The organism is Pseudomonas sp. PDM32, from assembly GCF_019219225.1.
GTDB classification, from domain to species: Bacteria; Pseudomonadota; Gammaproteobacteria; order Pseudomonadales; family Pseudomonadaceae; genus Aquipseudomonas; species Aquipseudomonas laurylsulfatiphila.
The window spans coordinates 1-113,033 of record NZ_JAHUWE010000013.1 but is presented as its reverse complement, the minus strand read 5'-3'; the positions used below and the strand labels follow the sequence as shown (position 1 = coordinate 113,033).

Sequence of the window (113,033 nt, the reverse complement as noted above, 5' to 3'; positions counted from 1 at the left end):
GGTCCTTGATCCGGCCGACCATCACCGGGCTGACGATGCCACCGAACTGGCCCAGGGTGTTGATCACCGCGATCCCGCCCGCCGCGCCCGCGCCGGCACCGGCCAGCAGTTTCGGCGGCAGGGTCCAGAAGCTCGGGATGGAGGCGATGATCCCGGCACCTAGCAGGCCCAGCGCAACGATCAGGAAGGTCGTGTGGCTGGCGAAGATCCCTGCACAGAAGAACCCGACCGCACCGACGCCCACCAGACCGGCAACATACTTGCGCCGCTCGCCGGAAGCATCGGACAGGCGTCCGATCACCACCATGCTGATGGCGCCGCAGATGTACGGGATGGCGGTCAGCAGGCCGATCATCACCGGACTTTCGGTACCGGCGCTGCGGATCAGTTGCGGTGCCCAGAAATTCAACCCGTAAGACGCCACCTGGATCAGGAAGTAGATCAGCCCCAGTGTCAGGAACCCCGGAATCCGCAGTGCGGCGAGCAACGAGCCACCGCTCTTGTGCGGTTCATGCTGGGCGATGCGGCTAGCCAGCAAGGTCTTCTCCGAAGGCGTCAGCCAATGGGCGTCTTCGATGCGGTCCTTGAGCAGGGTCAGCACCAGCAAACCGAGGCCGATGCACGGCACGCCACCGAGCAGGAACAGCCAGTGCCAGCCGCGCATATCCAGAAAGCCGTCGAGGTGTTGCAGCACCAGGCCCGAGAACGGCGCGCCCACAAGGCCGGCAAACGCCGACGACAGGAACAGCATCGAGGTGATGCGTCCACGATAGTGCTGCGGGAACCACAGGGTCAGGTAATACAGTACGCCCGGGGCAAAACCCGCTTCCATCGCGCCGATCACGAAGCGCAGCACGTAGAACTGCCATTCGCTGTTGACGAACACCATGGCCGCCGTGGCCAGGCCCCAGGACATCATGATCCGGGCGATCCAGCGCCGGGCGCCGACCTTGTACAACATCATGTTGCTCGGCACTTCGAAAATCACATAACCGACCACGAACAACCCGGCACCCAGACCGTACGCGGTGTCGCTCAGGCTCAGGTCGGCCTGCAGCTGAAACTTGGCGAAGCTGATGTTGATGCGATCGAAAAAAGCGAACAGGTAGCAGACCATGATCAGCGGCATCAGGCGCCAGGCGACTTTGCTGACCAGGGCTTTTTCGGTGTCGTGGCTAACGGACGGGCTCGCGCTCGCCTCCAGTGCATTCAGGCTCATTGCGGTTCTCCAGGCGGACTTCCCGTGGGTGTCCGATTGTTTTTGTTGTCTGGTTGGAAACAGGTGCGATGTTTTTACTGTGGGAGCGAGCCTGCTCGCGAAAGCGGTGCATCAGTCGACATCCTTGTTGGATATGACTCAGTCATCGCGAGCAGGCTCGCTCCCACAGGGTTAGGGGTGGGGTCAGGAAGGCACGGGGTGCAGGTCACAATTGCGCCCGGCCTTGGCCAGTTGCCCCGGTACTTCGTGGCCGAGCAACGCCGGCAGTCCTCGGGACAGTTTCAGCAGCAGCGGCAAATCGATGCCGGTGTGAATGCCGACTTCATCGCACAGGTTCACCAGGTCTTCTGTACAGATGTTGCCCGACGCTCCCGGTGCAAACGGGCAGCCACCGAGACCACCCAATGCAGCGTCGAAACGTCGGGCACCAGCCTCATAGGCAGCCAGCACGTTGCACAGGCCGAGGCCACGGGTGTTGTGGAAATGCAGGGTCAAATCCGCCGGCGCCACCCGCTGCAGCACCCGACGCACCAGTCGCTCGACCTGGCGCGGATTGGCCATGCCCGTGGTGTCGGCCAAGGTGATGCCCTGAATGCCGAGTTCCTGATAGGCCTCGACGATTTGCAGGACGCGGTCCTCATCGATCTTGCCCTCGAACGGGCAGCCGAAGGTGGTGGCGATGCTGCCATTGAGACGCACCGGGCTTTCGCCAACAAACCGCACGATCTCGCCGAACGCTGCCAATGAATCCTCACAACGTATGCGCATGTTCGCCAGGTTGTGGGTCTGGCTGGCGGACATCACCAGGTTCAGCTCATCGGCACTGCACGCCAGCGCCCGTTGCGCACCCTTGAGGTTGGGGATCAAGGCGACGTAGATCACCCCCGGCTGCCGGGCAATGCCCTTGAACACCAGCTCGCCATCGCGCAGCGCAGGAATGGCCTTGGGCGACACGAACGAACCGGCTTCGATGCGGCTGAACCCGGCCAGCGACAATTGATCGATCAGGGCAATCTTGTCGTGGGTTTCAACCCAGGTCGGCTCGATTTGCAGACCGTCGCGCGGGGACACTTCCTGCACGATCAGGCTGTCGGAATAATCGGTGATCATTGCACCACTCCTTCGACTTTCAGGCGTTCGATGTCCATCGCGGTGAGGCCCAGTTGCGCGAGGATGCCGTCGGTGTGCTGGCCCAGCCCGGGGCCGGACCAGTTCACGCCGCCGGGTGTCTCGGAGAGTTTCGGTACGATGCCCGGCATTTTCACCGTGGCGCCACCGGGAAGTTCGGCATTGAGCAGCATGTCCCGCGCCTGATAGTGCGGATCGGCGACGATGTCGGCCACCGAGTAGATGCGTCCGGCCGGGACTTCGGCGGCTTCCAGCGCGGCCAGCACCTCGTCGATGGGCAGGCTGCTGGTCCAGTGGGTGATGGCGGCGTCGAGCTGGTTGCTTTTGGCGGCACGCCCGTCGTTGTGGGCGAATTCCGGCGCCTCGGCCAGATCCGCGCGGCCGATGGTGTGCATCAGGCGCTTGTAGATCGGATCGCTGTTGCCGGCAATCACTACATAGGCGCCGTCGGCGGTCAAATAGGTGTTGGATGGTGCGATCCCCGGCAAGGCGCCGCCGCTGCGTTCACGCACATGGCCGAGCATGTCGTATTCCGGCACCAGGCTTTCCATGACGTTGAACACACTTTCGGCCAGGGACACATCGACGATCTGCCCGCTGCCCTGCCCGGTCTTGACCCGCAGCAATGACATCAGCGCACCGATCACCGCATGCAGCGAAGCCAGGGAATCGCCGAGGCTCACGCCGACCCGCGCCGGCGGCGAACCGGGGGTGCCGGTGGTGTAGCGAATCCCGCCCATGGCCTCGCCTATGGCACCGAAACCCGGACGGTCGCGGTACGGGCCGGTCTGGCCGTAACCGGAAATCCGCACCAGGGTCAGGTTGGGGTTGAGGGCGTGCAACACGTCCCAGCCCAAGCCGAGTTTCTCCAGGGCGCCGGGGCGCAGGTTTTCGATCAGCACATCGGCGCTGGTCGCCAGTTGCTTGACCAGTTCGATGCCTTCGGGGGATTTGAGGTTCAGCGCCAGGGATTTCTTGTTGCGCGATTGCAGGTACCACCACAGCGAGGTGCCTTCATGCAGCTTGCGCCATTTGCGCAGGGGATCGCCCTGCCCCATGGCTTCGATCTTGATCACCTCGGCGCCGAATTCGGCCAGCATGCGCGCGGCAAATGGCGCAGCGATCAGCGTGCCGATCTCGATCACTTTGATTGCACTCAGGGGGGCAGTCATCGCGGGGTACCTCTTGTTCTTGGAATATGAGCCAAGGCTAGAGGACTGATGCCTGATGAATCCAACCTTCAGTTGGCAACGGGCGTTCGCGAAATGCGAACGCATGACGACTCATCACCCGTAGGAGCTGCCGCAGGCTGCGATCTTTTGATCTTGCTTGTACAAAATAAAGTCAAAAGATCGCAGCCTGCGGCAGCTCCTACAGGGGGGGGCTTCCATCGGGGAATCAATTCATCCCACGCAAATGCTCAAACAACATCCGGCTCACCGGCGACAGCAGCGCCTCATCGCGCACCACCAGAATCAACGCCCGATCGGACCATTCATCCGTCAACGGCACCGCGTGCAACCCCAGCGCCCGGCCAAATAATTCATAGGCTCGCTGCGGAAGGATGCCGATCCCCATGTTGGCCTGGACCATGCGGCACATGGCATCGAACCCCGGCACATGAATGCGCACCCGCAACACCTTGCCGGCTTCGCGGGCCGCTGCATGGGTACGCATGTTAATCGAACTGGCGGCATGCAACCCAACGTAATCGCTGCCCAGCGTATCGGCGAACGCCACGCACGACCGGCTCGCCAAGGAATGGTGCGGCGGCATCAACACCATCAGTTTGTCCTGGCGATACAGCACGCTGTGCAGGCCCTTGATGTCACTGTCGATGGAACAGATGCCGAGGTCGGCGACCCCGTCGAGCACGCCCTGAATCACCCCGGCGCTGGGGCGTTCTTCGAGGTCGGTCTTGACCTGTGGGTGACGCTCGGAAAAATCCCGCAGGTCCTCGGGTAAAAACTGAATGATCGCCGACAGGTTGGCGAGCATCCGCACATAGCCGCGCACACCGTGGCTGTGTTCGCCCAGTTCGAGGCCCATTTTCTCGACGTTGAACAGCATCTGCCGGGCATGGTGCAGCAGGGTTTCACCCGCCGGTGTCAGGGACATGCCCTTGGCCTGGCGCACGAACAGGCTGATGCCCAGCGCTTCCTCCAGCTCCATCAGGCGCTTGCTCGCCGCCGAGACGGCAATCGCCTCGCGCGACGCGGCACGGGTCAGCGTGCCCTCTTCATGGACGGCGACAAACAGTTGCAGAGTGATCAGATCGAGACGGCGGATCAGGCTTTTTTGCAGCATCGGGTACTCGGCGAAGTCGGCTCGGGCGAAGTCGCAGCATAACGTTCTTCGCCCGCGTCGTGCCGTGGTCGGGCAGCCGGTCGTGATAAAGTCGCCGCCCAAAGACCTTTTGCCGTGAGACGAAGACCGCAATGACCGATTTCCAGGATGTCGATGCCCAACTTGAAGACTGGAACGCGTTGCGCAGCACCGCTTCGTTCAGCGGCTTGCTGGTGGGCAACGGTGCCAGTCGCGCGGTATGGGACGATTTCGGCTACGAGTCGCTGTTCGAAAATGCCCGCACCGTTGAAGAAAAACCCCTGACCCCGTCCGAGCTGAGCGTGTTCGACGCGATGCAGACCCGCAGTTTCGAGCAGGTACTGAGCGCGTTGAAAACCACCAGCCGGGTCAACAAGGCCCTGGCCGTCAGCTCCGCCGCCCCGCGCAATCGCTATTACGCGATCAAGGAAGCGCTGATCAACACCGTACATGCGGTGCATATCCCGTGGCGGCTGGTGGTGCCTTCGACGCTGGCGACCATCAATCAGGAACTGGCCCGCTACCGCACGGTGTTCACCACCAATTACGACCTGATCAACTACTGGGCGGTGCAACACCAGCCCGAGGCGATCACCGATCTGTTCCAGGGGGCCGAACCCGCTTTCGACCTGAGCGACACGGCCACCGACAAAACCCGCTTGCTGTACCTGCACGGCGGTCTGCACCTGGTGCGCAACCAGGACGGCACGGCGCGCAAGCTGATGTCGACCGAGGGCACGTTGCTGGGCAACTTCGCGATCAACAACACGATCAAGACCCTCGACGACGTGCCGCTGTTCGTCAACGAAGGGCCGAGTGCGGACAAGCTCAAGACCATCCGCAGTTCGGACTATCTGTCGTTCTGCTACGAGCAATTGCTCGGTCACGGCCAGGCGCTGTGCATCTTCGGCCATGCGCTGGGGGAGCAGGACAGCCACATCATCCATGCCTTGCGCCTGGCGAAACCGCAGGTGCTGGCGATCTCGATTTACCCGCGCAGCAAGGCCTTCATCCAGCACCAGAAGCGGCATTACGCGAAGGTGTTTGAGGGGACGGGGGTTGAATTGCGGTTTTTTGATTCCAAGAGCCATGCGTTGGGTGGCCCGAAGTTATCGGTTCCAGTCGAAGTTTAGTACTGACCGATCTGACGCTTTCGCGAGCAAGCCCGCTCCCACATGGGATCTGTGTCGTTCACAAATCCCATGTGGGAGCGGGCTTGCTCGCGAAGCTTTTACAGTCAACTCATTCCTCGGTGCTATGCACCACCACCAGCAACTGCGCCTGTACCTCACCCACCGAACGAATCCGGTGCGGTTTTTGCGCATTGAAGTGCAGCGCATCGCCACGATCGAGCAGCACGCGCTCGTTCATGAAGTCCACTTCCACCCGCCCCTCGTGGACGAACAGAAACTCCTCGCCCAGGTGCTCCTTGAAGGTTTTGTCGGTGAACTCCGCCGGCGGGTAAATGATGAACGGCAGCAGGCTGCGTTCACTGACCTGATGGGCCAGCACCGCGTAACCCGGATTGTTGCCACTCGCCCCCAAAGGTTGCCGTTCGTGGCTGCGCACCAGGCTGTAGCTGTCGAGGCTGGCGTTGTCTTCAGAGAACAATTCCTCGACCTTCACGTTCAGCGCCTTGGCCAGTTTCAACGCCGCCGCAATCGATGGCGTGTTCAACCCGCGCTCGACTTTCGACAGGTAACTCTTGGTCATGCCGGATTGTTCGGCCAGCGCTTCCAACGTCACGCCAAGTTTTTTTCTTAGTAATTTCAAACGGATAGACATGTGGAGCAATTAATCCATCAAGGAGGCAACGATTTGTCCTTGCCAATGACACAAAGTGTCATTTAGGCTCTTTAGTGTCATTTGCGCTCACCGACGACTTTGCGAGGAACGGTGAGCGGCAAACCCGACGTCCATTGAATCACCCAAAGGACACCGATATGGCCAAGACATTAGCACTGCCCAAAGAGCAACTGGTCAAGCACGCGCTGAACCAAATGCAAAATACCCTGGCGGATAATACGTGGACCGCCCGGCAAAAGCTGGCCCTGACCTGCCGCATCCTGTTCGAGCACGGTCACGATTCCGGCCTTGCCGGGCAAATCACCGCCCGTGGCCCGCAGCCCGGCACTTACTACACTCAACAACTGGGCCTGGGTTTCGACGAAATCACCGCGGGCAACCTGCTGCTGGTCAACGAAGACCTGGAGGTGCTCGAAGGCCACGGCATGCCCAACCCGGCCAATCGTTTTCACAGCTGGGTATACCGCGCCCGCCCGGATGTGAACTGCATCATCCACACCCATCCGACCCACGTTGCAGCCTTGTCGATGCTGGAAGTACCGTTGCAGATTTCCCACATGGACCTCTGCCCGCTCTATGACGATTGCGCGTTTCTCGAAGGCTGGCCGGGTGTGCCGGTGGGCAACGAGGAAGGCGAGTTGATTGCCGGGGCACTGGGCGACAAACGGGCGATCCTGCTTTCGCACCACGGCCAATTGTCCACCGGCAACACCATCGAGGAAGCCTGTGTCATCGCGCAGCTGATCGAACGTGCCGCGAAGCTGCAACTGTTGGCGATGAGCGCCGGGACCATCAAGCCGATCATCCCCGCGCTGGGCCGCGAAGCCCATGACTGGATCGCCCGGCCGAAACGTCACGCCGCCGCTTTCAACTACTACGCCCGGCAGAGCCTGCGCCAACACGCCGATTGCCTGAACTGACCCCAGACCTTTTTGAACGGAGAGACACCATGTCCACCGCAAACATTCACGGCATCATCGGCTACACCATCACCCCTTTCACCGCCCATGGCGAAGGCGTTGACCTGGACGCCCTCGGACGCTCCATCGACCGCCTGATCGAGAGCGGCGTGCACGCCATCGCACCGCTGGGCAGCACCGGTGAAGGTGCCTACCTGAGCGACGCGGAGTGGGATCAGGTCAGCGAATTCAGTATCAAGCACGTGGCCAAACGCGTGCCGACCGTCGTCAGCGTGTCCGACCTGACCACCGCCAAAGCGGTGCGTCGCGCGCGCTTCGCCGAAGCCCATGGCGCCGATGTGGTGATGGTGCTGCCCGCGTCCTACTGGAAACTCAGTGAAGCGGAAATCCTTGCCCATTACCGCGCCATCGGCGACAGCATCGGCGTGCCGATCATGCTCTACAACAACCCGGCCACCAGCGGCACCGACATGTCGGTGGACCTGATCCTGCGCATCGTCAAGGCCGTGGAAAACGTAACCATGGTCAAGGAGAGCACCGGCGACATCCAGCGCATGCATCAACTGCAACGTCTCGGCGACGGCCAGGTGCCGTTCTACAACGGCTGCAATCCGTTGGCCCTGGAGGCCTTTGCCGCTGGCGCGAAAGGCTGGTGCACCGCCGCGCCGAACCTGATCCCGCAACTCAACCTGGATTTGTATGAAGCGGTGCTGGCCAATGATTTGGCCAAGGCCCGGGAGCTGTTCTATCGCCAGTTGCCGCTGCTGGACTTCATTCTCAAGGGTGGCTTACCGGCGACGATCAAGGCGGGTTTGCGGGCGACGGGTCTGGAGGTGGGGGATCCGCGGTTGCCGGTGTTCCCGTTGAGTGAGGCGGGTTGCACTCAACTGAAAGGGTTGCTGGAAGCCCTGCGCTGATTCTCAGCCATACACAAAACATTGTGGGAGCGAGCCTGCTCGCGATGACGGTTTGTCAGTCAACATCACTGTTGAATGTGACGGCCCCATCGCGAGCAGGCTCGCTCCCACAGGGGATGTGTGTTGATCTCAAAGCACTGGTAAGGTCTTGTCCTTGACCACCTTGGTCGGGCCGTTGGCCTTCACGCTGGCGATACCTTTCTCCATGGCGGCGTCGGAGGAATAGGTTTCGCTGCTGCCGATGATCTCGTGGTTACCAGCCTTGAGGTTGAAATACGGGTGGCCGTCCTTGGTGGTTTTCTTCTCGTAGCGCTCATCCAGCGGGCTGTTGGCCTGGACCGAGGCGATGCCTTTGTCGGCGGCGGCGTGGGTGGTGTACAGCTCGCTGGTCAGAATGGTCTCGGCGTTGGCCGCCTTGAGGACGAACCTGAACTGGCCATTGCTGCTTTTGCTCACTTCATACCATCCGGACATGCTGTTTCTCCTTGGCGATTGAGAGGTTGCGCGCTTCACAGTAAAGACCAGCCCCGGGCTTCTGTCGCCTGTACAGGCTCGCTCCCACAGGAGGTGCGTGCCTTTCTGTGGGAGCGGGCTTGCCCGCGAAGAGGTCGACGCAGTTTTGACTACTTCACCACTGCCCGCACCACCGACAACTCAGGAGACTGCGTCCGCCGCTGGCTCAGATACCGCGTACAGCTCACCCGCAGGAACGAAGCGAAATTGACCACCTCACCGCGATAGTCCATCACCTCTTCATACAGCTTGGCGATCAACTGATTGGTGGTCATGCCGTCGACCTCGGCGATTTCGCTCAGGATGTCCCAGAACTGATTCTCCAGCCGCAGGGTGGTGACCACCCCGCAGATGCGCAGCGAGCGGGAGCGCGATTCGTAAAGAATCGGGTCGGCTTTGACGTACAGCTCGCACATGGACATGTCCCTCGTTACAGCGTGATTTTGGTACCCAGCAATTCCAGGAAACCGGCCAGCCAGTTCGGGTGCGCAGGCCAGGCCGGCGCCGTGGCCAGATTGCCCTGAACATGGCCGTCCGTCACCGGGATGTCGATATAGGTACCGCCCGCCAGGCGCACTTCCGGAGCGCAGGCCGGATAAGCGCTGCATTCGCGGCCTTCGAGAATACCCGCTGCCGCCAGCAACTGCGCGCCATGGCACACGGCGGCGATCGGCTTGCCGGCCTTGTCGAATGCGCGCACCAGCTCCAGGACCTTTTCGTTCAGGCGCAGATACTCCGGCGCGCGGCCACCCGGAATCAGCACGGCGTCATAATCGGCGGCGTTGACCTTGGCGAAATCGAAGTTGAGGGCAAACAGGTGACCGGGCTTTTCACTGTAGGTCTGGTCGCCTTCAAAGTCATGGATCGCCGTGCGCACGGTCTGGCCCGCAGACTTGTCCGGGCAAACGGCGTGCACCGTGTGACCGACCATCAGCAGCGCCTGGAACGGCACCATCACCTCATAGTCTTCGACGTAATCACCAACCAGCATCAGAATTTTTTTCGCAGCCATGGGGAGGACTCCTCTGGAAGTGGGCGTGCAGGAGTATTCAAGGTAGTCCTTATCCGGGGAGGCGGGTAACAACCGGCTACTACGAACACATACAACCCCGTAGGAGCTGCCGAAGGCTGCGATCTTTTGATCTTGATCTTGATCTTGATCTTGATCTTGATCTTCAGTGATCTGTTTAGCCGCGAATTAAAAAGCAAGATCAAAAGATCGCAGCCTTCGGCAGCTCCTACGCGTTGCTCGCATTACTCGCAACTGTACGGATAACTCTGCACCTAGCTGTAACATCGCGAAACCCGGGATTTATGGCTAGATGAAGGCACCTCCCATCACCCACAATTCTGGTTGCCATCATGTCCTCGCGCGAAAACACCGGCATGGCCCTGGGCCTGCTCGGCGTTGTGATTTTCAGCCTCACCCTGCCCTTCACGCGGATCGTCGTGCAGGAACTACACCCGTTGCTCAACGGCCTGGGCCGGGCGCTGTTTGCGGCGGTTCCGGCGGCATTGCTGTTGCTCTGGCGCCGGGAAAAATGGCCGACCTGGAAGCAGGTTAAAGGCCTGACGCTAGTGATGGCCGGGGTGATCCTCGGTTTCCCGGTGTTGTCGGCCTGGGCCATGCAAACCTTGCCGGCGTCCCACGGTGCGCTGGTCAATGGTTTACAGCCACTGTGCGTGGCGCTGTACGCCGCGTGGCTGTCCCATGAACGGCCTTCGAAAGCCTTCTGGGCCTGCGCCGCATTGGGCAGTGCGCTGGTGCTCGGTTATGCGCTGATCAGCGGTGCCGGCAGCATTCAGGCCGGTGACCTGCTGATGCTTGGCGCCATTGCCGTGGGCGGGCTGGGCTACGCCGAGGGAGGCCGACTGGCCAGGGAGATGGGCGGCTGGCAGGTGATCTGCTGGGCGCTGGTACTGTCGACGCCGCTGTTGATCGGCCCGGTGGTGTATCTGGCACTGCAACACCAGGGCGGGATTTCCGCCAGGACCTGGTGGGCCTTCGGTTATGTCTCGCTGTTTTCGCAGTTCATCGGCTTCTTCGCCTGGTACGCCGGCCTGGCCATGGGCGGCATTGCCCGGGTCAGCCAGATTCAGTTGCTGCAGATCTTCTTCACCATCGCCTTCTCGGCACTGTTCTTCGGTGAACATGTGGAGCCGATCACCTGGCTGTTTGCCGGTGGGGTGATCGTGACAGTGATGCTGGGGCGCAAGACAGCGGTCATGCCGGCACGTGTCGCCACGACATAAGGCAAGATCAAAGGATCGCAGCCTGCGGCAGCTCCTACACCGATCAATGTAGGAGCTGCCGCAGGCTGCGATCTTTTTGGATCAGCTCAAATAACCGTCCGCGCGCAGCAACGTTTCCAGGCAATGCTCGCTGATGTGGTAGAAATCCTTCAGCTCCTGAATCTTCGCCAATAGCTGCGCCGGTTCCACCGGCTCGGCGCGCTTGACCGCCAGGATCATCTTGTTCTTGTTGGTGTGGTCCAGCGAGATGAACTCGAACACCTTGGTCTCGTAGCCGCAGGCCTCCAGGAACAACGCGCGCAAACTGTCGGTGACCATCTCCGCCTGCTGGCCCAGGTGCAAGCCGTATTGCAGCATCGGCTTGAGCAGCGCCGGGCTCTGGATTTGCAGGCGGATCTGTTTATGGCAGCAAGGCGAGCACATGATGATCGACGCGCCTGAGCGGATGCCGGTGTGAATCGCATAGTCGGTGGCGATATCGCAGGCATGCAGGGCGATCATCACGTCCAGCTCGCTCGGTGCCACGCTGCGCACGTCACCGCACTTGAACACCAGGCCGGGGTGTTCAAGCCTGGCGGCTGCGGTGTTGCACAGGGTAACCATGTCTTCACGCAGCTCGACGCCGGTCACCTCGCCTTCGGCCTTCAAGGTGTTGCGCAGGTAATCGTGGATGGCGAAGGTCAGGTAACCCTTACCCGAACCGAAGTCCGCCACGCGCACCGGTTTGTCCAGCGCCAGGGGTGACGAGGTCAGTGCATGGCTGAACACTTCGATGAACTTGTTGATCTGCTTCCATTTGCGCGACATCGCCGGGATCAGTTCATGCTGCTTGTTGGTGACCCCCAGGTCGGCGAGAAACGGCCGGCTCAGGTCAAGAAAACGGTTTTTCTCACGGTTGTGCTCGGCCGATGGCACTTCACGCAATTGCTGAGGTTTGCTCTTGAACAGCGATGACTTGCCCTTTTTGCTGTATTCGAGCTGGGCTTCGTCGGTCAACGACAACAAATGCGCATTTTTGAACGACGCCGGCAGCAACCCGGCAATGCTCGCCACGCCTTCGGCCAGCGGCAGGTTCTTGGTGATATCGCGGGTCTTGTAGCGATAGACGAAAGACAGGCAAGGCTGCGCCTTGACCGTCACCGGCTTGATGATGATCCGCTGCAGATCCGTTTCATCGCCCGCGTACTTGGCCAGCACCAGTTTGATGAACGCATTGTGCTCAAGGCTGGCTTGCAGCAGTTCGATGAACTGGGCGTGATGATCCGGCGCGAGGCTGGCGGGAGTGGCGGTGACGGACATGGAAAACGGCCTCAGGCGATGCAAAGCGGAGAATGCCGGTATTTTAAGGGGGACGAGGACTTTGGGCACGGGGTTATTTTGTGGCAGGTCCCAGTCACGCTGCCCAGGACCTCGATACAAGCGTTGAAGCCTCAGGATTCCACCAGGCGAAGCTTGCGATTGTTCGGTGAATTGATGATGTGTTTGACGATCAGCCCCACTGGCACTGCCCAGGTCAGGCCATTGGCAGGGTCAGTCACCACGGCGACCGTTTCGGAACTTGCATCGATGTCCAGGCGCCGACGATCGTTGCACGACTTGAGTACGCCATAGGCACGGCTAACCAACCTTTCCGCCAGGAACATCGGTACATCCATATTCTGCAGATGCTTCACCGCGCGACAAAACAGGACTTGATCATCGATCCCCCCTTCACTTTCATGGCGCCCCAGAAACGCCTGGGCAATAGCCAATAGCTCCTCATTCAAATCTGCATTTTCATTGATGACCTTCATGCTCACGTCTCCTGCGACACTTCTGTCGTGCCAGGACTGACGGCAACAGGCCGGGAGGCACGGCGCAAATCGGGTCCGGCGCAAGGCAGGCGTACGGCCGGATTGGGCATGCCACTGGGCGAAAGCTCATGGGTCATTTCAAATTCGGCACGTACGGACCAACCGCAAGCTTCCGACGTGCATTGCAGATACGCCACCCGCAGGAAAATATGACGGCCTTCGCTGGTGCGGATGCGCATCCGGCTCAAGCAGTGCGGGCACACCATTTTGTAAGTACTCATGCTTGATTCCCGACGGTCATTGAGTGGCAAACAACCTGATCAAACGCAATACTGCTTGAGGCGTTCATCGCGTCGCTCCGGGGTTGCGAACAGTGTCTGCCAGGCATAAGGAAATGCATCGGACAGACACGCAATGGGTTCGAGCCATGCTCGTAGGAAATCACCCTGATACCATTAGGAAGTTTCGACATCGTATTCTTCTGACTCATCTTTGATGATTGATTACTTACAAGAAAAAAAGTACTCATTACGCATAAATTAGGCACTCAAAAAGCATATGTCAAAAGGAAGAGGCTCAAATTGCGTAGCAAAAAATCACAAGCTGTTCTGGCGCGTCTAAAGCAAGTCACCGGCACAAAAACCGATGCTTCTTTATCTTCCGCGCTACAAATCAGCCCGCAAACCCTTAGTAGCTGGCGAGGCCGAGACAGCACACCATACTCATTATGCGTAGAAATCGCCCAAGCCCGGGGAATATCCCTTGACTGGCTGTTGCTGGGCGAAGGGCCAATTCTGAGACAAACAATTACTGATTCTTCGCAGACCGCTCAGGAAAGCACAACACAGGAAAACACCATTCTCGCGCTCTGGCGGTTGCTCGACGAAAACGATCGCTGCGCCATACAAAACGCACTCGAGGAAAAGCAACGACTGCGTGATATGGAACTCAGGCTTTCCGAAATGGCCGCTATGCTGGCAACGCTCAAACCTTCGAATGAAACCTGATGAACCGTGTCATCCGAAGTTGCATGACTTCAACGGCTATCAAGGCAGCCCCATTCACGGACCATCATCTTCGTCCTCTCAGGTGTCGAATGATGTCGCCGATACCGGCACCATCGACCCATTGCATGAGCTTGATGCTGATGGGAATAACGATCATCGCGCAAAGAAAGGCTGTTACCCCACCGGTCAGAAAAGGCGCCAGCGGATGTGCGACAGGCGTAAAGAGGTAACCGACACCTGCAGACAGCAACCAGGAACCGATGCGCTGCCAGGCCTTGAAGCTGGTGCGAGTGGTCGTGACCAGCCACGCACCGAGCATTGCGCCGAACAGTACCTCGCCATCGACAACCGGCAACGTCGCAATGCCCATACCCAACAAGAGCGCACCGATACCGTTGTAGGCCGAATCAGTCAGGCTCATGCGCACCTCGCGCAACGACCGAGTCCACCTGAATCGCTCCCGACTCGATCGCCCTGAGCAATGCGCAAGTGCGAGAGCTGACGTCGAACTTTCGGCGAATATTGGCGAAGTGAAAATTGACGGTAGATTCCGTGCAATTCTCGATCCTGGCGATTTCCCAGGAAGTTTTGCCCTTGAAACACCACATCAGGATTTGCGTTTCTTTCGCCGTCAGTTTCGCCTTGGGCTTGCTTCCCTCAGCGCCATTGGCTGCACGTGCCAAAGAGTCAATCGATTGTCGGGTTGTCATAAGAATCCCTCTTCGCGGGAACGCCCTTCGCTGGGCGTCCACTGTTGGAGAGAAATACTGACGACAAGGCCGAACCCGGACAATTGACGGGAGTTGTAGCGGCGGGCGCTACACAACGCCAGGGAGGATTTAGCCGAGTACCACCAAGCGGTTAGGCAGTTCATTGCGCACATGGGTCACGGGCACGTGCACCTTGAGCAGCTCGCCGCAGGCTTCGACGCAGCTGACAAAACCTTGCAACGTCTGCCCCTGCTTCACCTGTTGGGTGAAGGTGGCGACGATGGCATCCCAGTTCCTGTTGTCCAGGCGACTGGAAATGCCCTCATCCACCAGAATCTCCACATAACGCTCGGCTTCGGAGACGAAAATCAGTACACCGGTGCTACCTTCGGTGTGGTGCAGGTTCTGCTCCAGGAACTGCCGGCGCGCCAGGTTCGAGGCGCGCCAGTGGCGCACCGAGCGCGGGACCAGATAGGTAGTGACTTTCGGCAGACGGAACACCAGACACAGGACGATGAAGATGGCCCATTGCACCAGCAGCAGGCTGTGCATGGTCAGCCAGCCGGTGAGGTAATGCACGATGCCCGGCACCAGCAGCGCTAGCAGGCTGGCCCACAGTAACGGGATGTACGCATAGTCGTCGGCGCGGGCCGCGAGCACGGTCACCAGTTCTGCGTCGGTGTCGCGCTCGACCCGGGCGATTGCCTCGGCAACTTTGCGTTGTTCGTGTTCAGTCAGTAATGCCATGTCGTGAAATGCCTGCTCATTTTTATTATCACCAGCCGCCGGACGAACCGCCCCCGCCGAAACTGCCTCCACCGCCGCTGAAGCCTCCACCTCCACCGCCGCCGCCAAACCCGCCACCGCCAAAGCCGCCCCCGGATCCTCCGGAGCCGCCCCGACCGGCGGGAAGGATACCGAGCATCTGACACACAAAAACAGTCAGGATGAACAGCATCACCAAAAACACCAGCAACCCGGGATGCCGCGAGACGAAATCGTCCCCCGGATCACCTCTGGACTCATACGCCGTGGAGGGTTCGTCCAAGGGATTGCCACCCAGCACCACCAGCATCGCCGCCACGCCGTCGCTGATGCCTTTACTGAAATTGCCGGTCTTGAATGCCGGGGTGATGACCTGGTTGATGATCACTGAACTCTGGGCGTCGGTCAGGCGATCCTCCAGGCCATAGCCGACTTCGATACGCAATCGGCGCTCGTTCCGGGCGACGATCAGCAGGGCGCCGTTGTTCTTGTCTTTCTGCCCGATCCCCCAGTGGCGGCCGAGCTGGTAACCGAAGTCGGCGATGTCGGTGCCCTGCAAGTCCGGCAACGTCACGACCACAAGCTGCTCTCCGGTGGCCTGTTCATGGGCCTGAAGCTGTTGGTTGAGCTGCTCGCGCACCACAGGCTCGATCATCTGCGCGTTGTCGACCACGCGCCCGGTCAGCGCCGGAAAACTCAGTTCGGCCCGGGCCGTGATCGCCACCACCCACAACAACAGCATCAGGCCCGTTTTCAACACGCGCATTGGCTACCTCTTCCATCCCGAACCTGGCCTTGTAGGAGCTGCCGAAGGCTGCGATCTTTTGACCTTGACCTTTGGCGCTCGCGAAAAAAATCAACGGCAAAAGATCGCAGCCTGCGGCAGCTCCTACAGGGTTGCGTCAGAATTTGACTTCCGGGGCCTTTTCCGAGCCCGGCGTGGCTTCGAAGGTCTCACGCACCGGCAGGTCGCTGTACATCACCGTGTGCCACAGGCGACCGGGAAAGGTGCGGATCTCAGTGTTGTATTTCTGCACCGCGAGGATGAAATCGCGCCGGGCCACGCTGATGCGGTTCTCGGTGCCTTCGAGCTGCGATTGCAGGGCGAGGAAGTTCTGGTTGGCCTTGAGGTCCGGATAACGCTCGGAGACCACCATCAAACGGCTCAAGGCGCCGCTGAGCTGATCCTGGGCCTGTTGGTACTGCTTGAGTTTTTCCGGGTTGTCGAGGGTCGAGGCATCCACCTGGATCGACGTGGCCTTGGCCCGGGCCTCAATGACCGCGGTCAGGGTCTCTTCTTCATGTTTTGCGTAGCCCTTGACCGTTTCCACCAGGTTGGGAATCAGGTCGGCGCGCCGCTGATACTGGTTCTGCACCTGGCCCCAGGCAGCCTTGGCCTGTTCGTCGAGGGTCGGGATGTTGTTGATGCCGCAGGCAGTCAGCAACGTGGCCAGCATCAGCAGCGTGACGACCTGCAAACGCGAGCGGTAGGTTGGACTTGCATTCATCAGGATGTCGCTCCCTTGTACATTCATGAAAAAACCGACCGTGAAACCTTCTGAGCCGGCTCTTGGGGCATAATCGCCCGCGCCTCTGGATTGCAACGGGCCGATGGGCTAAAAAGAGGCCCTGCGCAAAAACGCATCCGCCACCTGGCTGTCGTTTTTTGGCTCTGGTTTTTTGAGCCGGCACCCGAACAACAATAGACGCTCCCTAAATTTTGGCTGGCCGGCGTGCATATCGCCGTTTGGGCCCTTGAGAAAACTATTCATGAAGAAGCTGTGTTTGCTGGGCCTGTTCGTCAGCCTGGCCAGTCATAACGTATTGGCCGCCACGACGCCCGCACCCCTGGAGAACAAGGAAGCCTTCGTCAGCAACCTGATGAAGCAAATGACCCTCGATGAAAAAATCGGCCAGTTGCGCCTGATCAGCATCGGCCCGGAAATGCCTCGCGAAATGATCCGCAAGGAAATCGCGGCGGGCAACATCGGCGGTACGTTCAACTCGATCACCCGTCCGGAAAACCGGCCGATGCAGGACGCCGCCATGCGCAGCCGCCTGAAGATCCCGATGTTCTTCGCCTACGACGTGATCCACGGCCACCGCACCATTTTCCCGATCCCGCTGGCCCTGGCCTCGAGTTGGGACATGGACGCCATCGGCCTGTCCGGGCGCATCGCCGCCAAGGAAGCCGCGGCTGACAGCCTCGACATCACCTTCGCGCCGATGGTCGACATCTCCCGCGACCCGCGCTGGGGCCGCACCTCCGAAGGCTTCGGCGAAGACACCTACCTGGTGTCGCGCATTGCCGGCGTGATGGTCAAGGCGTTCCAGGGTACTGGCGCCAATGCCGCCGACAGCATCATGGCCAGCGTCAAGCACTTCGCCCTGTACGGCGCGGTCGAGGGTGGCCGCGACTACAACATAGTCGACATGAGCCCGGTCAAGATGTACCAGGACTACCTGCCACCGTACCGCGCCGCTATCGATGCCGGCGCTGGCGGGGTCATGGTCGCGCTGAACTCAGTCAACGGCGTGCCGGCCACCGCCAACACCTGGCTGATGAACGACCTGCTGCGCAAGGAGTGGGGCTTCAAGGGCCTGGCCGTCAGCGACCATGGGGCGATTTTCGAGCTGATCAAGCACGGTGTTGCCGCCGACGGTCGCGAAGCGGCGAAGCTAGCGATCAAGGCCGGCATCCATATGAGCATGAACGACACCCTGTACGGCAAAGAGCTGCCAGGGCTGCTGAAGTCCGGCGAGATCCAGCAGAGCGACATCGACAACGCCGTGCGTGCGGTGCTCGACGCCAAGTACGACATGGGCCTGTTCAAGGACCCGTACCTGCGCATCGGCAAGGCCGAGGACGATCCGGTCGACACCTACGCCGACAACCGCCTGCACCGCGCCGAGGCCCGTGATGTGGCACGCCGCAGCCAGGTGTTGCTGAAGAACCAGAACGAGACCCTGCCGCTGAAGAAGACCGCGAAAATTGCGCTGGTCGGTCCGCTGGCCAAGGCGCCCATCGACATGATGGGCAGCTGGGCCGCCGCCGGTAAGCCTGCGCAGTCCGTCACCCTGTTCGACGGCATGACCAACGCCCTGGGCGATAAATCGACGCTGATCTATGCCCGTGGCGCCAACATCACCAGCGACCCGAAAATCCTCGGCTACCTGAACTTCCTCAACTTCGACGCCCCGGAAGTGGTGGATGACCCGCGCCCGGCGAACGTGCTGATCGACGAAGCGGTGAAAGCGGCCAAGGATGCTGATGTCGTCGTTGCCGCCGTTGGCGAATCCCGTGGCATGTCCCACGAATCGTCGAGCCGCACCGACCTGAACATCCCGGAAAACCAGCGCGAGCTGATCCGTGCCCTGAAAGCCACCGGCAAACCGCTGGTGCTGGTGTTGATGAACGGTCGTCCACTGACGATCCTCGAAGAGAAAGAACAGGCTGACGCGATCCTCGAAACCTGGTTCACCGGCACCGAAGGCGGCAACGCCATCGCCGATGTGCTGTTCGGCGACTACAACCCGTCGGGCAAACTGCCGATCAGCATCCCGCGTTCGGTCGGCCAGATTCCGACTTACTACAACCACCTGACCATTGGCCGGCCGTTCACCCCGGGCAAGCCGGGCAACTACACCTCGCAGTACTTCGATGACACCACAGGTCCCCTCTACCCGTTCGGCTATGGCCTGAGCTACACCGAGTTCAGCCTGAGCGACATGGCCCTGTCGTCGACCACGCTGAACAAGACCGGCAAGCTCGACGCCAGTGTCACGGTGAAAAACACCGGCAAGCGCGACGGCGAAACCGTGGTGCAGTTGTACATCCAGGACGTGGCAGGCTCGATGATCCGCCCGATCAAGGAACTGAAGAACTTCCAGAAGGTGATGATCAAGGCCGGCGAGCAGAAGGTCGTGCACTTCACCATCACCGAGGACGACTTGAAGTTCTACAACACCCAGCTCAAGTACGCGGCGGAGCCGGGCAAGTTCAACGTGCAGATTGGCCTGGATTCAGAGGACGTGACGCAGCAGAGTTTTGAGTTGCTGTAATCCGTAAAGCAAAAGATCGCAGCCTGCGGCAGCTCCTACAGGGGTACACCTGTAGGAGCTGCCGCAGGCTGCGATCTTTTGATCTTGCTCTACCCCCTTCGATCCAGCAGATTTACCACCACCCGATCCACCCATCCCCACACCCGCTGCTTGACCCGTTTCCACAGCGGTCGGCGCTGCCACTCCTCCAGGCTGACTTGCTGGCTCAGGGCGAAGTCGTGCTCGAAGCTCGCCACCACCGACCGGGTCAATCCGGGGTCCAGTGCTTCCAGGTTGGCTTCCAGGTTGAAGCGCAGGTTCCAATGATCGAAGTTGCACGAACCGATACTCACCCAGTCGTCGATCAGGACCATTTTCAGGTGCAGGAAACACGGCTGGTATTCGTAGATCTCCACCCCGGCCTTGAGCAGTCGCGGGTAGTAGCGATGCCCGGCGTAGCGCACGGAGGGGTGATCGGTACGCGGGCCGGTCAGCAGCAGGCGCACATCCACGCCGCGGGCAGCCGCCCGGCGCAGGGAACGGCGCACTTTCCAGGTCGGCAGAAAGTACGGCGTGGCCAGCCAGATCCGTCGGTGACCACTGTTCAGGGCGCGCACCAGCGATTGCAGAATGTCCCGGTGTTGACGGGCATCGGCATAGGCCACCCGGCCCATACCCTCGCCACTGGACGGTACACGGGGTAAGCGCGGCAAGCCGAAATGCGAGGCCGGCCGCCAGGCGCGGCGATGGCGGTTGGCGATCCACTGACGATCGAACAGCAGCTGCCAATCGAGCACCAGCGGGCCGGTGATTTCCACCATCACTTCGTGCCATTCGCTGACGTCTTCGCCCGGCGTCCAGAACTCATCGGTGACGCCCGTGCCCCCGACCACGGCCAGACTCTGGTCCACCAGCAACAATTTGCGGTGGTCGCGGTAGAAGTTGCCGACCCAGCGCCGCCAGCTCAGGCGATTGTAGAAACGCAGCTCCACCCCGGCGGCCATCAGCCGCTGGCGCAAGGCCAGGGTGAAGGCGAGGCTGCCGTAATCATCGAACAGACAGCGCACCCGCACACCGCGCTCGGCGGCCTGCACCAATGCCTGGACCATGGCCTCGGCACAGGCACCCGCCTCCACCAGATACAGCTCCAGCTCCACCTGTTCTTCTGCGCGGGCAATCGCCACCAGCATGCGCGGAAAAAACTGCGGGCCATCGATCAGCAGTTCGAAGTGGTTGCCTTCGCGCCAGGGAAAAATCGCTCCAGCCATGTCAACGCGCCGTAAAAATCAGCACCGCACCCACCGGCACCGAAAGACTGATGGCCGAGAGGCCGGCCATTTTACGCAACGTTTCCAGACCCGGTGCCAGATCGAAATCCTCGGCGTTGACCACCAGCGGTTCGAGGGTCACCACCTGGAAGCGCCGGTCATCGAGTCGGGTGGCCAGCAGTTCGGCCTGATACTCGTGTTGCTTGCCGTGCAGGTCGACCATCAGCGGCAGGCGCAATTCCAGCTGCGCACCGGGAGCGAGGTCGTTGATCGGACGCAGATCGATTTTCGTGGTGATCAAGGCGTCGGGGAACCGCTCGACCTGGAACAGCTCCTTGCGCATGCGCTCATCGCGCAACGGGACGCCGCTGTTGATCGACTCCAGTTCAACTTCCACCTGCGCCAGCCCTTGGGGATCGACTTTGCCGTGCAGCACCAGAAAGCGCTGCACTTCGGAAACATTGGCGTTTTTGGTGCTGACAAACGACAGGCGTGAAGATTCGCCATCGAGGTACCAGTCGGCGCGGGCCGACAATGCAGCACCCGTCAGCAGCAGAAAAACGAGGGATCGGAGGGCGGGGCGCTTGAACATAGAGACTCGTAAGGCAGAGAAACCTGTGCTGAACCTTAACCGGCCTGCCACAGGTTGCAAGAAATGTGTAGCCTTGAGTCTCTAAACCACCACAAGTTCCAAATCAGGCCATCGCCTGCTGCACATCGCCAATGGTCGTGGCCAGGCTGTTGAGGTGCAGGTTGAGTACTCGCTCCACCGGCGCCTGATCCATCGGCCAGTGCAGCGCCATGCTGCCGACCAGGCGGCCATCGGTGCGGATCGGCAGGGCCACCGCGCGAATCAGGAACGGCAGGCGCACCGGATACTCCCAGTAACCCTCGGTGCGCTGGCCGAAGCCTTGATGCAATGCCTGCTCAGTGGTGCTGAACAGGGACTCGTCCGTCATTCGCTCACGGCTGGCCAGACGCTCCACTTCATGGCTGTCCAGCTCGCCAAGGCAGGCCCGCCCCATGGCCGAATGGAACAGGCTGGCGTGCTGACCGACGATCTGGCAGTTGTTCGGGTATCGCTTGCGCAGCACCGTGGGGATCGCGCTTTCCATGACTTCGATCCGCTCGCCGTCAAAGCACGACAGGTCCGCCACCAACCCGGTGCGCTCACTCAACTCCAGCAACAGCGGCGCGGCGTTTTCCACCAGACGCCGCTTGAAGCGCTGCTGGCTGTCACCAAACAGGCGCTTGGCGCACAAGCGATAACGCCGGTCGCTCAGGCCGCGATAGATCCAGCCCTGCTCCTGCAAGGTCAGCAACATGCGCGACACCGTGGCCTTGGGCAGGCTCGTCAGGTAGTGCAACTCCTCCAGCCCCAAAGCCTGATGCTCACCCAGCAACTCGACAATCGCCAGGGCGCGCTCGACGGAACGCACGCTACCGGTTTCTGCCTTGCTCCCCATAGGTTCGATCTCCCTAAGCGCAGATGGATGATCACTTTGCGCAGCAAGATGCGGGCCTGTCCGCTGGGCTCATGCATTTTGCAGACAACCGGGCGGGCAGCGCTTGACCCATTGAGTCAACTGCTCATGGGCATACGCCAGTTGTAAAACCGCAAGGTCAGCCTGGGCCCGCCCTATGATTTGCAGGCCCATCGGCAGTCCGGCGGGGTTGACCCCCACCGGCACACTCATGCTCGGCAACCCGGCCAGGGTCGGCCCGATCACCACTTCCATCCAGCGGTGGTAGGTGTCCATGGCGTGCCCGCCAACAACGCGCGGCCAAGGGGTTTGTGCATCAAAAGGAAACACTTGGGCGGTGGGCAACAACAGGAAGTCGTAACGATCGAACAATTCGTTCAGTGCTCGATACCACTCGCTGCGACTGACCGAGGCCTGATAGACATCCGCCGCCGTCAGACGCAACCCGCCCTCGACTTCCCATCGGGCTTCGGGTTTGAGGTGTTCGCGTTTTTGCGCATCGGCATACAACCCGCCGAGGCTGCCTTGCACCAGCCAGTGGCGATGCACCAGCCAGGTTTGCCACAGGCGTTCCATGGAGAAATCCGGCTGGCAGGCCTCGACCTTGCAACCCAGCGTGGCGAAGTCCTGCAACGCCGATTCACACAGGCTCATGACGCCGGGCTCCATCGGTAGGTAGCCGTTGTAGTCCCCCAGCCAGCCGAGCCGCACATCCCTGAAATCCTGTTGCAACGACTGGTGAAATATCCCCGGGTCTTCAGTCAGCGACAACGGAACGCGCGGATCGTACCCGGCCTGGGTGCCGAGCAAACGGGCAACATCGGTGACCGTACGGCCCATCGGTCCTTCGGTGGCCAGTTGCTGGACGAACATTTCAGGTCCGGGCCCGAACGGCACACGCCCCTGGGACGGACGCAATCCATAGACGTTGTTGAACGCCGCCGGATTGCGCAGCGAACCCATCATGTCGCTGCCGTCGGCCACTGGCAGCATGCGCAACGCCAGCGCCACCGCCGCCCCGCCGCTGCTGCCACCGGCAATCAAGGTCGGATCGTAGGCGTTGGTGGTGGTGCCGAACACGCTGTTGTAGGTTTGCGAGCCGAGGCCGAATTCCGGGACGTTGCTCTTGCCGATGATGATCGCCCCGCAGTCGCGCACCCGCGCCACGCTGATGGCGTCGTGTTGCGCAACCTGCTCGGCGAACAGCGGTGAGCCCATCGTGGTGCGCAAACCGGCGGTGGCCGCCAGGTCTTTGACCGCCTGCGGCATGCCGTGCATCCAGCCTCGGGACTGGCCCCTGTCGAGTTGGCGATCACACTCGTCGGCCTCTGCCAGTAATGCCTCGGCCGGGCGCAGGGACACCAGCGCATTGACCTGTGGATTGAAGCGTTCGATCTGCGCCAGATACGCCTGCATCACCTCGCGACAGGACACCTGCCGCCCATGAATGGCTCGGGACAGCGCATCGGCGTCCATTTCAACAATCGGATTGCTGCTCAAGGTTTCACCCCAAGATTGAGTTCAACGGATCTTTTTGCCCGCGGTGCTTCTTGCATGCAGTAGGTGCCGAGCAACGTCAGCAAGCAGGCGAACAACACGTAGAACGATGGCGCCACCGGAGTCGCCAGGACCTTGCTCAGCCAAGTGACGATCAGCGGCGCGAACCCGCCGAAGACCATGACCGCGACGTTGTAAGCCACCGACACACCGGTGGAACGCACTTCGATGGGGAACTGCTCGGCCAGCGCGGTCGGAGCCGGGCCGAAGAAACCGCCGATCGCACTGCACAGCAACAGTTGCATCACCAGCAAACGCTCCACCGATGGCGCCGCCGCCACCCACACGTACAAGGGATAAACCATCAGGAAAAACGCCAGGGTGAAGGCCATCAACACCGGGCGCCGGCCGAGTCGGTCCGACAGTGCGCCAGACAACGGAATGATCACGGTCATCAGCGCCACCGCGAGCATTTGCACCAGCAACACCTGATCCAGCGGCAGGCCGAGATTCTTGTGGGCAAAGGTTGGCATGTTCACCAGCACCACGTAGAACGACACGGTCGCGCCACAGGCCAGGCCCATGGACACCAGAATGCTGCGCGTGTGTTCGCGGAGCACTTGCATCAGGCTTGGGCTCGCGCCTTTGGCCTGTTTGCGAGCTTCGAGAAACTCCTCCGGTTCCTCCATGTGCTTGCGAATCCACAGCCCGACCGGGCCGATCAGCAAACCCAGCACAAACGGAATCCGCCAGCCCCAGCTCTCCAGTGCCTCAGGGGACAGCAGGTGGGTGAACAATGCGACCATCGCCGCCCCGGAGAACACCGCCAGGCATTGCCCGACCAATTGCCACGAGCCGTACAAGCCCTTGCGATGCGCCGGTGCGCTTTCCACCAGGAACGCCGTGGCGCTGGCGTATTCGCCGCCCGTGGCGAAGCCTTGCAGCATCCGCGCGACCACGATCAACAGTGGCGCACCCATGCCGATAGCGGCGTAGTTCGGTGCAAACGCAATCAGTGCGATGGATACAGTCATCAGGCGAATGATCATCTGCATCGCCGCCTTGCGCCCTTTGCGGTCCGAATACATCCCCAGCAGGATGCCGCCCACCGGACGCATGAAGAAGCCGACGCCGAATGTCGCCAGGGCCATCAGCAAGGAGGCGTATTCGTCGTCAGAGGGGAAAAACTGCCGGGCGATGATGCTGGCCAGAAAGCCGTAAACGATGAAGTCATACCATTCCAGCGCGTTGCCGATAACCGCGGCGACCACCTGCCGGGTGCGCGAAACGCCTGTGCTCGAAGTCTGCATGGGGGAACTCTCCAAAAACCTGTTGGGTAACGGCGGGCACGGCAGCGCGCACCCGGTCCGGCGGCAGTAGAAAGTGAGGAAATCAGGCCGGCTTGAGCCAGCTCTCGGTCAGTGCGCCCCAGTACGCGGCACCGGTCAGCAGGATGTCGTCGTTGAAGTCATACGCGGGGTTGTGGACCATCGGCCGCGACACGCCATTGCCGATGAACAGGTAGGCGCCGGGGCAACGTTGCAGCATCCAGGCGAAGTCTTCGCTGCCCATGAGTTTGGGGGTATTGCCATCGACCGCATCGGCACCGACCAGATCAACGCCGACTTTCCTGGCGAATTCGGTTTCGGCTGCATGGTTGACCAGCACCGGGTAGGCCGGACGATGTTCGATGCGCGAACTGCAACCGAAACTCCGGGCCTGGGATTCGATGATTGCGCGCACGCGTTCGAGGGTCTGCTCGCGCACTTGGGCATTCAGTGCCCGCAAGCTCAGGCGCAGGATCGCCTGTTGTGGAATGACGTTGGCCGCCTCCCCCGCCTGCAACGCGCCCACCGTGACCACCGCCGCCTGTTGCGCATCGATGTTGCGCGCGACCACGGTCTGCAGGGCCATGACCACGCTGGCCGCCGCCACCAGCGGATCGACCGCCAGATGCGGCATCGAACCGTGGCCGCCGACACCTTCGATGGTCACGTTAAGCAAATCCTGCGAGGCCATCATCGGCCCCTCACGAAAACCCAAATGACCGGCGGGTAACCCCGGCATGTTGTGCATGCCGAACAGCGCATCGCAGGGGAAACGTTCGAGCAGGCCATCGGCAAGCATCGCTTCGGCACCGCCCTGGCCCTCTTCGGCAGGCTGGAAAATCAACGTCAGGGTGCCGTCGAACTGGCGTGTCGCCGCCAGGTAGCGCGCCGCGCCCAGCAGCATCGTGGTGTGGCCGTCATGCCCACAGGCGTGCATGCACCCCTGATGCTGGCTGCTGTAGGTTGCACCGGTGTTCTCGATGATCGGCAGTGCGTCCATGTCCGCCCGCAAACCGAGTCTGCGCGGGCTACTGCCATTACGCAGCACGCCTACTACACCGGTCTTGCCGATGCCGGTGTGCACCTCGTAGCCCCAATCTGCCAGCGATTTGGCCACCAGCGCCGAGGTGCGGTTTTCCTCGAAGCCGAGTTCCGGGTGGGCGTGGATGTCCTGGCGGGTGGCGTGCAGATCGCTGGCCACGTCGTTGAGCCAGGCAAGGATGTGCTGATATCGGGTCATGACGATTGTCCTCGGGCCGGGTGTAGTCCCGTTCTTGTTGTTCGCAGTGATTTCGCGACACGTCAAAGGCAGGTCGCGCTCACCGCCAGATAACCGCGAGTCGCGCGCCAGGACAATCGAATGTGGTTCCACAGAGTGGAACATGAAGGGATATCAGGGCTGCAAGCGGCAGCCCTGGCGCTCGCTGACCCACACCGCGCCGTTGCTGCGGCCCATGCCGCTGACCGTGACATGCTTGCCGGCCGGGTCATCGGTAAAGCCGCTGGCGGGCAGCCACTGTTTCACATAACCGTGGCAGTACTCGGTGTCATTGTTCATCACGTAGCGGCACGAACAGTATTCCTTGGCGGTGTAGGCGCTGATGATGTCGGGGAACGCCCACAGCGCCACCCGCTCGTGCCAGATCCAGCCGAGCAAGGCGATCAGCAGGCTCAGCAACAGGGAACTGACCGGTCGACGGCGTATGAAACCGGTCATGGCTGCACCTTCCCGGCAAAGGCCTTGAGCGCGAGGCTGAGCAATTCGTTGTGCCGATAACTGCCGTCGCGGTCATCGCCGTAGCGGACGATCACCAGCTGCTCACTGGGGATCACATACATCGCCTGCCCCCAATGCCCCAGTGCAGCGAAGGTATCGGCGGGGGCATCGGGCCAGGGTTGTGCCGCGCCCTCAACCGCTCGATTGAGCCACCACTGGCCGCCGGGGACGGCATCGTCTTCGTGGGCATGATAGTGAGCGAATGGCTCGCGGTTGAACGCCACCCAGTCCTTGGGGAGCAGTTGTTTTTCTCCCCAACGCCCCTCCCGGGCCATCAACAGACCGACCCGGGCCAGATCCCGAGCCGTCAGGTAGGCATAGGACGACGCGACGAACGTGCCGGTGGCATCGGTTTCCCAAACGACGCGGCGAATGCCCAGCGGTTCGAACACTGCAGTCCATGGATAGTCGGGATAGCGGTCGGGGCCGACGATGGTTTTCAGCGCGGCGGACAACAGGTTGCTGTCGCCGCTGGAGTAGCGGAATACCTGACCCGGCGCGGCGTACGCAGCATGCGCCGCAGTGAACGCGGCCATGTCGTGGTGCCCGCGGGTGTAGAGCATGGCCACCACCGAAGATTTCAGCGGGGCGTACTCGTAGTCTTCTTGCCAGTCCAGGCCCGAGGCCCAGTGCAGCAAGTCGGCCATGGTCATGTCGGGATGCTTTTGCAGGGGCGGATAAAACTTCGCCACCGGGTCGCCGAGTTTGAACAAGCCTTCGCCATAGGCCGCCCCGAGGACGGCGGCCATCAGGCTCTTGCTGATCGACCAGGTCAGGTGCGGCGTCTCGGCCGTCGTCGGGCCGGCATAGCGTTCGTAGAGCAACTGGCCGTCGCGGATCACCAGCAAGGCATCGGTGCGAATGCCCTGGCGAGTGCCGTCATCGCGGGACGGGAAGGCGTAGGCCTCCAAAGCTTGAAGCGCCGGACCGGTCGGCGTCGGGGCGGTCGGCCATTGCTCGGCGGGCCAGTACTCGGCCCGGGCCGTGAAGCTGAGCAACAGCAGGAAAATCAGGGACAAGCCTTGGGGCATGGCGGGGGCTCACAGGGAATAACCGGGTCAGCCTAGCCCAATTAAATGACACTCACGCGACCCTCGCAGGAGCTGCCGAAGGCTGCGATCTTTTGATCTTGCTTTAAAAACAAAGTCAAAAGATCGCAGCCTTCGGCAGCTCCTACAAGGATCGTCAAAGGCCTGCCAGTGCCTTGGCCAACCGCTTGCCCCTCGCCCCCGCGGCCAGATCCATCACCGCTTGATCGCGCTGCCACATCGCCGCCCAATCCGGGGCCCCACCGGCCAGGGCCTCATTCACCTCAGTCTTGAGCGCGTCAAACTGCGCGAACAACCCGCCAAGCACCACATGCCCGGCCAGACTGGTCGGTGGCTGGCGGCTGGTTTCCGCGCACCCTGCCAACAGCCCCAGCAGACGCAATTGCAAGGATTGCGGCCAGGCACAGTCCTGACCGACCCCATGCAGCCACGCCGTCATGGCACTCAGTACATAGATGTCTTCCAGCGTGCGGAACGGTTTGACGTACGCATCCCAGCCGTCCCCGGCGAGCAATTCGCACAAGGCATTATCCAGAAACAAGCGGCCGTGGCTGATGTCCGGCATCAACGGGATCGGCGCCAGTTTTTCCACCCGCACGCCCGGCTCATCGCGATAGATCACCGCCAGGCTCAAGCGCGGGTCGGCACCGGGCTCCTCGCTGCGTGCCGCCACCAGCAACCAGTCGGCGGCATCGCCGGCGGTGACGAAATCCTTGCGTCCGTTCAGGCGCAAACCGCTCAGGCGGGTCTGCATGTCGGCCGGGCGCAGGCTGCGCTGTTCGGTGGCGCACAACGCGCCGAGGCTCAGTGGCGCGCTCGGCCAGAGCATGCGCAATGCCGCTTGATACCCCACCAGAAACGCCAGCCCCGGCGTCGCCATCCGCCGCCCGCCCAGCACGGCCAATTCAAACGGCGTGACCGTGCCCAACTGCTGCAACAAGGTCGCGAAACCTTCGGCCAGGTCCGGGTTGGCGGGCAAGCGATCACGGCGGTTCAACAGGGTTTGCCAGGGCATAAGAGGCTCCTTGAGGGCTGTCATATAAGCATCACCAAAGCTTAATGGCGATGACACCGGGGCTACATAGCCTGACTTTGCACAACACGGCTAGACAAAGAAAGTCGATTCGCTGTAGCCCAAAGACGGGTGAGCAGCCCGCACGGAGATTCGCCATGACTCAGATCGCCCGTATCAGCGACACCGCCAACGAACGCCGCCTGCAAGCCGAACGCCTGGTGGGCGCCGAGGCGCTGCAGGAAGCCCAGGCCTTGCGTTTCAACGTGTTCAGCGGCGAATTCAACGCCAAGCTCAAGGGCGCTGAACTGGGTCTGGACATGGATGACTACGACGTCCACTGCGCCCACATCGGCGTGCGCGACTTGAACACCGGGCGCCTGGTGGCGACCACCCGCTTGCTCGACCACACGGCTGCCAGCAGCCTGGGCAAATTCTACAGCGAAGAAGAATTCAGCCTCCACGGCCTGGTGCACCTGCAAGGCCCGATCCTGGAAATCGGTCGTACCTGCGTCGACCCGGCCTACCGCAACGGCGGCACCATCGCCGTGCTCTGGGGCGAACTGGCCGAAGTCCTGAACCAGGGCGGCTACAGCTACCTGATGGGTTGCGCGAGCATTCCGATGCAGGATGGCGGCGTGCAGGCCCATGCGATCATGCAGCGTCTGCGCGAACGCTACCTGTGCACCGAACACCTGCGCGCCGAGCCGAAAAACCCGCTGCCAAGCCTGGACATCCCGTCCAACGTGATTGCCGAAATGCCCCCCCTGCTCAAGGCCTACATGCGCCTGGGCGCGAAGATCTGCGGCGAGCCGTGCTGGGACGAAGACTTCCAGGTCGCCGACGTGTTCATCCTGCTCAAGCGCGACGAACTCTGCCCGCGCTACGCCAAACACTTCAAGGCGGCTGTGTAATGAGCCGGTTGCGGGTGTACGCGCGAATCGCGCGAGTGCTGATGGTGGTGACGCTGGGCCTGGGCATGGCCAGTGTGTTTGGCGTATTCGAACGCCTGGGCCTGGCCCATTCGATGGCGCGTCGTCAGCGCTGGTCGCGATTTTTCATGGCCCGCCTGGGCAACGCCCTGCCCTTTGACGTGACCGTCCACGGCGAACTGCCGAAGACACCGATGCTCTGGGTCAGCAACCATGTGTCCTGGACCGACATTCCGCTGCTGGGCATGCTCACGCCGCTGTCGTTCCTGTCCAAGGCCGAAGTGCGCACCTGGCCGGTGGCCGGCTGGTTGGCGGCCAAGGCCGGCAGCCTGTTCATCCGTCGCGGCTCGGGTGACAGCCAGTTGATCCGCAAGCAGATGACCCGCCATCTGGAACAAGCCTACCCACTGCTGATGTTCCCGGAAGGCACCACCACCGATGGCCGTGCGCTGCGCACCTTCCATGGTCGCCTGCTGTCCGCCGCCATCGACTCCGAAGTGGCGCTGCAGCCGGTGGCGATCCGTTATGTGCGTGACGGCGAGCCTTGCGCGCTGGCGCCATTCATTGGCGACGATGATCTGCTGTCGCACCTGATGCGCCTGTTCGCCAATGACCGTGGCGGCGTGGAAATTCATCTGCTCAAGCCAATTGCTTGTGAAGGTCGGGAGCGCGCGGCACTGGCGTTCGAGGCGCAGCAGGCGGTGCAGAAGGCGTTGTTTGGTGAAGTGGCGAAACCGGCAGAACCACGGCGCACTGGCGAACTGATCGCCGCCTGATAGAAAAAGATCGCAGCCTTCGGCAGCTCCTGCACCGATCTCTGTAGGAGCTGCCGAAGGCTGCGATCTTTTGATTTGACTACATCCGCTGCTGCGCAAAATCCTGCAACTGCGGATAGAACAACCGAAAGTCCTCGCTCAACGGTTCATACAACTGCCGCAACTCCTGCATCGCCGCCGCCAGTTCCTCTGGCCGGGTCAGGCGCCGCGAGATTCCGCGCAACACCTGCTCCAGCACTTCGAATTCCTGATACGAGCCCAACCAGTCATTGGCCACCATGTGCGGCGCAATCTTCGCCAGCCGCTCCGGCAGCTGCCGCTCGCTGGACAGCACGCGGTACACGTCCGAAGTGAACAGTTCCAGCGGCCGGTCGGCGTACAGCCTCCAGTCCCGCGCCAGGCAATGGTCGAAAAACACGTCGAGCACGATCCCCGCATAGCGACGACGGGTCAGGGAGAAACGCGACAACGCGACATCCACAAGAGGATGGCGATCGGTGAACACGTCGATGCTGCGGTGTAACTGGATAGCCCCTTCGATGTCCGGAGCGAACTGCCCTTGCAGGCGTCCCTTGACGAAATCGCCATACAGACTGCCGAGCAATTGGCCGGGACGCTGGCCACCGAGGTGAAGATGTGCGAGATAGTTCATGGGCGCAGCTTAGCACTGCCCCCTTGTCTTGTTACACTCAACGTATCGTTATAACTCGATATACCGAAATGTGAGTTGGTCAGAGCCAAATCATATTTGTATATCGCGAAATACCGATTTAAAGTTCGCCTCATCGCGATATAGCGTTTTAAACATCACGAGCCCACATCATGACCATCAATCTCGACGAAATAATAAAAGCCCTGGCACACCCAGTACGGCGAGAAATCCTGCACTGGCTCAAGGACCCGACCGTCGAATTTCCCGACCAGTCCCACAGCAACGAGCACGGCGTTTGCGCCGGGCAGATCGATCAACGTTGCGGCCTGTCGCAGTCCACGGTGTCGGCACACCTGGCGACCCTGCAACGCGCCGGCCTGATCAGCAGCCGCAAAGTCGGCCAGTGGCATTTTTTCAAACGCAATGAGGAAACCATTCAGGAGTTCCTCAAAACCTTCAGTAAAGAGCTCTGACCCTGTGGGGGCGTTCTCAATTGATTTTCACATAACGCCGGGAAAACCAATTGAGAACGCCCCCAAGTCAGTCAGCCGAAAAGGAATCAGACATGCCCCTCTCGCTACTCATCCTGGCCTTGAGTGCCTTCGCCATCGGCACCACCGAGTTCGTCATCATGGGCCTGCTGCCCAACGTGGCGGCTGACCTCGGTGTGTCGATTCCCGGTGCCGGCTGGCTGGTGACCGGTTACGCCCTGGGCGTGGCCATCGGCGCGCCGTTCATGGCGCTGGCCACCGCCAGGCTGCCGCGCAAGGCCGCCCTGGTGGCGTTGATGGGCATCTTCATTATCGGCAACCTGCTCTGCGCAGTGGCCGGCGACTACAACGTGCTGATGTTTGCCCGTGTGGTCACCGCCCTGTGCCACGGTGCCTTCTTCGGCATCGGTTCGGTGGTGGCTGCCGGCCTGGTGCCTGCGAACAAGCGTGCCTCGGCCGTGGCCCTGATGTTCACCGGCCTGACCCTGGCCAACGTCCTCGGCGTACCGCTGGGCACCGCCCTCGGCCAGGAAGCCGGCTGGCGTTCGACCTTCTGGGCCGTGACCGTGATCGGTGTGATTGCGCTGATCGGTCTGATCCGCTTCCTGCCGGCCAAGCGCGATGAAGAAAAACTCGACATGCGCGCCGAACTGGCTGCACTCAAGGGCGCTGGCATCTGGCTGTCCCTGAGCATGACGGCACTGTTCGCCGCCTCGGTGTTCACCCTGTTCACCTACGTCGCGCCACTGCTGGGCGAAGTCACTGGCGTCTCGCCCCGTGGCGTGACCTGGACCCTGATGCTCATCGGCCTGGGCCTGACAGTGGGCAACATCATCGGCGGCAAGCTGGCCGATAAAGGCATGGCCGCGACCCTGATCGGTGTGTTCGTGACCATGGCCGTGGTGTCCACCGTGCTGACCTGGACCAGCGTCGCCCTGATCCCGACCGAAATCACCCTGTTCCTCTGGGCCACTGCGTGCTTCGCCGCCGTACCGGCGCTGCAAGTGAACGTGGTGACGTTCGGCAAAGCCGCACCGAACCTGGTGTCGACCCTGAACATCGGCGCTTTCAACATCGGCAACGCCCTGGGCGCCTGGGTCGGCGGCAGTGTGATCGCCCATGGCTTCGGCCTGACCAGCGTGCCGCTCGCCGCAGCCGTACTGGCGGTACTCGCCCTGCTGGTGACCCTGATTACTTTCCGCCAGAGCGGCAATCCCGATCTGGCACCTGCTACCCACTAATCACCTGAAACCTCACGAGGGTTGTACTTCATGACGACTATTTTCGATCCAATCAAACTGGGCGACCTCGAGTTGGCCAACCGCATCATCATGGCGCCCCTGACCCGCTGCCGCGCCGACGAAGGCCGCGTACCCAACGCGCTGATGGCCGAGTACTACGTGCAGCGTGCGTCCGCCGGGCTGATCCTCAGCGAGGCGACTTCGGTGACACCGATGGGCGTCGGCTACCCGGATACCCCGGGCATCTGGTCCAACGATCAGGTACGTGGCTGGTCCAACGTGACCAAGGCCATCCATGGCGCGGGCGGCAAGATCTTCCTGCAGTTGTGGCACGTGGGTCGCATTTCCCACGGCTTGTACCTGAACGATGAAGCCCCGGTCGCCCCGAGTGCCATCCAGCCCAAGGGCCACGTCAGCCTGGTTCGTCCGCTGGCCGACTTCCCTGTTCCGCGCGCCCTGGAAACCGCTGAAATCGCCGACATCGTCGACGCTTACCGCGTCGGTGCCGAGAACGCCAAGGCCGCCGGCTTCGACGGTGTGGAAATCCACGCCGCCAACGGCTACCTGCTCGACCAGTTCCTGCAAAGCAGCACCAACCAGCGCACCGACAACTATGGCGGCTCCCTGGAAAACCGCGCCCGCCTGCTGTTGGAAGTGACTGACGCCGCCATCGAAGTCTGGGGCGCCGGCCGTGTAGGTGTGCACCTGTCGCCACGCGCCGACCTGCATGACATGGGCGACGACAACCTGGCCGAAACCTTCACCTACGTTGCTAGCGAACTGGGCAAGCGTGGCATCGCCTTCATCTGCTCGCGCGAGAAAGAAGGTGCCGACAGCCTCGGCCCACAACTCAAGGAAGCCTTCGGCGGCCCTTACATTGCCAACGAGCGTTTCACCAAGGACAGCGCCAACGCGTTGCTCGCCAGCGGCAAGGCCGATGCAGTTGCCTTCGGCGTCCCCTTCATCGCCAACCCGGACCTGCCGGCACGCTTGAAGGCCGACGCACCGCTTAACGAAGCGCGCCCGGAGCTGTTCTATGCCCAGGGTCCGGTTGGTTACATCGACTATCCGACGCTGTAAGCGGCAGCCATTGAAACGCAAAAGCCCCGACTCGAAAGAGCCGGGGCTTTTTTGTACCTGATGGTTCAACACTATCCACTGTGGGAGCGGCGGTGCGGCGATCCGACTTGCCCGCTCCCACAAGGTCTGGATAGGTTTCTCACCATCTCGACACAAATTCCCTACAAAATACTGAGCTTGCTACCTGTCATCGCGCCAAGGGTGCGTATATAAAAGCACCCCATTAATAAACATCGCGCGCTGACACACGTGGGCCCGATTACGAATTTTGTTTCATTTGCGCAGGCTGGGGCTCAAGCGCAGCATGTCCAGCCCGGTATCGACCCATCGTTCGGCTTCGGTGTGCAATTCAAAACTGTCGGGGGCCAGCAACCACTGGTACAGGATGCCATCAATGTATGCATGCAAGCTGATCGCGGCGCGAGCGGTGTCGAGGTTTTCCGGCAACTGCCCTCGATTGACGGCATTGCTCAGGGCCAGACCGATTCGCACGTTGCATTCGAGGCTGGCTGACACACGCTGCTGGCGCAGGTCGCACATTTCATCGGTGAATTCGCACTTATGAAAAAGAATCTCATTGATACGTCGGGTTTTCGGGTCCAGCGCAATTTGATGAAACAAATGAATCAACAGCTTGCGCATGCAGCCCAGGGGATCGAGTTCGTCTTCACTCTCGCTGGCCTTGGCCATTTCTTCCAGCGGCTCATGCAAGGTGTCGAGCATGGCCTGCACCAGGTCCGCCTTGTTGCTGAAATGCCAGTAAATGGCCCCACGAGTGACGCCGGCCAGGGTGGCGATGTCCGCCAGGGTCGTACGCGCCACGCCTCGCTCGTAAAAGGCCTTTTCGGCCGCCACGAGAATTTGCGCGCGGGTTTCCTGAGCTTCCTCTTTGGTACGACGGACCATGGCAGTACAACCTCAATCAGGGTGCTTCAGCGATGTCTGAATATCAGCTGAATAAAAGTGGGGCGAACGTTCTGGGGGTTCGTCCCCGGCCTACAATTCCAACCTTTCAACGGCTTGTGTAACGGCTTCTGTAACGACGTGGATACGCAGCCCGGGTATTTACAAACAGCCATGTACGTAAGTATATTACTTAGCAAGCTACTTATCCACTCGGCAACCATATTTCAACCTTCCACCTTTCTAGTGCGCACGTTGCGCGCCTGACCCGAGGATTTTCATGCAATTCAAGCCAGCTGTTACCGCTCTGGTCGCCGCCGTCGCCCTGGCATCGCTGCTCAGCGGATGCAAAAAGGAAGAGGCAGCACCGGCCGCCCCACCCCCTCAGGTCGGCGTCGTGACTCTGCAACCGCAATCATTCACCCTGACCTCCGATCTGCCCGGCCGTACCAGTGCGTTCCGCATTGCCGAAGTCCGTCCTCAGGTCAACGGCATCATTCTCAAGCGCCTGTTCAAGGAAGGCAGCGACGTCAAGGCCGGCCAGCAGCTCTATCAGATCGATCCGTCGGTCTATGAAGCGACATTGAAAAGCGCCGAAGCCAACCTGCGCTCGACCAAATCGATTTCCGACCGCTACAAGCAACTGGTCGACGAGCAGGCTGTAAGCCGTCAGGAATACGACACCGCCGTGGCCAACCGCCTGCAATCGGAAGCCGCACTGCAAACCGCACAGATCAACGTGCGCTACACCAAGGTCTATGCCCCGCTGACCGGCCGCATCGGCCGCTCCTCGGTGACCGAAGGCGCGCTGGTCAGCAATGCCCAGGTTGATGCGATGGCGGTGATTCAGCAAATCGACCCAATCTACGTCGACGTGACGCAGTCTTCGGTCGAGCTGTTGCAGCTGCGCCGCGAGCTGGAAAGCGGTCGCCTGCAAAAAGCCGGCGACAACGCGGCCTCGGTCAAGCTGACCCTGGAAGACGGCAGCGATTACAAGCTGGACGGCAAGCTGGAATTCTCCGAAATCTCGGTTGACCAGACCACCGGCTCCGTCACCCTGCGCGCCATTTTCCCGAACCCTGACCACACCCTTCTGCCTGGCATGTTCGTGCACGCCAAGTTGCTGGCCGGTGTGAACAGCGCGGCGATCCTGGCCCCGCAGCAAGGCGTGACCCGCGACCTCAAGGGCACCCCGACCGCTCTGGTTGTCGGCCCGGACAACAAGGTCGAACTGCGTCAACTCAAGGCCAACCGCACCGTCGGCAACCAGTGGCTGATCGAAGACGGCCTGAAGGCCGGCGATCGCCTGATCACCGAAGGTCTGCAATTCGTCAAACCCGGCATCGAAGTCAAGGCCAGTGAAGCGACCAACGTAGCCGTAAAGAGCCCGGCCCCCGCTCAGACAGCTGATAAAGCCTCTGGCGGAAAAGGGGAGTAAACCATGTCGAGATTTTTTATCGACCGTCCGATTTTCGCCTGGGTAATTGCCCTGGTGATCATGTTGGTCGGGGCACTATCGATCCTGCGGTTACCGATCAACCAGTACCCGAGCATTGCGCCTCCGGCGATCGCCATTTCCGTGACTTACCCGGGTGCTTCGGCACAAACGGTACAGGACACCGTGGTTCAGGTGATCGAGCAACAGCTCAACGGTATCGACAATCTGCGTTATGTCTCGTCGGAAAGTAACTCCGACGGCACCATGACCATTACCGCGACCTTCGAGCAAGGCACCAACTCCGACACCGCACAGGTTCAGGTGCAGAACAAGCTGAACCTGGCCACCCCGCTGCTGCCGCAGGAAGTGCAACAGCAAGGTATCCGCGTCACCAAGGCGGTGAAGAACTTCCTGCTGGTGATCGGCGTGGTGTCGCGTGACGGCAGCATGACCAAGGACGACTTGTCCAACTACATCGTGTCGAACATGCAAGACCCGATTTCGCGGACCGCGGGTGTCGGCGACTTCCAGGTGTTCGGTTCGCAGTACGCCATGCGTATCTGGCTCGACCCGGCCAAGTTGAACAAATACAACCTGACCCCGATCGACGTAAAAACCGCCATCGCGGCGCAAAACGTCCAGGTCTCGTCCGGTCAGCTCGGCGGCCTGCCTGCCCTGCCCGGCACCCAGTTGAACGCGACGATCATCGGCAAGACCCGCCTGCAGACCGCGGAGCAATTCGACAAGATCCTGCTCAAGGTCAACAAGGACGGCTCCCAGGTTCGCCTCAAAGATGTTGCCGAAGTCGGTCTGGGTGGCGAGAACTACAGCATCAACGCCCAGTTCAACGGCGCCCCGGCTTCCGGCCTGGCGGTGAAACTGGCCACCGGTGCCAACGCGCTCGATACCGCCAAGGCCCTGCGCGCGACCATCGACAGCCTCAAGCCCTTCTTCCCGCAAGGGATGGAAGTGGTGTTCCCGTACGACACCACGCCGGTGGTGACCGAGTCGATCAAAGGTGTGGTTCACACCCTGGTCGAAGCGATCGCGCTGGTGTTCCTGGTGATGTTCCTGTTCCTGCAAAACTTCCGCGCCACCGTGATCACCACGATGACCGTGCCGGTGGTATTGCTCGGTACATTCGGGATCCTCGCGGCCGCCGGTTTCAGCATCAACACCCTGACCATGTTCGGTATGGTGCTGGCCATCGGCTTGCTGGTGGACGACGCCATCGTCGTGGTGGAAAACGTCGAACGGGTGATGAGCGAAGAAGGCCTGTCACCGAAAGAAGCCACCAAGAAGTCCATGGGTCAGATCCAGGGCGCACTGGTCGGTATCGCCCTGGTGTTGTCGGCGGTTCTGCTGCCAATGGCGTTCTTCAGCGGTTCCACCGGTGTGATCTACAAGCAGTTCTCGATCACCATCGTTTCGGCCATGGCCCTGTCGGTACTGGTTGCGTTGATCTTCACCCCGGCGCTCTGCGCCACCATGCTCAAGCCGATTCCGAAAGGCGAGCACGGCGTACCCAAGCGTGGTTTCTTTGGCTGGTTCAACCGCAATTTCGACCGCGGCGTTCGCGGCTACGAACGCGGTGTAGGCAATATCCTGCAGCGCAAGATCCCGTACCTGCTGGCGTACCTGCTGATCGTGGTGGGCATGATCTGGCTGTTCACCCGCATTCCGACGGCGTTCCTGCCGGAAGAAGACCAGGGTGTACTGTTCGCCCAGGTGCAAACCCCGGCCGGCTCCACAGCCCAGCGTACCCAGGTGGTCGTGGATGAAATGCGTGAATTCCTGCTGCGCCCGGGCAAGGATGGCGGCGAAGGCGATGCGGTGAACTCGGTGTTTACCGTGACAGGTTTCAACTTCGCCGGCCGTGGCCAGAGTTCGGGTATGGCGTTCATCATGCTGCGTCCGTGGGACGAACGTAACGCCGACAACAACGTGTTCAAGGTGGCGGCCCGTGCCCAGCAGCACTTCTTCACCTTCCGCGATGCCATGGTGTTCGCCTTTGCACCACCGGCGGTACTGGAGTTGGGTAACGCCACCGGTTTCGACGTGTTCCTGCAGGACCGCGCCGGTATCGGTCACGAAAAACTGATGGAAGCGCGCAATCAGTTCCTTGGCATGGCCGCACAAAGCAAGATCCTGTCTCAGGTGCGTCCGAACGGCCTGAACGACGAACCGCAATACCAACTGGAAATCGATGACGAGAAGGCCAGTGCCCTGGGCATTACCATCGCCGACATCAACAACACCCTGTCGATTGCCCTGGGCAGTAGCTACGTCAACGACTTCATCGACCGTGGTCGGGTGAAGAAGGTTTACGTGCAAGGCCAGCCAGGCTCTCGAATGGGCCCTGAAGACTTGCAGAAGTGGTACGTGCGCAACGCCCAGGGAACCATGGTGCCGTTCTCGGCATTCGCCAAAGGCGAGTGGATCTACGGTTCGCCGAAACTGGCCCGTTACAACGGCGTGGAAGCGATGGAAATCCTCGGCGCCCCGGCACCGGGTTACTCCACCGGCGAAGCCATGCTCGAAGTCGAAGCCATTGCCAAGAAATTGCCAGCTGGTGTCGGTATTTCCTGGACCGGCCTGTCGTACGAGGAACGTCTGTCCGGCTCGCAAGCGCCGGCGCTGTACGCCCTGTCGCTGCTGATGGTGTTCCTGTGCCTGGCGGCGCTGTATGAAAGCTGGTCGATTCCGATCGCGGTGATGTTGGTGGTACCGCTGGGGATCATCGGTGCACTGATGGCCACCAGCCTGCGCGGTTTGTCCAACGACGTGTATTTCCAGGTAGGCCTGTTGACGACTATCGGCCTGGCGGCGAAAAACGCCATTCTGATTGTCGAATTTGCAAAGGAACTGCACGAACAGGGGCGTAGCCTGCGCGACGCGGCAATCGAAGCCTGCCGCATGCGTCTGCGACCGATCATCATGACCTCCCTCGCCTTCGTTCTGGGTGTGGTACCACTGGCGATATCCACGGGCGCAGGTTCGGGTAGCCAGCATGCAATCGGTACCGGCGTGATCGGCGGTATGATCACGGCCACTGTGCTGGCGATCTTCTGGGTCCCGCTGTTCTTCGTCACCGTGTCGTCCATTGGCCAGCGTAAGATTGCCGACCCGGATGACGCTACTGAAACTCCTAAAGAGGCTGGCTAATGAGCAAGTCGCTACTCTCCCTGGCAGTCGCCGCCTTCGTGCTCGGTGGCTGCTCGCTGATACCAGATTATCAGCAGCCTGAAGCACCGGTGGCGGGGCAATACCCGCAGGGCCCGGCGTATTCGCCGGCCCAGGCACCGGCGCAAACGGCAGCCGAGCAGGGCTGGAAGCAGTTTTTCCACGACCCGGCGCTGCAACAGCTGATCCAGGTCGCCCTGGAAAACAACCGTGACCTGCGTGTCGCGGCCCTGAACATCGACGCCTTTGCGGCTCAGTACCGCATCTCCCGCGCCGACCTGTTCCCGGCCGTTTCGGCCAACGGCACCGGCAGCCGTCAGCGCCTTCCGGCTAACGCGTCGCAGACCGGCGAAGCCGGCATCACCAGTTCCTACTCCGCAACGGTTGGCGTCAACGCCTACGAACTCGACCTGTTCGGCCGGGTTCGCAGCCTGAACGAGGAAGCGTTGCAGAAGTACTTCGCCACCGAAGAAGGCCGGCGCAGCACGCAGCTCAGCCTGGTGGCCAGCGTCGCCAACGCCTACCTGACCTGGCAGGCCGACAAGGAACTGCTGAAAGTCACCCAGGACACCCTCGCCGCGTTCGAGGAGAGCTACAAGCTCACCGCGCGCAGCAACGAAGTGGGGGTCGCCTCGGCCCTGGACCTGGCGCAGTCGCGGACCTCGGTGGAGAACGCCCGTGCGCAACTGGCCCGTTACACCCGCCAGGTCGCCCAGGATGAAAACAGCCTGGTACTGCTGTTGGGTACCGGCGTCCCGGCCAACCTGCCAGCGGCCAAACCGTTGAACGACGATCTGTTGGCCGAAGTACCGGCCGGCCTACCGTCGGACTTGCTGCAACGTCGTCCGGACATCCTCCAGGCCGAGCACAACCTCAAGGCGGCCAACGCCAACATCGGCGCGGCACGGGCAGCGTTCTTCCCGAGCATCAGCCTGACCGCCAACGCCGGGACCCTGAGCCCGGACCTGTCCGGCCTGTTCAAGGGCGGTTCGGGTACCTGGCTGTTCCAGCCGCAGATCAACCTGCCGATCTTCAACGCCGGCAGCCTGCGCGCCAGCCTGGATTACTCGAAGATCCAGAAAGACATTGGTGTGGCGAACTACGAGAAGTCCATTCAAACGGCCTTCCAGGAAGTCGCCGACGGCCTGGCCGCACGCGGGACCTACACCGATCAGGTACAGGCACAGCGTAATCTGGTCAGCGCCAACCAGGACTACTACCGCCTGGCCGAGCGTCGTTATCGCATCGGTGTCGACAGCAACCTGACGTTCCTCGATGCCCAGCGTCAGCTGTTCAACTCCGAACAGAATCTGATTACCGATCGCCTGGCGCAACTGATCAGTCAGGTCAACCTGTACAAGGCACTGGGTGGTGGCTGGAACGAACAGACGGCGAAGAACGAGCCGTTGAAGGAAGAAGCGCCGAAGATGAAGTATTTCTGATTAATTAGCGCCAAAAAAAGCCGCATCGTGGGACAGAGTTGTCTCGAGATGCGGCTTTTTTACGCCTACAACTTACCCCAGAAAGTTTGCCACCGACTATAAACTCCAAACCGTACATATACGAGTCGAAAGAACGACTTATTCCTGAAGATTGACCACAAAATTCGTGCAATAAAAATCAATCTCCTTTTTATCTTCACGATCCCAGTTAGAAACAGTAAATCTGAAAGAACCTTCAATTGATTGGGAGTCAAGAGATCTGATTGTAAGCGTTCCTTCGGGAACCGTACGGGGATAGATTGTGAGCCCTGCCCGGTCGAACCGCGCATCCACGTCCTTAAGCCCATGCGATATCGTGTATAGCTTTCCTACCTCCAGGTCATCACCGCTGAGGCGCACTTCCGTTCCCTCATATTCACCTTCACCCTTGGCGAGCAGGAAAAAAGAGGGGGTATCCTTGTTCTGATAGAAATACATCTTTCGAAGCTGAATCTCTGTTCCCGGAGCATCACTGGGCTGATCAACGCGAAGGGTCGCATTTACTCTTCCGCGCCGTTCAGGAACCCCCTGATACTCCAATAACCTTTGCGCTTGCTTTTTCTCATCGCCAATCCACTCATCTTCCGAATTGATGATATTTTTAGCCTCTATGGAACTCATCGTTCTTACTCCCACTGTAAAAATAGAAACAGAAAATCCCATCACAGCAAAAGCAAGCTAAACCCTAAGCTCTATACGAACAACTGACATATATGACAGGTTGACATTCAGCTCATTTATATGGATTTTGAACGGTTTGCCTCTCCAATTAACCGTTCAACTTTTTCAGATTTGAGCCAACACTATTGCCGACCGGAGCGAGGTGACGGGAGAGATGTGAATGCTGCCGGTTCTCCTGGAAAAGCCTGGGTCAAAAGATCGCAGCCTTCGGCAGCTCCTACATTGATCATTTAAGCCGCCGGAACCTGCATTTTTTGATTCTTTGTCGTTCGATAATCGCCCATAACCTGCTTTCAGCAATTGAACCATCCTGTACATTCCACGCACCATCCGAACCACAAAACCAATAACAACAGGTTCGACACCATGCCCCCGCGCCCTGCCCTCTCCGGCTGATTCGCTTCGCTTTTCATGATTTCGACTGTTCGTCTGCAACCCCGGGTTGCGGCATTACCCCGTTTCATTCCCAAGAATTAGAGAGACCCGAGCCCATGACGCCTTCTCCCGCGCCGTACTTCGTTCCCAGCCTGATCGCCATTGCCCTGGCCTGCGCGGCCCTGCCCGCCAGCGCCGAGGAATCGGGTTTTGTCGAGGGCGCCAAGGTCAACCTGAACCTGCGCAACTTCTACATCAATCGCAACTTCACCAACCCGACCAAGGCCCAGAGCAAGGCTGAGGAGTGGACGCAAAGTTTCATCCTCGACGCCAAGTCCGGGTTCACCCAGGGCACCGTAGGTTTCGGCATGGATGTGCTGGGCTTGTATTCGGTGAAGCTCGATGGCGGCAAAGGCACCGGCGGGACGCAACTGCTGCCGCTGGACCATGACGGCCGCCCTGCCGACAACTTCGGCCGCACCAACGTGGCGTTCAAGGCGAAGCTGTCGCAGACCGAAATCAAGGTTGGGGAATGGATGCCGGTACTGCCAATCCTGCGTTCCGACGATGGTCGTTCGCTGCCGCAAACCTTCCGCGGCGGCCAGATCACGTCGAAGGAAATTGATGGCCTGACGCTCTACGGCGGCCAGTTCCGTCAGAACAGCCCGCGCGACGACAGCAGCATGAGCGACATGTCGATGACCGGCAAAGCCGCGTTCACCTCCGATCGTTTCAACTTCGAGGGCGGCGAGTACGTTTTCAATGACAAGCGCACTCAGATTGGTGTGTGGAACGCCGAGCTCAAGGACATCTACAGCCAGCAGTTCGTCAACCTGATCCACAGCCAACCGCTTGGTGACTGGACCCTGGGCGCCAACCTGGGTTTCTTCTACGGTAAGGATGACGGCAGCGCCCGGGCCGGTGAGCTGGACAACAAAACCCTGTACGGGTTGTTCTCGGCCAAATACGGCGGCCACACCTTCTACGTCGGCCTGCAGAAACTCACCGGCGACAGCGCCTGGATGCGGGTCAACGGCACCAGCGGCGGCACCCTGGCCAACGACAGTTACAACTCCAGCTACGATAATGCCCGGGAGAAATCCTGGCAGGTGCGCCACGACTACAACTTCGTCTCCCTCGGCATTCCTGGCCTGACCCTGATGAACCGCTATATCAGCGGCGACAATGTGCACACCGGCAGCGTCACCGACGGCAAGGAATGGGGACGTGAATCGGAACTGGGCTACACCGTGCAGAGCGGCGTGCTGAAAGACCTGAATCTGAAATGGCGCAACTCGACCATGCGCCGGGATTACAGCAACAACGAGTTCGATGAGAACCGGTTGATCATCAGCTATCCGATCAGCCTGCTGTAAAATCAAAAGATCGCAGCCTGCGGCAGCTCCTACAGGGGTTCACACCCTCCTGTAGGAGCGGCCGCAGGCTGCGATCTTTTTTAAGCCCTAACCTATTCCCGCGACTCGACCCCCAACTCATCCCACACCGACTCGGCCAGGTGGAAGGTCGCATTGGCCGCCGGAATGCCGCAGTAGATGGCGCTCTGCATGATCACTTCCTTGATCTCGCCACGGCTCACGCCGTTGTTGGCGGCGGCGCGCAGGTGCAGTTTGAGCTCGCCCTCGCGGTTCATGCCGATCAGCATGGCGATGGTGATCAGGCTGCGGGTATGGCGCGGCAGGCCCGGACGGGTCCAGATGTCGCCCCAGGCGTGGCGGGTGATCATCTCCTGAAACTCCGAGTTGAACTCGGTCAGGGTCGTCAGGCTGCGGTCGACATGCGCGTCTCCAAGGACCGCGCGACGGACCTTCATACCCTCGTCATAACGTTGTTTTTCGTCCACGGAAATCCCCTCAATCAGCCGACAGAAACGCCAGCACGCGCTCGCTGAACGCATCGCCTGCCTGGACGTTGGACAAATGCGCGGCGTAGAACTCGGCGTACTCGGCCCCGCGCACATGCTCTTGAATGAAATGCCCACCGGATGGCGGCGTCACCGCATCTTCGGTCCCGGCAATCACCAGCAACGGCGCCTTGATCGAGGACAACCGATCGCGGAAATCGGCATCACGCACCGCCGCGCAATTGGCCGCATAGCCTTCGGGCGAAGTGGCCGCGAGCATGTCGGTAATCTGCTTGGCCGCCGCCGGGTTGGCGGCAGAGAAGTCCGGAGTGAACCAGCGGGCAATCGAGGCATCGCGCAAGGCAACCATGGCCGCCTGACCATCACGCAGGACCATTTCGATACGCGGGTTCCACACGGACGGATCGCCGATTTTCGCCGCGGTGTTGCACACGATCAGCTTGTTCAGGCGCTCGTCGGCATTGATCCCCAACCACTGGCCAATCAGCCCGCCCATGGACAAGCCGCAGAAATGCGCGCGCTCGATGTGCAACGCATCCAGCAAGGCGAGCACGTCGCGGCCCAGTTGCTCGATGCTGTAAGGCCCCGGGGTCACCAATGACTGGCCATGACCGCGAGTGTCAAAACGCAACACGCGAAAATGCTCGGAGAACGCCGGGATTTGCGCGTCCCACATGTGCAGGTCGGTGCCCAAGGAGTTGGACAGCACCAGCACCGGCGCATCGACCGGTCCATCCAGTTGATAATGCAGTTCGCCCTCGGCGAGTTGTACAAAAGCCACAGCAATTCTCCTTCAGGCAGTCAATGCAGAATGTTCGGCCACCGCCCGCTCGACCCAGGTTTGGGCCTGGCCGAGGTAATGGGCAGGGTCCAGCAGATGATCGAGTTCAGCCGCCGACAGTTCGGCGGTCACTTGCGGTTCGTCGCCGAGCACCGCACGCAGGTGACGTTGTTCGGCCACCGCGCGTTTGCAGCAGCGTTCGAGCAGATGGTGTGCGGTATCGCGGCCAACCCGTTGGGCGAGGACAATACTCACCGCTTCGGCGAGCACCAGGCCCTGGGTCAGATCGAGGTTGTGCGCCATGCGCCCGGCATCCACTTCCAGCCCCTGGGCGATCAGCAACGCTTGCTGCAGGCTGCCCGAGACCAGGCAGCAAATCTCCGGCAGGGTTTCCCACTCGGCATGCCACAGGCCGAGACTGCGCTCGTGTTCCTGAGGCATGGCGCTGAACAATGTCGAGAGCAAACCGGGTACACGCGTCGCCGCGCCGATCAACACCGCCGCGCCCACCGGATTGCGCTTGTGCGGCATGGTCGAGGAGCCGCCCTTGCCCGGCGCCGAAGGTTCGAACACTTCGGCGGCTTCGGTTTGCATCAGCAGGCTGACGTCGCGACCCAGCTTGCCGAGACTGCCGGCGATCAACCCGAGCACCGCGCCGAACTCCACCACCCGATCGCGCTGGGTGTGCCACGGTTGCTCGGGCAAGGTCAGTTGCAGCTCTTCGGCCAGCGCCTGGGCAATCGGCATGGCCTGCTCGCCAAGTGCCGCGAGGGTGCCGGACGCACCGCCGAATTGCAGCACCAGCAGACGCGGTTTCAATTCGGCCAGGCGCTGGCGACTGCGGGTCACGGCGCCCAGCCAACCGGCGACTTTCATGCCGAGGGTCACCGGCGTCGCATGCTGCAACCAGGTGCGCCCGGCCAATGGCGTAGCCACATATCGTTCGGCCTGCGTCGCAAGGGTTTGCCCAAGTTGCGCCAGATCGCTTTCGATCAACTCCAGCGCACGACGCAATTGCAGCACCAGGCCGCTATCCATCACATCCTGGCTGGTCGCCCCCAGATGCACGTAACGCTCGGCTTCGGCATTCTGCGCAGCGATCTGCTTGCCCAGCGCCTTGACCAACGGAATCGCTGAGTTACCCGCCGTGGCAATCGCCTCGCCCAACGCCGCAAAGTCGTAGAGCCCGGCTCTGCAAGCCGCTTGGATCGGCGCGACAGCACTCGCCGGAATCAACCCGACCCGCGCTTCGGCCCGGGCCAGTGCCGCTTCAAAATCGAGCATGGCCTGGACCCGCCCCTGATCGCAGAACACGTCACGCATATCGCGGGCAGTGAAATAGGCATCGAACAATTGATTGCCCGGTCGCTGGTTCATAAACAATTCCTGGAAGCGCGGGCCGCTACAGCCCGCGCGAGAAAATCAAAGATCGTGATGCAGATACTTTGCCTGTTTCGGCAGACGCAGGCTGAACAGGAAGGCTATCGCCATCATCACCGTCACGTACCAGTAGAAGGAGTTTTCCATGCCCACGGCCTTGAGGCTCAAGGCCACATACTCCGCCGAACCACCGAAGATCGCATTCGCCACCGCATACGCCAGGCCGACACCCAATGCACGCACCTCCGGCGGAAACATCTCGGCTTTCACCAGGCCACTGATCGAGGTGTAGAAACTGACGATTGCCAGCGCCAGGGTAATCAGCACAAAGGCCAGGAACGGACTGCTGACACTTTTCAGGCTCAACAGGATCGGCACGGTGCACAGTGTGCCGAGGGCGCCGAACCAGAGCATCGAGTTACGCCGGCCGATCTTGTCGGCGAGCATGCCGAAGACCGGTTGCATGCACATGTAGAGGAACAGCGCGCCGGTCATGATGTAGCTGGCGGTCTTGGCCGGCATGCCGGCGGTATTCACCAGGTACTTCTGCATGTACGTGGTGAAGGTGTAGAAAATCAGCGAGCCACCGGCGGTGTAGCCGAGTACGGTGATGAACGCTGCCTTATGGTCGCGAAACAACGCGCTGATGCTGCCCGCGTCCTTGTTTTCGCGCATTTCCTTGCTGGAGGTTTCTTTCAGCGAACGACGCAAATACAGCGAAACCAGCGCCGCCATGGCACCAACCACGAAGGGAATCCGCCAACCGTAGGCACGCAACTCCTCTTCACTGAGGAACTGTTGCAGGATCACTACCACCAATACCGCCAGCAGTTGCCCGCCAATCAGCGTCACGTACTGGAACGATGCGAAGAAACCGCGCTGCCCCTTGAGGGCGACTTCACTCATGTAGGTGGCGGTGGTGCCGTACTCGCCACCTACCGACAGGCCCTGGAGCAAACGCGCAAACAGCAACAGGACTGGCGCCCAGATCCCGATGCTGCTGTAGGTCGGCAGGCAAGCGATAAGCAACGAGCCGAAACACATCATCAGAATCGAGATCAACATCGAATTCTTGCGCCCGTGCTTGTCTGCCAACCGACCGAAAATCCAGCCACCGATCGGTCGCATCAGGAACCCGGCGGCAAACACGCCCGCGGTATTGACCAACTGCACCGTGGGGTTGTCGGAGGGGAAAAAGGCCGGCGCGAAATAAAGCGCACTGAAGGCGTAGACGTAAAAGTCGAACCATTCGACCAGATTACCGGACGAGGCACCGACAATGGCGAAGATCCGCTTGCTGCGCTCCTCACCGGTATATAGCGGTTGTGTAGCGGTGGTCGTTGTCATTGTTTTCTACTCAATGGGGACAGTGAGAGTCTAGACATACTTTGCAACAGTCCCGTTCCACACAAAAGATCGCAGCCTGCGGCAGCTCCTACAAAGGCATGGGCTGCGATCTTTTGATCTGGATCTTAATAATCGAAGAACACCGTCTCCGCATCAGTGCCTTGCAGAATCACATTCCACTGATAAACACCCGACGCATCCTTCCTGGCCAGCAAGGTACCGCGACGCTCGGCCGGCACGTATTCCAGCAACGGATCGTTCACGTTGGCCGCCTCTCCATCAAAGTAGATCCGTGTCAGCAGGTGCTTCACCAGACCACGGGCAAACACCAGTACCACCAGGTGCGGTGCCTGAGTCGTGCCTTTGAGCCCCTCGACCGTTCCCGGCTTGATGGTCGTGAAACGAAAACGCCCTTCGGCATCCACCGGCACCCGGCCAAAGCCTTCGAAATTCGGGTCCAGGGGTTTTTCCTGGTCGTCCTCCGGATGGTCATACTTGCCCGCGGCATTGGCCTGCCAGACTTCCAGCATCGCGTCGTTGACGATGTCGCCGTTGCCATCGAGCACTTGCCCGGTGATCGCCACGCGCTCGCCCAGGGTTTGTTCGACGGTCAGGTCTTCGCGGTTCAGCCAGGTCAGGCCGATGTGGTAGTACGGCCCGACGGTGTGGGACGTGGTCGCAGTCAGCGTCATCTTATTTCTCCATCGGCGTGGCGTCGCGGCCGCGCAAAACGATGTCCCAGCGATAACCGAGGGCATAGGACGGGATGGTTTTTTCCAGGTCGAACGAGGCGATCAAGCGCTCTTTGGCGCGGGTATCGGGCACGCAGTTGTAGATCGGGTCGTACGCCAGCAGCGGGTCGCCCGGGAAATACATTTGCGTCACCAGGCGCGTCAGGATGCTCGGCCCGAACAGCGAGAAGTGGATGTGCGCCGGGCGCCAGGCGTTGTGGTGGTTGCCCCACGGATACGCACCAGGCTTGATGGTCTGGAACTGGTACCAGCCATCGGCGTCGGTCACGGTACGGCCGGTGCCTGTGAAGTTCGGGTCCAGCGGCGCGTCGTGCAGGTCACGGGCATGGGCATAGCGACCGGCGGCGTTGGCCTGCCAGATCTCCACCAGAATCCCCGGCACCGGCAGACCGTTTTCGTCCAGCACGCGGCCGTGAATGATGATGCGTTCACCCTGCGGCTGACCTTCGTGCTGAGCGGTGAGGTCATTGTCCTTCTCGTTGACGCGCTCGGCGCCGACGGTTGGCCCGGTGATTTCCGACAACGAATGGGGCAGAAACACCAACGGTTTGGACGGCGAGCGCAGGTTGGTGGATTGATAGGTCGGGTGCAGGTACTCCGGCTGAGTACCCTCCTGCGGGCGACGGTAACCAGGCTTGTCAGTCATTACTCTTTCCTCAGTTCTTATTTGCCGACAGGGTGTGTCAGACCCGTTCGATTGCCAAAGCCAGACCCTGGCCGACACCGACGCACATGGTCGCCAGACCTTTCTTGCCACCGGTCTTTTCCAGCTGATGCAACGCCGTCAGCACCAGACGCGCACCACTCATGCCCAACGGATGGCCCAGGGCAATCGCGCCACCGTTCGGGTTGACCTGGGCGGCATCGTCGGCGATCCCCAGTTCACGCAGTACCGCCAAGCCCTGGCTGGCGAAGGCTTCGTTGAGTTCGATCACGTCGAAATCGCTGACTGCCACGCCGAGGCGCTCGGTCAGTTTGCGCACCGCCGGCACCGGGCCGATGCCCATCACCCGCGGTGCAACACCGGCGCTGGCCATGCCCAGCACTTTGGCGCGAGCGGTCAGGCCGTGTTTCTTCACGGCTTCGGCCGAGGCCAGGATCAATGCGGCAGCACCGTCGTTCACACCCGAGGCATTGCCGGCGGTGACGGTTTTGTCGGGGCCGTTGACCGGTTTCAGTTTGGTCAGAGCTTCCAGGGTGGTGTCGGCGCGAGGGTGCTCGTCCTGGCTGACCACGGTTTCACCCTTTTTATGGGCTACGCGCACTTCGACGATTTCTTCGGCGAAGAACCCGGCAGCTTGCGCGACGGCAGTGCGCTGCTGGCTGCGCAGGGCAAAGGCGTCCTGATCTGCGCGGGAGACTTTGTAGTCGTCAGCGACGTTGTCAGCGGTCTGCGGCATTGCATCCACGCCGTACTGGGCTTTCATCAGCGGGTTGATGAAGCGCCAGCCGATGGTGGTGTCTTCGAGTTTCATGTTGCGCGAGAACGCCGCGTCGGCCTTGCCCATCACGAACGGCGCACGGGACATCGACTCGACGCCGCCGGCAATCGCCAGCTCCATCTCGCCGCTGGCGATGGCGCGGAACGCGGTGCCGATGGCATCCATGCCCGAAGCGCAAAGGCGGTTGAGGGTCACGCCGGGAATGGTTTCCGGCAGCCCCGCCAACAGCAGCGCCATGCGCGCAACGTTGCGGTTGTCTTCGCCAGCCTGGTTGGCGCAGCCGAGGAACACCTCGTCCACGGCGCTCCAGTCCACCGACGGGTTGCGCTCTATCAAGGCCTTGATCGGCACGGCGGCCAGGTCGTCGGCACGCACCGTCGACAGACCGCCGCCGAAACGGCCGATGGGGGTACGAATCGCGTCGCAGATATAAACGTCACGCATCACGCTTCTCCGGGGGCTTGGCCGTGGGCCGCTGCAGTACGGGCTTCGAGATCGCGCAGCGCGGTCAGTTCGACGTCGGTCGGCTCGGCGGTGGTTGCAACGCTGTCGGCAAAGCGAATCGCCCAACCGGTGGCGGCGACCACTTGCTCGCGGGTCACGCCCGGGTGCAGTGCAGTGACCACGAACTCATGGGTGCCCGCTTCCGGCTCCATGATGCACAGGTCTGTAATGATGCCGACCGGACCAGCGCCTGGCAGGCCGAGACGCTTGCGCGAATCACCGCCCTCGCCGTGGCCGACCGAGGTAATGAAGTCGAGTTTGTCGACAAAGGAGCGCGCCGACTGCTTGAGGATAATCAACACGCTCTTGGCGGAACCGGCAATCTCAGGCGCGCCGCCGGCACCCGGCAGACGCACTTTCGGTGCGTGGTAATTGCCGACCACGGTGGTGTTGATGTTGCCGAAGCGGTCGACCTGCGCCGCCCCGAGGAAGCCGACGTCGATGCGCCCGCCCTGCAGCCAGTAGCGGAAAATCTCGCCGGTCGGGACCACGGTATCGGCGGTTTCCGCCAATTCACCGTCACCGATCGATAGCGGCAATACGCTCGGCTTGGCACCGATCGGACCCGATTCGTAGATCAATACCACATCAGGCGAAGACGTCAGGCGCGCCAGGTTGGCCGCTTTCGATGGCAGGCCGATGCCCACGAAGCATACCGAACCGTTCTTCAGGCGGCGAGCGGCGGCGACGGTCATCATTTCATTGGTGGTGTAAGTCATTACTTCGCCTCCGAAGCGGCGGCCAGTTTGGCCTGGAACTCGCTGAAGTCAGCGCTGCCGTGGATGTATTCGTTGATCCACGCGGTGAAGGTTTCACGGTCGCGGGCAATCGGGTCCCAGGCCTGGTAGAAGCGGTTGTCGCGTTCGGTGTAACCGTGGGCGTAGGACGGATGCGCACCACCTGGCACATGGCAAACCGCGCTCAAGGCCCAGGTCGGCAACACGCAGGCGTTCATCGGTGCATTCAGGTCGTCGACGATCTCTTCAACGGTGACGATGCAACGCTTGGCGGCCAGTGCGGCTTCTTTTTGCACGCCGAGAATGCCCCAGAGCAGCACGTTGCCTTTGCGGTCGGCTTTCTGCGCATGGATCACGGTGATGTCCGGACGCACCGAAGGCACGGCGGCCAGCACTTCACCGGTGAACGGGCAGGTAACGGACTTGATCAGCGGGTTGACCTTCGGCAGGTCGGAACCGGCGTAGGCACGCAGCACCGCGAATGGCAGGCCGGAAGCGCCGGCGACGTAGGCATTGGCCAGGTCGGCATGGCTGTGCTCTTCGATTTCCAGCGGGTGCGGCCACTGTTTCTCGACGGCGTCACGCAGGCGATGCAGGGAGCCGACACCCGGGTTGCCGCCCCAGGAGAAAATCAGCTTGCGGGCACAACCGGCACCGATCAACTGGTCGTAGATCAGGTCAGGGGTCATCCGCACCAGGGTCAGGTCTTTCTTGCCCTGGCGAATGATTTCGTGACCCGCAGCCGTCGGGATCAGGTGGGTGAAGCCTTCGAGCGCGACAGTATCGCCGTCGTTCACGAATTGCTTCACCGCGTCGTGCAGCGAAAGAATTTCAGCCATTGGGGCAGGCTCCCGTTTGTTGTTAACCGACAGTGGAAGAAGGCGCCGATGCGCAGCGCCGGAATGACTGAAGGTTAAGCCTGTGCAAAACACCAAACAATCCGATAATCGACTAACCGTTCGATAATCGAACGCATTGTTGTTTGGCTATCCTTTTGTTCAGCCCCATAAAGATCGCAGCCTGCGGCAGCTCCTACAGGTGCATGAATTCCCCTGTAGGAGCTGCCGCAGGCTGCGATCTTTTCTGGCTACCCCCCTATTTCAACGCCGAATCAGGTCGCATCCGCATGACTGACCAACCCCTTGATCACCACGGCCGCAGTCGCCAGCGCCGCCGGAATCACCAGTGCCGTCAGCACTTGCTCGAAGTTCCAGCCCAGCCCCAGCAGCGTCGCGCCCATCCACGCCCCGAGGATGGCGCCGAAGCGGCCGATCCCGAGCATCCACGACACGCCAGTGGCCCGCCCCTGAGTCGGGTAAAACCGCGCCGCCAGTGACGGCATCGCCGATTGCGCACCGTTGACACACATCCCCGCCACCAGCACCAGCGTCGCCAGTATTGTGATGTTGCCCAGGCTCTGCCCCACCGCGTAGGCAAACACCCCGGCCAGCAGGTAGAAAATGCCGATGACCTTGTGCGGATTGAACCGGTCCATCGCCCAGCCCACGCCCACCGCACTCAACACGCCACCGAACTGGAACAGCGCGCCGATGAAGGCGGCCTGTTCCATGCTCGCGCCACTGTCGCGCATCAGCGTCGGCAGCCAGCTGGTCAGCAGGTAGACGATCACCAGGCCCATGAAGTAGGTCAGCCACAGCAGCAAGGTGCCGACGCTGTAGGTGCCGGAAAAGATCACCGCAAACACATTGCGCGCCTTCACTGTCTTCTGTTCCGGCACGCTGAAGCTGGACGCCTGGGCCACCACCGTCGGGTCAATCGGCGCCAGTGTCTTGCGTACCTTGTCCGTACCGCGGTTACGCACCACCAGGTAACGCGCCGACTCCGGCAGCCAGAACAGTAATACGACGGCGAGGATCAGCGGCAGGACTCCGCCGATCAGCAACAGGCTGTGCCAGCCAAAGGCCGGAATGAGCTTGGCCGAGATAAAGCCGCCGCCGGCCATGCCGAGGTTGAAACCGCAGAACATGCTGGTCACCAGCAAGGACTTCTTGCGCTCCGGGGTGTACTCCGACAGCAGGGTCGTGGCGTTCGGCATGCCGGCGCCCAGGCCCAGCCCGGTTAAAAAGCGCAACACCAGCAATTGCTCGACGTTGGTGCTGTAGGCCGAAGCCAGGCTGAAGGCACCGAACAACAACACCGCCCCGACCAGTACGACTTTTCGCCCAAAGCGGTCAGCCAATGGCCCGGAGCCCAGTGCACCAAAGACCATGCCGATCAGAGCCGCGCTCATCACCGGGCCGAGGCTGGCGCGATCGATTCCCCAATCCTGCGACAGAGCCGGCGCAATGAATCCCATGGCCGCGGTATCGAGGCCGTCGAGAAAGACAATCAGGAAACACAGGATGACTACCCGCCACTGGTAGCGCGAAATGGGCTGAGCATTGATGAAGGACTGCACGTCAAGGCAGTTTCCTACAGCAGACTGGGGCTGGTTCATTATTTTTATTCCGTGGATCACAGTCGAAAGGGGCCAGCCGGGGCTGACGCAGACGCGACATTAATGACCCACAGGAAACAGCGTCAATTCGCCAAACGTAACTCTGTGCGTTTATCGAACAGCTTAGGTGAACAGTTGGGTGCTGAGGTCGCGGCTGGCACTCAGCAGGCCAGGCAGGAAGCGCTGTTCCAGCTCGTTACGACTGACTCGCCCGGCGTGGGTGCTGACATTGAGAGCCGCGACCACCTGGCCGGAGGCGTCGTACACCGGGACGGCAATCGAGCGCAGTCCCTGCTCAAGTTCCTGGTCGACAATGCACCAGCCTTGCTGTCGGACCTCTTGCAGGCATTCGAGCAATGCCTCAGGGGTGTGAATCGTGCGACTCGTCTTGGCCTGCAGTTCGGCGTGCTCCAGGTATTCGCCCAGCGACGTGTCATCCAGTGCAGCCAGCAGGATCCGCCCCATCGACGTGCAATAGGCCGGCAGGCGCCCACCCACCGACAGGTCCACCGAAATCAGGCGCTGGGTGGTCGCGGAGCGGGCGATGTACAGAATGTCGTCACCTTCAAGCGTGGCCATGTTGCAGGCCTCGTGCAGCTGTTCGCTCATGCGGTCCAAGTAAGGCTGGGCGGAAACCGCCAGCGGCGTTGATGACACATAGGCATGACCGAGGGTCAGCACTTTGGGCAGCAACGAATAGGTGCGGCCATCGGTGGTGGCGTAGCCGAGTTTGATCAGGGTGTGCAGGCAACGGCGCACGGCGGCGCGGGGAATTTCCGTGCGGTGGCTGATCTGGGCGATGGTCAGGTGCCGTTTGCGTTCCTGGAATGCTTGCACCACAGCCAGGCCACGGGCCAGGGACGTCATGAAATCCGGGTCGCCGGTCAGTGCCTGGATCCGTTTGGCCGGCGAGGCAACGATGGGGGGAGCCACTGAAGCGAAGGAATTGCGCATTTGATCGTTCATACAAGGTCCTTTTACCCACTCGGATCAGCGACTATTACAAAGGGCTACCGCCTGGCACTCAAGCCCGGCCCGTCAACTCCGGGCGATTATCGAACGATCGACCGATAATCGCAATCAGTCGTGCCAATCAGCCCGTCCGCTGATGTCCGGTTTTTCGCTGGATCACCAACTCGTTTACAGCCGATCGACCCAGGAATTAATGAGACATTCTAAATACGGTAACTTGTTCGACTTAATGGCGTCAGAAAGGCATCGCAGCAATCAGGATCAGTCGGCGTTCTAGTAGAACGTAAAATTCCGCACAACAAAACTGCGCCCCCAAGACCGGCTTTTAACTCTTTGGAGATAGTGTTCTTCAAATAGGCCGCTATAATACAATTCAGTAGCACTCCGGTTTTTTTACTTGCCGGACCTGCTACCCGGCAATGCGATGTTCCATCTCCGTTGCCCGTTGCAAGCGCCAGATCTGCATTGCACTGCCTTGCCAGTGCGCTTGCTGAAACAGGAAACTGAAGCTACGTCAGCTGTTTATCTCTGGTGCCGTGGCCGCCTGTGACATGGAAGTATTGATCCCGGTTGTTGCCAAAACGATGCCTTGACGGGCATTGCCCATTCGGCGGACGTGATCAATCGATTTGATGCAGCGCGTTTTCACCAGAATTTATCCCAACTCAATCAGGTAGCACTGTGACGAAAGACGAACTGCGCGCGGAACTAGAGCGCCAGGAACAACGCTACAAGGAAGTTTACGGCGGAGAAGTCACCACTTACGCCGCTCAACCCGAACCGGAACGTAAACCCTGGCGTAAACGCGCCACCGTTCAGGATCAGGTTTTCCAGCAAGAACTTGAAAAGATGGAAAAGGAACTCAAAGCCGAAGAGCCATGACTGCTTCGGCCTGAACCTTACAAGGATCTGGCTCTGCACCTGTTAAAAGCGGGATGTAGGGAGGTCGCCTTGCGCGCCCGCTACGAGCGGGCTGCGGCCACTGCCCTCCCCGGATGAAGGCAGATTTTGATATCTGACGTATTTCTCAGATATTTCTTACAGGCATTCGACCCCATCCTTCAGCGGTGCGAATCCCTTGCTGCGGCGATCTTTTCAAGCAAAATCAACAAGTTAAAAAACACAGCAAAACCCTTGGGCTTTGGGTGCCGCGGCAAAAAATTTCGTTGAAGAATGTTACCGATGAGCAGCTAGTGCATTGATTAGCAGTCTTTTCTGGCATAATCGCGCCCCCTTATGACCGGGTCAGAAAACCTTCATGATCGATTTATTCAGCGGACTGGATGCTTGGGTGCTTGTGAGCCTCTTGCTCGCCCTGGCCTTTGTCCTCGCCTTCGAGTTCATCAACGGCTTTCATGACACTGCTAACGCGGTGGCCACCGTTATCTACACCAAAGCCATGCCGCCTCACCTGGCGGTGTTTTTCTCAGGGGTGTTCAACTTCCTCGGCGTGCTGCTGGGCGGGGTCGGCGTGGCGTATGCCATCGTCCACCTGCTGCCGGTAGAACTGCTGATCAATGTGAACACCGGTCACGGACTGGCCATGGTGTTCTCGTTGCTCGCCGCCGCCATTACCTGGAACCTGGGCACCTGGTACTTCGGTATTCCCGCTTCCAGTTCCCACACGCTGATCGGTTCGATCCTCGGTGTCGGCCTGGCCAATGCCCTGATCAACGATATTCCGTTGGCCGACGGCGTGAACTGGCAAAAGGCGATCGATATCGCCATGTCACTGGTGTTCTCACCAATGGCAGGTTTCCTGATCGCCGCGTTGATCCTGATCGGCCTTAAATGGTGGCGTCCGCTGTCGAAGATGCACAAGACACCGGAACAGCGCCGCAAGATCGACGACAAGAAGCATCCGCCGTTCTGGAATCGCCTGGTACTGGTGATCTCGGCCATGGCCGTGAGTTTCGTGCACGGTTCCAACGATGGCCAGAAGGGTATCGGCCTGATCATGCTGGTCCTGATCGGTATCGTGCCGGCGCAGTTCGTCCTCGACCTGAACAGCACGACCTATCAGATCGAGCGTACCCGCGACGCCACGTTGCACCTGAGCCAGTTCTACCAGCGCAACTCGGAAACCCTGGGCGAGTTCCTGGCCCTGGGCAAGAGCGTGGAAGGCGATCTGCCGGAGAAATTCCGTTGCAACCCGCAACAGACCGAACCGACCATCACCGCCCTGCTCGCCACCCTCAAGGGTGTAGCCGACTACCACTCGCTGCCGTCGGAAAGCCGCATCGAAGTACGTCGTTACCTGCTTTGCCTGGACGACACGGCGAAGAAAGTCAGCAAGTTGCCAACCCTCGGCGCCCGTGAAAAGGCTGACCTGGACAAACTGCGCAAGGACCTGACCACTACCACTGAATACGCTCCGTTCTGGGTGATTCTGGCGGTTGCACTGGCCCTGGGCCTGGGCACCATGGTTGGCTGGAAACGCGTGGTACTGACCATTGGCGAGAAGATCGGCAAGCAGGGCATGACTTACTCTCAAGGCATGTCGGCGCAGATCACCACCGCCAGCCTGATCGGCATGGCGAACATCTTCAGCCTGCCGGTTTCCACCACCCACGTGCTGTCCTCGGGCGTGGCGGGTACCATGGTCGCCAATAAAAGCGGCCTGCAAGGCGGCACCGTCAGAACCATCCTGCTGGCCTGGGTATTGACCCTGCCAGCCACCGTGGCCCTGTCGGCCGGGTTGTTCTGGCTCGCTTCGAAGGCGCTTGGCAGCTGACTGGCAGCCAAACCAAAAAAGGCGCGCTCCGCAAGGAACGCGCCTTTTTTATTACCGCCCCCCCTGTAGGAGCTGCCGCAGGCTGCGATCTTTTGATTTTGTTTTTTAGAAGCAAGATCAAAAGATCGCAGCCTGCGGCAGCTCCTACAGGGAATGTCGTACAAATCTGCGGGCAAAAAAAAGGGCAACCGAAGTTGCCCAAAATGCCTTGCGTGCTCATTACATCCAGAAAGAACTACGGTTACTTCCGCTTGTGCGAATCCTTCCAGATAAAAAGTCCGAACCCTGCAAAAAACACAAACATGAGGCTGACAGTCAGCACTCCGGCGATCACCACGTTGTCGAAAAACATGACGCGTCTCCTGCACTTGCCCTGTTGCGATAGGATTAAGTTAACCAAACGGGCAGGAGAGAATATTGACCGGGATCAATGTCGCCCGAGACTGGGCAAGAGGAAGGGAAAAGTTTGACCCGCATCAATGAATGCGGGGGGAGGGTCAGCGTTTTTTCGGTTTGTTTTTCGGCTTTTTCTTCACCTTGCCCAACGGCATGGCTTGTTCGAACGCCTGGCGAACTTCATTGAGCCGTTTGTCATTGAGGTCATGAACACGCTTGGCGCGTTCCGCGTTGAGGTCAATCAGTTTGTCGTCTTGGCTCATGGCAGTCTGTGCATCGCTTGAAATGAGTTTCAGCCGCCGTAGCGTTCGGCAACCCTGCGCCAATAATGCGGCCTGACGGCCGCGCTGACCAGCCGCGTGCTCAAATCTCGATGTCGACCCACAGCCCCTGCCGCGGCTGATCCTCCATCAGCGGCGCCACCGGCACGGTGTTGTCGGCATTGAGTTCATCCCCGGGAATTGCCAGGTGCGCCTCAGGATCATTATCAGCCTCGTGGCGGCGCCGCTCCTGTTCCTGCCTGCGGCGCTGTTCCTCGCGCAGCACCAGCCCGTCCTCTTCAGGATTGCGCTTTTGCAGATCGATGGTGCTTTCACTGGAGCTTTCCTGCACCGGCACCACCGGTGGAATATCCGGACGCTGACGGATCGGATCAGTCTGTGAAGTGATCGGCACGGCACTCAAGGGGAGCATCGGTGGCAGCATGGTTTTCAGTCTCCTGTCAGCAAGGTTTCGGCTGCGGGGATGGCGACTTGAGCCATCGGTCGCAAACTGTGACCCAATTGGCACTCATTAGTGCACTGAGCGGCGCGTCATGCACAGGTGGGCTAACGTTTGACTGTGAGTTTTTCTGAGAGTCCTTTGGCCCTGAAGCCCTCATTCCGTTAAGATAGCCGGCTTTTTCAAGGTGGGAGTCAGGCAGCATGGCGCAGCAGTATCAACCGGGGCAACGCTGGATCAGTGACAGCGAAGCCGAGCTGGGTTTAGGCACCGTTCTGGCACAGGACGGCCGCTTGTTGACCGTGCTCTACCCGGCCACTGGCGACACCCGCCAGTACGCGCTACGGAATGCGCCTCTGACCCGCGTGCGGTTTTCGCCGGGTGACTCCATCACTCACTTCGAAGGCTGGAAGCTGACCGTCCGTGAAGTCGATGACATTGATGGCCTGCTGGTTTACCACGGCCTCAACGGGCAGAACGAAGTGGTCACCCTGCCGGAAACCCAACTGTCGAACTTCATCCAGTTCCGCCTGGCCAGCGACCGTCTGTTCGCCGGCCAGATCGACCCGCTGGCCTGGTTCTCCCTGCGTTATCACACACTGGAACACACCAGTCGCCAGTTGCAGTCCTCTCTCTGGGGCCTGGGCGGCGTGCGTGCGCAACCGATCGCGCACCAGTTGCACATTGCCCGCGAAGTCGCCGACCGTATCGCGCCGCGGGTTCTGCTGGCCGACGAAGTGGGCCTGGGTAAAACCATCGAAGCCGGCCTGGTGATCCATCGCCAGTTGCTTTCGGGCCGCGCTAGCCGTGTGCTGATCCTGGTTCCGGAGAACCTGCAGCACCAGTGGCTGGTCGAGATGCGTCGCCGCTTCAATCTGCAGGTCGCGCTGTTCGACGAAGAGCGCTTCATCGAAAGCGATGCCAGCAACCCGTTCGAAGACACCCAACTCGCGCTGGTCGCGCTTGAGTGGCTGGTGGACGACGAGAAAGCCCAGGATGCGCTGTTCGCGGCAGGCTGGGACTTACTGGTGGTCGACGAGGCTCACCACCTGGTGTGGCACGAAGATCAGGTCAGCCCTGAATACTCGCTGGTTGAGCAACTCGCCGAAACCATCCCCGGCGTACTGCTGTTGACCGCCACCCCGGAACAACTGGGCCAGGACAGCCACTTCGCCCGTCTGCGCCTGCTCGACCCGAACCGTTTCCATGACTTGCAAGCTTTCCGCGCCGAGAGCGAAAACTATCGCCCGGTGGCTGAAGCCGTTCAGGAGTTGCTGGATCAGGGACGCCTGTCGCCGCAAGCCCACAAGACCATCCACGGTTTCCTCGGCAATGAAGGCGAAGCCCTGTTGGCCGCCGTCAACGATGGCGACACCGAAGCCAGCGCGCGCCTGGTGCGCGAATTGCTCGACCGTCACGGCACCGGCCGCGTTCTGTTCCGCAACACCCGCGCCGCCGTGCAAGGCTTCCCGGAACGCAAGCTGCACCCGTACCCGCTGCCGTGCCCGGACGAATACCTCGAACTGCCGTTGGGCGACCACGCCGAGCTGTACCCGGAAGTCAGCTTCCAGGCCCAGCCGGACGCCAGCGAAGAAGAGCGCTGGTGGAAATTCGACCCGCGCGTCGAGTGGCTGATCGACCAGCTGAAGATGCTCAAGCGCACCAAAGTGCTGGTGATCTGCGCCCACGCCGAAACCGCCATGGACCTGGAAGACGCCCTGCGCGTACGTTCCGGCATCCCGGCCACGGTGTTCCACGAGGGCATGAACATCCTCGAGCGTGACCGCGCCGCCGCCTACTTCGCCGACGAAGAGTTTGGCGCGCAAGTGCTGATCTGCTCGGAAATCGGCAGTGAAGGCCGCAACTTCCAGTTCTCCCATCACCTGGTGCTGTTCGACCTGCCATCCCACCCGGACCTGCTGGAACAACGTATCGGTCGACTGGACCGGATCGGCCAGAAGCACATCATCGAACTGCACGTGCCGTATCTGGAAACCAGCCCGCAAGAGCGCCTGTTCCAGTGGTACCACGAAGCGCTGAACGCATTCCTCAACACCTGCCCGACCGGCAACGCCTTGCAGCACCAGTTCGGCCCGCGCCTGCTGCCGCTGCTCGAAGAAGCCGACAATGGCGAGTGGCAAGCGCTGATCGACGAAGCCCGCACCGAGCGTGAGCGCCTGGAAGCCGAGCTGCACACCGGCCGTGACCGCTTGCTGGAGCTGAACTCCGGTGGTGCGGGCGAAGGCGATGCACTGGTGGAAGATATCCTTGAGCAGGACGATCAGTTCGCGCTGCCGATCTACATGGAAACCCTGTTTGACGCCTTTGGCATCGACAGCGAAGACCATTCGGAAAACGCCCTGATCCTCAAGCCGAGCGAAAAAATGCTCGACGCCAGCTTCCCGCTGGGTGACGACGAAGGCGTGACCATTACTTACGACCGCAACCAGGCGCTGTCTCGCGAAGACATGCAATTCATTACCTGGGAGCACCCGATGGTGCAGGGTGGCATGGATCTGGTGCTGTCCGGCTCCATGGGCAACACCGCCGTGGCGCTGATCAAGAACAAGGCGCTGAAGCCGGGCACCGTGTTGCTGGAACTGCTGTACGTCAGCGAAGTGGTTGCCCCGCGCTCGCTGCAACTGGGCCGCTACCTGCCGCCGGCTGCCCTGCGCTGCCTGCTCGATACCAATGGCAACGACCTGTCGGCCCGAGTGTCGTTCGAAACCCTGAACGATCAACTCGAAAGCGTGCCGCGCGCCAGCGCCAACAAGTTCATCCAGGCCCAGCGCGACCAGTTGACGCCACGGATCAACGCCGGTGAAGCGAAGATCCTGCCACGCCACACTGAACGTGTCGCCGAGGCGCAACGTCGCCTGGCCGCCGATACCGACGAAGAACTGGCGCGCCTGACCGCCTTGCAAGCGGTCAACCCGACCGTGCGCGACAGCGAACTGGTGGCTCTGCGCAAACAACGCGAGCAAGGCCTGGCCATGCTCGACAAGGCTGCGTTGCGACTGGAAGCGATTCGGGTGTTGGTGGCGGGTTAACAACCCTCCTCCACCGCTATAAAATGAAGGCCCGCAGTGATGCGGGCCTTCTTTTTTGGATCAAAATCAAGAGATCGCAGCCTTCGGCAGCTCCTACGCTAATCCTCTGTAGGAGCTGCCGAAGGCTGCGATCTTTTGATCTTTACACCTTATGCCGTCACCGCCTCTATCTGCGGATCAACCGCCACCAACCCCTCCTTCATCCGCTTGGCATCGCGCACAAAACACCGTGAAGCCAGGAACAGAAACACCACGGTAAGCAACAGCGCCACCGGAATCAGGTACATCGCGTCATGCAGGCCAACCGCCTTGAACGCTTCGGTCATCTGCTCGGCGCCGGCGGCGAGCATCGCCGTGTGGGCGAAGTGATCGGACAAGGCTCCGACCACCACCGGCCCCAGGCCACCGCCCAACAGGTACAGCCCGGCAAAGAACAGCGCCATGGCCGTCGCCCGCAAGCGCGGCTCGACCACGTCCTGAATCGCCGTGTAAACGCAGGTATAGAAGTTGTAGGCGAACAGCCAGCCGACACTGAATACGGCGACGAACACACCGATCTCGATTCGCCCGGAATGCAGCGCCCACGCGGTGCAGATCGTCGAAATCACCAGGCTGAAGGCGGCAAACAATAGCCGCCCGTTGGCGACCCGTTGGTGAATCTTGTCGGCGATCCAGCCACCGAGGGTCAGGCCGACCAAACCGGTCACACCGACAATAACCCCGGTCGCCACTGCGGCTTCCTGCAACGGCATGAGGAAGTAGCGTTGCAGCATTGGCACCAGAAACGAATTGCAGGCATAGGTGGCGAAGTTGAAACAGAGGCCCGCCATCACCAGCCACAGGAAGGTTGGTACGGCCAGTACCCGTCGGATCGGTCGATCGATCTTTGCCTGCGACACCTGAACGCTCTCGGCGGCGCCGCGTTTCGGTTCCCTGATGAAAAACATGAAGATCGCCAGGATCAACCCGGGCACCGCCGCGATAAAGAACGGCGCGCGCCAGCTATCGAAGGCCTTGACCATCGCACCGATGGTGAAGAACGCCAGCAACAGCCCCAACGGCAGCCCTAGCATGAAGATGCCCATGGCCCGTGCCCGGCGGTGCGCCGGAAACAAGTCGCCGATCAGCGAGTTGGCGGCTGGCGCGTAACTGGCCTCGCCGATGCCGACGCCCATGCGCACGATCAGGAAGCTCCAGAAACTGCCCACCATGCCGTTGACGGCCGTCAACGCGCTCCACACCGCGAGTCCCCAGCCCATCAGCTTGCTGCGCGAGCCAGTATCGGCCATGCGCCCCAGCGGCAAGCCGGCAATGGCGTAGACGATGGTGAATGCCGTACCGATGATCCCCAACTGGAAATCACTGAGGTGCCACTCCATGCGAATGGGCTCGATGATGATGGCCGGGATGGTGCGGTCGAAAAAATTGAACAGGTTGGCCAGGAACAACAGGAACAGGATGCGCCAGGCATTGGCCGCTTGGGTCGAGTTCTGCATGGGTCCGTCTCTTTTATTGTTTTTGGGGCGTCACTGCCCCCGGACTTTGCAATCTAGACAGGCCGGCCACACCTGTCTTTCATTATTCGCCAGGCTGATACCTGCCCATGGTGCACAACCTGTGGGAGCTTTCGCAGGACGGGTATTTCGCAGCTCGTCCGGCCGATGAAAAATACCTCTCGTCCCCCCTTCCCAAGCCGTTGCCGAAGCCTAGAATAGCGGCCTTGATTCCCCCCTGTGTCTCCACTCCTCCTTACGATAATCGCCCATGTCCGAAGCCAGTCCGTGTCTGAATTGCGGTGCCTGCTGTTCTCATTTTCGCGTGTCATTTTTCTGGGGTGAGTGCGCCTCGTCCGGGGGGACGGTACCCGATGAGCTCGTCGAGCAGATCAGCCCCAGCCGGGTCGCGATGATCGGCACCGGCTGCAAACCCGTGCGCTGCACCAGCCTGGTTGGAGAGGTGGGCAGTACAGTGCAGTGCTCGATTTACGAAAAACGCTCCAGCACCTGCCGGGAGTTCGACGCTTCATGGGTCGATGGCCAGGCCAATCCCGATTGCGACGCAGCCCGTGCCGCATTCGGCTTGCCGGCCCTGCAACCAGTGTTCGAGACGCCCCAGAAGCAAATCGCCTGAGTAATAGCACCAATCGCTATTAGATTAATGTCAAAATATTTGGCACCAATGTGCCACTACCGCTTGCGCTCCATCCATGCCCTCTATACTCCATGACATTCGCTGGCGCTCTTGCACCGGCCCGAGGGATAACGATGGGGCATGCTATGGAGTGGCTTGGTCTGCATTTCATTACCGAGCTGCCAGAGAGTGGGCAGGTCATACTCAATTGCACACATGACCCTTTTCTGGTGCTGCTGGCTTATCTGGTCGCCTGTGTCGGCTGTTTCGCGACACTGGACATGGCCGAACGGGTAGCCCACGCTGAAAAAACCGCGTCCAAAACGCGCTGGCGCTGGGTGGGCAGCGGTTGCCTGGCGGGCGGTATCTGGGCCATGCACTTCGTCGGGATGCTGGCATTCCAGGCGCCTGTCGACCTTCACTACCAACTGCCTGTCACGGTGTTCTCCCTAACCATCGCGCTGCTCGCCGCGTGGCTGGCCATGCATACCCTCAGCCTTCCCGAGCTGAGTTTTCGACAGTGCCTCACGTCATCGATCGGTATCGGCCTGGGTATCGCGACCATGCATTACGTGGGCATGGGGGCCATGCACTCCAACGCTTCGGTCTATTACCATCCGGGCCTGTTTGCCCTATCCATCGCGATCGCGATCGGTGCCGCGCTGGCAGCCCTGTTGCTGGCCTGGTATCTGCGCGATGGCGCCGGCATGCTGCATCAGCTTTTCAAATACTGCGCCAGCCTGCTGCTCGGGGCAGGCATCCTCAGCATGCACCTCACGGCCATGGCCGCCTTCAATCTGGTGTTGCCCAACGGCAGCCTGCCAGTGCAAACCGGCGAACACAGCCATCTGCAACTGGCGCTGACCGTGACGGTCATGACCCTGCTGATCATCGGGAGCAGCATCAGCGCGGCACTGGCGGACAAGAAACTGCAACACAAGGACCACGACCTGCAGCGGGTCAACTCCCTGCTCAGCCAACTGGACCAGGCGCGCATGTCGCTGCAGCAGGTGGCGCACTACGACGCGCTGACCAACCTGATCAACCGTCGCGGGTTCAACCAGATCTTCGCCGAAAAACTCATCGAGAAAACCAACGAAGGCGGGATGCTGGCAGTCCTGTTCCTGGACATTGACCATTTCAAGCGGATCAACGACAGCCTTGGCCACGACGCCGGAGACGAACTGCTCAAAGTGCTTGCCGCGCACATCAAGAGCTCGGTTCGCAGTCACGAGGATGTGGTCGCACGCTTCGGTGGCGACGAGTTCTGCCTGCTCATCGACCTGCATGATCGTGACGAAGCGCGACAGTTGGCCCAACGCATCATGCTGAAAATGAAGGAGCCCATCGAACTGGCCGGCAGGCGCATGGTGATGACCACCAGCATCGGTATCAGCCTGTTTCCGGAAGACGGCAAGACCTGTGAGGAACTGTTGAAGAACGCCGACCTCGCGCTGTATCAGTCCAAGGGTAGCGGCCGCAACGGGTTGAATTTTTTCAGCGCCAACCTGAAAACCCGCGCCACGCTTGAGCTGCAACTGGAAGAAGAGTTGCGCCACGCCCTGCGTGAAGACACCGGCCTGATGCTCTATTACCAGCCGATCTATGACCTCAAGACCGGTCAGGTCAGCAAGCTCGAAGCCTTGATCCGCTGGCAACACCCGGTCCACGGATTCCTCGTGCCGGATCGTTTTATCGCCATCGCCGAGGCCAATGGCCTGATCGCCGAACTGGACAACTGGGTGCTGCGCAAGGCCTGCGAAGATCTGGGCGAGCTGTCGCGCCAAGGCTGTGCAGACCTCAAGATCGCCGTGAACTGTTCGCCCCTGAACCTGGCGCGCGAAGAACTGGCCGATGAGATCGAGTACGCGTTACGGGCCGCCGGTGTCGAGCCCCACCGGCTGGAACTGGAAGTCACCGAAAACGCCTTGATGGGCAATATCGCCAACACACTGGTGTTGCTGCGGCAGATACGCGCCCTCGGCGTATCGCTGTCGATCGATGATTTCGGCACCGGCTATTCATCCCTGGCCTACCTAAAGCGCTTGCCGCTCAACACGCTGAAAATCGATCGCTCGTTCATCCAGGACATTCCCAAGGCAACCCAGGACATGGAAATTGTCCAGGCCATTATCGTCATGGCCCATACCCTGCAACTGCAAGTGGTCACCGAAGGGGTCGAGACCTTCGAGCAATACCAGTTCCTTGAAGAGCATGGCTGTGACTTCGTCCAGGGCTATTTGCTCAGTCGGCCAGTGCCACTGACCGAGTTACTCCCGGTGCTGAACGAAATCAACCAGCGCAAGCACACCTACACGGTCACGGCGCTGAGTCTGGCTCACGGTACATCTGCACTAATGTAGACGGGTCCTTTTCAAGGAAACCCTGACTCCCGTGCAGGCGCATCAATTGCGCGGCCAGACCGCTGATCGGTGTCGACGAGCCCTGCTCACGGGAAAACTTCACCGCGGCATCCAGATCCTTGAGCAAGGTGCGCACGTGCCACTTGACCGGTTCGAAACGGTTTTCAGCCATCTGCGGGGCCAGGAACTGCAAGGGCTTGGAATCGGCAAAGCCGCCGGCCAGCGCTTCGGCGATCAGGCTTGCATCAACCCCGGAACGCTCCGCCAGCGCGACCACTTCGGCGATCACCAATGCATTGCAGGCAACGATCATCTGATTGCACGCCTTGGTCACCTGCCCCGCCCCGATCCCGCCCATGTGTGTCACACGTTGCCCCAGGCTCAACAGGACAGGCCGGACCCGCTCCAGATCCTGTGCGTCACCGCCGACCATGATCGCCAGGCTTCCGGCTTCTGCACCGACCACACCACCGGACACCGGCGTGTCGAGCCAGCCCATGCCGGTTCTGCCGGCGAGGTCTGCGGCCATCTCCCGCGTGGCGTTAGGCTCCAGGCTGGAAAAGTCCACCAGCAGCTGGCCTTTTCTTGCCCCCTCGACAATGCCCGCCGGACCAAACACTACCTCGCGCACGACCGCCGTATCCGCCAGGCACAACATCACCACGTCAGCGTGCTGGCACAGTTCGGCCGGGCTGGCGACCAGGCGTGCGCCAGCCTCGACCAGTGGTTTGCACTTGTCCGGATTGCGATTCCATACCGCCAGCGGATACCCCGCGGCCAGCAGTCGCCGGCACATCGGCAACCCCATCAGGCCGATCCCGGCAAACCCCAGCGAAGGTAGTGTTGACATCATTTAGCCTCCTTTTGATTAAAGATCGCCAAATACTGGCCGATTCATCATGACTTGGGAAAGGATTCCCCCCGAGCAATGCTCAGGCCAAAGACCAAGGCATGGTCCAGGTGCGCGCTGAAAAAAGACGCGATTCCACTCCGTGACGGGTCGACGACAGAGAGTCGGCCAACCAATCAGCCCAGGTAGATGGCGAACAATGACTTCTAAAAACAACCCGGCCACTGCGGTAACCGATCTGACGTTGAGCCCCGCGGCCAACAGCCCGTCATCACCGAAGCCATTGATTCAATCCCGCCCGTTGGCGACCCAGCAATACCTCTACTTCACCGAAACCAACACCGACCGTATCCTCGATAACCTCGACGGCCTGCGCGACATGGTGTTCCCGCGACCACCGCATCCGGAAGGCGACAGCGAACAACACAGCGACCAGGAATTCCCCTCGGTGTGCCTGATCGGCCTGGGCCGCTGCGGCTCGAACATTGCGCTGGACGTGGCAGAGCTGGTGTACAACGCCCGCAAGTTCTACCTCAACGAATTCAACAACGAAGATCGCCTGTCACCGGACAAGCGTTTTGCCGAAAAGGGCTACAGCCCGGCCCAGTGGATCCGCAACAACCTGCGCCTGGGCCAGAACAAGAACACCAAACCGGTGTTTCTGGTCGAGCCGCTGGTGATGCTCGGCGACCTGGACAAGGACATCGCCGGACGCATCCGTTTCTCACGCAAGGGCGAGAAAAGCGGCTTCCTGCGCGACTACAGCAAAATGAAAATCATGGACTTGTCGGAGGTCCACGCCGGTGGCGCCGGTAACGCGCCGATCCTCGGCCAGTACCTGGCCAAGATCATCCTGAACAAGGACACCCAGCGTTTCTCCAGCCCTGACTGGAAAATGATTCACTCGTACCTGATCGACAGCTGCGGCATCAAGGCCAACCAGTCGCGCCTGTATTTCTCGATCTTCAGTGCCGGTGGCGGTACCGGTTCGGGCATGGCCTCGGAGTTCGGCCTGGCCCAGCAGCACTCGTACATGAACAAGACGTTCGACACCAAACCGATGGACGAGCACGACAGCAAGAGCGGCCACTCCTTCGTCTTCGAGCCGATTTTCACCAGCGGCATCTGCGTGCTGCCGAACATTTCCGACCACCGCAGTGAAATGTCCGAGGCCCTGCACATCAACGCTGGCCGGCTGCTGTGCAAATACCTGTCGGAAGAGTGGGACTTCTCCTACAACTTCGCCAACGAAGACAGCAGCGAAGCCAGCGTCATGGGTCGCATCCGCCCATGGAACGCGATGATGCTGATTTCCAACGACATCATGCGTTACGCCGAAGAGAACGATGACGGCAATATCCAGAACATTGATGTCAATGCCATGGAAAAGCACGCCAACCAGTACATCTCGCAGCAGATATTCAACATTCTGACGGCTCAGGCAGTTACCACCGACTACGACCAGAACTATTTCCGTCGGGCCGGCATCGACATCGGCGAAACCATTCGCCTGGACGCCAACGACCTGTTCATGAGCCTGGCCGGCCCGGTGGCGATTGCCTATGCCGAGTCCGTGGTGCCGGAAACCCCGCCGCCAAGCAGCGACAAGTTCAAGGTGTTCGAGAAAGAGCCGCAGCGCCTGAACATCGACGACCTGTTTTTCCGTTCGATCGACCTGCCGCACTTCAACAAGGTCACCCAGGCCATCGAAGGCATCAGCCTGCTGCCGATCGAGTCCAAGCGCTATCGCGCGTCGCTGGAGCAGTACAAGAACTCGGGTTACGACGCGGCGGCCCTGCACGACCTGCACTTCTTCAAGAATTGCTCGTCGGTGGTGTCGATTGTTTCCTTGCCGAAGGACTACAAACTGTCCTACATGGACCTGAACCGGTTGAAGACCCACCTCAACAGCCTGTTCCCCAACACCACGCTCAAGCGCTACGCGCTGGTGATCGGTGCCTCGGCCAACCTGTCCCTGACCACCCTGATCGCCAAGAGCCCGTGCCTGTCGGACGATTTCCTGACGCTGATCGTAGCCTTTATCAAACGCTGCTTTGCGAAGCCTGCCTACCGTTTCGACGAAACCCTGGACAACTCGATCCTGGACTTCATCGTCCAGGAAGAATTCGACGAAGGCCGTATCGACGACTTGCTCAATGAATTCGAGAACCCGGCGAAGATCCTCGATACCAACTGGTACGCGATCAAGCCGATGTATGAGAAGAAATATCGCGAGCTGATCAACGACAAGGAAAAATTCGTCTCGATCAACGACATCCGCCTGTCGCGCGATTGCGTGAAGAAAGCGATCAAGTACCTGCGCGAGATCTATCGTCACCGCATTGGCAAGACCAAGGTTATTTCGCTGAATAACCATACGGGCAAGACCGCTTACTAAGCGTCACCCCCATTCGCGAGCAAGCCCGCTCCCACATTCGACTGCATTCCTTCTGGAAGAACACGGTTAAATGTGGGAGCGGGCTTGCTCGCGAAGGCGGCCTTGAATTCACCGCTAATCAACATCCAGAAACAATTGAGCAGCCGTTCAACTGCTCTCTCAACTGTTCCCGTTACGTTTACGTCACCGTGAGGCTGTGGCCTTTCTCTACGGCAACATGCCATCACGCTACTCGGCTACACACTTTCTTGCGGGAAAGGCGCGCACCAAGCCGGTGCAACCTTTCAAACCTGCGCCCTTTCCTGGATCAGAATCCACGGCGAAACAACCACCGCCCACAACTGCGGATCACGTTCAAAAAGATCCAGCGCCCGCGTTTCAGACAGCTTGGCGAGCTTGTCGGCAGCCAGCCAGGCAGCCACTTTCTCCCCTTCATCCTGGGCCACGGCCTCGGCGGCGGCGATCAGATCCAGGCCAGGATCGACCCACAATAGGGCACCCTTGGCAAAGAATGGCTCCAACTCTTTCCAGGTAATAGATGCGGTTTCACCAAGCAGCTTGGCATAGAGGGTGCTAGGTTCTTGATTCATGGGACTGTCCGGAAAAGAAATCGACGCAGATGATAACGTCGGTGGACTGGCAGAAAAACCCGGTTGCAATTGAGTGACCGAAATGAAAAGCGCAGGAAAGCCAGGGAATGCACTGAATACGGCTATAAGCCCGTCAACGCCCCGCCGCAATTCTGTCTTTTTCTTTCAATAAAGCGACACTTGCAGGTTTTGCCCCTCGGCGCTGCCTTCCCAGGCTGACAATCGGCGCTCTACACTGTACCGGTACAGTTGCCGAGGGGCTTTTCCGGGGAATGTCGTAGATATCTGACCCGGTTCTGCTGCTTTCGGCGCCAGGACTATAAAAACTACAACAGTAAGAGTGGAGCACTATGACTAAGGCTACTAAGCAGATTTCCAAACTGTTTGCCGCTATGGTTCTGGCCGGGGTTGCCAGCCATTCGTTCGCAGCTGACACCATCAAGATCGGCATCGCCGGCCCTAAAACCGGTCCTGTAGCCCAATACGGCGACATGCAGTTCAGCGGCGCCAAAATGGCCATCGAGCAGATCAACGCCAAAGGCGGCGTAGACGGCAAGAAACTCGAAGCCGTTGAATACGATGACGCCTGTGATCCAAAACAAGCGGTAGCGGTCGCGAACAAAGTCGTCAACGACGGCGTCAAGTTCGTGGTTGGCCACCTGTGCTCCAGCTCCACTCAACCGGCTTCGGACATCTACGAAGACGAAGGCGTGATCATGATCACCCCGGCCGCCACCAGCCCGGACATCACCAATCGTGGTTACAAAATGGTGTTCCGCACCATCGGTCTGGACAGCGCCCAGGGCCCTGCCGCCGGTAACTACATCGCCGACTTCGTCAAACCGAAAATCGTTGCTGTCCTGCACGACAAACAGCAGTACGGTGAAGGCATCGCCACCGCCGTCAAAACCACCCTGGAGAAGAAAGGCGTAAAAGTCGCCGTGTTCGAAGGCGTCAACGCCGGCGACAAAGACTTCTCCTCGATGATCGCCAAGCTCAAGCAAGCCAACGTCGACTTCGTCTACTACGGCGGCTACCACCCGGAGCTGGGTCTGATCCTGCGTCAATCCCAGGAAAAAGGCCTGAAAGCCAGGTTCATGGGTCCGGAAGGCGTGGGTAACGACTCCATTTCGCAGATCGCCAAAGACGCTTCCGAAGGTCTGCTGGTGACCCTGCCGAAATCCTTCGACCAGGATCCGGCCAACGTTGCCCTGGCTGATGCGTTCAAAGCCAAGAAAGAAGACCCGAGCGGTCCGTTCGTGTTCCCGGCCTACTCGGCTGTGACCGTGATTGCCGATGGTATCAAGGCTGCCAAGTCCGAAGACGCAGCCAAAGTGGCTGAAGCCATCCACGCAGGCACCTTCAAGACCCCGACTGGCGACCTGAGCTTCGACGCCAAGGGCGACCTGAAGGACTTCAAATTTGTGGTTTACGAGTGGCACTTCGGCAAACCAAAAACTGAAGCCAAGCCTCAGTAAGGCGTTGCCTGACTGACTGCCAATAAAGCCCACGGCGTGCCGTGGGCTTTGTTTTACGAACGTACTTGGGCCGCGCTGGCGTGATCCGCCAGTCTCCCCACCTGAAAATCTCAAAACCGTCATCAGCGGTTCGCTGGCAAACCCCGAATTCGAAGTGGATGCAGATCCGCGGGGCTCGGGCGGGAAAATGACTCCACCAGTGAAATGCGTATCAGGTTTTTAGGAGCGCTGTAATGCCTGACATCTATCACTTTTTCCAACAGCTGGTTAATGGCATGACCATTGGCAGCACGTATGCCCTGATCGCCATCGGCTATACGATGGTCTACGGCATCATTGGAATGATCAACTTCGCCCACGGCGAGGTGTACATGATCGGCTCCTACGTGGCGTTCATCGCCATCGCCGGGCTGGCCATGCTGGGCCTCGACAGCGTTCCGCTGTTGATGACCGCCGCTTTCCTTGCAACCATCGTTGTCACCAGTGCCTATGGCTACAGCATCGAACGGATCGCCTACCGCCCATTGCGCGGCAGCAACCGTCTGATCCCGCTGATCTCCGCCATCGGCATGTCGATCTTCCTGCAGAACACCGTTCTGCTGGCGCAAGACTCCAAGGACAAATCCATCCCCAACCTGATTCCGGGCAATATTGCCTTTGGGCCAGGTGGCGCACATGAAGTGCTGATTTCCTACATGCAAATCGTGGTGTTCGTGGTGACCCTGGTCGCCATGCTCGGCCTGACGCTGTTCATCTCCCGCTCTCGCCTGGGCCGCGCCTGCCGCGCCTGCGCCGAAGACATCAAGATGGCCAACCTGCTGGGTATCAACACCAACAACATCATCGCCCTGACCTTCGTCATCGGTGCCGCGCTGGCAGCCATCGCCGCCGTGCTGCTGAGCATGCAATACGGCGTGATCAACCCGAACGCCGGTTTCCTCGTCGGCCTCAAGGCCTTCACCGCCGCGGTACTGGGCGGTATCGGCAGCATTCCGGGCGCCATGCTCGGCGGGCTTGTTTTGGGTGTGGCGGAAGCCTTTGGTGCCGATATCTTCGGCGACCAGTACAAGGACGTCGTGGCGTTCGGCCTGCTGGTTCTGGTGCTGTTGTTCCGGCCAACCGGCCTGCTGGGCCGTCCGGAGGTTGAGAAGGTATGACTAGGAATCTTAAACAAGCGCTGTTCAGCGCCTTGCTGGTGTGGGCCGTGGCCTACCCGGTACTCGGTCTGAAGCTGACCATCGTCGGCATCAACCTCGAAGTTCATGGCACCAGTGACGCCACCCTGATCACCATCGCGGTGTGTTCGGTGCTGATGTTCCTGCGTGTGCTGTTCGACCAGCAGATCAGCTCGGCCTGGCGTTCGTCGCCAAGCATGCCGCTGATTCCGGCCAAGGCCAGCAACTTCCTGACCCTGCCGACCACGCAACGCTGGATCATCATCGCGCTGATCGCCGGTGCCCTGGTCTGGCCGTTCTTCGGCTCCCGCGGTGCGGTGGATATCGCAACCCTGGTGTTGATCTACGTGATGCTCGGCCTCGGCCTGAACATCGTGGTCGGCCTGGCTGGCCTGCTCGACCTCGGTTACGTCGGTTTCTATGCCGTCGGCGCCTACAGCTACGCGCTGCTGTCGCACTACTACGGCCTGAGCTTCTGGATCTGCCTGCCGATTGCCGGCCTGATGGCGGCCACCTTCGGCTTCCTGCTCGGCTTCCCGGTACTGCGCTTGCGCGGTGACTACCTGGCGATCGTGACCCTGGGCTTCGGTGAAATCATTCGCCTGTTCCTGCGCAACCTGACCGGCCTCACTGGCGGTCCGAACGGCATCAGCAACATCGAGAAACCGACGTTCTTCGGCCTGACCTTCGAACGCAAGGCCGCGGAAGGCCTGCAAACCTTCCATGAGTACTTCGGTCTGGAATACAACTCGATCAACAAGGTGATTTTCCTTTACCTCGTTGCCCTGTTCCTGGCACTGGCTGCGCTGTTCGTCATCAACCGTTTGCTGCGCATGCCGTTGGGCCGTGCCTGGGAAGCGTTGCGTGAAGACGAGATCGCCTGCCGTGCGCTGGGCCTGAACCCGACCATCATCAAGTTGTCGGCCTTCACCCTGGGTGCGAGCTTCGCCGGTTTCGCCGGCAGTTTCTTCGCCGCTCGCCAGGGCCTGGTGACGCCGGAGTCCTTCACCTTCATCGAGTCGGCGATCATCCTCGCCATCGTGGTGCTCGGTGGCATGGGCTCGCAGCTGGGCGTGATCCTCGCTGCCGTGGTGATGATCCTGCTGCCGGAAATGATGCGTGAGTTCAGTGAGTACCGCATGTTGATGTTCGGTGCCTTGATGGTACTGATGATGATCTGGCGCCCTCAGGGTCTGCTGCCCATGCAACGTCCTCACATGGAGCTGCGCAAATGAGCCGCGAGATCCTGAAAGTAGAAAACCTGAGCATGCGCTTCGGCGGCTTGCTGGCGGTCAATGGCGTGGCCTTGAGCGTGAAAGAGAAACAAGTGGTGGCATTGATCGGCCCTAACGGCGCCGGCAAGACCACCGTGTTCAACTGCCTGACCGGCTTCTACAAGCCGAGCGGCGGCAGCATCCTGCTGGACGGCGAGCCGATCGAAGGCCTGCCAGGTCACAAGATCGCCCTCAAAGGCGTGGTACGGACCTTCCAGAACGTACGGTTGTTCAAGGACATGACCGCGGTCGAGAACCTCTTGATCGCCCAGCACCGTCACCTGAACACCAACTTCCTGTCCGGTCTGTTCAAGACCCCGTCGTTCCGCAAGAGCGAGCGCGAGGCCATGGAGTACGCCGAATACTGGCTGGACAAGGTCAATCTGCGTGAGTTCGCCAACCGTCCGGCCGGCACCCTGGCCTACGGTCAGCAACGTCGCCTGGAAATCGCCCGCTGCATGATGACCCGTCCGCGGATCCTCATGCTCGACGAACCGGCCGCCGGCCTGAACCCGAAGGAAACCGAAGACCTCAAGGCGCTGATCAGTGTGCTGCGTGAAGAGCACAACGTGACCGTGCTGCTGATCGAACACGACATGAAACTGGTCATGAGCATTTCCGACCACATCGTCGTGATCAACCAGGGTACGCCCCTGGCCAACGGCACGCCGGAACAGATCCGCGACAATCCTGAAGTGATCAAAGCCTACCTGGGGGAAGCGTAAATGCTGCAGTTCGAAAACGTTTCCACCTTCTACGGCAAGATCCAGGCCCTGCACAGCGTCAACGTCGAAGTCCGCCAGGGCGAGATCGTGACCCTGATCGGCGCCAACGGTGCCGGCAAGTCCACGCTGCTGATGACGCTTTGCGGTTCGCCGCGCGCCCACAGCGGCAGCATCCGCTACATGGGTGAGGAACTGGTCGGCCAGGACTCTTCGCAGATCATGCGCAAGAGCATTGCCGTGGTGCCGGAAGGTCGTCGGGTGTTTTCCCGGCTGACCGTAGAAGAAAACCTGTCGATGGGCGGTTTCTTCACCGCCAAGGGCGACTATCAGGAACAGATGGACAAGGTCCTCGGACTTTTCCCACGCCTGAAAGAGCGCTTCAACCAGCGTGGCGGCACCATGTCCGGCGGCGAACAGCAAATGCTCGCCATCGGCCGTGCCCTGATGAGCAAGCCCAAGCTGTTGCTGCTCGACGAGCCGTCGCTGGGTCTGGCACCGATCATCATCCAGCAGATCTTCGACATCATCGAACAGCTGCGCAAGGATGGTGTGACGGTGTTCCTGGTCGAGCAAAACGCCAACCAGGCACTGAAAATCGCTGACCGCGCCTACGTTCTGGAGAACGGCCGGGTAGTGATGCAAGGCACCGGTGAAGCGCTGCTGACCGACCCGAAAGTGCGCGAAGCGTACCTCGGTGGTTGAGCCTTTGCGGTAAAACAAAAAACGGCCTTTGCAGGCCGTTTTTTATGCCTGACACCCTTTCCACAACGCTGAAGATCCCTTGTGGGAGCGGGCTTGCTCGCGAATAGGGAGGGTCAGTCGACATGGTTGTTGTCTGACACGCCGCATTCGCGAGCAAGCCCGCTCCCACAGGTTTTGTACAATCCATTACAACCGATCCAGCACCTCCCCACTGCGCTTGAACCAGCCGATCAAATAATCCGCCAGCACCTGCGTACGCTTGGGCAATCCACCCTGATACGGATGCACCAGGTACATCGGCATGCTGCGGGTCTGATAGTCGCGCAGCAGCCATCGCAAACGCCCGTCCGCCAGCTCCGCTGGCAAACAGTAGGACGGCAGGCGCGCAATACCGGCGCCAACCAGTGCGGCTTTCTTCAACAGGTTGTAGTGGTTGCTGGCGAACGGCCCCGACACCCGCACCCGCAACAACTCATGCTGCTGGTGATACAGCCATTCTTCGCGGCCGCTGTAATGGCTGTTGAGCAGGCAGCGATGTTCGGCCAGCGCCTGGGGTGTTTGCGGTTCACCGTATTGCTCCAGATAAGCCGGGCTGGCACAGGTCAGTTCCTGCCACGCCAGCAATGGGCGCGCGACCAGCCTCTGGTCAAGGGCCACGTCAGAGCGGATCGCCAGGTCGAATCCGTCCCGGGACAATTCGCGGTAGCTGTTGTTGAGCTCCAGCTCGATCTGCACCTGGGGATACTTTGTCGAGAACTCCAGCAACAGACCATCGAAGAAGGTTTCCCCGAGCGACACCGGTACCGTCATCCGCACCGGGCCGGCCATGTCGTCCTTCAAACGCGCCAGGGCCTGACGTGCCCGCTCGACTTGCACCACCAGCGCCTGTGCCTGGGGCAACAACGCAGCGCCAGCGGCGGTCAGGCTCAAGCGGCGAGTGGTACGTTGCAACAGCACCACGGAAAACTGCGCTTCCAGCTGGCTGATGCGCTTGGACAACTGGCCTTTGCTGCAACCGAGCTGCTGCGCCGCCAGGGTGAAACTTCCCGCTTCGATCAATACGGCGAACGCGGCCAGGTCATCCATCTCGCTCATGGATTGTTTCCATTTGAAAACCAAAGGTTGCCTATTAGCGCGCTTATCTACAAAAAAAACCACCCTACACTGATACCTCGTTCAACCCATACGAGGATCAACCCCCATGAAAATTCTTTTGATCGGCGCAAACGGCACCATCGGTTCGGCAGTCGACAAGGAACTGTCGCAACGCCACGAAATCATCCGGATTGGCCGCAACAGCGGCGACTTTCAGGTGGACATCAGCGACAGCGCCTCGATTCGCAAACTGTTCGAGCAGACCGGTAAATTCGATGCCCTGGTGTGTGCCGCTGGCAACGTGACCTTCGCACCGCTGAGCGAGATGACCGAAGAAAGCTTTGCCCTGGGCCTGAAAGACAAGCTCATGGGTCAGGTCAATTTGCTGTTGATCGGCCGCGACTTCGCCAATGACGGTGCGTCGTTCACCTTCACTACCGGCGTACTCAGCCACGACCCGATTCGCAGTGGCGCCTCGGCGGCGCTGGTCAACGGTGCGCTGGACAGCTTCGTTCGCGCCGCCGCCATCGAACTGCCGCGCGGTCTGCGGGTGAACTCGATCAGCCCCAACGTCCTGGTCGAAGCCATGGGCAAATACGCGCCGTACTTCCGAGGCTTCAAGCCCGTGCCAGCAGTAGATGTGGCCTTGGCCTACGCCAAAAGCGTAGAAGGCCTGCAGACAGGACAGACCTTTCACGTCGGCTGAGCCGGTTCCTGCTCAATCAATCAACGTGGGCAATAGGTCTTTGGCGACGGTTTTCGGGATGAACACCAGAAACTGCGAACCCAAGGCCGATTGCACTGTCCCCGTAGAAATCTTCCAGCCATTGATCGACAGCGTCAATTTCTGGCCTATCGATTCACGGGTAATGCGCTGCATACGCTCAGCTGCTTCAGGACTGAGCGTGACATTCATTTCAAATGCCGAATGAAGCCTGTCGCTGTCCTTCAACAGCAACTCCATCCGGGTGAAGTCGGTTGCCGAAGACAAATTGATCTCGGCAGCGTGACTGCCAGTGGCCCCCGTCATCACCATCAGAAACAACCCGATCTTCCAGCCCATTGCCTGTTTCATATCCGCTGCCTGCAAAAAAGCGGCAGCTTACCTTTGGGATCCTGACACTCGGCATCGGAATAATTCACAAGATGTTGCCGCAAATCGCCCTTCCCTTTGCCAGAGCCCCACTCCAGCCTTGTGATGAACGGTCAGCCTGAGTAACGTGGCAGCACTTGTCAGGAGACCCCAAGATGCGTGTTGCCCGTTCCTTAGTCCTCGTTGCCCTGCTTCCGCTGTTCGCCGCTTGCCAGTTGTTCGAAGGTGAGCGGCAGAACGCCTCCCATGTCGGCCAGACACGCATGCAAGGCCAGTTGACCGCGGCGGACGGCAAACTGCTGTTCCAGCCGTGCAACCAGTCTGCGCGCTACGTGGTCAACGACACTGGCGGTACCAGCGTCCTGCAGCAGGCCGCCAGCCTGGCGGACAAGCAAGGCAAGCTGTTTGCCGACGTGCGCGGGCGGGTTGTGGCCGGCAGCGGTGGTGACGGCCAGCTCGATCTGGAGCAGTTGTACCGCGTCGAGCGCTCGGGCAACGCGTGTGAGGATCCGAATTTCAAGCTGCTGATCCTGCGCGCCGCCGGCCATACCCCGGAGTGGAGCGTGAAAGTCAGCGGCAAAGGCATGGTCCTCGACCGGGCCGGCCAGCCGCCGTTGGCCGTGCCTTACGTCGAAGAGCAACTGGGTGATGGCCGTTTCAACCTCAGCACCGAAGCCAACAACCAGCACATTGAACTGTGGGTTGCACCGCAACGCTGCGTCGACAGCAGCACCGGCAGCATCCAGCACATGAGCGCCGAGCTGCGCATCGACGGCCAGGTACAGCGCGGCTGCGGGTATTTCGGCGGATCGCGCGACGACTGATCGTTTAAGCCTCACGGGCCTGTGCCTTTGCGGCTTATAATCGCGGGTTTCAAACGCCCTGGCGCAGTTGTGCGCCCCGCGAACCGGATCCCGCCATGTTACGAATCACCGAACTCAAGTTGCCGATCGACCATCCCGATGAAGACCTGCGCCCTGCCATCGTGCAGCGCCTGGGGCTTGCCAGCGATGACCTGCTCGACTTCACCTTGTTCAAGCGCAGCTACGATGCGCGTAAAAAGTCCTCCGAGCTGTGCTTCATCTACACCATCGACCTTGAAGTTCGCGACGAGGCGGCGGTGCTGCACAGGTTCGCCGATGACCGTAACGTCAACGTGGCGCCGGATGTCAGCTATAAAATGGTTGGCCAGGCACCGGCCGACCTGAGCGCACGTCCGATCGTCGTCGGCTTCGGTCCGTGCGGGATTTTCGCCGGGCTGCTGCTGGCGCAAATGGGTTTCAAGCCGATCATCCTCGAACGTGGCACCGAAGTCCGCCAGCGCACCAAGGACACCTGGGGCCTGTGGCGCAAAAGCGTGCTCAACCCGGAATCCAACGTGCAATTCGGCGAAGGCGGCGCAGGGACATTCTCCGACGGCAAACTGTACAGCCAGATCAAGGACCCGAAGTTCCTCGGTCGCAAGGTCCTGCACGAGTTCGTCAAGGCCGGCGCACCGGAAGAAATCCTCTACGTCAGCAAGCCGCACATCGGTACGTTCCGCCTGACCGGCGTGGTGGAAAACATGCGTGAGCAGATTCGCGCCCTGGGCGGCGAAGTGCGCTTCCAGCAGCGTGTCACCGACGTGCTGATCGACGATGGCCAACTGGTCGGCGTCGAGCTCAATGGCGGCGAACAGATCCATTCGAAGCATGTGATCCTGGCCCTCGGCCACAGTGCACGCGACACCTTCCGCATGCTCCACGGCCGTGGTGTGTACATGGAGGCCAAGCCTTTCTCGGTGGGTTTCCGCATCGAGCACCCGCAGTCGCTGATCGACCGCGCGCGACTGGGCAAGTACGCCGGGCACCCGAAACTCGGCGCCGCCGACTACAAACTGGTGCACCACGCCAAGAACGGCCGTTCGGTCTACAGCTTCTGCATGTGCCCCGGCGGCACCGTGGTGGCGGCGACGTCCGAGCCGAACCGCGTGGTCACCAATGGCATGAGCCAGTACTCGCGTAACGAGCGCAATGCCAACTCCGGAATCGTTGTCGGCATCACGCCGGAAGTCGATTATCCGGGCGGCCCGCTGGCCGGTATCGAACTGCAGGAACGCCTGGAGTCCCACGCCTTTGTGCTGGGCGGCAGCAACTACGAAGCCCCGGCGCAACTGGTCGGCGATTTTATCGCGGGCAAGCCGTCCACCGAATTGGGCAGCGTCGAGCCGTCCTACAAGCCTGGCGTTGCCCTGGGTGATCTGGCGCTGGCACTGCCGGCGTTCGCCATCGAAGCGATTCGCGAAGCCTTGCCGGCATTCGAGAAGCAGATTCGCGGTTACTCGCTGCACGACGCGGTGTTGACCGGCATCGAGACCCGCACCTCTTCGCCGCTGCGAATTACCCGCAATGAGTCGATGCAGAGCCTGAACGTCAAAGGCTTGTTCCCGGCCGGTGAAGGTGCCGGTTATGCGGGCGGGATTCTGTCGGCGGGTGTGGACGGGATTCGGATCGCCGAGGCTGTGGCTCGGGACATCCTTGGCCTTGAGGCTTAAGGTTTAAAGCAAAAGATCGCAGCCTTCGGCAGCTCCTACAGGATTTACACCATCCCTTGTAGGAGCTGCCGAAGGCTGCGATCTTTTCATTTGTGTCAGATATTGGCGCGCAGCACGCTGGCCGGCAGCGGCTCACCCCGCTCCACCGTCGCCGCGACCGCAGCCATCAAACCACTCAACTCATAGCCCTGGGCCTTGAGCCACTGCGGATCGTAATAGGTCGTGGCATAGCGTTCGCCGCTGTCACACAGAATCGCCACCATCGACCCCGTCTCCCCTGCCGCTTTCATGTGCTGAGCGGCCATCAGGGCGCCGATCAGGTTGGTCCCGCTCGACCCGCCCACATGGCGTCCCAGGCGTTCCGCCAGGTAGTGCATGGCCGCCAGTGACAGGGCATCCGGCACCTTGACCATGGCGTCGATCACCTTGGGCAGAAACGATGCTTCCACACGCGGCCGGCCGATGCCCTCGATGCGCGAACCGTGGTCCAGTCGCAGGCTGGCATCGCCGGTCTGGTAGTAATCGAAGAACACCGAGCGCTCGGCATCGGCACACAGCACGCGGGTGCAATGCTGGCGATAACGCACGTATCGACCCAGTGTGGCCGTGGTGCCGCCGGTACCGGGGCTGGAAATCAGCCAGCTCGGCTCGGGATGCTGCTCGAATCGCATCTGCTGAAAAATCGACTCGGCAATGTTGTTGTTCGCTCGCCAGTCGGTGGCGCGCTCGGCGTAGGTGAACTGATCGATGAAGTGCCCGTCGTGCTCACGAGCCAGGCGCTCGGACTCGGCGTAGATCTGGGTCGGGTCGTCGACCAGATGACTTTGGCCACCGTAGAAGGCGATCTGCGCGATCTTTTCCTTTGAGGTCGTTGCCGGCATCACCGCAATGAACGGCAAACCCAGCATGCGCGCAAAGTACGCCTCGGAGATCGCCGTGGACCCGCTGGAAGCCTCAATGACCGGCGCACCGGGTTTGAGCCAGCCATTACACAGCGCATACAGGAACAGCGAACGGGCCAGGCGGTGCTTGAGGCTGCCCGTGGGGTGGCTGGACTCATCCTTGAAATACAACTCGATGCCCGGAAAACCCGGAAGCGGCAAGGGGATCAAGTGGGTGTCGGCGCTGCGCTGGAAGTCGGCTTCGATGATCCGGATCGCCTCGCGGGACCACTGTCGGTTGTCGCTCATGATGGTTTTCTCGTTGAATCGGGCAGGAGTTGGCCTTTGTACGAGGCCCATCCAACAAGCTTAGGAAAAATCCTGCATCCGGCACAGGTACAGCTGAGATCCAATACGCCAGACAACTGCTAGGCTCAGCTCGCTGGCGACGGATCACTCTGTAACGGGATATAACAAAAAAGAATATAACTTTTGTTTTAACAACTAACGGTACTTGTTAGGGTGTAACACCTTTTGAATTCACAGATGGAGAGCGACCTTGCCTCTGCGTAGCACTTTCACGCGTTTCTTTCAGTTGGAAGCTGCCAGCGGTCTGTTACTGATCGCCGCTGCCGTTCTGGCTCTGATCATCAACAACTCACCGCTGTCGTGGCTGTACAACGGCCTGCTGGACACTCCGGTGGTGGCCCAGATCGGCGCTCTGAAAATCGCCAAGCCGTTGCTGCTATGGATCAACGATGGCCTGATGGCGCTGTTCTTCCTGCTGATCGGCCTGGAAGTGAAGCGCGAAGTCCTCGACGGCCAGTTGTCCAAGCCATCGCAAATCGTCCTGCCCGGCGCGGCGGCCATTGGTGGCATGGTGGTGCCGGCGCTGATCTACTGGTACCTCAACCGCGACACACCACCTGCCCTCAACGGCTGGGCAATCCCGACTGCGACCGACATTGCCTTCGCCCTTGGCGTGCTGGCGTTGCTAGGCAAACGAGTTCCGGTTTCGCTGAAACTGTTCCTGATGACCCTGGCGATCATCGACGACCTCGGCGCGATCATCATCATTGCGATCTTCTATTCCGGCGCGCTGTCGACTCTGTCCCTGGCGCTGGCCGCCGCCTGTATTGCGGCGCTGATCGGGATGAACCGGCTTGGTGTAGTCAAGCTCGGGCCGTACCTGATCATTGGCCTGATTCTCTGGGTCTGCGTGCTCAAGAGCGGTGTCCACGCCACGCTGGCCGGCGTAACGCTTGCCTTCTGCATTCCGCTGCGCACAAAAAATGCCGAGCCTTCGCCACTGCTGACCCTGGAACATGCCCTGCACCCGTGGGTCGCCTACGGCATCCTGCCGCTGTTCGCCTTCGCCAACGCCGGCCTGTCCCTGAGCGGCGTCACCGTCGAAAGCTTCACTCATCACGTTCCCATGGGCATCGCCATCGGGCTGCTGCTGGGCAAGACTGTCGGCGTCTTCGGCCTGACCTGGCTGGCCGTGAAAACCGGTATCGCCGCCCTGCCCCAAGGCGCTAATTGGGGCCAGATATTGGGCGTGGCGATTCTCTGCGGCATTGGTTTCACCATGAGTCTGTTTGTCGGCTCACTGGCCTTTGAACCGGGTGTAAGTGATTTCGCCGGAATGGATCGCATGGGAATCCTGACCGGTTCGATTCTCGCCGCGCTGATCGGTTATGCGGTGACCGCGATGGCGAGTCGCAAGCACTCCGGCCTGGCCTCCTGATAAACCGCGATATCGCCTGACGCCAAGCAAGACTCACCTGCGCTGAAAAACAAAAAACCCGATCAGTCGCCTGATCGGGTTTTTGTTTATCCGGTGTTTGCGCTTAGTGCGAAACGCGGCTGGTGCCATTCACACTGGCGATGCGCACACGCTCGCCAACACGGAACACTTCGTTCGGCTGAACTTCCTGTACGTAGGCACGCATGCTGCCATCGTCTTCGCGCACGGTGATTTCCACGCCCTGGGTGCGGGTCATGCCCTCTTCTGCGGCCGAACCGATCAGGCCGCCGGCAACTGCGCCGATGACCGCAGCAACGATACTGCCTTTGCCGCCACCGATGGCGCTGCCGCCAACGCCGCCAACCACTGCGCCTGCAGCGCCGCCGATCGGGGTTTTGGTGCCTTCGATTTTCACCGGACGCAATGCTTCGATGGTGCCCATGCGAACGGTCTGCACGCGACGCGCCTCGTCACGGGAGTAGGAGTCACCGGTCAGGCTCGATTGGCAACCAGTGAGCAACATCGCCATCGTGGAAAAGGAAGCAACCAGCAGAACAGACTTACGCATAGCATCAACTCCAAAGAAACAGATGTTCATTAAACTCCGCAGCTTGACGCCTGTCACGACACCGCCCGGGTAAAATTGTTTTGATTCAGGCTCCGTTAAGGCGCCTCCACGAACTCACACAGTAGCGGTAAATTCGGAAAACCGCCCAAAGGCCAAGGATTTCAATGGACTACTTTATCATCGTCGTCACGACGGTTGCCGGTTTGTACTTCCACTGGTGGCTGTACGTACGGATCAAACGCTGGATGGACCGCGACCTGGCGCTAGCGCTGGCTGGCAAGGATGAGCAGAAAAAAGCCTTCATGCTCGAACAGTTGGCGAGTGCCCAGGCGCAGAAGATCAAGCGTCGAGACCTGCCGAAGTGGCTGGAGGCCGCTGCGGCAGGCTATCCCGATCGGTAGACTGCTCAGGGTGCCAGGCGTTCAAGAATCCAGTCGGCGCCCTGCTGGCGGTAATTGAGGCGGTCGTGCAGGCGGCTTGGGCGGCCCTGCCAGAACTCGATGCGCTCCGGCAACAGGCGATAACCGCCCCAGTGTTCCGGGCAATGCGGCTGGGTGTCGCTGAAACGTTGCTCGGTGTCCTTGAGCAGCGCTTCGAGCTCGCCACGATCGGCGATCACGCGGCTTTGCGGCGATGCCCAGGCCCCCAGGCGACTGCCCAGTGGACGGACCTGATAATAGGCGTCGGACTCCTCGGGCGTCACTTTCACCACCCGCCCTTCGATGCGCACCTGGCGCTCCAGCGCCGGCCAGAAAAACGTCATGGCCGCGAACGGGTTCGCGGCAAGATGCTGGCCTTTGGCGCTTTCGTAGTTGGTGAAAAAGGTGAAGCCCTGCTCGTCCAGGCCCTTGAGCAACAGAATGCGACAGTGCGGTCGACCATCCTGGTCAACGGTGGCCAGGGTCATGGCGTTGGCTTCCACCGGCGCCTGCTCGGTTTTCACCGCGTCGGCGAACCACTGGTGGAACAACGCAAACGGCTCGGCCGGGGCTTGCGCCTCGGTCAGGCCATCACGGGTGTAGTCACGACGCATATCAGCCAGGCCCTGGGTCATGGCGCATTCCTTTTGGTTAACGAATCACTGCTTTGCAGTATCGGTGGCGACGACTTTCTTGTCAGCCGTGGAGGCTTTGGCTGGTGTGGTTTTCTTCGCCGGCGTTGCGGTTTTCGCAGGTGCTTTCTTGGCCGCCGCTTTTTTCGCCGGGGCTTTTTTCGTCGCTGGAACAGCAGCCTTTTTAGTCGCCGGGGCCGGTGTAACCGGTTTGGCGACCGGCTTGACGTCAGCGGCTGCAACCATGCTCACAGGGGCCGGGGCCGGCATGTTGTACTTGCTCAGCAGCGCGACCATGGTGTTTTGCGGGGTCACCAGCAGTTCCACACGGCGGTTCAACGCACGGCCTTGCGCACTGTCGTTGGCGGCACGCGGCGCATCACCGCCCAGGCCACGCAGCATCAGGCGATCACGCTGCAAGCCACTGAGACGGAAAATCGCCGCAACGGACTGGGCACGCTCCTGGCTCAGTTTGACGTTGGCAGGCGCCGCGCCGGACGTATCGCTGTGGCCGAGGATCAAGACAGCGGTCTTTGGATCGGCTTCAAGGATCTTGGCAACGCGGGTAAACGGACCGAGCGTGACCGGCAGCAGCATGGCCGGACGATCAGGGTTGAACGAGCCTTCGACCGGTGCAGTTACTACCAGCACGTTTTCGCGGCGCTCGAGTTGCAGGTTGCTGTCCTTGACCGCCTCGCGCAGACGCGGTTCGTAGTCGTCAAGCCAGGCCTGGGTGACTTTCGGGTCGGGCATCGGCACGGCCTTGGCGGCACTCTTCTCGTTACCGCCGAACGGCCACCACCACTTGCTGCCGCTATCGGTTTTGGCCTTGGCCACCGCCACGGGTTTGGCCTCAGGTTTCACCTCCGGCTTGGCCACGGGCTGGCCGGCGCTGTCGTCGGAACCGAACGGCCAGTACCAGTGGCTGGCGCTTTCAGTCTTGGCGACAGGGGCCGTCGCGTCTTTCTGTGGAGTCTGTGCACAACCGGTAATGGCGAAACACAGGGCCAAAGCGAGGGTTTTATTGGATGACATTGGATATCCACAAAAATGAAGTCAAAAAATCAGGCCACGACGGCCCGCAGAAACTGACGGTTTGAAACTGAAAAGGCTATCGGGTTCCAGCCCTGGAGACCGATAGCCGCTTTTACAGACAAGTGGCCAGAACCCGAACCAGCTTTTGCGCGCGCGGGTCCATCAAGACGTAGGGGCCCAGGGTATTTGTCACAAATCCGAAGGCTACATCGTGTTCCGGATCGGCAAAGCCGATGGAGCCGCCGGCACCCGGATGACCAAACGCCCGCGGGCCAAGGCCGAAGGTGGCATTGGCAACGTCCGGTTGATCAAGCATGCAACCCAGGCCAAAACGGGTCCGGGTCAGTAAAGTCTTGTCCTCGCCGAGGCTGTGCTCACGAGTCAACTCATCGAGCATTTCGCTTTCCAGCAGGCTGCCATCGAGCAGGCCGGCGTAGAAGCCGGCCAGGCTACGGGCATTGCCATGGCCATTGGCGGCTGGCTGCTGCATGCGTCGCCACTCGGGTTTGTTGGTGCTGGTCATGATCGACGGCGGGTTGGTGAACGCCCGGGTCGTCATGGCCGTTGGCTCACGCATGGTCACTTGCAGCAGGCGCTGGGCGGCGGCATCGCCGACATTGCCCTTGCCCCGCGCAATGTGGGCCACGCGATAGAACTCTTCGTCGGCCAGCCCCACATGGAAGTCCAGGCCCAACGGTTTGGCGACCCGCGCGACAATGGATTCCCCCGGCCCACGACCGTCGGCACGACGCAGCAATTCGCCGACCAGCCAGCCATAAGTGATCGCCGCATACCCATGACCTTCGCCCGGCGTCCACCACGGCGTTTCGCCAGCCAGGGCGTCGACCATGGTTTGCCAGTCGTAGAGGGCTTCGGGGGCCAGTAATTCGCGCAATGCCGGAAGACCGGCCTGATGGCAGAGCAATTGTCGCAGGGTGACGGACGCTTTGCCGGCCGCGGCGAATTCGGGCCAGTAGCGTGCCACCGGCGCATCCAGTTGCAGCTTGCCTTCGGCCACCAGTTGCAGCGCGGTGACGGCGGTAAAGGTCTTGGTGCAGGAGAACAGGTTGGCGATGGTGTCACTGTGCCAGGCCTCGGCCCCGTCCTTGTCGGCGGTGCCGGCCCACAGATCAAGGACGGTTTCGCCACCAATCCGAATGCACAATGCTGCGCCACGCTCCTGGGGATCGTCGAACAGCGCCGCGAAAGCCTCTCGCACCGCTTCGAACTTAAGCTCGTAATGACCCTGAATCTGCACCCGCAACTCCCCCGGATTAACGCTCTACAAAGTGGCGGGCATTGTTCCAGCCCTTGAGGGTTTTGGGAACAGGGTTGGGCTGGGCGGTTGTTTCGCCGCGGCCGAAAAATGTAGGAGCGCTGCGCGCTCCAACGGGGGCAAGCCCCCTCGCCACAGGGTTTCAGCTTTTAATGGCCTTTACCGGAATGCCCACCCGCGCCCTTCCCCGGGCCTTTTCCGGCCTCGGCTTTCCTGCCACCCTCGGCGTCGTGGCTGGTTTTGTCGGCGTCAGCCGCCTTCCCAGCCTCTTTGCCCAATTGTTCGACCGTCGCCAGGTTGCTCTTGCGCACGCTGTCGACAAAGCCCTGGAACGGCAGATCCGTGATCCCCACCAACCCGAAGTGACCGTTTTCACCATCAAGCAGACGCCCGGTGACCGGTTGATCGAGGTACTGGAACCAATGAACACCGACAATCGACGGCTCGTTCATTGCCTGCTTGAGGAAGTTGGCATATGCCGCACCACGGTCCTCCTCCTTCGCCAACGGCGTGACGCCACCCCAGAACGGCCCACGATCAGCCGAACCGACATTGAACTCGGTGATCAGCACCGGTTTGTCGAGACTGCGCAACTTGGCGAAGTCGTAACCATCCTGGGGTTGCAGGGTGTACATGTTGAAGCTCAGCACGTCGCAATACTGGGCGCAGGACTCGACGGCTTCCGGCGTGCTGATGGCGAAACGGCCACCGAGCAGCAACTGGTTTGGCGCGTGCCACTTGAGTGAGTCGGAGATGGTCTTGAAGTAAGTGTCGGCAAAGACCTTCTGGAAGTATTTGAAGTCGGCTTCGATTTCCGGGTGCTCGGCGCTCGGCAGCGGTGGCACGAATCCTGGATCCTCCATCAATTCCCAGGCAGGCAGATCAATGCCCCAGGCTTTCGACAGGCCCGCCTGATTGCGGTACTTGTCACGCAGTTGCTTGAGGAATGCACGCTTGGCCGGCACGTCGGTGGTCATTTTCAAGGTGCCGTAGGCCAGGGCATAACGGGCTTTCGGATCCTCCCCGGGACCGGCCCAGGCCAGTTCGTTGTCGGCGTAGTAACCGATCAGCCACGGATCGTCACGATGGTCGCGGGCGGCAATCGCCACTGCTCGCTCGGTGGCCATGGCAAAACGCGGGTCGAACGGATCGGGCATGCCGCCCCACCAGTCGGTACCGGTGCTGATGCTGGCATAGTCGCCGACGATCGACAGCGGCAGGGTGTATGGCACGCGATCGGCATTGCCCAGTACCGGGGCGCTCCAGTTGCCGATGGTGTTGAAGCCCCAGGCCTGCAGGCGATCAAGGGTGTGACTGGCCCAGCGTTGCTCGTCGAACAACGCTTTGCACGGTTCGACCGATGTTGGCTCTGCCGCTGTTGTTATCGTCGCTTCAGTCTTGGCGGCTTCGGCGACGCCGGACTCGGCGGTTGCAGAAGCGACAGGTTGCTCGGCCGCCTTGGTCGCTGTCGCTTCAACCGCATCCGCCTTGGCCGCCGCGGCCACGCCCGCTTTGGTTTCGCTGCCCAACGCGCAAGGATCGCCATACAGACGTTGCAGGTTGGCACCATAGAAGTCGTACCAGCGCCCGGCATTGTAGCCCCGCCCTTGATCGGCACCATTGCCGCCACGGTTGTTGCCTTCGCCGTAGTGGCTGGCCAGCGCCTCGTCAGCCTTGGGCAGGGACTCGAACATCCACTCGCGACCGGCCACATAGGTCTGGTTGACATCCGGGGCCAGGGTATTGACCCCGAGGGAGTAGAACGGGTGGCCTTCAGGCGTCACCAGATACCAGCGACCGTTGCGCTTCTCGGTGCGGAAAAAGCCGCTGGCCTTGAAGGACGGGCCTTTGCTCAAACCACCGAACTTGTCCAGGGAGAACTTCTCGCGCTCAGCCAGCCAGGTTTTCAGTTGTTGCTGTTCTTTGGCGGCGGAGCTTTTCAACTGCTCGTCGTTGCTGACTTTTTCCGGCCATCTGGCCCGGGTCGACTGGCCGTACGCATCCACCAACCCGCCATACACGGCCTGGCTGACCGACTCGCCGTCCTGCACACCAAAGCGCTCCAGCAGGATGCTTTGCGCGGCTTTGGGCTGGTCCATCGACAATGTCACGGACACCACCTGGCTGCGATCCAGCTCACCGGAGCTGCTGGCCAGCAACACACGCTGGCCCTCAACGGTCATCGGCATCGGCGGGCCGGCCTTCATGCCCTGGCTCAGCGGCGATGTCGCTTGCAGCGGCACCAACAGGGTTTGCGCCGGTCCGGCCGGCAGATCGACGCGACTGACCAGGGTCTTGCCGTCATTGCTCTGGATGGTCACGTACAGGGTCAACGCCCAGTTCATCGCGCTCTGGATCCGCAGGCTCATGACACCCGACTGCGACCAGTCCCAGGCACCGGTTTGCGGGGCCAGGCGCAACGTCGGCCGGGCGACCGGGTTGAAGGTCACCCGGCGCAGCACTTCGTCTTCAGGGGTTTGCTCGGCGTTGGATTGCGGCAGGCTGGCGTCCTGTGTCGCCACCTGGACCACGTCGGCGGGGCGCACAAAGTTGAACAGCGTCTGCTGGCTGGCAGGTGCAGCCAACAGCGGTGTTGCGAACAACAGGGCAAATACGGCAGGCAACGAACGGCAAATCATGAGAACGAAATTCTCCCTAACGACCTTCAATGGGCCAGTGAAAAAGCGGTGGCAGAGAGATAGACAACGCGGTGGGCAAAACTGCCCACCGGTGCTTCAGGAAATTTCTCGACGGAACGGCGGCAACGCGTTGAGGATGGCTTTGCCATAGCGCTGGGTCACCAGGCGCCGGTCGAGCAAGGTGATGGTGCCGCGGTCTTCTTCGGTGCGCAGCAAGCGACCGCAGGCCTGGACCAGTTTCAGCGAGGCGTCCGGTACGGAGATTTCCATGAACGGGTTACCGCCCCGGGCTTCGATCCATTCTGACAGCGCCGCTTCGACGGGATCATCGGGTACCGAGAATGGAATCTTGGCAATGACCACGTGCTCACAATAGGCACCAGGCAAGTCGACGCCTTCGGCGAAGCTCGCCAGGCCGAACAGCACGCTGGAATCCCCGCCATCGACCCGCGCCTTGTGCTTGTTCAGGGTTTCCTGCTTCGACAGGTTGCCCTGAATGAACACTTGCTTGCGCCAGTCGCGGTCCAGGCCATCGAACACGTCCTGCATCTGTTTGCGCGAGGAAAACAGCACCAGCGTACCCCGCGAGCCTTCGACCAGTTCCGGCAGATCACGAATGATAGCGGCGGTATGTGCCGCTGCATCACGGGGATCGGCGTTCAGGTTCGGCACCCGCAGCACACCGGCGTCGGCGTGATGGAAGGGGCTTGGCACCACCGCCGTCACGGCTTTTTTCGGCAGCCCGGCGCGCATGCGGAAGCGGTCGAAGGTGCCGAGGGCGGTCAGGGTCGCCGACGTCACCAGGCAGCCATACGCCACGTTCCACAGATTACGGCGAAGCATTTCCGCCGCGAGGATGGGACTGGCGTTGACCTCGATGTCGAACAGCGACCCGCTTTCGGCCAGGGTCAGCCAGCGGGCCATGGGCGGGTTGTCTTCCGGGTCTTCGACGGTAAAGGCGGTCCACAGCTCCCAGTTGCCGGAAGAGCGCGACAGCAGGCTGCCGAACAGTGGGTACCACTCTTCAGCCTGGTTGCTGGCGATGCCAATGTTGACCTCGCCGTCCATGCCTTCCTTGAGCAGGTCGGTCAGGCGGGTGAACAAGTCGGTCAGCCGTGCGAAGCCTTTCTTCAGTTCGATGCCCATTTCACGCATGTGCTCGGGAATCACCCCGCCGACGAATCGGTGACGCGGGCGCTCGCGGCCTTCGACGTCTTCGCCGGGTTTGAAATCGGCGATCTGCTCGCACGCGGTGAACATGAACTGCTGCTGGGTCTTGATCTCCCGCGCCAGGTCCGGCACCTGCTCGATCAACTTGCCCAGGTCGCCTGGCAACGGGTGTTGGGCCAGCAGTTTAGTGAGATTCTTGGCAGTGGTTTCCAGCCAGTCGGCGGTGGAGCGCAGGCGCGTGTAATGGGCGAAGTGGCCGATGGCCTTGTCCGGCAGGTGATGGCCTTCGTCGAACACGTAGATGGTGTCGCGTGGGTCCGGCAGTACGGCGCCGCCGCCCAGGGCCAGGTCAGCCAGGACCATGTCGTGGTTTGTGACGATCACGTCGACCTTGCCCATGCCTTCGCGGGCCTTGTAGAAAGCGCACTGGCCGAAGTTCGGGCAGTGACGGTTGGTGCACTGGCTGTGATCGGTGGTCAGGCGCGCCCAGTCGGCGTCTTCCAGGGCGGTGGACCAACTGTCGCGGTCGCCGTCCCACTTATTGCCGGCGAGCTTCTCGATCATGCTGGTGAACAGCTTCTGGCTGGCCTCGTCGACCTCGATCTTGAAGCCTTCTTCTTCGAACAGTTGCGCAGTGGCAGTCTGCGCGTGGCCTTCCTGGAGCAACATGTCGAGTTTGGACAGGCACATGTAGCGCCCGCGCCCCTTGGCCAGGGCGAAACTGAAGTTCAGCCCGCTGTTGCGCATCAGGTCGGGCAAGTCCTTGTAGACGATCTGCTCCTGCAGGGCCACGGTGGCCGTGGCGATCACCAGGCGCTTGCCGGCGGCCTTGGCCGTGGGGATCGCCGCCAGACTGTAGGCCACGGTCTTGCCGGTACCGGTGCCGGCTTCCACCGCGACAATCGCGGGGTCGCCACTGCGCCGGCCTTCGTCGTCGGTGTCGATGTCACCCAGGACCTTGGCGATTTCGGCGATCATCAGGCGTTGGCCGTAGCGCGGCTTGAGGCTCTTGGCTTCGAGAAAACGCGAGTAGGCGCCCTGGATCGTGGTTTTGAGTTCGGTGCTGATCATGGATTGTCGGGCGCAAAAAACGCTGGATAAATTTTCAGTGGTTCGGATCGACGGCTATCATACCCCGCTAATGAATCCTGCGCAGAACGGAGTATCCGAATGACACCTTTTAGCCTCATATATAGCCTGCATGTACTGGCGGCCCTGGTCTGGGTCGGCGGCATGTTTTTCGCCTGGATGGTCCTGCGCCCTGCCGCGATCACGGCACTTGAAGGCCCTGCCCGGCTGAAGTTGTGGGTAGAAGTGTTTCAAGGTTTTTTCCGCTGGGTCTGGGTGGCGGTGGTGCTGTTGCCGGTCAGCGGCGTGGGCATGCTGCATATGCACTTCAACGGCTTTGAAGCCGCACCGCGCTATGTGCAAGTGATGATGGGCCTGTATGTGGTGATGACCGCGCTGTTTATCCGCATTCAGGCGCTGATGCTGCCGGAGCTGCGCACCGCCGTGGCCGAACAGGATTGGCCGGCGGGTGCCAGTGTGCTGGGGCGGATTCGCCGGTTGGTGGGGATCAATCTGTTGGTGGGGTTGGCTGTGGTGGTGATTGCGGCGGCTCGGCCGATGTTTTGAAGTACCTGTGGCCGGAGATGCTGTTGTGGCGAGGGGGCTTGTCGGATCGCCGCACCGCCCCGTTCGGCTGCGAAGCAGTCGTAAAACCAGAAACCGCTAACCTTCAGCAGTATTGCGATTGCCGAAATGGGGGCCGCTTTGCGGCCCAACGGGGGCAAGCCCCCTCACCACAGGCAAGCTCCCTCGCCACGGGTTCTCGGCGTTTCTTACAACCGCTGCACAGTCACCGAACCCGCCGCACCTTCAGACCCCGGCTGCCCGTCGGCGCCAGGTTTGCCGCTCTTGCCGCCATCGGCCTTGTAGACCAGGCAGCCCTTGGCCTTGCCGCCAGCACCCGGCTTGCCGCCCGGGCCGGCCAGGCCACCGGCGCCGCCAGCCACCTGCACCTTGATCCGGTCTGCCGGAAAGTCGTGTGGTATTGACAGCCTGACCAACGCACCCGGCGCGCCTGGTTGACCATTGCTGCCATCACTGCCATCGGCACCGCGACCGGCCTGGCCCCAGGTGCAGCCAGGGTCCTGACCGTTGGCGCCATCCAGGCCGACAAATCCCGGTGCGCCTGCACCGCCTCGAGCGTCCACCAACAATTGTGGTGCATTCAGTGTCTTGATCTGCAAATCAAGATTGCGCCCGGAGCGGGCGGCTTTCTGATAGGTTCCGGGCGCGCCCCGCGCGGTGATCTGGCTGCCTTCGGACAAATCAGCGCGACGGACCTTCAGCGCCAGCGCCTGCTCTCCCGGCACAATGGCGATGCGCGCTTCACGCCCCAGATGCAACTCACCCACGGTGACTTCGGTGACGTTCGAAGGAATCAGCAAGGTGCCGTAATCGGCCACTTCCAGGCGTTCCAGTTGCAGGGTGCTGGCGGTATTGGGCAAACGCATCAGCGAGTTGGGCTCGACACTCACCACCTGTGCGCTGGCCAATGGACTGATGAGTGCGGCGAGCAGACAGAGTTTACGCATGGGAAGCCTTCGAAGCGCTGGGGGCTGGAATGGTTTGCAGGTGGAATACACCGAAAATGACGATCCTCAGGCGGTCAAACCAGGGATGGGCGCGACCTCGCAGGCTGCGATAACACAACAGTGCTTCCAGAAGATGGATGAACCCCAACAGGCCGCCGGCCAGATTGACCAACGGGTGCAGCGGAAAGACAAATGGCGTGAGCTGGTTGACCAGCACCACCAACCAGAACAGCAGGGTCAATAACCGCCCCAGCCCCCATAAGACCTTCATATGCTCCCCCGATGAGAATTATTGTTTGGGCGCACAGTAACGGCTTCCGCGCGGGATAAGCCAGAGGGCAATGGAAAAATCTTCATGAAGGCCGCCGAACGGCCGTCGCAGCGCTCACAACTGTCGCTCGACGGCTCTATCTCTTGGCTCAGCGGTTTATATGCAGCTCAACGCGACGGTTTTTCGCACGTCCTTCTTCCGTTTCATTGTCGGCAATCGGCTGACTTTCGCCCTTGCCTTCGCTGGTCACTTTGTTCGGCGCCACACCCTGGCTGATCAGGTATTCCGCCACGCTGCTGGCGCGTCGCTCCGACAAGGCCTGGTTATAGGCATCTGACCCCACGCTGTCGGTATGGCCGACCACCTTGATGCTGACCACATCGGCATCCTCGAACTGGCTCATCATCGCATCCAGTTCACTCTTGGCCGTCGGGGTCAAGTCGGATTGATTGAAGACAAACATCACATCGCTCAGCGTAATGACTTGAGTTTGCGCAGGCTCGGTCTGGACGCGGTCCGGGTACAGCGGCACCGGGCAACCGCGATGGTCGACCAGGGTATTGGCGGGAGTATCAGCGCAACGGTCACGCCGGTCGAAAACGCCGTCGCCATCTTCGTCGCCATCCTGGGCATAGCAGATCAAGCCGCCGGACAAGATACCCAGCGCCGCCCCACCCGCGGCCCAGGCACCACTCTCGATTGCGCCCAGGCCACCGCCGACCAGGCCGCCGATGAGGCTGCAGATTGGCCAGGTGCGTTGATTGAGGGGGGCAGTGCCATCGCTGTGGGTCGCGCAGCCGGTCAAGAGGCTGCCAAGTAGCAGAACCGGCAAGACGGTCCTTGTGAGAACGATCATATTGAAAGCTCCTGTGTCACCGGCCCATACCGGTTACACAGGAGTAAAGACCCGCATCCGCGACTGCACAAGGCGCGGATGCGAGGGGGGTTAACGCTGGATTTTGATTTCCGTACGACGGTTCTGTGCGCGACCGTCAGCGGTTTTGTTGTCCGCAACTGGCTGGCTTTCACCGGCACCGACCACCGACACGAAGTTGCTGCGAGGTACGCCTTGCTCGATGAGGTATTCAACCACCGAGTGGGCGCGTTTATCCGACAGTTTCTGGTTGTAGGCGTCGCTGCCCACGCTGTCGGTATGACCGGTTACGGTCAGTTGAGCAGTCGGGGCTTCGGCTTTCAGGCGAGTGGCAATCTTGTCGAGGACCTGTTTATCGGACGTGGTAAGCGTGGCTTTATCAAACTGGAAGTGAACATCGCGGATGACGATGGTTTCTTCCTTGACCACAACCGCCTCTTCGACCACAGGCGCTGGTGGTGGGCAACCGTTGGCATCGACATGAACGCCTTTAGGCGTGCCCGGGCACTTGTCGCGACTATCCGGCACACCATCGCCATCTTCGTCGCCATCACCGTGCACCCAGCAATAAGCCGCTGCCGTACCGCCAACGAGCAGAGCACCATACCCTGCCCATGCCGAGCTTTCGGTCGCACCGAGGCCCGCACCCACGACACCACCAACCGCCGCACAGGTCGGCCAGTCGGTTTTCTGCAAACCTGCGCAACCAGTCAACACACTGGTTAGCAGAACCAAGGGTAATGCTGTCCGAACTATGCTCATCTAGTTTTCTCCTGAAGGATCGGCTTAGAACCGATTCAGGTAGTAAAGACCCGAGTATTAATCTCCGCCAGCAATAGGCCATGCTGTTTATTCACGCATTAACGGAAGCTTGGCGCATTTGTCGCCAAGCTGCTCTAGGCCCGAACGTCCGGGCAGGCTAGTCTTGGCAGATCTGATAGAGGATCTTCGATGATTGCAGGTATTTCTTCACGCACGCCGCAGCAGGCACTGGCCGCATTACTTGACCGATATGCCCCCGCGCGCCTGTTGTTGATCGGCGCCAGCGAATTCCCGGCACTGGAAGCATTCAAACTCGCGCACCCGGACAGTTGCGTGGCTTTCGCGGTCCCAGGCCCATTGCCCGACGAGTTGGCGGCCCGCCGATTCGACCTGGCCCTGGTGGTCGATTGCCTGGAGCATTTGCCCAAGCGCGACGGCCTGAACCTGTTGGGCGGCATTCGCAACCTCAACGCCAGCCGCATCGCCGTGCTGGCGGATCTGCCGGCTTGTGGCTGGCAGGAAACAGATTTTTTCTCCCTGGCCCTGCAAGCCAGCGAACGCTTTCAACGGGATGAACAGGTATTGACCCTGTTTACCTACGATCTGCTTGAATACAAACAAGTCCCTGACTGGCTCAATTCGCGCTTCTGGGCCAATCCGGAAAACTTCGGGAAATACTGGTGGTAATGCAATGATCGCGGATTCCACAGCCGAATGCGGACGTTCCCAGATACCTGCGAAATTATGGCGAGTTAGTCTTGGTCCATGGAAAATCAGTGTTCGCCATTAATCTTTCGTGAACATACGCCTCAAACTGTTCGGCTGGCAGTGGCGGGGAAAACAGGAAGCCCTGGTAGGTCTGGCAGCCATGCTTGACCAGAAAGGTGCGCTGAGCTTCTGTCTCCACACCTTCTGCAATCACCGAAAGCCCCAATATCTGGCTCAGGCTCACAATCGCGCAGGCGATGGCGGCGTCGTTGGAATCAACCAGCACATCTCTGATGAAGGACTGGTCGATCTTGAGTTGATCCAGCGGAAGGCTCTTGAGGTATGACAGTGACGAGTAGCCGGTTCCGAAATCATCCAGCGAAAGGCCTATGCCGATCTCTTTCAACTCGATCATTTTGGCGACAGTACCTTCAATATCCTCTATCAGCAGGCCTTCGGTCAGTTCCAGTTTCAATTTCTTCGGATCGGCCCCCGTGCATCTCAGTACTTGCAGTACTTCCTCGACGAAGTCCGGATGGTGAAACTGGCGGGCGCTGACATTCACAGCCATACCCAATCGGGCGGTTTCCGAATGCTTTGCCCAGGCAACCAGTTGAGCGCAGGCTGCCTGCAGCGCCCAACGGCCTAGCGGCAGAATCAACCCCGTTTCCTCTGCCAATGGAATGAACTCTCCTGGAAACACGACTCCGCGCTCAGGATTCTGCCATCTCATCAGTGCCTCTGCGCCAATGATACGGCCCTCACTATTCACCTGCGGCTGGTAATGAAGAAGGAACTCGTTGTTCTGCAAGCCTTGGCGCAAGTCTACTTCCAGGCTGGCGCGTGCCGTGGCAACCGCCTGCATTTCCGGATCGAAGAAGCGCATGGTATTGCGGCCCGCCGCCTTGGCTCGATACATCGCCAGGTCAGCGCGCTTCATAATATCGTCCACTGTGCTCAGCTGCCCCTGGAACAGCGCAATGCCGAGGCTGGGGGTGCTGTGGTGCTCATAGCCATCCAACTGGTAGGAAATGTTCAGAGCGTCGAGAATCTTTTCGCCAACAGCCTTGGCCTGGATAGCTGCTTCTCGAGGGTTCTCATTAAGGCCATCCATCAGGACGACGAATTCGTCTCCGCCCAGGCGAGCCACGGTGTCGCTCTCGCGTATGCAGCCGCAAAGGCGCAGAGCAACTTGCTGCAGCAACATGTCGCCTCGGTCATGCCCCAGCGTATCGTTCAGTGCCTTGAAGTTATCCAGGTCAATGAGAATTATCGCGCTCGTATGCAGGCTACGGGAGCTGCCCGCCAGCAGATGCTGTAACCGGTCCAACATGAGCCGCCTGTTGGCCAGCCCGGTCAACTGATCGTAGAAAGCCAAACGCTGAACCTCTTGCTCAGCAGTCTTACGGTGGGTGATGTCAGTATTGATCGACAGAACGGATTGCGGCTGGCCATCATCGTCTCGCACCAGGGTTCGATGACTTTCGAGCGTGATGGTGCGGCCATCCCGGCGTCGAAGTGTAACTTCGTCCGCCCAGTCACCCGTTTCTATCAGGCTGTTAGTGGCCGCATTGAAAGCGGCGCTACCCTGGTAGATCAACTCCTGTGCCGATTTGCCGAGTGCCTCTTCCTTTGACAGACCGTAGAGACGCTCGGCACTTTTGTTCCAGTACAGGATGCGGTTATCCATCCCGTGAACGACAATCGCGTCCTGGGCCTTGTCCAGCAGCGATGCTTGCTGGCGGGCCTGCATCTCGCTTTCGCGCAGCACTGCCAGATAACCTTCCCTTTCCGCGGCTTGCGACTCCATTTCGCGTCTGATCTTGCCCCCATAGATAACGGCCGCACTGACCATCAACAGCACGAACACCATGATCGCGTATTCGACCCGGCGCAGTTCCTCGACCGACTCAAGCTCCTCCTCCAGGAGCTTGCTTTGAATCAGGCCAACGCGATCGCGCACGGTACTGAGTGAGGCGAGCAACAGGGCATACTTCCTGTCCATCGTCGCCATGCGTTTGCCGGCATTATCCGACTGCCCCTCCCTGAAGTAGGAAAAGATCAGCAAGGCCTCGTTCACCATTTCGACCATCGCGGCATCTACTGCACCCACCTCATCCTTCAATGCAAGGGTAAAGGCTTGTATATCTGCACTGTGTTCAGCCTCATGCGCGATCCGTTCTTCCAACTGTTTTTTGGCCATTGCCAAATGCTCGTTGAAGGCGCGCAAGGCTTCATTCATGTTCCGCGATTCGGCTTCAACATGATGTGTATCGAACACATTATTGCCCGGCGCATTGACTGTGGAAGCCAGGCTGCCCAGCGTTGAATAGCTCGACAGCTGTTGGACCCACGACTGGTTTGCCTTGATGGAGCGGTGATAGGTATCGACGATCAGGTGATTCAATAGCACGCTCAGCACAACAACCAGCACGTCGAATCCCGCTAGAAAAAAGTACATGCGGTGCCATTTGGTCGAGCGCGGCTTATTTGAACGGGTGGGTATGGCTTGCTTTGCGGCGCTTTTACTCCTGAAAAAATCCATTTCACAATCTCCAAACATAATCCTTCTAAATTGACCAATAGAAGCGGTATTCGGAAACCATTTAACCTCTTGTGCCGACACCTGAACCTGAGAACACACCGCAAGTAGCATTAGCCAAATCTTTCTCTATTCTGAATTCACGCTGGTTTTCGTGAGGGAAGCTCCCGAGACAATCAATCGCTACCAAAGCTATACATCTTGAGTGTCACGCCAACCAACTATTCGACACTAAGCAATGCATTTGGCGATGCTGATTTCATGGTGAAATTTTTTACTCTCGCAAGTGCCCAGCCGCACCGTAGTGAAATCGATTCGATTCTGAGTGATCCCGACGGATCCAGTCCAAACCCTGCGCCCGCAGGTGCAGGGCTTGCTCAATGTCTTCCCGAGTGTCGTTGCGGATTTGCGCCCCCGAACAGAGTGCTTCACGCAGAATAATCGGGTGACATAGGGCACGTTGCGGGTCATTTCCGCGCAACCTGCCGGACTGCCAGATCAGTTTCGACAGCAATCCAAGCATAGCCACTAATTTGCAATTATTCTGTTCGCCGACTGCTCCTGGTCGGTAGCAGCCCTTGATGGTCGGCCGCTTTCGGCCATGATCTGTAGTTCGCCGGCACCCACTTTTTGACAGCGGGCTGGCCACTCGCCCGCCAAAAAAAAGCGGACGCCCCCGCGCTCCGCGACGACTGCCTGATCGTTTCATTTAAAGCGGCAAGCCCGCGCCTTGACGCTGACTGTCATAGACTAATCTCCACCTCTGACGAACGCACAAATGAAGGGCTGCCATGGGATTGCAATGAGGCTGATTGGCAGTCGCTCACTTGCTCCACGCGCAAAAAATACGTAAACAATCAAATTAGGTAAGTGATTGATTTATGGAAGATAAAATACATATAACTGTTAACAAGGCTCCGGAATAACATGAGTACATCCATTTGCCCTTGCGGCAGCGGCACCCTGCTTGATGCCTGCTGCGGTCACTACCATGCCGGACACCCGGCGCCGTGCGCCGAAGCCTTGATGCGCTCGCGCTACAGCGCCTACGTGCTGGGGTTGGTCGACTATCTGGTGGCCACCACCCTGCCCGCCCAACAGGCTGGCCTGGACCGTCAATCGATCAGCGACTGGAGCGCGCAAAGTACGTGGCTGGGCCTTGAGGTGGAAAGCTCCGAAGTGCTGGGTGGCCAGCCTGAACACGCTTTCGTGACCTTCACCGCGCGGTGGCACGACAGCAGTGGCGAACACAGTCATCGAGAGCGCTCATCGTTCGTACAGAACACCGGGCGCTGGTATTTCATCGACCCGACCGTGCAACTCAAACTCGGGCGCAATGACCCCTGCCCGTGTGCCAGTGGACAGAAATTCAAGAAATGTTGTGCGGGTTACTTCAGCAGCTAGTCCGTGGAATGACTGCCCACCACGCAGGAGCTGTCGAAGGCTGCGATCCTTTGGGTCTAGACTGGGACTCAAGGGAGAACCACCACGATGATCATCCGCCGCTGCGCACTCTGTCTGCTCACCGTGTTCCTGACACTGGGACTCGGCGGCTGTGCGTCGTGGTTCGACGACGACCTGCCGGACCCCGAGGTCCATCTGGTGAAGGTCGAGGTGGTCAGCGCCAAACTGCTGGAACAGAAATTCCTCCTGCACTTTCGCATCGACAACCCCAACGACAGCGACCTGACGGTGCGCAGCCTGGAGTACCGCGTTCACCTGGGTGACATACTGCTGGCCGACGGCGAGTACGAACACCGGTTCACCATCAGCCCCAAGCACAGTGCCTACTTCAAGGTGCCGATCCGCACCAACCTGTGGTCCAAGGTCCGGGATCTGGCCAAACTGCTGAAAAAATCCGACCAACCCATTCCCTATCGTCTGGAAGGTGAACTGGAAACCGGTATATTCATCGCCCACTACGTGCACCTGGCGCGCAATGGCGTGATAATCGCCGCCGATTTAATTCCGGAGCAACACCGATGACCCAGCAACCCCATGTCCACGGCCCTGACTGCAACCACGATCACGATCATGACCATCACCACCATGATCACGACCACGGCCATGTCCACGGCCCAAACTGTGGCCACGCTCACCAGGAACCGGTGCGCAATGCCCTGAAAGACGTCGGCCGCAACGACCCGTGCCCATGCGGCAACGGCAAGAAATTCAAGAAGTGCCACGGCGCTTGATGCTTCGGGCGAAGACTTGCTTCGCCTGATGAACCGCCTTTCGCAAGCAGGCTCGCTCCCACACTCGATCTACGCCAGACAACGGTTCTGTGTATCCAGGTCCCCTGTGGGAGCGAGCCTGCTCGCGAAAGCGGTGTGTCTGACAACGATGATGTTGAACGCGAGGCTCGCTCCCAAAGTTTTTTTCAGTCAGCCTTTAATACGCCTGCCGTGCTGACCACCGTCGCATACTCGCCGTGCAGGTTCCCCAGCGACATCGCATGCACCTCTTCGGCGCCATGGGCATGGCCGAAAAAATCAGCCTTGTCGAAGGTAAAGCACGCATCCTCGGCTACCCAGGTATCAAACCCCAGGTTGCCCGCGGTGCGCGCCGTGGACTCCACCGAGTTGTGGGTCGCGACGCCCACGATGATCAACTGCCCGATCCCCGCCTCGCGCAACTGCGTCTCCAGCCCCGTCGAACAAAACGCATCCGGCACCTGCTTCTGGATCAAGCGCTCACCGGCCATTGGCGCGAACCGCTCCTGAAACTCCACCCCCGACTGCTGCGGCCAGAACACCGAGTCCTCCGAGCGGGACAGGTGCTGCACATGGATCACCGGCCGAGCTGTGCGCCGCCAATGAGCGAGCAATTCCAGCATGCGCTCTTCGGCCTGAGGATTATTCCTGCGGCCAAGCCTGGGGTGAAGGATGCCTTTTTGCTGATCGATAATGATCAGTGCCGCGTTTGCCTTGAGCTCCATGCCGACTTTTCTCCAGGATTGTTGACTGTGTCTCGCACTTCAACATCACGGGTTACGGGTGACAAGCCACCCTTGAGAGTCAAAAGATCGCAGCCTTCGGCAGCTCCTACGGAGATACGCCGATCTTTGACAAATCCTGAAATAACCTCTTACCCCGCTTGCGCGGCCATCGCCTGCTCACTAACGTAGCGCCTTTATTGCGCCACCACCCCGCAGGAGCTTTGCCATGGCCTCGCCAGCCCTTACTCATTTTCTACCCCGGTTCGGCGTTGCCGCAGCAGTGGCGGGCGTCTTGAGCCTGACCGGTTGTCAGAACTTCAATGCCCAGGACACCCTCCCGCCGACCTCCGGCGTGCAACCGCTCAAGGGCCTGGCGCAGAACGTTTCGGTGCGCCGCAATGCCATGGGTATGCCGCTGATTGAAAGCAACAGCTTCCACGACGCGCTGTTCACCCTCGGTTACGTGCATGCCAGCGACCGAATCACGCAGATGGTCACCCTGCGCCTGTTGGCCCAGGGCCGATTGGCCGAGATGCACGGTGCGGACCTGCTGGATGCCGACCGTTACATGCGGGCGGTCAACCTGAAGAAAAGTGCCGGCGAGTTGTACAAGGCCTCTTCGCCGCGCCTCAAGCGTTTCTTCGAAGTCTATGCGCGGGGCGTCAACGCCTACCTGTTCCGCTACCGCGACAAACTGCCGGCGGACCTCGCGGCCACCGGCTACCAGCCTGAATACTGGCAGCCGGAAGATTCGGCGCTGATTTTCTGCCTGCTGAACTTCAGCCAGTCGACCAACCTGCCGGAAGAGATTTCCTCGCTGGTACTGGCCCAGACCGTCACCACCGACAAACTGGCGTGGCTGACGCCGTCCGCCCCCGACGAAAAACTGCCGGTCGCCGAGAGCGAAAAACTCCAGGGCCTCAAGCTCAACGGGCAAGTACCGGGCCTGGCCGAACTCAGCAAAGCCACGGGACAACTGTCGGACCTCAACCTGCTGGGCGCCACCTCGTCGAACAACTGGGCCATCGCCGCGCAACGCAGCCGCAGCGGCAAGAGCCTGTTGGCCAGTGACAGCCACGGCCCGCTGGGCGTGCCTTCATTGTTCAGTTACGTGCAGATTCGCGCGCCGAAATATCAGGCGTCCGGCGTGACCATCGCGGGCCTGCCGATGGTGCTCGGTGGTTTCAACGGTAAAGTGGCGTGGAGCATGGCGTCCGTGATGGGCGACAACCAGGACCTGTTCCTGGAGAAGATCAAGCGCCAGGGCAACGGGCTTACCTACGAAAACGCCGGGAAGTGGCAGCCGGCAATCGTGCGCAACGAAACCTATTTCGTCAAAGGCCAGCGGCCGATTCGCGAGGCGGTGTACGAAACCCGCCATGGCCCGCTGCTCAACAGCGCCCAGGGCACCACGCTGGCCAATGGTTTCGGCCTGGCCTTGCAGATGCCGAACTTCACCGACGACAAGTCCCTGGACGCGTTCTTCGACCTGTCCCGCGCCCAGAGCGCCGAGAGAGCTTCGGATGCCAGTCGCGAAATCCGCGCCATCGCACTGAACCTGGTGTTTGCCGACGCGAGCCACATCGGCTGGCAGGTCACCGGCCGCTACCCGAACCGCCGCGAAGGCGAAGGCCTGCTGCCCTCGCCGGGCTGGGAAGGTCGCTACGACTGGGACGGTTATGCCGACCCGATGTTGCACCCGTACGACCAGGACCCGGCCCAAGGCTGGCTCGGCACCGCCAACCAGCGGGTCATTCCCCATGGCTACGGCATGCAGCTGTCCAACTCCTGGGCTGCTCCGGAGCGCGGCGAGCGCTTGGCCGAACTGGCCGGCGCAGGCAAACACGACAGCCGCAGCCTGATCGCCATGCAGTACGACCAGACCACGACCTTCGCGGCCAAGCTGAAGAAAATGTTCGAAGCGCCGGGCATGTCCCAGCCACTCAAACAAGCCATCGACGCCTTGCCGGCGGCCGATCGCGCCAATGCACACGAAGCCTACAGCCGCTTGCTGGCGTTCGATGGCAAACTCAGCCCGACTTCCACCGATGCGGCCATCTACGAACTGTTCCTGCAGGAAAGCACCCGGCAGATCTTCCTCGATGAACTGGGCCCGGATAGCAGCCCGGCGTGGAAGGCCTTTGTCGCCGATGGCAAGTTGTCCTACGCGGCCCAGGCCGATCACTTGCTCGGACGTGAGGACAGCCCGTTCTGGGATAACGTGCGCACCGCGCAGAAAGAAGACAAACCGGCCATCCTCGCGCGCAGTCTCGCCGCAGCGATCAGCGCCGGCGACAGTCAGTTGGGCGGCGATCACAAGGCCTGGCAGTGGGGCAAACTGCATCGCTATGAGTGGAAGAACAGCAGCGGCCAGACGGTACGCGGTCCGCTGCCGGCCGGTGGCGATCACACCACACTCAACACCGCCGCATTCGCCTGGGGCCAGGACTTCAACACCACGCTGGCGCCCGCCATGCGCTTTATCGTCGACTTCGGCCAGTCCGAACCGCTGATGGCGCAGAACGGTACCGGTCAGTCCGGCAATCCGGCCAGTGCGAACTACCTCAACAGCATCGAACCCTGGCTCAAGGGCCAGTACATGAGCCTGCCGATGCAGCCGCAGAACTTCGACAACGCCTATGGCAAGAATCGACTGACGCTGACACCCGGCAAGTAACGCTGATCCCTGTGGGAGCGGGCTTGCTCGCGAAAGCGGACTGACATTCAAAGTAATTGTTGAATGTTCAATCGCTTTCGTCGGAACGCCGCCCGGAGCAAGCCCGCTCCCACACTCGTATTTCATCCGCCCATAAGCCCGATAGAACTTCTCGCCCCGCGCCGACCTCATACCTAACAAGTCTCTCCACTCTGGCAACGCCATGGACCTTGTTATCTCGCGTCCCGAAGGTTTGTACTGCCCTGCCGGCGACTTCTATATCGATCCGTGGCGACCGGTCGAACGTGCCGTGATCACCCACGCCCACGGTGACCACGCCCACGCCGGCAATCTGCACTACCTGGCGGCAGCGCCCGGCGAGGCCATTTTGCGCGTGCGACTGGGCCAGGACATCAACCTGCAAACCCTGCGCTACGGCGAACGCCTGCTGCATCACGGCGTGTTCCTCAGTTTTCATCCCGCCGGCCACGTACTCGGCTCGGCACAGGTACGACTGGAATACGGTGGAGAAGTCTGGGTGGCCTCCGGGGACTACAAGACCGAGCCCGACGGCACTTGTGCAGCGTTTGAACCGGTACGCTGCGACACCTTCATCACCGAGTCGACCTTTGGCCTGCCGATCTACCGCTGGCAACCTCAGCTACAGGTGTTTGCCGAGATCAATCAATGGTGGCAAGCCAACGCGGCTGTCGAAAAAACCAGCGTGCTGTTCTGTCATTCTCTCGGCAAGGCCCAGCGCATTCTCCATGGCATCGACGCACGACTGGGCCCCATTCTCGTGCATGGCGCCGTGCAACCCATCAACCGGATCTACCGCGAAGCGGGGGTTCATTTACCGCCCACGATGGATGCCGCCGACATCAAAAAGAGCGACCCGATGATGCGCAAGGCGCTGGTGCTCGTGCCGCCTTCGGCGGCGAACAGCAGCTGGATGCGTCGCTTTATCGATTACAGCGATGGTTTCGCCAGTGGCTGGATGCGTTTGCGCGGAACACGTCGGCGGCTCGGTGTAGACCGAGGTTTCGTCCTGTCCGACCACGCCGACTGGCCAGGTTTGCTGTGGGCCATCGAACAGACCGGTGCCGAACGGGTCATGGTGACCCATGGATCGAGCGGCGCACTGGTACGCTATTTGCGCGAGCAGGGGCTTGATGCCATGGCGTTCGATACCCGATACGGTGAAGACGAAGAAGACCCCGCCCTCGCCGAGGTACTGCCATGAAGGCATTCGCTGAGCTGTATGCCAGGCTCGACGCCTCGACATCGAACAATGCGAAACTGGCGGCGATGCAAAACTACTTCGCCGAGGCTGCACCGGAGGATGCCGCATGGGCGGTGTACTTTCTGTCGGGAGGACGCCCCCGGCAATTGGTACCTGTGCGGGTACTGCGCGAACTCGCGGTGGCGCTTTCCGGTTTGCCACAATGGCTGTTCGAAGAGAGTTACCAGGCCGTCGGTGACCTCGCGGAAACCATTTCGCTGATCTTACCGCAAGCGCCGCACCGATCAACCGATGGGCTGGCCACGTGGGTGGAGGACAAGCTGTTGCCACTGCGCGGCGAAACACCGCAATCCCTCGCGCAAAAGTTACCGCAGCTGTGGGCGCAACTGGATCGGGAAAGCCTGATGGTCTGCATCAAACTGATCACCGGCAGCTTTCGCGTCGGGGTGTCCAAATTACTGGTCACCCGCGCCCTGGCAGCCATGGCCCGTCTCGACAGCAAACGCGTGGCGCAGCGGCTGGTGGGTTACACCGATCAGGCTCACCGTCCCAGCGCCGCCAGCTACCTGAAACTGATCGCCGCCGAATCCCCGGATGAGCATGCCCAGCGTGGCGGCCAGCCCTACCCGTTTTTTCTCGCCCATGCCTTGTCGTCGCCCGTGGAACAATTCGAAGTGCTGCTCGGTCCTGCACGGCACTGGCAGGCGGAATGGAAATGGGATGGCATTCGCGCCCAGGTGATCAAGCGCGGCGGGCGACTGTGGATCTGGTCGCGGGGTGAAGAGTTGGTCACCGAACGCTTCCCTGAACTGGACAGTTTGATTCTGGGCCTTCCCGACGGGACAGTGATCGACGGCGAGATCGTCGCCTTGAGATCTGCGCCAACCGGCACCGAAAAGGCTTTTGAGCCCGCAGTGCAACCTTTCGCCCTCCTGCAACAACGAATCGGTCGCAAGACCCTGGACCGGAAAATCCTCGATGAAGTCCCGGTGGTGCTGCTTGCCTTCGATTTGCTCGAATGGCAGGGAGAAGACTGGCGCAACCGGAGTCAGGCCGAGCGTCGTGCACAACTGGAACGGGTGGCCGGTGACTGCGCCAACCCTCGTTTGCGTCTCTCGCCATTGTTGACTGGCGACACCTGGCTCGACCTCGCCCGCCAGCGCCAGGCATCCCGCGCCCTCGGTGTCGAAGGCCTGATGCTCAAGGCGCGCGATGCCCTGTACGGCGTCGGCCGGACCAGGGACATGGGCGTGTGGTGGAAATGGAAAGTCGACCCGTTCAGCGTTGACGCCGTGTTGATCTATGCGCAACGGGGGCAAGGGCGCCGGGCCAGCCTCTACAGCGACTATACGTTCGCCGTCTGGGACGGCCCGCCAGAGGCCAGTGAACGCACCCTGGTGCCGTTTGCCAAAGCTTACTCAGGGCTAAGCGATGACGAAATCCGCCAGGTCGACAGCATCGTGCGCAAGACCACCGTGGAAAAGTTCGGCCCCGTGAGCAGCGTCCAGCCAAGCCTGGTGTTTGAATTGGGCTTTGAGGGAATCGCCCTCTCCCGTCGTCACAAGAGTGGCATTGCCGTGCGCTTTCCACGTATGTTGCGCTGGCGCAAGGATAAGTCGGTCGACGAAGCCGACAGTTTGACGACCCTGCAAAATCTGCTCAGCTAACCCTTCTATCCGTCCTCAAATATTTTTCTTTTTGAGTCGAACTGGTGCGGCCATTTCCCTGCGCCCGTTTTCGTGCATAAATCTGTCTCCGGTTATTTCCAGACACCTTTTAAACGCTTGTTCGGCACTCTGGTTCGGAAATTGCTACTTTCAACAGGTCTTACGCTTTCCAGTAACAATAATTCTGCGCCACGAGCGCTCATATTGGTTTTAGGGATTGAATAATGAAAAAAGCATTGCTGACCCTTTCTGCACTGGCATTGTGCATGGCTGCGGGCTCCGCCATGGCGAAAGAATACAAAGAACTGCGTTTCGGCGTTGACCCTTCCTACGCACCGTTCGAGTCGAAAGCGGCCGATGGCAGCCTGGTAGGCTTCGACATCGATCTGGGGAACGCGATCTGCGCTGAACTGAAGGTCAAGTGCAAGTGGGTCGAAAGTGACTTCGATGGCATGATCCCTGGCCTCAAAGCCAACAAATTCGACGGCGTGATCTCGTCGATGACCGTTACCGAAGCCCGTGAAAAAGTCATCGACTTCTCCAGCGAGCTGTTCTCCGGCCCAACCGCCTACGTGTTCAAGAAAGGTTCTGGCGTGACTGAAGACGTCGCCTCGCTCAAGGGCAAGACCGTCGGCTACGAACAAGGCACCATTCAGGAAGCCTATGCCAAAGCCGTTCTGGACAAGGCCGGCGTGAAAACCCAGGCCTACGCCAACCAGGATCAGGTCTACGCCGATTTGACTTCCGGTCGTCTCGATGCAGGGATCCAGGACATGCTGCAAGCCGAACTGGGCTTCCTGAAGTCGCCACAGGGCGCCGACTACGACGTCAGCAAGCCAGTCGACAACGCTTTGCTGCCAGCCAAGACAGCTATCGGCATTAAGAAAGGTAACACCGAGCTGAAAGCACTTTTGGATAAAGGTATCAAAGCGTTACACGATGATGGCACCTACGCCACCATTCAGAAGAAACACTTTGGCGATCTGAATCTGTACAGCGGCAAATAATGCCCGGCGCCCATCTCGCGATGGGCGCTTTTTTCATCCGATCAGGTTGCTGATTTATGTTCGAAAACCTATTAGAAAATCTGGGGCTCTCTGCCTTCAGCCTCAAGGGCTTCGGTCCGCTGCTGATGCAAGGCACCTGGATGACGATCAAGTTGTCGGCGTTGTCGCTGTTGGTGGCCGTGTTGCTCGGGCTGCTCGGGGCCAGCGCCAAGCTGTCAAAAGTCAAACTGATGCGCGTGCCTGCCCAGCTCTACACCACCCTCATTCGCGGCGTTCCGGACCTGGTCCTGATGCTGTTGATCTTCTACAGCCTGCAAACCTGGCTGACCTCCTTTACCGATTACATGGAATGGGAATACATCGAGATCAACCCGTTCAGTGCCGGGGTCATCACCCTGGGCTTCATCTACGGTGCGTATTTCACCGAAACCTTCCGTGGCGCGATCCTCGCCGTCCCACGGGGTCAGGTCGAAGCGGCCACCGCCTATGGCCTCAAGCGCGGCCAGCGCTTCTGGATCGTAGTGTTCCCGCAGATGATGCGTTATGCCCTGCCGGGGATCGGTAACAACTGGATGGTGATGCTCAAGGCCACCGCCCTGGTGTCGATCATCGGTCTCGCCGACCTGGTCAAGGCTGCCCAGGACGCCGGTAAAAGTACCTATCAGCTGTTTTACTTCCTGGTGCTTGCGGCATTGATCTACCTGGTGATCACCAGCGCGTCCAACTTCATTCTGCGCTGGCTTGAGCGTCGTTACTCCGCCGGTACCCGGGAGGCCGTACGATGATCGAACTTCTGCAGGAATACTGGAAACCCTTCCTCTATAGCGACGGCAACAACATCACCGGCCTGGCCATGACCATGTGGCTGCTCAGCGCGTCGATCTTCTTCGGTTTTCTCGTGTCGATCCCGCTGTCCATCGCCCGTGTATCGCCGCACTTCTACATCCGTTGGCCGGTGCAGTTCTATACCTACCTGTTCCGTGGCACGCCGCTCTATATCCAGTTGCTGATCTGTTACACGGGGATCTACAGCCTGGCCGCCATTCGGGCCCAGCCAGTACTGGACGCATTCTTTCGCGATGCGATGAACTGCACGATCCTGGCCTTCGCCCTGAACACCTGCGCCTACACCACGGAGATTTTCGCCGGGGCAATCCGCAGCATGGCCCACGGTGAAGTGGAAGCGGCCAAGGCTTACGGCCTGACAGGCTGGAAGCTGTATGCCTACGTGATCATGCCGTCGGCCCTGCGTCGCTCGTTGCCGTACTACAGCAACGAAGTGATTCTGATGCTGCACTCGACCACCGTGGCCTTCACCGCGACCATCCCGGACATCCTGAAAGTGGCGCGGGACGCCAACTCGGCGACATTCCTGACCTTCCAGTCGTTCGGCATCGCCGCGCTGATCTACCTGACCGTCACTTTTGCGCTGGTCGGCCTGTTCCGCCTTGCCGAACGCCGATGGCTGGCCTTCCTCGGGCCGACCCACTAGGTCTCAACCTGCTTCAGGAACAACAGATGCGCCACCAGAAACATGACCTGCTGGCCCCGCTGCCGGGGACCGCACGACAGATCCACAGTTTTCACTTCGGCCCACAACCGGCCAACGGCAAGATCTACATCCAGGCCTCCCTGCACGCCGACGAAATGCCCGGCATGCTGGTGGCCTGGCACCTCAAGCAACGCCTGGCAGAGCTGGAAGCCGCCGGTCGCCTGCGCAGCGAAATCGTGCTCGTGCCCATCGCCAACCCGGTGGGCCTGGAACAGGTACTGATGGATGTGCCGCTGGGCCGCTACGAGCTGGAAAGCGGCCAGAACTTCAACCGCTGGTTCGTCGACCTCAGTGAAGAAGTCGGCAACGCGATCGAGGGCAAGCTCGGTGACGATCCGCAGCGCAACCAGCAACTGATCCGCAGCAGCCTGCGCGAAGCGCTGGCCCGGCAGTCTGCCGACACCCAACTGCAATCCCAGCGCCTGACCCTGCAACGACTGGCCTGCGACGCCGACATGGTGCTCGACCTGCATTGCGACTTCGAAGCGGTCGCGCATCTGTACACCACCCCGGATGCCTGGCCGCAGGTCGAGCCGCTGGCCCGTTACATCGGCGCCGAAGCCAGCCTGCTGGCGACGGACTCTGGCGGTCAGTCGTTCGATGAATGCTTCACCCTGCTGTGGTGGCAGTTGAAAGAGCGCTTCGGCGAACACTTCGACATTCCACCGGGCAGTTTTTCGGTGACCGTCGAATTGCGCGGTCAGGGCGACGTCAATCATCCGCTGGCGAGCCGCGATTGCCAGGCACTGATCGATTACCTGATCCATTACGGCGCGATCGCCGGCGAATCCGCGCCCCTGCCCGACCTGCCCTATCCGGCGACCCCGCTGGCCGGTGTAGAGCCGGTAGCCACGCCTGCTGGTGGGCTGCTGGTGTTCACCGCGCTGCCGGGGCAATACCTGGAAGCCGGGCAATTGATCGCCGAGATCATTGATCCGATCAACGATCGCGTCACTCCCGTCCACTGCTCCGCCGCCGGGCTGATGTACGCCCGCTCGCTGCGTCGCATGGCCACTGCCGGCATGGTGATCGCCCACGTCGCGGGCACCGAAGCCTATCGCAGCGGCTATCTACTTTCGCCTTGAGGATGCACGCCCCATGTACAAATTGACCATCGAAGGCCTGCATAAAAGCTATGGCGACCATGAAGTCCTCAAAGGTGTTTCGCTCAAGGCCAAGACCGGCGACGTCATCAGCCTGATCGGCGCCAGCGGCTCGGGTAAAAGTACCTTTCTGCGTTGCATCAACTTCCTGGAACAACCCAACGACGGCGCCATGAGCCTCGACGGGCAGAACATCCGCATGATCAAGGATCGCCACGGCATGCACGTGGCCGATGCCGAGGAACTGCAGCGGATTCGCACACGCCTGGCCATGGTGTTCCAGCACTTCAACCTGTGGAGCCACATGACGGTGCTGGAAAACATCACCATGGCGCCGCGCCGGGTGCTGGGCTGCGACAGGAAAGAAGCCGAGGACCGCGCCCGACGCTACCTCGACAAGGTGGGGCTGGCTTCCCGTGTGGCGGACCAATACCCGGCGTTCCTGTCCGGCGGTCAGCAACAACGGGTGGCGATTGCACGCGCACTGGCCATGGAACCGGAAGTCATGCTGTTCGACGAACCGACCTCGGCGCTGGACCCGGAACTGGTGGGCGAAGTGCTCAAGGTGATTCAAGGCCTGGCCGAAGAGGGCCGGACCATGATCATGGTGACCCACGAAATGAGCTTTGCCCGCAAAGTATCGAGCCAGGTGCTGTTTCTGCACCAGGGCCTGGTGGAGGAAGAAGGTGCGCCGGAAGACGTGCTGGGTAACCCGAAAAGCGAGCGGTTGAAGCAGTTCCTCAGTGGCAACCTGAAATAACCACCGGCAGGAAGAGTGGAAGCCGGCTTGCCCGGCTTCCACCATCCATCAACCGTTATGCCCCCGCTTGGTTTTCCAACCTGAAACTGCCATTTCTCACTTGCAGACCACTAGCGTCCGTCCCGCTGAAGCGTCCGGCAAACTCCGCGTCACCGCCCACCGTCAACTCGAGCGTTCCTGGATAAAGCTCAGCCTCCGAGTTACCGGTCACATGGATGACCTTGGGAGTTGTCCCGCTGGGCTCCAAGCTGAAGCTGCCACTCTGGATGCCTATCGGCAAGTACACTAAAAACGCTGTCCCCTGACCGTTATCCGCCTCAATGCAATGCGCATTTAACGTCGGATAAAAATTGAGTCCATCCATTACGCGAAACTGCGTGGAGCCGTCTGTCCTGATGACCTCGGCACTCATATGTCCCGATCGATTTGCACTCATCTGAATGTTCCTTTTCATATTCGTAGTTAACTGCCCGATGCCCCTGTTAAAGACACCAGGCACGTAGCTCCCAGATAGAACCACGACAGTGCCTGTCGATTGGTTTCCACGACAGACACAGTTACTTCCGAATTTGTGCAGGCCGATTCAGACGCTACGTTCGTGAATGGCAAAAACAGGTGCGGATCCGCTTGATGAAGACACCCACTGCCGTTCACCGAACATGAATGGCGGACATCGAAAATCAGGCAACAGGCGCAGGCGGCGGCTCATCCGGCAGGGTGGGTTCTCCCGGCTCGTTGGGCTGCTCGTTCGGGGTATCAGGATCAGGCTGGCCGGGGATGCCCCCTGCCATGCTGACGGGCGGATGTGCCAATAACGACCAGGCCAGAACGCCAACCTGATTGGGTTCAAGCCTTGCCAGTTCGGCACTGATTCGCGGATCGATCTTCATTCGGCGCTCCTGGGCGATGGCCCGACCCGCCTTGCGCAGATCGGAACAGTACACTCCATAGAGTGTACGCCCGCCCAGGAATTCCCGACATTTGTCGGACGGTTGACTCAGGTGCGCGGCAGGGTCACGCCACGCTGGCCCTGATACTTGCCGCCACGGTCCTTGTAAGACACTTCACACTCTTCGTCCGACTCGAGGAACAGCATCTGTGCCACGCCTTCGTTGGCGTAGATTTTCGCCGGCAGATTGGTGGTGTTGGAGAACTCCAGGGTCACGTGACCTTCCCACTCAGGCTCGAGCGGCGTGACGTTGACGATGATGCCGCAGCGCGCGTAGGTGCTTTTACCCAGGCAAATGGTCAATACATTGCGCGGAATGCGGAAGTATTCGACGGTGCTGGCCAGGGCGAAGGAGTTCGGCGGAATGATGCACACGTCGCTGTGGATATCGACGAAGCTGCCGGCATCGAAGTTTTTCGGGTCGACGATGGCCGAATTGATGTTGGTGAACACCTTGAAATGATTGGTGCAACGCACGTCGTAGCCGTAGCTCGACACGCCGTAGGAGATCACACGGCTATCGTCGCTGCCACGCATCTGGCGCTCGACGAAAGGCTCGATCATGCCGTGTTCCTGCGCCATGCGGCGAATCCACTTGTCCGATTTGATGCTCATGGCGGGTGTCCTGAATTGCGAGGTCGAAAAATTCTGTCCGGCATCTTACCGGGCGCGCCGCCGGGTTCAAAGTCCGGGGTGCAATTCTCGCCGAACAGGCAGGAATTACGCGCGTTGGCGACGAACCGTCACACCGCCGATCCTTAAAACAGAGAAACCTTCGCAAGAAGCATTGGCACGTCCCGGAAAAAGGGTTAAGGTGGCGTCACTGTGCTGCTTGTGTCACTGAGAATCTCTACACGATATGTTGAATTTCGATCCAACCATCTACAAGAATTTTTCCTGCTCTTTGCACTCAGTCTCGGCCAGGGTTCTTCCTGAGTCGCAGTTATCTTTGTTCAAGGAGTTACACCATGTCTAATCGCCAAACCGGTACCGTTAAGTGGTTCAACGATGAAAAAGGCTTCGGCTTCATCACCCCACAATCCGGTGACGACCTGTTCGTTCACTTCAAAGCTATCCAGTCCGACGGCTTCAAAAGCCTGAAAGAAGGCCAACAGGTTTCTTTCATCGCTACCCGCGGTCAGAAAGGCATGCAAGCTGAAGAAGTTCAAGTTATCTAACTTGTACTTGCTTTAGTAAAAAGCCCCGCCCTCAACAGCGGGGCTTTTTTGTGCCTGTGTGTTTTTCACAGGTAAAAAAGATCGCAGCCTGCGGCAGCTCCTACAGGGTATGCATAACACCCCTGTAGGAGCTGCCGTGTAATGGTCGAACATTTTTGGACCATGATGTAGGAGCATCGATTTAAGGACGCATCATGGGATATCGGGTTGTTACATCTGAGGAAAAAGCGGAAGCCATCCGCTTGGTAGT

At 60.3% G+C, this 113,033-nt stretch carries 108 protein-coding genes (1 of these 108 running past the window's edge); 45 read left to right on the top strand and 63 right to left on the bottom strand.

The features are described from left to right. From KW846_RS23400 to KW846_RS23385, 4 genes are all read right to left on the bottom strand, one after another. Positions 1 to 1,219, bottom strand: the 5' portion of a protein-coding gene (locus tag KW846_RS23400; RefSeq protein WP_116580209.1) for an MFS transporter. 113 nt of this gene lie to the left of the window's left edge; the window shows 1,219 of its 1,332 coding nt (coding positions 1-1,219); it begins with the start codon at positions 1,217 to 1,219; its stop codon lies off the left edge, out of view. A 183-nt stretch (positions 1,220 to 1,402) separates the two neighbouring features. Next, the gene (locus KW846_RS23395) at positions 1,403 to 2,329 is read right to left on the bottom strand and encodes a hydroxymethylglutaryl-CoA lyase (RefSeq protein ID WP_218485650.1); all 927 of its coding nucleotides are present in this window, start codon (positions 2,327 to 2,329) and stop codon (positions 1,403 to 1,405) included. Continuing rightward, positions 2,326 to 3,519: a CaiB/BaiF CoA-transferase family protein gene (locus KW846_RS23390; protein WP_218485648.1), complete on the bottom strand. Its 1,194-nt coding sequence runs from the start codon at positions 3,517 to 3,519 to the stop codon at positions 2,326 to 2,328. Before KW846_RS23390 ends, KW846_RS23395 begins: the two co-directional genes overlap by 4 nt. Before the next feature lie 226 nt (positions 3,520 to 3,745). Beyond that, positions 3,746 to 4,654 carry a LysR family transcriptional regulator gene (locus KW846_RS23385; RefSeq protein WP_218485646.1) on the bottom strand — a complete coding sequence of 303 codons (909 nt, stop codon included), beginning with the start codon at positions 4,652 to 4,654 and terminating at the stop codon, positions 3,746 to 3,748. Between the two features lie 131 nt (positions 4,655 to 4,785). Here KW846_RS23385 and KW846_RS23380 point away from each other — a divergent pair, with 131 nt between their 5' ends. Next, entirely contained in the window at positions 4,786 to 5,805 is a 1,020-nt protein-coding gene (locus KW846_RS23380; protein ID WP_218485644.1) for a DUF4917 family protein, read from the top strand. A gap of 109 nt (positions 5,806 to 5,914) precedes the next feature. Here KW846_RS23380 and KW846_RS23375 read toward each other — a convergent pair whose 3' ends face one another. Continuing rightward, positions 5,915 to 6,457 (bottom strand): helix-turn-helix domain-containing protein, encoded by a 543-nt coding sequence (locus KW846_RS23375; protein WP_116580204.1) that lies wholly within the window; start codon positions 6,455 to 6,457, stop codon positions 5,915 to 5,917. Between the two features lie 158 nt (positions 6,458 to 6,615). On the opposite strand from KW846_RS23375, the gene KW846_RS23370 reads away from it, so the two are divergent. Both KW846_RS23370 and KW846_RS23365 read left to right on the top strand, forming a co-directional pair. Beyond that, positions 6,616 to 7,398 (top strand): aldolase, encoded by a 783-nt coding sequence (locus KW846_RS23370; protein WP_218485642.1) that lies wholly within the window; start codon positions 6,616 to 6,618, stop codon positions 7,396 to 7,398. Between the two features lie 29 nt (positions 7,399 to 7,427). After that, complete coding sequence (locus KW846_RS23365) at positions 7,428 to 8,315, top strand: dihydrodipicolinate synthase family protein (RefSeq protein ID WP_218485640.1); 888 nt, start codon at positions 7,428 to 7,430, stop codon at positions 8,313 to 8,315. Positions 8,316 to 8,444: 129 nt separating this feature from the next. On the opposite strand, the gene KW846_RS23360 is transcribed toward KW846_RS23365, so the two are convergent. From KW846_RS23360 to KW846_RS23350, 3 genes are all read right to left on the bottom strand, one after another. After that, complete coding sequence (locus KW846_RS23360) at positions 8,445 to 8,789, bottom strand: YegP family protein (RefSeq protein ID WP_007976754.1); 345 nt, start codon at positions 8,787 to 8,789, stop codon at positions 8,445 to 8,447. A gap of 149 nt (positions 8,790 to 8,938) precedes the next feature. Beyond that, complete coding sequence (locus KW846_RS23355) at positions 8,939 to 9,244, bottom strand: ribbon-helix-helix domain-containing protein (protein ID WP_095966236.1); 306 nt, start codon at positions 9,242 to 9,244, stop codon at positions 8,939 to 8,941. 14 nt (positions 9,245 to 9,258) lie between these two features. Continuing rightward, on the bottom strand, positions 9,259 to 9,840 hold the full coding sequence (locus KW846_RS23350) for a DJ-1/PfpI family protein (RefSeq protein WP_218485637.1): 582 nt from the start codon (positions 9,838 to 9,840) through the stop codon (positions 9,259 to 9,261). Positions 9,841 to 10,190: 350 nt separating this feature from the next. Here KW846_RS23350 and KW846_RS23345 point away from each other — a divergent pair, with 350 nt between their 5' ends. Further along, complete coding sequence (locus tag KW846_RS23345; RefSeq protein ID WP_116580199.1) at positions 10,191 to 11,081, top strand: DMT family transporter; 891 nt, start codon at positions 10,191 to 10,193, stop codon at positions 11,079 to 11,081. 81 nt (positions 11,082 to 11,162) lie between these two features. Here KW846_RS23345 and KW846_RS23340 read toward each other — a convergent pair whose 3' ends face one another. From KW846_RS23340 to KW846_RS23330, 3 genes are all read right to left on the bottom strand, one after another. Further along, on the bottom strand, positions 11,163 to 12,380 hold the full coding sequence (locus KW846_RS23340; protein WP_218485635.1) for an SAM-dependent methyltransferase: 1,218 nt from the start codon (positions 12,378 to 12,380) through the stop codon (positions 11,163 to 11,165). Positions 12,381 to 12,511: 131 nt separating this feature from the next. After that, a complete protein-coding gene (locus KW846_RS23335; RefSeq protein ID WP_218485633.1) occupies positions 12,512 to 12,874 on the bottom strand; it encodes a hypothetical protein in 363 nt (120 codons plus the stop codon). A 2-nt stretch (positions 12,875 to 12,876) separates the two neighbouring features. Further along, positions 12,877 to 13,155 (bottom strand): ogr/Delta-like zinc finger family protein, encoded by a 279-nt coding sequence (locus KW846_RS23330; RefSeq protein WP_007976743.1) that lies wholly within the window; start codon positions 13,153 to 13,155, stop codon positions 12,877 to 12,879. A 300-nt stretch (positions 13,156 to 13,455) separates the two neighbouring features. On the opposite strand from KW846_RS23330, the gene KW846_RS23325 reads away from it, so the two are divergent. Further along, positions 13,456 to 13,881: a helix-turn-helix domain-containing protein gene (locus KW846_RS23325; protein WP_218485631.1), complete on the top strand. Its 426-nt coding sequence runs from the start codon at positions 13,456 to 13,458 to the stop codon at positions 13,879 to 13,881. Positions 13,882 to 13,945: 64 nt separating this feature from the next. On the opposite strand, the gene KW846_RS23320 is transcribed toward KW846_RS23325, so the two are convergent. From KW846_RS23320 to KW846_RS23300, 5 genes are all read right to left on the bottom strand, one after another. Next, a complete protein-coding gene (locus tag KW846_RS23320; RefSeq protein ID WP_218485629.1) occupies positions 13,946 to 14,302 on the bottom strand; it encodes a putative holin in 357 nt (118 codons plus the stop codon). Continuing rightward, positions 14,289 to 14,591 carry a helix-turn-helix domain-containing protein gene (locus KW846_RS23315; RefSeq protein WP_218485627.1) on the bottom strand — a complete coding sequence of 101 codons (303 nt, stop codon included), beginning with the start codon at positions 14,589 to 14,591 and terminating at the stop codon, positions 14,289 to 14,291. The genes KW846_RS23320 and KW846_RS23315 overlap by 14 nt, the downstream gene beginning before the upstream one ends. A 129-nt stretch (positions 14,592 to 14,720) precedes the next feature. After that, entirely contained in the window at positions 14,721 to 15,338 is a 618-nt protein-coding gene (locus KW846_RS23310; RefSeq protein ID WP_218485625.1) for a TPM domain-containing protein, read from the bottom strand. A 28-nt stretch (positions 15,339 to 15,366) separates the two neighbouring features. Continuing rightward, the gene (locus KW846_RS23305; protein ID WP_007976735.1) at positions 15,367 to 16,122 is read right to left on the bottom strand and encodes a YgcG family protein; all 756 of its coding nucleotides are present in this window, start codon (positions 16,120 to 16,122) and stop codon (positions 15,367 to 15,369) included. A 136-nt stretch (positions 16,123 to 16,258) separates the two neighbouring features. Continuing rightward, positions 16,259 to 16,864: a LemA family protein gene (locus KW846_RS23300; protein ID WP_007976733.1), complete on the bottom strand. Its 606-nt coding sequence runs from the start codon at positions 16,862 to 16,864 to the stop codon at positions 16,259 to 16,261. A 262-nt stretch (positions 16,865 to 17,126) separates the two neighbouring features. Here KW846_RS23300 and bglX point away from each other — a divergent pair, with 262 nt between their 5' ends. Beyond that, the gene (bglX, locus tag KW846_RS23295; protein WP_218485623.1) at positions 17,127 to 19,418 is read left to right on the top strand and encodes a beta-glucosidase BglX; all 2,292 of its coding nucleotides are present in this window, start codon (positions 17,127 to 17,129) and stop codon (positions 19,416 to 19,418) included. Positions 19,419 to 19,507: 89 nt separating this feature from the next. Here the strand turns inward: bglX and KW846_RS23290 are convergent, their stop codons facing one another. From KW846_RS23290 to KW846_RS23250, 9 genes are all read right to left on the bottom strand, one after another. Beyond that, positions 19,508 to 20,665 (bottom strand): phosphatidylserine/phosphatidylglycerophosphate/cardiolipin synthase family protein, encoded by a 1,158-nt coding sequence (locus KW846_RS23290; protein WP_218485621.1) that lies wholly within the window; start codon positions 20,663 to 20,665, stop codon positions 19,508 to 19,510. Between the two features lies 1 nt (position 20,666). Beyond that, the gene (locus KW846_RS23285) at positions 20,667 to 21,257 is read right to left on the bottom strand and encodes a YceI family protein (RefSeq protein WP_218485619.1); all 591 of its coding nucleotides are present in this window, start codon (positions 21,255 to 21,257) and stop codon (positions 20,667 to 20,669) included. 103 nt (positions 21,258 to 21,360) lie between these two features. After that, positions 21,361 to 22,131, bottom strand: coding sequence for an IclR family transcriptional regulator (locus KW846_RS23280; RefSeq protein ID WP_218485617.1), 771 nt, complete (start codon positions 22,129 to 22,131; stop codon positions 21,361 to 21,363). A 69-nt stretch (positions 22,132 to 22,200) separates the two neighbouring features. Further along, complete coding sequence (locus KW846_RS23275; RefSeq protein ID WP_256356840.1) at positions 22,201 to 23,649, bottom strand: amidase; 1,449 nt, start codon at positions 23,647 to 23,649, stop codon at positions 22,201 to 22,203. Then, positions 23,646 to 24,956 (bottom strand): citrate-proton symporter, encoded by a 1,311-nt coding sequence (locus tag KW846_RS23270; RefSeq protein ID WP_218485615.1) that lies wholly within the window; start codon positions 24,954 to 24,956, stop codon positions 23,646 to 23,648. The genes KW846_RS23275 and KW846_RS23270 overlap by 4 nt, the downstream gene beginning before the upstream one ends. Before the next feature lie 82 nt (positions 24,957 to 25,038). Beyond that, on the bottom strand, positions 25,039 to 26,214 hold the full coding sequence (locus KW846_RS23265) for a M20 aminoacylase family protein (RefSeq protein ID WP_218485613.1): 1,176 nt from the start codon (positions 26,212 to 26,214) through the stop codon (positions 25,039 to 25,041). 153 nt (positions 26,215 to 26,367) lie between these two features. Continuing rightward, positions 26,368 to 26,691 (bottom strand): amidase, encoded by a 324-nt coding sequence (locus KW846_RS23260; protein WP_218485610.1) that lies wholly within the window; start codon positions 26,689 to 26,691, stop codon positions 26,368 to 26,370. Further along, a complete protein-coding gene (locus KW846_RS23255; RefSeq protein ID WP_218485607.1) occupies positions 26,688 to 27,782 on the bottom strand; it encodes a serine hydrolase in 1,095 nt (364 codons plus the stop codon). Before KW846_RS23255 ends, KW846_RS23260 begins: the two co-directional genes overlap by 4 nt. 154 nt (positions 27,783 to 27,936) lie before the next feature. After that, positions 27,937 to 28,815, bottom strand: coding sequence for an acyl-CoA dehydrogenase family protein (locus tag KW846_RS23250; RefSeq protein ID WP_218485605.1), 879 nt, complete (start codon positions 28,813 to 28,815; stop codon positions 27,937 to 27,939). 155 nt (positions 28,816 to 28,970) lie between these two features. On the opposite strand from KW846_RS23250, the gene olsB reads away from it, so the two are divergent. Next, entirely contained in the window at positions 28,971 to 29,726 is a 756-nt protein-coding gene (gene olsB / locus KW846_RS23245) for an L-ornithine N(alpha)-acyltransferase (RefSeq protein WP_007976720.1), read from the top strand. Further along, a complete protein-coding gene (locus tag KW846_RS23240) occupies positions 29,726 to 30,520 on the top strand; it encodes a lysophospholipid acyltransferase family protein (RefSeq protein ID WP_218485603.1) in 795 nt (264 codons plus the stop codon). The genes olsB and KW846_RS23240 overlap by 1 nt, the downstream gene beginning before the upstream one ends. Positions 30,521 to 30,599: 79 nt before the next feature. On the opposite strand, the gene KW846_RS23235 is transcribed toward KW846_RS23240, so the two are convergent. Continuing rightward, the gene (locus KW846_RS23235; protein WP_218485601.1) at positions 30,600 to 31,172 is read right to left on the bottom strand and encodes an ACP phosphodiesterase; all 573 of its coding nucleotides are present in this window, start codon (positions 31,170 to 31,172) and stop codon (positions 30,600 to 30,602) included. A 170-nt stretch (positions 31,173 to 31,342) separates the two neighbouring features. Between KW846_RS23235 and KW846_RS23230 the strand changes: the two genes are divergently transcribed. The 3 genes from KW846_RS23230 (at position 31,343) to KW846_RS23220 (ending at position 33,984) form a co-directional block, all read left to right on the top strand. Next, positions 31,343 to 31,645 carry a helix-turn-helix transcriptional regulator gene (locus KW846_RS23230; RefSeq protein WP_007983055.1) on the top strand — a complete coding sequence of 101 codons (303 nt, stop codon included), beginning with the start codon at positions 31,343 to 31,345 and terminating at the stop codon, positions 31,643 to 31,645. Between the two features lie 92 nt (positions 31,646 to 31,737). Then, the gene (locus tag KW846_RS23225) at positions 31,738 to 32,904 is read left to right on the top strand and encodes an MFS transporter (RefSeq protein WP_007976713.1); all 1,167 of its coding nucleotides are present in this window, start codon (positions 31,738 to 31,740) and stop codon (positions 32,902 to 32,904) included. A 30-nt stretch (positions 32,905 to 32,934) separates the two neighbouring features. Then, positions 32,935 to 33,984, top strand: a complete 1,050-nt coding sequence (locus tag KW846_RS23220) for an alkene reductase (protein WP_218485599.1) — start codon at positions 32,935 to 32,937, stop codon at positions 33,982 to 33,984. A 273-nt stretch (positions 33,985 to 34,257) separates the two neighbouring features. Here the strand turns inward: KW846_RS23220 and emhR are convergent, their stop codons facing one another. Then, positions 34,258 to 34,890, bottom strand: a complete 633-nt coding sequence (gene emhR / locus KW846_RS23215; RefSeq protein WP_015093857.1) for an efflux system transcriptional repressor EmhR — start codon at positions 34,888 to 34,890, stop codon at positions 34,258 to 34,260. A gap of 277 nt (positions 34,891 to 35,167) precedes the next feature. Between emhR and KW846_RS23210 the strand changes: the two genes are divergently transcribed. From KW846_RS23210 to emhC, 3 genes are read left to right on the top strand one after another with little or no spacing between them, the layout of a single operon-like run. Beyond that, positions 35,168 to 36,325, top strand: a complete 1,158-nt coding sequence (locus tag KW846_RS23210; RefSeq protein WP_218485597.1) for an efflux RND transporter periplasmic adaptor subunit — start codon at positions 35,168 to 35,170, stop codon at positions 36,323 to 36,325. 3 nt (positions 36,326 to 36,328) lie between these two features. Then, positions 36,329 to 39,490 carry an efflux RND transporter permease subunit EmhB gene (gene emhB, locus KW846_RS23205; RefSeq protein WP_218485596.1) on the top strand — a complete coding sequence of 1,054 codons (3,162 nt, stop codon included), beginning with the start codon at positions 36,329 to 36,331 and terminating at the stop codon, positions 39,488 to 39,490. Next, a complete protein-coding gene (emhC, locus tag KW846_RS23200) occupies positions 39,490 to 40,950 on the top strand; it encodes an efflux RND transporter outer membrane subunit EmhC (protein ID WP_218485594.1) in 1,461 nt (486 codons plus the stop codon). Before emhB ends, emhC begins: the two co-directional genes overlap by 1 nt. A 138-nt stretch (positions 40,951 to 41,088) precedes the next feature. On the opposite strand, the gene KW846_RS23195 is transcribed toward emhC, so the two are convergent. Next, a complete protein-coding gene (locus KW846_RS23195) occupies positions 41,089 to 41,610 on the bottom strand; it encodes a hypothetical protein (protein WP_218485592.1) in 522 nt (173 codons plus the stop codon). Positions 41,611 to 42,161: 551 nt separating this feature from the next. On the opposite strand from KW846_RS23195, the gene KW846_RS23190 reads away from it, so the two are divergent. Beyond that, complete coding sequence (locus KW846_RS23190; RefSeq protein WP_218485590.1) at positions 42,162 to 43,421, top strand: OprD family porin; 1,260 nt, start codon at positions 42,162 to 42,164, stop codon at positions 43,419 to 43,421. A gap of 92 nt (positions 43,422 to 43,513) precedes the next feature. On the opposite strand, the gene pcaC is transcribed toward KW846_RS23190, so the two are convergent. The 11 genes from pcaC to pcaR form a co-directional block, all read right to left on the bottom strand. Further along, positions 43,514 to 43,906 (bottom strand): 4-carboxymuconolactone decarboxylase, encoded by a 393-nt coding sequence (gene pcaC, locus KW846_RS23185; protein ID WP_007976697.1) that lies wholly within the window; start codon positions 43,904 to 43,906, stop codon positions 43,514 to 43,516. A 10-nt stretch (positions 43,907 to 43,916) separates the two neighbouring features. Further along, the gene (gene pcaD / locus KW846_RS23180) at positions 43,917 to 44,708 is read right to left on the bottom strand and encodes a 3-oxoadipate enol-lactonase (protein WP_218485589.1); all 792 of its coding nucleotides are present in this window, start codon (positions 44,706 to 44,708) and stop codon (positions 43,917 to 43,919) included. 12 nt (positions 44,709 to 44,720) lie between these two features. Continuing rightward, entirely contained in the window at positions 44,721 to 46,085 is a 1,365-nt protein-coding gene (locus tag KW846_RS23175; protein WP_218485587.1) for a 3-carboxy-cis,cis-muconate cycloisomerase, read from the bottom strand. 45 nt (positions 46,086 to 46,130) lie between these two features. Continuing rightward, positions 46,131 to 47,435 (bottom strand): MFS family transporter, encoded by a 1,305-nt coding sequence (locus tag KW846_RS23170; RefSeq protein ID WP_218485584.1) that lies wholly within the window; start codon positions 47,433 to 47,435, stop codon positions 46,131 to 46,133. Positions 47,436 to 47,560: 125 nt separating this feature from the next. Then, positions 47,561 to 48,127 (bottom strand): protocatechuate 3,4-dioxygenase subunit alpha, encoded by a 567-nt coding sequence (gene pcaG / locus KW846_RS23165; protein ID WP_218485582.1) that lies wholly within the window; start codon positions 48,125 to 48,127, stop codon positions 47,561 to 47,563. A 1-nt stretch (position 48,128) separates the two neighbouring features. Beyond that, the gene (pcaH, locus tag KW846_RS23160) at positions 48,129 to 48,833 is read right to left on the bottom strand and encodes a protocatechuate 3,4-dioxygenase subunit beta (protein WP_007976686.1); all 705 of its coding nucleotides are present in this window, start codon (positions 48,831 to 48,833) and stop codon (positions 48,129 to 48,131) included. A gap of 37 nt (positions 48,834 to 48,870) precedes the next feature. Beyond that, positions 48,871 to 50,076 carry a 3-oxoadipyl-CoA thiolase gene (pcaF, locus tag KW846_RS23155; protein ID WP_218485581.1) on the bottom strand — a complete coding sequence of 402 codons (1,206 nt, stop codon included), beginning with the start codon at positions 50,074 to 50,076 and terminating at the stop codon, positions 48,871 to 48,873. Then, the gene (locus tag KW846_RS23150; RefSeq protein WP_218485579.1) at positions 50,073 to 50,852 is read right to left on the bottom strand and encodes a CoA-transferase subunit beta; all 780 of its coding nucleotides are present in this window, start codon (positions 50,850 to 50,852) and stop codon (positions 50,073 to 50,075) included. The genes pcaF and KW846_RS23150 overlap by 4 nt, the downstream gene beginning before the upstream one ends. After that, the gene (locus KW846_RS23145; protein WP_007976681.1) at positions 50,852 to 51,709 is read right to left on the bottom strand and encodes a CoA transferase subunit A; all 858 of its coding nucleotides are present in this window, start codon (positions 51,707 to 51,709) and stop codon (positions 50,852 to 50,854) included. Before KW846_RS23145 ends, KW846_RS23150 begins: the two co-directional genes overlap by 1 nt. 272 nt (positions 51,710 to 51,981) lie before the next feature. Beyond that, positions 51,982 to 53,328, bottom strand: a complete 1,347-nt coding sequence (locus KW846_RS23140) for an MFS transporter (RefSeq protein WP_218485578.1) — start codon at positions 53,326 to 53,328, stop codon at positions 51,982 to 51,984. Positions 53,329 to 53,451: 123 nt separating this feature from the next. Continuing rightward, positions 53,452 to 54,294 carry a pca regulon transcriptional regulator PcaR gene (pcaR, locus tag KW846_RS23135; RefSeq protein WP_095965104.1) on the bottom strand — a complete coding sequence of 281 codons (843 nt, stop codon included), beginning with the start codon at positions 54,292 to 54,294 and terminating at the stop codon, positions 53,452 to 53,454. Between the two features lie 687 nt (positions 54,295 to 54,981). Between pcaR and KW846_RS23130 the strand changes: the two genes are divergently transcribed. Together KW846_RS23130 and KW846_RS23125 are read left to right on the top strand one after the other, a co-directional pair. Continuing rightward, a complete protein-coding gene (locus tag KW846_RS23130) occupies positions 54,982 to 55,182 on the top strand; it encodes a hypothetical protein (protein ID WP_007976673.1) in 201 nt (66 codons plus the stop codon). Between the two features lie 376 nt (positions 55,183 to 55,558). Continuing rightward, positions 55,559 to 57,034, top strand: a complete 1,476-nt coding sequence (locus KW846_RS23125) for an inorganic phosphate transporter (protein WP_218485576.1) — start codon at positions 55,559 to 55,561, stop codon at positions 57,032 to 57,034. A 241-nt stretch (positions 57,035 to 57,275) separates the two neighbouring features. Here the strand turns inward: KW846_RS23125 and ccoM are convergent, their stop codons facing one another. The 3 genes from ccoM to KW846_RS23115 all read right to left on the bottom strand — a co-directional run bounded on the left by ccoM (position 57,276) and on the right by KW846_RS23115 (position 58,135). Next, complete coding sequence (gene ccoM / locus KW846_RS30260) at positions 57,276 to 57,386, bottom strand: cytochrome c oxidase subunit CcoM (RefSeq protein WP_007976669.1); 111 nt, start codon at positions 57,384 to 57,386, stop codon at positions 57,276 to 57,278. 145 nt (positions 57,387 to 57,531) lie between these two features. Continuing rightward, a complete protein-coding gene (locus tag KW846_RS23120) occupies positions 57,532 to 57,693 on the bottom strand; it encodes a hypothetical protein (RefSeq protein ID WP_086776977.1) in 162 nt (53 codons plus the stop codon). 100 nt (positions 57,694 to 57,793) lie between these two features. Beyond that, positions 57,794 to 58,135, bottom strand: coding sequence for a hypothetical protein (locus KW846_RS23115; RefSeq protein WP_008054180.1), 342 nt, complete (start codon positions 58,133 to 58,135; stop codon positions 57,794 to 57,796). Between the two features lie 218 nt (positions 58,136 to 58,353). Here KW846_RS23115 and rapA point away from each other — a divergent pair, with 218 nt between their 5' ends. Then, a complete protein-coding gene (gene rapA / locus KW846_RS23110; protein WP_218485574.1) occupies positions 58,354 to 61,200 on the top strand; it encodes an RNA polymerase-associated protein RapA in 2,847 nt (948 codons plus the stop codon). Positions 61,201 to 61,349: 149 nt separating this feature from the next. Here rapA and KW846_RS23105 read toward each other — a convergent pair whose 3' ends face one another. Continuing rightward, positions 61,350 to 62,696, bottom strand: a complete 1,347-nt coding sequence (locus tag KW846_RS23105) for an MFS transporter (protein ID WP_218485572.1) — start codon at positions 62,694 to 62,696, stop codon at positions 61,350 to 61,352. 268 nt (positions 62,697 to 62,964) lie between these two features. Between KW846_RS23105 and KW846_RS23100 the strand changes: the two genes are divergently transcribed. Further along, complete coding sequence (locus KW846_RS23100; protein WP_126049750.1) at positions 62,965 to 63,330, top strand: YkgJ family cysteine cluster protein; 366 nt, start codon at positions 62,965 to 62,967, stop codon at positions 63,328 to 63,330. A 146-nt stretch (positions 63,331 to 63,476) separates the two neighbouring features. Further along, entirely contained in the window at positions 63,477 to 65,693 is a 2,217-nt protein-coding gene (locus KW846_RS23095; protein WP_305733739.1) for a bifunctional diguanylate cyclase/phosphodiesterase, read from the top strand. Here KW846_RS23095 and KW846_RS23090 read toward each other — a convergent pair. Further along, positions 65,650 to 66,546 (bottom strand): NAD(P)-dependent oxidoreductase, encoded by an 897-nt coding sequence (locus KW846_RS23090; protein ID WP_218485569.1) that lies wholly within the window; start codon positions 66,544 to 66,546, stop codon positions 65,650 to 65,652. The genes KW846_RS23095 and KW846_RS23090 overlap by 44 nt on opposite strands. Before the next feature lie 196 nt (positions 66,547 to 66,742). Between KW846_RS23090 and KW846_RS23085 the strand changes: the two genes are divergently transcribed. Next, the gene (locus KW846_RS23085) at positions 66,743 to 68,941 is read left to right on the top strand and encodes a hypothetical protein (protein ID WP_218485567.1); all 2,199 of its coding nucleotides are present in this window, start codon (positions 66,743 to 66,745) and stop codon (positions 68,939 to 68,941) included. Positions 68,942 to 69,225: 284 nt separating this feature from the next. Here KW846_RS23085 and KW846_RS23080 read toward each other — a convergent pair whose 3' ends face one another. Continuing rightward, positions 69,226 to 69,531 carry a DUF2288 domain-containing protein gene (locus tag KW846_RS23080; RefSeq protein ID WP_102674187.1) on the bottom strand — a complete coding sequence of 102 codons (306 nt, stop codon included), beginning with the start codon at positions 69,529 to 69,531 and terminating at the stop codon, positions 69,226 to 69,228. A 350-nt stretch (positions 69,532 to 69,881) separates the two neighbouring features. On the opposite strand from KW846_RS23080, the gene KW846_RS23075 reads away from it, so the two are divergent. The 5 genes from KW846_RS23075 to KW846_RS23055 all read left to right on the top strand — a co-directional run bounded on the left by KW846_RS23075 (position 69,882) and on the right by KW846_RS23055 (position 74,885). Next, entirely contained in the window at positions 69,882 to 71,009 is a 1,128-nt protein-coding gene (locus KW846_RS23075) for a branched-chain amino acid ABC transporter substrate-binding protein (protein WP_218476763.1), read from the top strand. A 233-nt stretch (positions 71,010 to 71,242) separates the two neighbouring features. Next, a complete protein-coding gene (gene livH, locus KW846_RS23070; protein ID WP_007976647.1) occupies positions 71,243 to 72,166 on the top strand; it encodes a high-affinity branched-chain amino acid ABC transporter permease LivH in 924 nt (307 codons plus the stop codon). Beyond that, entirely contained in the window at positions 72,163 to 73,419 is a 1,257-nt protein-coding gene (locus tag KW846_RS23065; RefSeq protein WP_007976646.1) for a high-affinity branched-chain amino acid ABC transporter permease LivM, read from the top strand. The genes livH and KW846_RS23065 overlap by 4 nt, the downstream gene beginning before the upstream one ends. Next, positions 73,416 to 74,183: a high-affinity branched-chain amino acid ABC transporter ATP-binding protein LivG gene (gene livG / locus KW846_RS23060; RefSeq protein WP_007976644.1), complete on the top strand. Its 768-nt coding sequence runs from the start codon at positions 73,416 to 73,418 to the stop codon at positions 74,181 to 74,183. The genes KW846_RS23065 and livG overlap by 4 nt, the downstream gene beginning before the upstream one ends. Continuing rightward, positions 74,184 to 74,885, top strand: coding sequence for an ABC transporter ATP-binding protein (locus KW846_RS23055; RefSeq protein ID WP_015093834.1), 702 nt, complete (start codon positions 74,184 to 74,186; stop codon positions 74,883 to 74,885). A 186-nt stretch (positions 74,886 to 75,071) separates the two neighbouring features. Here KW846_RS23055 and KW846_RS23050 read toward each other — a convergent pair whose 3' ends face one another. Beyond that, entirely contained in the window at positions 75,072 to 75,980 is a 909-nt protein-coding gene (locus tag KW846_RS23050) for a LysR family transcriptional regulator (RefSeq protein ID WP_218485566.1), read from the bottom strand. 106 nt (positions 75,981 to 76,086) lie between these two features. Between KW846_RS23050 and KW846_RS23045 the strand changes: the two genes are divergently transcribed. Beyond that, on the top strand, positions 76,087 to 76,686 hold the full coding sequence (locus KW846_RS23045) for a short chain dehydrogenase (protein WP_218485565.1): 600 nt from the start codon (positions 76,087 to 76,089) through the stop codon (positions 76,684 to 76,686). A gap of 12 nt (positions 76,687 to 76,698) precedes the next feature. Here the strand turns inward: KW846_RS23045 and KW846_RS23040 are convergent, their stop codons facing one another. After that, positions 76,699 to 77,055: a hypothetical protein gene (locus KW846_RS23040; protein WP_218485564.1), complete on the bottom strand. Its 357-nt coding sequence runs from the start codon at positions 77,053 to 77,055 to the stop codon at positions 76,699 to 76,701. Between the two features lie 173 nt (positions 77,056 to 77,228). Between KW846_RS23040 and KW846_RS23035 the strand changes: the two genes are divergently transcribed. After that, positions 77,229 to 77,897 (top strand): COG3650 family protein, encoded by a 669-nt coding sequence (locus tag KW846_RS23035; protein WP_218485563.1) that lies wholly within the window; start codon positions 77,229 to 77,231, stop codon positions 77,895 to 77,897. Between the two features lie 95 nt (positions 77,898 to 77,992). Continuing rightward, positions 77,993 to 79,606 carry an NAD(P)/FAD-dependent oxidoreductase gene (locus KW846_RS23030; protein ID WP_116580156.1) on the top strand — a complete coding sequence of 538 codons (1,614 nt, stop codon included), beginning with the start codon at positions 77,993 to 77,995 and terminating at the stop codon, positions 79,604 to 79,606. Between the two features lie 95 nt (positions 79,607 to 79,701). Here the strand turns inward: KW846_RS23030 and KW846_RS23025 are convergent, their stop codons facing one another. Then, a complete protein-coding gene (locus KW846_RS23025) occupies positions 79,702 to 80,799 on the bottom strand; it encodes a PLP-dependent cysteine synthase family protein (RefSeq protein WP_177323520.1) in 1,098 nt (365 codons plus the stop codon). Positions 80,800 to 81,046: 247 nt separating this feature from the next. Here KW846_RS23025 and nhaA point away from each other — a divergent pair, with 247 nt between their 5' ends. Beyond that, complete coding sequence (nhaA, locus tag KW846_RS23020) at positions 81,047 to 82,234, top strand: Na+/H+ antiporter NhaA (RefSeq protein WP_218485562.1); 1,188 nt, start codon at positions 81,047 to 81,049, stop codon at positions 82,232 to 82,234. A gap of 103 nt (positions 82,235 to 82,337) precedes the next feature. On the opposite strand, the gene KW846_RS23015 is transcribed toward nhaA, so the two are convergent. Beyond that, on the bottom strand, positions 82,338 to 82,802 hold the full coding sequence (locus KW846_RS23015) for a glycine zipper 2TM domain-containing protein (RefSeq protein ID WP_007971612.1): 465 nt from the start codon (positions 82,800 to 82,802) through the stop codon (positions 82,338 to 82,340). A gap of 164 nt (positions 82,803 to 82,966) precedes the next feature. On the opposite strand from KW846_RS23015, the gene KW846_RS23010 reads away from it, so the two are divergent. After that, on the top strand, positions 82,967 to 83,203 hold the full coding sequence (locus KW846_RS23010) for a hypothetical protein (protein ID WP_217837406.1): 237 nt from the start codon (positions 82,967 to 82,969) through the stop codon (positions 83,201 to 83,203). 5 nt (positions 83,204 to 83,208) lie between these two features. Here KW846_RS23010 and pdxH read toward each other — a convergent pair whose 3' ends face one another. The 5 genes from pdxH to dinG form a co-directional block, all read right to left on the bottom strand. Further along, on the bottom strand, positions 83,209 to 83,856 hold the full coding sequence (pdxH, locus tag KW846_RS23005) for a pyridoxamine 5'-phosphate oxidase (protein ID WP_007971615.1): 648 nt from the start codon (positions 83,854 to 83,856) through the stop codon (positions 83,209 to 83,211). 24 nt (positions 83,857 to 83,880) lie between these two features. Beyond that, positions 83,881 to 84,888: an OmpA family protein gene (locus KW846_RS23000; protein WP_218485561.1), complete on the bottom strand. Its 1,008-nt coding sequence runs from the start codon at positions 84,886 to 84,888 to the stop codon at positions 83,881 to 83,883. Positions 84,889 to 85,000: 112 nt separating this feature from the next. Next, positions 85,001 to 86,146 carry a serine hydrolase domain-containing protein gene (locus KW846_RS22995; protein ID WP_218485560.1) on the bottom strand — a complete coding sequence of 382 codons (1,146 nt, stop codon included), beginning with the start codon at positions 86,144 to 86,146 and terminating at the stop codon, positions 85,001 to 85,003. A 167-nt stretch (positions 86,147 to 86,313) separates the two neighbouring features. Then, positions 86,314 to 88,803, bottom strand: a complete 2,490-nt coding sequence (locus KW846_RS22990) for a beta-galactosidase (RefSeq protein WP_218485559.1) — start codon at positions 88,801 to 88,803, stop codon at positions 86,314 to 86,316. A 96-nt stretch (positions 88,804 to 88,899) separates the two neighbouring features. Next, a complete protein-coding gene (dinG, locus tag KW846_RS22985) occupies positions 88,900 to 91,044 on the bottom strand; it encodes an ATP-dependent DNA helicase DinG (RefSeq protein WP_218485558.1) in 2,145 nt (714 codons plus the stop codon). 99 nt (positions 91,045 to 91,143) lie between these two features. Here dinG and KW846_RS22980 point away from each other — a divergent pair, with 99 nt between their 5' ends. After that, a complete protein-coding gene (locus tag KW846_RS22980; protein ID WP_218485556.1) occupies positions 91,144 to 91,608 on the top strand; it encodes a CopD family protein in 465 nt (154 codons plus the stop codon). A 206-nt stretch (positions 91,609 to 91,814) separates the two neighbouring features. Here KW846_RS22980 and KW846_RS22975 read toward each other — a convergent pair whose 3' ends face one another. From KW846_RS22975 to KW846_RS22960, 4 genes are all read right to left on the bottom strand, one after another. Beyond that, complete coding sequence (locus KW846_RS22975; RefSeq protein WP_218485553.1) at positions 91,815 to 92,573, bottom strand: collagen-like protein; 759 nt, start codon at positions 92,571 to 92,573, stop codon at positions 91,815 to 91,817. Further along, the gene (locus tag KW846_RS22970; RefSeq protein ID WP_218485551.1) at positions 92,566 to 92,844 is read right to left on the bottom strand and encodes a DUF1145 domain-containing protein; all 279 of its coding nucleotides are present in this window, start codon (positions 92,842 to 92,844) and stop codon (positions 92,566 to 92,568) included. The genes KW846_RS22975 and KW846_RS22970 overlap by 8 nt, the downstream gene beginning before the upstream one ends. A gap of 148 nt (positions 92,845 to 92,992) precedes the next feature. Next, on the bottom strand, positions 92,993 to 93,700 hold the full coding sequence (locus KW846_RS22965) for an OmpA family protein (RefSeq protein ID WP_007971629.1): 708 nt from the start codon (positions 93,698 to 93,700) through the stop codon (positions 92,993 to 92,995). A gap of 90 nt (positions 93,701 to 93,790) precedes the next feature. Continuing rightward, the gene (locus KW846_RS22960) at positions 93,791 to 94,480 is read right to left on the bottom strand and encodes an OmpA family protein (protein WP_218485548.1); all 690 of its coding nucleotides are present in this window, start codon (positions 94,478 to 94,480) and stop codon (positions 93,791 to 93,793) included. Positions 94,481 to 94,669: 189 nt separating this feature from the next. Between KW846_RS22960 and KW846_RS22955 the strand changes: the two genes are divergently transcribed. Next, positions 94,670 to 95,167, top strand: coding sequence for a DUF6231 family protein (locus KW846_RS22955; RefSeq protein ID WP_218485546.1), 498 nt, complete (start codon positions 94,670 to 94,672; stop codon positions 95,165 to 95,167). A 55-nt stretch (positions 95,168 to 95,222) separates the two neighbouring features. Here KW846_RS22955 and KW846_RS22950 read toward each other — a convergent pair whose 3' ends face one another. Then, a complete protein-coding gene (locus tag KW846_RS22950) occupies positions 95,223 to 97,733 on the bottom strand; it encodes a bifunctional diguanylate cyclase/phosphodiesterase (RefSeq protein WP_218485543.1) in 2,511 nt (836 codons plus the stop codon). A 924-nt stretch (positions 97,734 to 98,657) separates the two neighbouring features. Here KW846_RS22950 and KW846_RS22945 point away from each other — a divergent pair. From KW846_RS22945 to KW846_RS22935, 3 genes are all read left to right on the top strand, one after another. Continuing rightward, a complete protein-coding gene (locus KW846_RS22945; protein WP_104450640.1) occupies positions 98,658 to 99,134 on the top strand; it encodes a YchJ family protein in 477 nt (158 codons plus the stop codon). An 87-nt stretch (positions 99,135 to 99,221) separates the two neighbouring features. Beyond that, positions 99,222 to 99,716, top strand: coding sequence for an LEA type 2 family protein (locus KW846_RS22940; protein WP_218485541.1), 495 nt, complete (start codon positions 99,222 to 99,224; stop codon positions 99,714 to 99,716). Beyond that, the gene (locus KW846_RS22935; protein WP_015093814.1) at positions 99,713 to 99,925 is read left to right on the top strand and encodes an SEC-C metal-binding domain-containing protein; all 213 of its coding nucleotides are present in this window, start codon (positions 99,713 to 99,715) and stop codon (positions 99,923 to 99,925) included. The genes KW846_RS22940 and KW846_RS22935 overlap by 4 nt, the downstream gene beginning before the upstream one ends. A gap of 185 nt (positions 99,926 to 100,110) precedes the next feature. Here the strand turns inward: KW846_RS22935 and KW846_RS22930 are convergent, their stop codons facing one another. Then, positions 100,111 to 100,668, bottom strand: a complete 558-nt coding sequence (locus tag KW846_RS22930; protein ID WP_218485539.1) for a cysteine hydrolase family protein — start codon at positions 100,666 to 100,668, stop codon at positions 100,111 to 100,113. Positions 100,669 to 100,894: 226 nt separating this feature from the next. Between KW846_RS22930 and KW846_RS22925 the strand changes: the two genes are divergently transcribed. The 8 genes from KW846_RS22925 (at position 100,895) to KW846_RS22890 (ending at position 110,656) form a co-directional block, all read left to right on the top strand. After that, entirely contained in the window at positions 100,895 to 103,345 is a 2,451-nt protein-coding gene (locus tag KW846_RS22925) for a penicillin acylase family protein (protein ID WP_218485537.1), read from the top strand. A 202-nt stretch (positions 103,346 to 103,547) separates the two neighbouring features. Then, entirely contained in the window at positions 103,548 to 104,567 is a 1,020-nt protein-coding gene (locus KW846_RS22920) for a ligase-associated DNA damage response exonuclease (RefSeq protein ID WP_218485535.1), read from the top strand. Beyond that, positions 104,564 to 106,234: an ATP-dependent DNA ligase gene (locus KW846_RS22915; RefSeq protein ID WP_218485533.1), complete on the top strand. Its 1,671-nt coding sequence runs from the start codon at positions 104,564 to 104,566 to the stop codon at positions 106,232 to 106,234. Before KW846_RS22920 ends, KW846_RS22915 begins: the two co-directional genes overlap by 4 nt. A gap of 224 nt (positions 106,235 to 106,458) precedes the next feature. Beyond that, on the top strand, positions 106,459 to 107,241 hold the full coding sequence (locus KW846_RS22910; protein ID WP_007971645.1) for a transporter substrate-binding domain-containing protein: 783 nt from the start codon (positions 106,459 to 106,461) through the stop codon (positions 107,239 to 107,241). A gap of 56 nt (positions 107,242 to 107,297) precedes the next feature. Continuing rightward, a complete protein-coding gene (locus tag KW846_RS22905; protein ID WP_007971646.1) occupies positions 107,298 to 108,026 on the top strand; it encodes an ABC transporter permease in 729 nt (242 codons plus the stop codon). Continuing rightward, positions 108,023 to 108,733 carry an ABC transporter permease gene (locus KW846_RS22900; protein WP_007971647.1) on the top strand — a complete coding sequence of 237 codons (711 nt, stop codon included), beginning with the start codon at positions 108,023 to 108,025 and terminating at the stop codon, positions 108,731 to 108,733. The genes KW846_RS22905 and KW846_RS22900 overlap by 4 nt, the downstream gene beginning before the upstream one ends. Positions 108,734 to 108,759: 26 nt before the next feature. Further along, positions 108,760 to 109,878 carry a succinylglutamate desuccinylase/aspartoacylase family protein gene (locus tag KW846_RS22895; RefSeq protein ID WP_218485532.1) on the top strand — a complete coding sequence of 373 codons (1,119 nt, stop codon included), beginning with the start codon at positions 108,760 to 108,762 and terminating at the stop codon, positions 109,876 to 109,878. A 13-nt stretch (positions 109,879 to 109,891) separates the two neighbouring features. After that, positions 109,892 to 110,656: an ABC transporter ATP-binding protein gene (locus KW846_RS22890; protein ID WP_007971649.1), complete on the top strand. Its 765-nt coding sequence runs from the start codon at positions 109,892 to 109,894 to the stop codon at positions 110,654 to 110,656. Between the two features lie 55 nt (positions 110,657 to 110,711). Here the strand turns inward: KW846_RS22890 and KW846_RS22885 are convergent, their stop codons facing one another. From KW846_RS22885 to dcd, 3 genes are all read right to left on the bottom strand, one after another. Beyond that, a complete protein-coding gene (locus tag KW846_RS22885; RefSeq protein WP_256356836.1) occupies positions 110,712 to 111,092 on the bottom strand; it encodes a hypothetical protein in 381 nt (126 codons plus the stop codon). A gap of 244 nt (positions 111,093 to 111,336) precedes the next feature. Further along, positions 111,337 to 111,546, bottom strand: a complete 210-nt coding sequence (locus KW846_RS22880) for a hypothetical protein (protein ID WP_033047523.1) — start codon at positions 111,544 to 111,546, stop codon at positions 111,337 to 111,339. 107 nt (positions 111,547 to 111,653) lie between these two features. Further along, positions 111,654 to 112,220, bottom strand: coding sequence for a dCTP deaminase (gene dcd / locus KW846_RS22875; RefSeq protein WP_007940589.1), 567 nt, complete (start codon positions 112,218 to 112,220; stop codon positions 111,654 to 111,656). A gap of 353 nt (positions 112,221 to 112,573) precedes the next feature. Between dcd and KW846_RS22870 the strand changes: the two genes are divergently transcribed. Beyond that, complete coding sequence (locus KW846_RS22870) at positions 112,574 to 112,783, top strand: cold-shock protein (protein ID WP_002554837.1); 210 nt, start codon at positions 112,574 to 112,576, stop codon at positions 112,781 to 112,783. Positions 112,784 to 113,033 lie beyond the last annotated feature (250 nt).

What these genes read in the sequence shown, in the direction of transcription:
- emhB (WP_218485596.1), top strand. Translation starts at nt 36,329, where the DNA reads ATGTCGAGATTTTTTATCGACCGTCCGATTTTCGCCTGGGTAATTGCC.
- KW846_RS23210 (WP_218485597.1), top strand. Translation starts at nt 35,168, where the DNA reads ATGCAATTCAAGCCAGCTGTTACCGCTCTGGTCGCCGCCGTCGCCCTG.
- KW846_RS23195 (WP_218485592.1), bottom strand. Translation starts at nt 41,610, where the DNA reads ATGAGTTCCATAGAGGCTAAAAATATCATCAATTCGGAAGATGAGTGG.
- KW846_RS22915 (WP_218485533.1), top strand. Translation starts at nt 104,564, where the DNA reads ATGAAGGCATTCGCTGAGCTGTATGCCAGGCTCGACGCCTCGACATCG.
- KW846_RS23265 (WP_218485613.1), bottom strand. Translation starts at nt 26,214, where the DNA reads ATGACCCGATATCAGCACATCCTTGCCTGGCTCAACGACGTGGCCAGC.
- KW846_RS23370 (WP_218485642.1), top strand. Translation starts at nt 6,616, where the DNA reads ATGGCCAAGACATTAGCACTGCCCAAAGAGCAACTGGTCAAGCACGCG.
- KW846_RS23320 (WP_218485629.1), bottom strand. Translation starts at nt 14,302, where the DNA reads ATGAGCCTGACTGATTCGGCCTACAACGGTATCGGTGCGCTCTTGTTG.
- KW846_RS22890 (WP_007971649.1), top strand. Translation starts at nt 109,892, where the DNA reads ATGTACAAATTGACCATCGAAGGCCTGCATAAAAGCTATGGCGACCAT.
- KW846_RS23385 (WP_218485646.1), bottom strand. Translation starts at nt 4,654, where the DNA reads ATGCTGCAAAAAAGCCTGATCCGCCGTCTCGATCTGATCACTCTGCAA.
- KW846_RS23040 (WP_218485564.1), bottom strand. Translation starts at nt 77,055, where the DNA reads ATGAAACAGGCAATGGGCTGGAAGATCGGGTTGTTTCTGATGGTGATG.
- dinG (WP_218485558.1), bottom strand. Translation starts at nt 91,044, where the DNA reads ATGATCAGCACCGAACTCAAAACCACGATCCAGGGCGCCTACTCGCGT.
- KW846_RS23045 (WP_218485565.1), top strand. Translation starts at nt 76,087, where the DNA reads ATGAAAATTCTTTTGATCGGCGCAAACGGCACCATCGGTTCGGCAGTC.
- KW846_RS23390 (WP_218485648.1), bottom strand. Translation starts at nt 3,519, where the DNA reads ATGACTGCCCCCCTGAGTGCAATCAAAGTGATCGAGATCGGCACGCTG.
- KW846_RS23260 (WP_218485610.1), bottom strand. Translation starts at nt 26,691, where the DNA reads ATGACCGGTTTCATACGCCGTCGACCGGTCAGTTCCCTGTTGCTGAGC.
- dcd (WP_007940589.1), bottom strand. Translation starts at nt 112,220, where the DNA reads ATGAGCATCAAATCGGACAAGTGGATTCGCCGCATGGCGCAGGAACAC.
- KW846_RS23290 (WP_218485621.1), bottom strand. Translation starts at nt 20,665, where the DNA reads ATGGCTGGAGCGATTTTTCCCTGGCGCGAAGGCAACCACTTCGAACTG.
- KW846_RS23335 (WP_218485633.1), bottom strand. Translation starts at nt 12,874, where the DNA reads ATGAAGGTCATCAATGAAAATGCAGATTTGAATGAGGAGCTATTGGCT.
- KW846_RS22965 (WP_007971629.1), bottom strand. Translation starts at nt 93,700, where the DNA reads ATGATCGTTCTCACAAGGACCGTCTTGCCGGTTCTGCTACTTGGCAGC.
- KW846_RS23010 (WP_217837406.1), top strand. Translation starts at nt 82,967, where the DNA reads ATGGACTACTTTATCATCGTCGTCACGACGGTTGCCGGTTTGTACTTC.
- livG (WP_007976644.1), top strand. Translation starts at nt 73,416, where the DNA reads ATGAGCCGCGAGATCCTGAAAGTAGAAAACCTGAGCATGCGCTTCGGC.
- ccoM (WP_007976669.1), bottom strand. Translation starts at nt 57,386, where the DNA reads ATGTTTTTCGACAACGTGGTGATCGCCGGAGTGCTGACTGTCAGCCTC.
- KW846_RS23305 (WP_007976735.1), bottom strand. Translation starts at nt 16,122, where the DNA reads ATGCGCGTGTTGAAAACGGGCCTGATGCTGTTGTTGTGGGTGGTGGCG.
- KW846_RS22895 (WP_218485532.1), top strand. Translation starts at nt 108,760, where the DNA reads ATGCGCCACCAGAAACATGACCTGCTGGCCCCGCTGCCGGGGACCGCA.
- KW846_RS23350 (WP_218485637.1), bottom strand. Translation starts at nt 9,840, where the DNA reads ATGGCTGCGAAAAAAATTCTGATGCTGGTTGGTGATTACGTCGAAGAC.
- KW846_RS22960 (WP_218485548.1), bottom strand. Translation starts at nt 94,480, where the DNA reads ATGAGCATAGTTCGGACAGCATTACCCTTGGTTCTGCTAACCAGTGTG.
- KW846_RS23120 (WP_086776977.1), bottom strand. Translation starts at nt 57,693, where the DNA reads ATGAGCCAAGACGACAAACTGATTGACCTCAACGCGGAACGCGCCAAG.
- KW846_RS23330 (WP_007976743.1), bottom strand. Translation starts at nt 13,155, where the DNA reads ATGAGTACTTACAAAATGGTGTGCCCGCACTGCTTGAGCCGGATGCGC.
- KW846_RS23050 (WP_218485566.1), bottom strand. Translation starts at nt 75,980, where the DNA reads ATGAGCGAGATGGATGACCTGGCCGCGTTCGCCGTATTGATCGAAGCG.
- KW846_RS22990 (WP_218485559.1), bottom strand. Translation starts at nt 88,803, where the DNA reads ATGATTTGCCGTTCGTTGCCTGCCGTATTTGCCCTGTTGTTCGCAACA.
- pcaG (WP_218485582.1), bottom strand. Translation starts at nt 48,127, where the DNA reads ATGACGCTGACTGCGACCACGTCCCACACCGTCGGGCCGTACTACCAC.
- KW846_RS23015 (WP_007971612.1), bottom strand. Translation starts at nt 82,802, where the DNA reads ATGCGTAAGTCTGTTCTGCTGGTTGCTTCCTTTTCCACGATGGCGATG.
- KW846_RS23175 (WP_218485587.1), bottom strand. Translation starts at nt 46,085, where the DNA reads ATGAACCAGCGACCGGGCAATCAATTGTTCGATGCCTATTTCACTGCC.
- KW846_RS23225 (WP_007976713.1), top strand. Translation starts at nt 31,738, where the DNA reads ATGCCCCTCTCGCTACTCATCCTGGCCTTGAGTGCCTTCGCCATCGGC.
- KW846_RS22945 (WP_104450640.1), top strand. Translation starts at nt 98,658, where the DNA reads ATGAGTACATCCATTTGCCCTTGCGGCAGCGGCACCCTGCTTGATGCC.
- pcaR (WP_095965104.1), bottom strand. Translation starts at nt 54,294, where the DNA reads ATGAACGATCAAATGCGCAATTCCTTCGCTTCAGTGGCTCCCCCCATC.
- KW846_RS23000 (WP_218485561.1), bottom strand. Translation starts at nt 84,888, where the DNA reads ATGTCATCCAATAAAACCCTCGCTTTGGCCCTGTGTTTCGCCATTACC.
- KW846_RS22970 (WP_218485551.1), bottom strand. Translation starts at nt 92,844, where the DNA reads ATGAAGGTCTTATGGGGGCTGGGGCGGTTATTGACCCTGCTGTTCTGG.
- KW846_RS23270 (WP_218485615.1), bottom strand. Translation starts at nt 24,956, where the DNA reads ATGCAGACTTCGAGCACAGGCGTTTCGCGCACCCGGCAGGTGGTCGCC.
- rapA (WP_218485574.1), top strand. Translation starts at nt 58,354, where the DNA reads ATGGCGCAGCAGTATCAACCGGGGCAACGCTGGATCAGTGACAGCGAA.
- KW846_RS23375 (WP_116580204.1), bottom strand. Translation starts at nt 6,457, where the DNA reads ATGTCTATCCGTTTGAAATTACTAAGAAAAAAACTTGGCGTGACGTTG.
- KW846_RS23150 (WP_218485579.1), bottom strand. Translation starts at nt 50,852, where the DNA reads ATGACTTACACCACCAATGAAATGATGACCGTCGCCGCCGCTCGCCGC.
- KW846_RS23235 (WP_218485601.1), bottom strand. Translation starts at nt 31,172, where the DNA reads ATGAACTATCTCGCACATCTTCACCTCGGTGGCCAGCGTCCCGGCCAA.
- KW846_RS23280 (WP_218485617.1), bottom strand. Translation starts at nt 22,131, where the DNA reads ATGGGGAGCAAGGCAGAAACCGGTAGCGTGCGTTCCGTCGAGCGCGCC.
- KW846_RS22920 (WP_218485535.1), top strand. Translation starts at nt 103,548, where the DNA reads ATGGACCTTGTTATCTCGCGTCCCGAAGGTTTGTACTGCCCTGCCGGC.
- KW846_RS23355 (WP_095966236.1), bottom strand. Translation starts at nt 9,244, where the DNA reads ATGTGCGAGCTGTACGTCAAAGCCGACCCGATTCTTTACGAATCGCGC.
- KW846_RS23190 (WP_218485590.1), top strand. Translation starts at nt 42,162, where the DNA reads ATGACGCCTTCTCCCGCGCCGTACTTCGTTCCCAGCCTGATCGCCATT.
- KW846_RS23125 (WP_218485576.1), top strand. Translation starts at nt 55,559, where the DNA reads ATGATCGATTTATTCAGCGGACTGGATGCTTGGGTGCTTGTGAGCCTC.
- KW846_RS23090 (WP_218485569.1), bottom strand. Translation starts at nt 66,546, where the DNA reads ATGATGTCAACACTACCTTCGCTGGGGTTTGCCGGGATCGGCCTGATG.
- KW846_RS23065 (WP_007976646.1), top strand. Translation starts at nt 72,163, where the DNA reads ATGACTAGGAATCTTAAACAAGCGCTGTTCAGCGCCTTGCTGGTGTGG.
- KW846_RS22950 (WP_218485543.1), bottom strand. Translation starts at nt 97,733, where the DNA reads ATGGATTTTTTCAGGAGTAAAAGCGCCGCAAAGCAAGCCATACCCACC.
- KW846_RS22935 (WP_015093814.1), top strand. Translation starts at nt 99,713, where the DNA reads ATGACCCAGCAACCCCATGTCCACGGCCCTGACTGCAACCACGATCAC.
- KW846_RS22885 (WP_256356836.1), bottom strand. Translation starts at nt 111,092, where the DNA reads ATGAGTGCAAATCGATCGGGACATATGAGTGCCGAGGTCATCAGGACA.
- KW846_RS22930 (WP_218485539.1), bottom strand. Translation starts at nt 100,668, where the DNA reads ATGGAGCTCAAGGCAAACGCGGCACTGATCATTATCGATCAGCAAAAA.
- KW846_RS23170 (WP_218485584.1), bottom strand. Translation starts at nt 47,435, where the DNA reads ATGACAACGACCACCGCTACACAACCGCTATATACCGGTGAGGAGCGC.
- KW846_RS23220 (WP_218485599.1), top strand. Translation starts at nt 32,935, where the DNA reads ATGACGACTATTTTCGATCCAATCAAACTGGGCGACCTCGAGTTGGCC.
- KW846_RS23360 (WP_007976754.1), bottom strand. Translation starts at nt 8,789, where the DNA reads ATGTCCGGATGGTATGAAGTGAGCAAAAGCAGCAATGGCCAGTTCAGG.
- KW846_RS23310 (WP_218485625.1), bottom strand. Translation starts at nt 15,338, where the DNA reads ATGGCATTACTGACTGAACACGAACAACGCAAAGTTGCCGAGGCAATC.
- KW846_RS23075 (WP_218476763.1), top strand. Translation starts at nt 69,882, where the DNA reads ATGACTAAGGCTACTAAGCAGATTTCCAAACTGTTTGCCGCTATGGTT.
- KW846_RS23255 (WP_218485607.1), bottom strand. Translation starts at nt 27,782, where the DNA reads ATGCCCCAAGGCTTGTCCCTGATTTTCCTGCTGTTGCTCAGCTTCACG.
- KW846_RS22900 (WP_007971647.1), top strand. Translation starts at nt 108,023, where the DNA reads ATGATCGAACTTCTGCAGGAATACTGGAAACCCTTCCTCTATAGCGAC.
- pdxH (WP_007971615.1), bottom strand. Translation starts at nt 83,856, where the DNA reads ATGACCCAGGGCCTGGCTGATATGCGTCGTGACTACACCCGTGATGGC.
- KW846_RS23055 (WP_015093834.1), top strand. Translation starts at nt 74,184, where the DNA reads ATGCTGCAGTTCGAAAACGTTTCCACCTTCTACGGCAAGATCCAGGCC.
- KW846_RS23230 (WP_007983055.1), top strand. Translation starts at nt 31,343, where the DNA reads ATGACCATCAATCTCGACGAAATAATAAAAGCCCTGGCACACCCAGTA.
- KW846_RS22955 (WP_218485546.1), top strand. Translation starts at nt 94,670, where the DNA reads ATGATTGCAGGTATTTCTTCACGCACGCCGCAGCAGGCACTGGCCGCA.
- KW846_RS22905 (WP_007971646.1), top strand. Translation starts at nt 107,298, where the DNA reads ATGTTCGAAAACCTATTAGAAAATCTGGGGCTCTCTGCCTTCAGCCTC.
- KW846_RS23250 (WP_218485605.1), bottom strand. Translation starts at nt 28,815, where the DNA reads ATGCCCTGGCAAACCCTGTTGAACCGCCGTGATCGCTTGCCCGCCAAC.
- KW846_RS22940 (WP_218485541.1), top strand. Translation starts at nt 99,222, where the DNA reads ATGATCATCCGCCGCTGCGCACTCTGTCTGCTCACCGTGTTCCTGACA.
- olsB (WP_007976720.1), top strand. Translation starts at nt 28,971, where the DNA reads ATGACTCAGATCGCCCGTATCAGCGACACCGCCAACGAACGCCGCCTG.
- KW846_RS23365 (WP_218485640.1), top strand. Translation starts at nt 7,428, where the DNA reads ATGTCCACCGCAAACATTCACGGCATCATCGGCTACACCATCACCCCT.
- KW846_RS23285 (WP_218485619.1), bottom strand. Translation starts at nt 21,257, where the DNA reads ATGTTCAAGCGCCCCGCCCTCCGATCCCTCGTTTTTCTGCTGCTGACG.
- bglX (WP_218485623.1), top strand. Translation starts at nt 17,127, where the DNA reads ATGAAGAAGCTGTGTTTGCTGGGCCTGTTCGTCAGCCTGGCCAGTCAT.
- KW846_RS23315 (WP_218485627.1), bottom strand. Translation starts at nt 14,591, where the DNA reads ATGACAACCCGACAATCGATTGACTCTTTGGCACGTGCAGCCAATGGC.
- KW846_RS23030 (WP_116580156.1), top strand. Translation starts at nt 77,993, where the DNA reads ATGTTACGAATCACCGAACTCAAGTTGCCGATCGACCATCCCGATGAA.
- KW846_RS22870 (WP_002554837.1), top strand. Translation starts at nt 112,574, where the DNA reads ATGTCTAATCGCCAAACCGGTACCGTTAAGTGGTTCAACGATGAAAAA.
- KW846_RS22910 (WP_007971645.1), top strand. Translation starts at nt 106,459, where the DNA reads ATGAAAAAAGCATTGCTGACCCTTTCTGCACTGGCATTGTGCATGGCT.
- KW846_RS23080 (WP_102674187.1), bottom strand. Translation starts at nt 69,531, where the DNA reads ATGAATCAAGAACCTAGCACCCTCTATGCCAAGCTGCTTGGTGAAACC.
- KW846_RS23100 (WP_126049750.1), top strand. Translation starts at nt 62,965, where the DNA reads ATGTCCGAAGCCAGTCCGTGTCTGAATTGCGGTGCCTGCTGTTCTCAT.
- emhR (WP_015093857.1), bottom strand. Translation starts at nt 34,890, where the DNA reads ATGGTCCGTCGTACCAAAGAGGAAGCTCAGGAAACCCGCGCGCAAATT.
- KW846_RS22975 (WP_218485553.1), bottom strand. Translation starts at nt 92,573, where the DNA reads ATGCGTAAACTCTGTCTGCTCGCCGCACTCATCAGTCCATTGGCCAGC.
- KW846_RS23240 (WP_218485603.1), top strand. Translation starts at nt 29,726, where the DNA reads ATGAGCCGGTTGCGGGTGTACGCGCGAATCGCGCGAGTGCTGATGGTG.
- KW846_RS23115 (WP_008054180.1), bottom strand. Translation starts at nt 58,135, where the DNA reads ATGCTGCCACCGATGCTCCCCTTGAGTGCCGTGCCGATCACTTCACAG.
- KW846_RS23035 (WP_218485563.1), top strand. Translation starts at nt 77,229, where the DNA reads ATGCGTGTTGCCCGTTCCTTAGTCCTCGTTGCCCTGCTTCCGCTGTTC.
- KW846_RS23105 (WP_218485572.1), bottom strand. Translation starts at nt 62,696, where the DNA reads ATGCAGAACTCGACCCAAGCGGCCAATGCCTGGCGCATCCTGTTCCTG.
- KW846_RS23380 (WP_218485644.1), top strand. Translation starts at nt 4,786, where the DNA reads ATGACCGATTTCCAGGATGTCGATGCCCAACTTGAAGACTGGAACGCG.
- KW846_RS22925 (WP_218485537.1), top strand. Translation starts at nt 100,895, where the DNA reads ATGGCCTCGCCAGCCCTTACTCATTTTCTACCCCGGTTCGGCGTTGCC.
- KW846_RS23095 (WP_305733739.1), top strand. Translation starts at nt 63,477, where the DNA reads ATGGAGTGGCTTGGTCTGCATTTCATTACCGAGCTGCCAGAGAGTGGG.
- pcaH (WP_007976686.1), bottom strand. Translation starts at nt 48,833, where the DNA reads ATGACTGACAAGCCTGGTTACCGTCGCCCGCAGGAGGGTACTCAGCCG.
- KW846_RS23340 (WP_218485635.1), bottom strand. Translation starts at nt 12,380, where the DNA reads ATGTCCGTCACCGCCACTCCCGCCAGCCTCGCGCCGGATCATCACGCC.
- KW846_RS23140 (WP_218485578.1), bottom strand. Translation starts at nt 53,328, where the DNA reads ATGAACCAGCCCCAGTCTGCTGTAGGAAACTGCCTTGACGTGCAGTCC.
- KW846_RS23345 (WP_116580199.1), top strand. Translation starts at nt 10,191, where the DNA reads ATGTCCTCGCGCGAAAACACCGGCATGGCCCTGGGCCTGCTCGGCGTT.
- KW846_RS22880 (WP_033047523.1), bottom strand. Translation starts at nt 111,546, where the DNA reads ATGAAGATCGATCCGCGAATCAGTGCCGAACTGGCAAGGCTTGAACCC.
- livH (WP_007976647.1), top strand. Translation starts at nt 71,243, where the DNA reads ATGCCTGACATCTATCACTTTTTCCAACAGCTGGTTAATGGCATGACC.
- emhC (WP_218485594.1), top strand. Translation starts at nt 39,490, where the DNA reads ATGAGCAAGTCGCTACTCTCCCTGGCAGTCGCCGCCTTCGTGCTCGGT.
- KW846_RS23300 (WP_007976733.1), bottom strand. Translation starts at nt 16,864, where the DNA reads ATGAATGCAAGTCCAACCTACCGCTCGCGTTTGCAGGTCGTCACGCTG.
- KW846_RS23085 (WP_218485567.1), top strand. Translation starts at nt 66,743, where the DNA reads ATGACTTCTAAAAACAACCCGGCCACTGCGGTAACCGATCTGACGTTG.
- KW846_RS23145 (WP_007976681.1), bottom strand. Translation starts at nt 51,709, where the DNA reads ATGGCTGAAATTCTTTCGCTGCACGACGCGGTGAAGCAATTCGTGAAC.
- KW846_RS22980 (WP_218485556.1), top strand. Translation starts at nt 91,144, where the DNA reads ATGACACCTTTTAGCCTCATATATAGCCTGCATGTACTGGCGGCCCTG.
- KW846_RS23395 (WP_218485650.1), bottom strand. Translation starts at nt 2,329, where the DNA reads ATGATCACCGATTATTCCGACAGCCTGATCGTGCAGGAAGTGTCCCCG.